The sequence below is a fragment of the Mycolicibacterium moriokaense genome, from assembly GCF_010726085.1.
Classification (GTDB): Bacteria; Actinomycetota; Actinomycetes; order Mycobacteriales; family Mycobacteriaceae; genus Mycobacterium; species Mycobacterium moriokaense.
In genome coordinates this window covers 1-115,343 of the sequence record NZ_AP022560.1, presented here as the reverse complement: position 1 = coordinate 115,343, position 115,343 = coordinate 1, and the positions used below count along the sequence as shown (strand labels likewise).

93 protein-coding genes and 12 pseudogenes (1 of these 105 running past the window's edge) are annotated in these 115,343 nt (G+C 65.2%); 71 read left to right on the top strand and 34 right to left on the bottom strand.

Features of this window, described 5'->3' with window-relative positions; all coding sequences use genetic code 11:
• The 5 genes and pseudogenes from G6N43_RS00520 to G6N43_RS00500 all read left to right on the top strand — a co-directional run.
• Window positions 1-302: pseudogene (locus tag G6N43_RS00520) on the top strand (IS256 family transposase); it begins 928 nt to the left of the window's first position.
• Window positions 303-487: 185 nt separating this feature from the next.
• The gene (locus G6N43_RS00515) at window positions 488-1,318 is read left to right on the top strand and encodes a TnsA-like heteromeric transposase endonuclease subunit (protein ID WP_234810329.1); all 831 of its coding nucleotides are present in this window, start codon (window positions 488-490) and stop codon (window positions 1,316-1,318) included.
• Window positions 1,315-3,477 carry a TnsB C-terminal domain-containing protein gene (locus tag G6N43_RS00510; RefSeq protein ID WP_083157626.1) on the top strand — a complete coding sequence of 721 codons (2,163 nt, stop codon included), beginning with the start codon at window positions 1,315-1,317 and terminating at the stop codon, window positions 3,475-3,477. Before G6N43_RS00515 ends, G6N43_RS00510 begins: the two co-directional genes overlap by 4 nt.
• Entirely contained in the window at window positions 3,474-4,655 is a 1,182-nt protein-coding gene (locus tag G6N43_RS00505) for an ATP-binding protein (RefSeq protein ID WP_083157627.1), read from the top strand. The genes G6N43_RS00510 and G6N43_RS00505 overlap by 4 nt, the downstream gene beginning before the upstream one ends.
• Window positions 4,652-7,201: a TniQ family protein gene (locus tag G6N43_RS00500; RefSeq protein ID WP_083157628.1), complete on the top strand. Its 2,550-nt coding sequence runs from the start codon at window positions 4,652-4,654 to the stop codon at window positions 7,199-7,201. Before G6N43_RS00505 ends, G6N43_RS00500 begins: the two co-directional genes overlap by 4 nt.
• Window positions 7,202-7,214: 13 nt before the next feature.
• Here G6N43_RS00500 and G6N43_RS00495 read toward each other — a convergent pair whose 3' ends face one another.
• On the bottom strand, window positions 7,215-7,493 hold the full coding sequence (locus G6N43_RS00495; RefSeq protein ID WP_083157629.1) for a helix-turn-helix domain-containing protein: 279 nt from the start codon (window positions 7,491-7,493) through the stop codon (window positions 7,215-7,217).
• 102 nt (window positions 7,494-7,595) lie between these two features.
• Between G6N43_RS00495 and G6N43_RS30585 the strand changes: the two genes are divergently transcribed.
• Window positions 7,596-8,825 (top strand): TniQ family protein, encoded by a 1,230-nt coding sequence (locus G6N43_RS30585; RefSeq protein ID WP_234810330.1) that lies wholly within the window; start codon window positions 7,596-7,598, stop codon window positions 8,823-8,825.
• Window positions 8,826-8,925: 100 nt separating this feature from the next.
• On the opposite strand, the gene G6N43_RS30825 is transcribed toward G6N43_RS30585, so the two are convergent.
• A complete protein-coding gene (locus G6N43_RS30825; RefSeq protein ID WP_263991984.1) occupies window positions 8,926-9,060 on the bottom strand; it encodes a hypothetical protein in 135 nt (44 codons plus the stop codon).
• 30 nt (window positions 9,061-9,090) lie between these two features.
• Here G6N43_RS30825 and G6N43_RS00480 point away from each other — a divergent pair, with 30 nt between their 5' ends.
• From G6N43_RS00480 to G6N43_RS00460, 5 genes are all read left to right on the top strand, one after another.
• Window positions 9,091-9,264 carry a hypothetical protein gene (locus G6N43_RS00480; RefSeq protein WP_163657916.1) on the top strand — a complete coding sequence of 58 codons (174 nt, stop codon included), beginning with the start codon at window positions 9,091-9,093 and terminating at the stop codon, window positions 9,262-9,264.
• Window positions 9,265-9,682: 418 nt separating this feature from the next.
• Window positions 9,683-10,255, top strand: coding sequence for an enoyl-CoA hydratase/isomerase family protein (locus G6N43_RS00475; protein ID WP_234810331.1), 573 nt, complete (start codon window positions 9,683-9,685; stop codon window positions 10,253-10,255).
• Between the two features lie 49 nt (window positions 10,256-10,304).
• Complete coding sequence (locus G6N43_RS00470; RefSeq protein WP_083157632.1) at window positions 10,305-11,063, top strand: SDR family oxidoreductase; 759 nt, start codon at window positions 10,305-10,307, stop codon at window positions 11,061-11,063.
• A 17-nt stretch (window positions 11,064-11,080) separates the two neighbouring features.
• Window positions 11,081-13,042 carry an oxidoreductase gene (locus tag G6N43_RS00465; protein ID WP_083157633.1) on the top strand — a complete coding sequence of 654 codons (1,962 nt, stop codon included), beginning with the start codon at window positions 11,081-11,083 and terminating at the stop codon, window positions 13,040-13,042.
• Between the two features lie 173 nt (window positions 13,043-13,215).
• A complete protein-coding gene (locus G6N43_RS00460) occupies window positions 13,216-14,382 on the top strand; it encodes a cytochrome P450 (RefSeq protein ID WP_234810332.1) in 1,167 nt (388 codons plus the stop codon).
• Window positions 14,383-14,469: 87 nt separating this feature from the next.
• Here G6N43_RS00460 and G6N43_RS00455 read toward each other — a convergent pair whose 3' ends face one another.
• The 3 genes from G6N43_RS00455 to G6N43_RS00445 all read right to left on the bottom strand — a co-directional run bounded on the left by G6N43_RS00455 (window position 14,470) and on the right by G6N43_RS00445 (window position 18,884).
• Window positions 14,470-15,861 carry an ISNCY family transposase gene (locus tag G6N43_RS00455; RefSeq protein WP_435404777.1) on the bottom strand — a complete coding sequence of 464 codons (1,392 nt, stop codon included), beginning with the start codon at window positions 15,859-15,861 and terminating at the stop codon, window positions 14,470-14,472.
• Between the two features lie 352 nt (window positions 15,862-16,213).
• Window positions 16,214-17,425: an acetyl-CoA acetyltransferase gene (locus G6N43_RS00450; RefSeq protein WP_083157635.1), complete on the bottom strand. Its 1,212-nt coding sequence runs from the start codon at window positions 17,423-17,425 to the stop codon at window positions 16,214-16,216.
• Between the two features lies 1 nt (window position 17,426).
• The gene (locus G6N43_RS00445; protein WP_083157636.1) at window positions 17,427-18,884 is read right to left on the bottom strand and encodes a zinc ribbon domain-containing protein; all 1,458 of its coding nucleotides are present in this window, start codon (window positions 18,882-18,884) and stop codon (window positions 17,427-17,429) included.
• A 149-nt stretch (window positions 18,885-19,033) separates the two neighbouring features.
• Here G6N43_RS00445 and G6N43_RS00440 point away from each other — a divergent pair, with 149 nt between their 5' ends.
• Window positions 19,034-20,176 carry an acyl-CoA dehydrogenase family protein gene (locus G6N43_RS00440; protein ID WP_083157637.1) on the top strand — a complete coding sequence of 381 codons (1,143 nt, stop codon included), beginning with the start codon at window positions 19,034-19,036 and terminating at the stop codon, window positions 20,174-20,176.
• On the opposite strand, the gene G6N43_RS00435 is transcribed toward G6N43_RS00440, so the two are convergent.
• On the bottom strand, window positions 20,173-21,558 hold the full coding sequence (locus G6N43_RS00435; protein WP_234810333.1) for a TetR-type transcription factor C-terminal domain-containing protein: 1,386 nt from the start codon (window positions 21,556-21,558) through the stop codon (window positions 20,173-20,175). The genes G6N43_RS00440 and G6N43_RS00435 overlap by 4 nt on opposite strands.
• Window positions 21,559-21,805: 247 nt before the next feature.
• Here G6N43_RS00435 and G6N43_RS00430 point away from each other — a divergent pair, with 247 nt between their 5' ends.
• Genes G6N43_RS00430 through G6N43_RS00405 form a run of 6 tightly spaced genes read left to right on the top strand, consistent with a single transcriptional unit; the run spans window position 21,806 to window position 26,960 of the window.
• Window positions 21,806-23,044, top strand: coding sequence for a CaiB/BaiF CoA transferase family protein (locus G6N43_RS00430; protein WP_083157638.1), 1,239 nt, complete (start codon window positions 21,806-21,808; stop codon window positions 23,042-23,044).
• 19 nt (window positions 23,045-23,063) lie between these two features.
• Entirely contained in the window at window positions 23,064-24,032 is a 969-nt protein-coding gene (locus G6N43_RS00425; RefSeq protein WP_234810334.1) for a hydroxymethylglutaryl-CoA lyase, read from the top strand.
• The gene (locus tag G6N43_RS00420) at window positions 24,029-25,291 is read left to right on the top strand and encodes an acyl-CoA dehydrogenase family protein (RefSeq protein WP_083157639.1); all 1,263 of its coding nucleotides are present in this window, start codon (window positions 24,029-24,031) and stop codon (window positions 25,289-25,291) included. Before G6N43_RS00425 ends, G6N43_RS00420 begins: the two co-directional genes overlap by 4 nt.
• A complete protein-coding gene (locus tag G6N43_RS00415; RefSeq protein ID WP_083157640.1) occupies window positions 25,288-25,794 on the top strand; it encodes an FAS1-like dehydratase domain-containing protein in 507 nt (168 codons plus the stop codon). Before G6N43_RS00420 ends, G6N43_RS00415 begins: the two co-directional genes overlap by 4 nt.
• Window positions 25,791-26,213, top strand: coding sequence for a MaoC family dehydratase (locus tag G6N43_RS00410; protein ID WP_083157641.1), 423 nt, complete (start codon window positions 25,791-25,793; stop codon window positions 26,211-26,213). The genes G6N43_RS00415 and G6N43_RS00410 overlap by 4 nt, the downstream gene beginning before the upstream one ends.
• 3 nt (window positions 26,214-26,216) lie before the next feature.
• Window positions 26,217-26,960 carry an SDR family NAD(P)-dependent oxidoreductase gene (locus tag G6N43_RS00405; RefSeq protein WP_083157642.1) on the top strand — a complete coding sequence of 248 codons (744 nt, stop codon included), beginning with the start codon at window positions 26,217-26,219 and terminating at the stop codon, window positions 26,958-26,960.
• Between the two features lie 10 nt (window positions 26,961-26,970).
• On the opposite strand, the gene G6N43_RS00400 is transcribed toward G6N43_RS00405, so the two are convergent.
• Complete coding sequence (locus tag G6N43_RS00400) at window positions 26,971-28,095, bottom strand: acyl-CoA dehydrogenase family protein (RefSeq protein ID WP_083157649.1); 1,125 nt, start codon at window positions 28,093-28,095, stop codon at window positions 26,971-26,973.
• Between the two features lie 159 nt (window positions 28,096-28,254).
• Here G6N43_RS00400 and G6N43_RS00395 point away from each other — a divergent pair, with 159 nt between their 5' ends.
• The 9 genes from G6N43_RS00395 to G6N43_RS00355 all read left to right on the top strand — a co-directional run bounded on the left by G6N43_RS00395 (window position 28,255) and on the right by G6N43_RS00355 (window position 40,072).
• The gene (locus G6N43_RS00395; protein WP_083157643.1) at window positions 28,255-28,731 is read left to right on the top strand and encodes a nuclear transport factor 2 family protein; all 477 of its coding nucleotides are present in this window, start codon (window positions 28,255-28,257) and stop codon (window positions 28,729-28,731) included.
• Window positions 28,728-29,981 carry a cytochrome P450 gene (locus G6N43_RS00390; RefSeq protein ID WP_083157644.1) on the top strand — a complete coding sequence of 418 codons (1,254 nt, stop codon included), beginning with the start codon at window positions 28,728-28,730 and terminating at the stop codon, window positions 29,979-29,981. The genes G6N43_RS00395 and G6N43_RS00390 overlap by 4 nt, the downstream gene beginning before the upstream one ends.
• Window positions 29,974-32,100: an acetate--CoA ligase family protein gene (locus G6N43_RS00385; protein WP_163657914.1), complete on the top strand. Its 2,127-nt coding sequence runs from the start codon at window positions 29,974-29,976 to the stop codon at window positions 32,098-32,100. The genes G6N43_RS00390 and G6N43_RS00385 overlap by 8 nt, the downstream gene beginning before the upstream one ends.
• Before the next feature lie 86 nt (window positions 32,101-32,186).
• Window positions 32,187-33,368 (top strand): amidohydrolase family protein, encoded by a 1,182-nt coding sequence (locus G6N43_RS00380; protein ID WP_197745398.1) that lies wholly within the window; start codon window positions 32,187-32,189, stop codon window positions 33,366-33,368.
• A 4-nt stretch (window positions 33,369-33,372) separates the two neighbouring features.
• Window positions 33,373-34,179: an SDR family oxidoreductase gene (locus G6N43_RS00375; protein ID WP_083152503.1), complete on the top strand. Its 807-nt coding sequence runs from the start codon at window positions 33,373-33,375 to the stop codon at window positions 34,177-34,179.
• Window positions 34,176-35,612, top strand: a complete 1,437-nt coding sequence (locus tag G6N43_RS00370; protein ID WP_083152506.1) for an aldehyde dehydrogenase family protein — start codon at window positions 34,176-34,178, stop codon at window positions 35,610-35,612. The genes G6N43_RS00375 and G6N43_RS00370 overlap by 4 nt, the downstream gene beginning before the upstream one ends.
• Window positions 35,613-35,628: 16 nt before the next feature.
• Complete coding sequence (locus tag G6N43_RS00365; RefSeq protein ID WP_115326318.1) at window positions 35,629-36,795, top strand: acyl-CoA dehydrogenase family protein; 1,167 nt, start codon at window positions 35,629-35,631, stop codon at window positions 36,793-36,795.
• A 33-nt stretch (window positions 36,796-36,828) separates the two neighbouring features.
• Window positions 36,829-38,469 carry a GMC family oxidoreductase gene (locus tag G6N43_RS00360; protein WP_083152509.1) on the top strand — a complete coding sequence of 547 codons (1,641 nt, stop codon included), beginning with the start codon at window positions 36,829-36,831 and terminating at the stop codon, window positions 38,467-38,469.
• Entirely contained in the window at window positions 38,456-40,072 is a 1,617-nt protein-coding gene (locus G6N43_RS00355; RefSeq protein ID WP_083152510.1) for an AMP-binding protein, read from the top strand. Before G6N43_RS00360 ends, G6N43_RS00355 begins: the two co-directional genes overlap by 14 nt.
• Before the next feature lie 401 nt (window positions 40,073-40,473).
• On the opposite strand, the gene G6N43_RS00350 is transcribed toward G6N43_RS00355, so the two are convergent.
• Both G6N43_RS00350 and G6N43_RS00345 read right to left on the bottom strand, forming a co-directional pair.
• Window positions 40,474-41,763, bottom strand: a complete 1,290-nt coding sequence (locus G6N43_RS00350) for an NAD(P)/FAD-dependent oxidoreductase (protein WP_083152513.1) — start codon at window positions 41,761-41,763, stop codon at window positions 40,474-40,476.
• Entirely contained in the window at window positions 41,760-42,083 is a 324-nt protein-coding gene (locus G6N43_RS00345) for a 2Fe-2S iron-sulfur cluster-binding protein (protein WP_083152795.1), read from the bottom strand. The genes G6N43_RS00350 and G6N43_RS00345 overlap by 4 nt, the downstream gene beginning before the upstream one ends.
• A gap of 329 nt (window positions 42,084-42,412) precedes the next feature.
• Here G6N43_RS00345 and G6N43_RS00340 point away from each other — a divergent pair, with 329 nt between their 5' ends.
• The 10 genes from G6N43_RS00340 to G6N43_RS00295 all read left to right on the top strand — a co-directional run bounded on the left by G6N43_RS00340 (window position 42,413) and on the right by G6N43_RS00295 (window position 51,763).
• Window positions 42,413-43,348, top strand: a complete 936-nt coding sequence (locus tag G6N43_RS00340; protein ID WP_083152516.1) for an SDR family NAD(P)-dependent oxidoreductase — start codon at window positions 42,413-42,415, stop codon at window positions 43,346-43,348.
• Window positions 43,348-44,514, top strand: coding sequence for a thiolase family protein (locus G6N43_RS00335; RefSeq protein ID WP_083152519.1), 1,167 nt, complete (start codon window positions 43,348-43,350; stop codon window positions 44,512-44,514). The genes G6N43_RS00340 and G6N43_RS00335 overlap by 1 nt, the downstream gene beginning before the upstream one ends.
• Entirely contained in the window at window positions 44,511-44,933 is a 423-nt protein-coding gene (locus G6N43_RS00330) for a Zn-ribbon domain-containing OB-fold protein (protein ID WP_083152522.1), read from the top strand. Before G6N43_RS00335 ends, G6N43_RS00330 begins: the two co-directional genes overlap by 4 nt.
• On the top strand, window positions 44,933-45,382 hold the full coding sequence (locus G6N43_RS00325) for an FAS1-like dehydratase domain-containing protein (protein ID WP_083152525.1): 450 nt from the start codon (window positions 44,933-44,935) through the stop codon (window positions 45,380-45,382). Before G6N43_RS00330 ends, G6N43_RS00325 begins: the two co-directional genes overlap by 1 nt.
• Window positions 45,379-45,801 (top strand): MaoC family dehydratase, encoded by a 423-nt coding sequence (locus G6N43_RS00320; protein WP_083152528.1) that lies wholly within the window; start codon window positions 45,379-45,381, stop codon window positions 45,799-45,801. The genes G6N43_RS00325 and G6N43_RS00320 overlap by 4 nt, the downstream gene beginning before the upstream one ends.
• Before the next feature lie 22 nt (window positions 45,802-45,823).
• Window positions 45,824-46,252, top strand: coding sequence for a nuclear transport factor 2 family protein (locus G6N43_RS00315; protein ID WP_083152531.1), 429 nt, complete (start codon window positions 45,824-45,826; stop codon window positions 46,250-46,252).
• Window positions 46,249-47,505, top strand: coding sequence for an acetyl-CoA hydrolase/transferase family protein (locus tag G6N43_RS00310; RefSeq protein ID WP_083152534.1), 1,257 nt, complete (start codon window positions 46,249-46,251; stop codon window positions 47,503-47,505). Before G6N43_RS00315 ends, G6N43_RS00310 begins: the two co-directional genes overlap by 4 nt.
• Window positions 47,502-47,987, top strand: a complete 486-nt coding sequence (locus G6N43_RS00305; protein ID WP_083152537.1) for a MaoC family dehydratase — start codon at window positions 47,502-47,504, stop codon at window positions 47,985-47,987. The genes G6N43_RS00310 and G6N43_RS00305 overlap by 4 nt, the downstream gene beginning before the upstream one ends.
• Window positions 47,988-48,015: 28 nt before the next feature.
• On the top strand, window positions 48,016-49,590 hold the full coding sequence (locus G6N43_RS00300) for an aldehyde dehydrogenase family protein (protein WP_083152539.1): 1,575 nt from the start codon (window positions 48,016-48,018) through the stop codon (window positions 49,588-49,590).
• A gap of 241 nt (window positions 49,591-49,831) precedes the next feature.
• A complete protein-coding gene (locus G6N43_RS00295; protein WP_179967948.1) occupies window positions 49,832-51,763 on the top strand; it encodes a flavin-containing monooxygenase in 1,932 nt (643 codons plus the stop codon).
• A gap of 161 nt (window positions 51,764-51,924) precedes the next feature.
• Here G6N43_RS00295 and G6N43_RS00290 read toward each other — a convergent pair whose 3' ends face one another.
• Window positions 51,925-52,470 carry a hypothetical protein gene (locus G6N43_RS00290; protein WP_133056558.1) on the bottom strand — a complete coding sequence of 182 codons (546 nt, stop codon included), beginning with the start codon at window positions 52,468-52,470 and terminating at the stop codon, window positions 51,925-51,927.
• 748 nt (window positions 52,471-53,218) lie between these two features.
• Here G6N43_RS00290 and G6N43_RS00285 point away from each other — a divergent pair.
• The 10 genes from G6N43_RS00285 (at window position 53,219) to G6N43_RS00240 (ending at window position 64,059) form a co-directional block, all read left to right on the top strand.
• Window positions 53,219-53,929 (top strand): MlaE family ABC transporter permease, encoded by a 711-nt coding sequence (locus G6N43_RS00285; RefSeq protein ID WP_083152548.1) that lies wholly within the window; start codon window positions 53,219-53,221, stop codon window positions 53,927-53,929.
• Window positions 53,926-54,780: an ABC transporter permease gene (locus tag G6N43_RS00280; RefSeq protein WP_083152562.1), complete on the top strand. Its 855-nt coding sequence runs from the start codon at window positions 53,926-53,928 to the stop codon at window positions 54,778-54,780. The genes G6N43_RS00285 and G6N43_RS00280 overlap by 4 nt, the downstream gene beginning before the upstream one ends.
• 5 nt (window positions 54,781-54,785) lie before the next feature.
• Entirely contained in the window at window positions 54,786-56,132 is a 1,347-nt protein-coding gene (locus tag G6N43_RS00275) for an MCE family protein (RefSeq protein WP_083152565.1), read from the top strand.
• Between the two features lie 28 nt (window positions 56,133-56,160).
• Complete coding sequence (locus G6N43_RS00270) at window positions 56,161-57,186, top strand: MCE family protein (RefSeq protein ID WP_083152568.1); 1,026 nt, start codon at window positions 56,161-56,163, stop codon at window positions 57,184-57,186.
• Window positions 57,183-58,523: an MCE family protein gene (locus G6N43_RS00265; protein ID WP_083152571.1), complete on the top strand. Its 1,341-nt coding sequence runs from the start codon at window positions 57,183-57,185 to the stop codon at window positions 58,521-58,523. Before G6N43_RS00270 ends, G6N43_RS00265 begins: the two co-directional genes overlap by 4 nt.
• A complete protein-coding gene (locus G6N43_RS00260; protein WP_083152574.1) occupies window positions 58,520-59,833 on the top strand; it encodes a virulence factor Mce family protein in 1,314 nt (437 codons plus the stop codon). The genes G6N43_RS00265 and G6N43_RS00260 overlap by 4 nt, the downstream gene beginning before the upstream one ends.
• 44 nt (window positions 59,834-59,877) lie before the next feature.
• Window positions 59,878-60,969 (top strand): MCE family protein, encoded by a 1,092-nt coding sequence (locus G6N43_RS00255; RefSeq protein WP_083152796.1) that lies wholly within the window; start codon window positions 59,878-59,880, stop codon window positions 60,967-60,969.
• Between the two features lies 1 nt (window position 60,970).
• Window positions 60,971-62,425, top strand: a complete 1,455-nt coding sequence (locus G6N43_RS00250; protein WP_083152577.1) for an MCE family protein — start codon at window positions 60,971-60,973, stop codon at window positions 62,423-62,425.
• Between the two features lie 154 nt (window positions 62,426-62,579).
• Complete coding sequence (locus G6N43_RS00245; protein ID WP_083152580.1) at window positions 62,580-63,038, top strand: Rv1363c family protein; 459 nt, start codon at window positions 62,580-62,582, stop codon at window positions 63,036-63,038.
• A gap of 505 nt (window positions 63,039-63,543) precedes the next feature.
• Window positions 63,544-64,059, top strand: a complete 516-nt coding sequence (locus G6N43_RS00240; protein WP_234810109.1) for a CAP domain-containing protein — start codon at window positions 63,544-63,546, stop codon at window positions 64,057-64,059.
• 1,199 nt (window positions 64,060-65,258) lie between these two features.
• Here G6N43_RS00240 and G6N43_RS00235 read toward each other — a convergent pair.
• Entirely contained in the window at window positions 65,259-66,062 is an 804-nt protein-coding gene (locus G6N43_RS00235; protein WP_234810110.1) for a CPBP family intramembrane glutamic endopeptidase, read from the bottom strand.
• A gap of 178 nt (window positions 66,063-66,240) precedes the next feature.
• On the opposite strand from G6N43_RS00235, the gene G6N43_RS00230 reads away from it, so the two are divergent.
• Together G6N43_RS00230 and G6N43_RS00225 are read left to right on the top strand one after the other, a co-directional pair.
• Window positions 66,241-67,569 (top strand): MFS transporter, encoded by a 1,329-nt coding sequence (locus G6N43_RS00230; protein ID WP_083152589.1) that lies wholly within the window; start codon window positions 66,241-66,243, stop codon window positions 67,567-67,569.
• Between the two features lie 31 nt (window positions 67,570-67,600).
• On the top strand, window positions 67,601-68,473 hold the full coding sequence (locus G6N43_RS00225) for a LysR family transcriptional regulator ArgP (RefSeq protein ID WP_083152592.1): 873 nt from the start codon (window positions 67,601-67,603) through the stop codon (window positions 68,471-68,473).
• Here G6N43_RS00225 and G6N43_RS00220 read toward each other — a convergent pair.
• Window positions 68,463-69,026 (bottom strand): sigma-70 family RNA polymerase sigma factor, encoded by a 564-nt coding sequence (locus tag G6N43_RS00220; RefSeq protein ID WP_083152798.1) that lies wholly within the window; start codon window positions 69,024-69,026, stop codon window positions 68,463-68,465. The genes G6N43_RS00225 and G6N43_RS00220 overlap by 11 nt on opposite strands.
• A 261-nt stretch (window positions 69,027-69,287) precedes the next feature.
• Between G6N43_RS00220 and G6N43_RS00215 the strand changes: the two genes are divergently transcribed.
• Window positions 69,288-70,196, top strand: a complete 909-nt coding sequence (locus G6N43_RS00215) for a helix-turn-helix transcriptional regulator (RefSeq protein WP_165761874.1) — start codon at window positions 69,288-69,290, stop codon at window positions 70,194-70,196.
• Here G6N43_RS00215 and G6N43_RS00210 read toward each other — a convergent pair.
• The 3 genes from G6N43_RS00210 to G6N43_RS00200 are packed head-to-tail and all read right to left on the bottom strand — an operon-like array spanning window position 70,107 to window position 72,965.
• Window positions 70,107-71,060: a DUF808 domain-containing protein gene (locus G6N43_RS00210; protein WP_083152598.1), complete on the bottom strand. Its 954-nt coding sequence runs from the start codon at window positions 71,058-71,060 to the stop codon at window positions 70,107-70,109. The genes G6N43_RS00215 and G6N43_RS00210 overlap by 90 nt on opposite strands.
• A 31-nt stretch (window positions 71,061-71,091) precedes the next feature.
• On the bottom strand, window positions 71,092-72,507 hold the full coding sequence (locus G6N43_RS00205) for an NCS2 family permease (protein WP_083152601.1): 1,416 nt from the start codon (window positions 72,505-72,507) through the stop codon (window positions 71,092-71,094).
• Window positions 72,504-72,965, bottom strand: a complete 462-nt coding sequence (locus tag G6N43_RS00200) for a MarR family winged helix-turn-helix transcriptional regulator (protein WP_234810111.1) — start codon at window positions 72,963-72,965, stop codon at window positions 72,504-72,506. The genes G6N43_RS00205 and G6N43_RS00200 overlap by 4 nt, the downstream gene beginning before the upstream one ends.
• A gap of 51 nt (window positions 72,966-73,016) precedes the next feature.
• On the opposite strand from G6N43_RS00200, the gene G6N43_RS00195 reads away from it, so the two are divergent.
• Complete coding sequence (locus G6N43_RS00195; protein ID WP_083152604.1) at window positions 73,017-73,646, top strand: TIGR03086 family metal-binding protein; 630 nt, start codon at window positions 73,017-73,019, stop codon at window positions 73,644-73,646.
• Between the two features lie 111 nt (window positions 73,647-73,757).
• Window positions 73,758-74,307 (top strand): annotated as a pseudogene (locus G6N43_RS30985) (MmyB family transcriptional regulator).
• Here G6N43_RS30985 and G6N43_RS00185 read toward each other — a convergent pair.
• From G6N43_RS00185 to G6N43_RS00175, 3 genes are all read right to left on the bottom strand, one after another.
• The gene (locus G6N43_RS00185) at window positions 74,291-74,665 is read right to left on the bottom strand and encodes an NYN domain-containing protein (protein WP_083152610.1); all 375 of its coding nucleotides are present in this window, start codon (window positions 74,663-74,665) and stop codon (window positions 74,291-74,293) included. The pseudogene G6N43_RS30985 and the gene G6N43_RS00185 overlap by 17 nt on opposite strands.
• Before the next feature lie 100 nt (window positions 74,666-74,765).
• Window positions 74,766-75,173, bottom strand: coding sequence for an STAS domain-containing protein (locus tag G6N43_RS00180; RefSeq protein ID WP_179967947.1), 408 nt, complete (start codon window positions 75,171-75,173; stop codon window positions 74,766-74,768).
• A 111-nt stretch (window positions 75,174-75,284) separates the two neighbouring features.
• Window positions 75,285-76,550 carry a DNA polymerase domain-containing protein gene (locus tag G6N43_RS00175; RefSeq protein WP_083152613.1) on the bottom strand — a complete coding sequence of 422 codons (1,266 nt, stop codon included), beginning with the start codon at window positions 76,548-76,550 and terminating at the stop codon, window positions 75,285-75,287.
• Between the two features lie 55 nt (window positions 76,551-76,605).
• Here G6N43_RS00175 and fadD2 point away from each other — a divergent pair, with 55 nt between their 5' ends.
• A complete protein-coding gene (gene fadD2, locus G6N43_RS00170; RefSeq protein ID WP_083152615.1) occupies window positions 76,606-78,297 on the top strand; it encodes a long-chain-fatty-acid--CoA ligase FadD2 in 1,692 nt (563 codons plus the stop codon).
• Between the two features lie 49 nt (window positions 78,298-78,346).
• The gene (locus G6N43_RS00165) at window positions 78,347-79,126 is read left to right on the top strand and encodes an SDR family NAD(P)-dependent oxidoreductase (RefSeq protein ID WP_083152628.1); all 780 of its coding nucleotides are present in this window, start codon (window positions 78,347-78,349) and stop codon (window positions 79,124-79,126) included.
• Here G6N43_RS00165 and G6N43_RS00160 read toward each other — a convergent pair.
• From G6N43_RS00160 to G6N43_RS00135, 6 genes are all read right to left on the bottom strand, one after another.
• Window positions 79,123-79,434, bottom strand: a complete 312-nt coding sequence (locus G6N43_RS00160; RefSeq protein ID WP_083152631.1) for a hypothetical protein — start codon at window positions 79,432-79,434, stop codon at window positions 79,123-79,125. The genes G6N43_RS00165 and G6N43_RS00160 overlap by 4 nt on opposite strands.
• A 60-nt stretch (window positions 79,435-79,494) precedes the next feature.
• Window positions 79,495-79,782 carry a hypothetical protein gene (locus G6N43_RS00155; RefSeq protein WP_083152634.1) on the bottom strand — a complete coding sequence of 96 codons (288 nt, stop codon included), beginning with the start codon at window positions 79,780-79,782 and terminating at the stop codon, window positions 79,495-79,497.
• Between the two features lie 63 nt (window positions 79,783-79,845).
• Window positions 79,846-82,038: an acyl-CoA dehydrogenase family protein gene (locus G6N43_RS00150; protein ID WP_083152635.1), complete on the bottom strand. Its 2,193-nt coding sequence runs from the start codon at window positions 82,036-82,038 to the stop codon at window positions 79,846-79,848.
• A gap of 37 nt (window positions 82,039-82,075) precedes the next feature.
• Window positions 82,076-83,101 carry a 2-hydroxyacid dehydrogenase gene (locus G6N43_RS00145; protein WP_110810412.1) on the bottom strand — a complete coding sequence of 342 codons (1,026 nt, stop codon included), beginning with the start codon at window positions 83,099-83,101 and terminating at the stop codon, window positions 82,076-82,078.
• Window positions 83,077-84,219 carry an alpha/beta hydrolase gene (locus G6N43_RS00140; RefSeq protein ID WP_083152638.1) on the bottom strand — a complete coding sequence of 381 codons (1,143 nt, stop codon included), beginning with the start codon at window positions 84,217-84,219 and terminating at the stop codon, window positions 83,077-83,079. The genes G6N43_RS00145 and G6N43_RS00140 overlap by 25 nt, the downstream gene beginning before the upstream one ends.
• Window positions 84,216-84,839 (bottom strand): TetR/AcrR family transcriptional regulator, encoded by a 624-nt coding sequence (locus G6N43_RS00135; RefSeq protein WP_083152641.1) that lies wholly within the window; start codon window positions 84,837-84,839, stop codon window positions 84,216-84,218. Before G6N43_RS00135 ends, G6N43_RS00140 begins: the two co-directional genes overlap by 4 nt.
• Before the next feature lie 80 nt (window positions 84,840-84,919).
• Here G6N43_RS00135 and G6N43_RS00130 point away from each other — a divergent pair, with 80 nt between their 5' ends.
• On the top strand, window positions 84,920-85,495 hold the full coding sequence (locus tag G6N43_RS00130; RefSeq protein ID WP_083152802.1) for a VOC family protein: 576 nt from the start codon (window positions 84,920-84,922) through the stop codon (window positions 85,493-85,495).
• On the opposite strand, the gene G6N43_RS00125 is transcribed toward G6N43_RS00130, so the two are convergent.
• On the bottom strand, window positions 85,492-86,109 hold the full coding sequence (locus G6N43_RS00125; RefSeq protein WP_083152644.1) for a TetR/AcrR family transcriptional regulator: 618 nt from the start codon (window positions 86,107-86,109) through the stop codon (window positions 85,492-85,494). The two genes, G6N43_RS00130 and G6N43_RS00125, sit on opposite strands and share 4 nt — an antisense overlap.
• Window positions 86,110-86,191: 82 nt before the next feature.
• On the opposite strand from G6N43_RS00125, the gene G6N43_RS00120 reads away from it, so the two are divergent.
• From G6N43_RS00120 to eccE, 12 genes are all read left to right on the top strand, one after another.
• Window positions 86,192-87,088: an oxygenase MpaB family protein gene (locus G6N43_RS00120; RefSeq protein WP_083152803.1), complete on the top strand. Its 897-nt coding sequence runs from the start codon at window positions 86,192-86,194 to the stop codon at window positions 87,086-87,088.
• Window positions 87,089-87,388: 300 nt separating this feature from the next.
• Complete coding sequence (gene eccA, locus G6N43_RS00115) at window positions 87,389-89,206, top strand: type VII secretion AAA-ATPase EccA (RefSeq protein WP_083152647.1); 1,818 nt, start codon at window positions 87,389-87,391, stop codon at window positions 89,204-89,206.
• Window positions 89,203-90,765, top strand: coding sequence for a type VII secretion protein EccB (gene eccB / locus G6N43_RS00110; protein ID WP_083152650.1), 1,563 nt, complete (start codon window positions 89,203-89,205; stop codon window positions 90,763-90,765). Before eccA ends, eccB begins: the two co-directional genes overlap by 4 nt.
• Window positions 90,762-94,730 (top strand): type VII secretion protein EccCa, encoded by a 3,969-nt coding sequence (gene eccCa, locus G6N43_RS00105; protein WP_083152653.1) that lies wholly within the window; start codon window positions 90,762-90,764, stop codon window positions 94,728-94,730. Before eccB ends, eccCa begins: the two co-directional genes overlap by 4 nt.
• Window positions 94,730-95,038: a PE family protein gene (locus tag G6N43_RS00100; RefSeq protein WP_083152656.1), complete on the top strand. Its 309-nt coding sequence runs from the start codon at window positions 94,730-94,732 to the stop codon at window positions 95,036-95,038. Before eccCa ends, G6N43_RS00100 begins: the two co-directional genes overlap by 1 nt.
• A 2-nt stretch (window positions 95,039-95,040) precedes the next feature.
• Window positions 95,041-96,591: a PPE family protein gene (locus tag G6N43_RS00095; protein WP_083152659.1), complete on the top strand. Its 1,551-nt coding sequence runs from the start codon at window positions 95,041-95,043 to the stop codon at window positions 96,589-96,591.
• Between the two features lie 55 nt (window positions 96,592-96,646).
• A complete protein-coding gene (locus tag G6N43_RS00090) occupies window positions 96,647-96,940 on the top strand; it encodes a type VII secretion protein EsxS (protein WP_083152662.1) in 294 nt (97 codons plus the stop codon).
• 27 nt (window positions 96,941-96,967) lie between these two features.
• A complete protein-coding gene (locus G6N43_RS00085; RefSeq protein ID WP_083152665.1) occupies window positions 96,968-97,258 on the top strand; it encodes a WXG100 family type VII secretion target in 291 nt (96 codons plus the stop codon).
• Window positions 97,259-97,264: 6 nt separating this feature from the next.
• A complete protein-coding gene (locus tag G6N43_RS00080; protein ID WP_083152667.1) occupies window positions 97,265-98,146 on the top strand; it encodes an ESX secretion-associated protein EspG in 882 nt (293 codons plus the stop codon).
• Entirely contained in the window at window positions 98,125-99,570 is a 1,446-nt protein-coding gene (gene eccD, locus G6N43_RS00075) for a type VII secretion integral membrane protein EccD (protein WP_272937660.1), read from the top strand. The genes G6N43_RS00080 and eccD overlap by 22 nt, the downstream gene beginning before the upstream one ends.
• 61 nt (window positions 99,571-99,631) lie before the next feature.
• Window positions 99,632-100,963 (top strand): type VII secretion-associated serine protease mycosin, encoded by a 1,332-nt coding sequence (mycP, locus tag G6N43_RS00070; protein ID WP_083152804.1) that lies wholly within the window; start codon window positions 99,632-99,634, stop codon window positions 100,961-100,963.
• Window positions 100,960-101,904: a type VII secretion protein EccE gene (gene eccE / locus G6N43_RS00065; protein WP_083152673.1), complete on the top strand. Its 945-nt coding sequence runs from the start codon at window positions 100,960-100,962 to the stop codon at window positions 101,902-101,904. The genes mycP and eccE overlap by 4 nt, the downstream gene beginning before the upstream one ends.
• Here the strand turns inward: eccE and G6N43_RS00060 are convergent.
• Entirely contained in the window at window positions 101,860-103,053 is a 1,194-nt protein-coding gene (locus G6N43_RS00060) for an alpha/beta hydrolase family protein (protein ID WP_163657912.1), read from the bottom strand. The genes eccE and G6N43_RS00060 overlap by 45 nt on opposite strands.
• Window positions 103,054-103,091: 38 nt before the next feature.
• Here G6N43_RS00060 and G6N43_RS00055 point away from each other — a divergent pair.
• A pseudogene (locus G6N43_RS00055) lies at window positions 103,092-103,852 on the top strand (trans-aconitate 2-methyltransferase).
• Here the strand turns inward: G6N43_RS00055 and cysC are convergent.
• From cysC to G6N43_RS00030, 6 genes and pseudogenes are all read right to left on the bottom strand, one after another.
• A pseudogene (gene cysC, locus G6N43_RS00050) lies at window positions 103,849-105,703 on the bottom strand (adenylyl-sulfate kinase). The pseudogenes G6N43_RS00055 and cysC sit on opposite strands and share 4 nt — an antisense overlap.
• A 28-nt stretch (window positions 105,704-105,731) precedes the next feature.
• A pseudogene (gene cysD, locus G6N43_RS00045) lies at window positions 105,732-106,638 on the bottom strand (sulfate adenylyltransferase subunit CysD).
• Entirely contained in the window at window positions 106,635-107,042 is a 408-nt protein-coding gene (locus G6N43_RS30820) for a Stf0 family sulfotransferase (protein ID WP_280529378.1), read from the bottom strand. Before G6N43_RS30820 ends, cysD begins: the two are co-directional and overlap by 4 nt.
• Before the next feature lie 28 nt (window positions 107,043-107,070).
• Complete coding sequence (locus tag G6N43_RS30815) at window positions 107,071-107,427, bottom strand: Stf0 family sulfotransferase (protein WP_280529361.1); 357 nt, start codon at window positions 107,425-107,427, stop codon at window positions 107,071-107,073.
• Between the two features lie 66 nt (window positions 107,428-107,493).
• Window positions 107,494-108,860, bottom strand: a pseudogene (locus tag G6N43_RS00035) (sulfatase family protein).
• A gap of 178 nt (window positions 108,861-109,038) precedes the next feature.
• Window positions 109,039-109,502 (bottom strand): annotated as a pseudogene (locus G6N43_RS00030) (hypothetical protein); the annotation flags it as partial.
• A 102-nt stretch (window positions 109,503-109,604) separates the two neighbouring features.
• Here G6N43_RS00030 and G6N43_RS00025 point away from each other — a divergent pair.
• Window positions 109,605-110,275 (top strand): annotated as a pseudogene (locus G6N43_RS00025) (phosphatase PAP2 family protein).
• Here G6N43_RS00025 and G6N43_RS00020 read toward each other — a convergent pair.
• A pseudogene (locus G6N43_RS00020) lies at window positions 110,229-111,695 on the bottom strand (phosphatase PAP2 family protein). The pseudogenes G6N43_RS00025 and G6N43_RS00020 overlap by 47 nt on opposite strands.
• A gap of 668 nt (window positions 111,696-112,363) precedes the next feature.
• Between G6N43_RS00020 and G6N43_RS00015 the strand changes: the two are divergent.
• A pseudogene (locus G6N43_RS00015) lies at window positions 112,364-113,007 on the top strand (L,D-transpeptidase family protein).
• A gap of 3 nt (window positions 113,008-113,010) precedes the next feature.
• Here G6N43_RS00015 and G6N43_RS00010 read toward each other — a convergent pair.
• A pseudogene (locus tag G6N43_RS00010) lies at window positions 113,011-113,459 on the bottom strand (nuclear transport factor 2 family protein).
• Between the two features lie 192 nt (window positions 113,460-113,651).
• Here G6N43_RS00010 and G6N43_RS30980 point away from each other — a divergent pair.
• Window positions 113,652-115,342: pseudogene (locus G6N43_RS30980) on the top strand (Hsp70 family protein); the annotation flags it as partial.
• Window position 115,343 lies beyond the last annotated feature (1 nt).

Here is a 115,343-nt window from a genome sequence, read left to right as displayed (position 1 = left end):
GCGAGGCCAAGACCGACGTGCTGGCGTTCACCGCGTTCCCGCGGGCGCACTGGCAGAAGATCTGGTCGAACAACCCCATCGAACGGCTCAACAAGGAGATCAAGCGCCGCGCTGATGTCGTGGAGATCTTCCCCAACCCCGCAGCGTTCCTGCGCCTGGCCACCGCGGTAGTCATCGAAGCCCACGACGAGTGGCAGGTCACCCGCCGCTATCTTTCCGATGTCTCCATGGACGAACTACGCGCCGTCATCGAGACAAAACACGCCGCGGCAGCACTTGTCAAACAACACCAAATCACCTAGCGTTCAACATGACTCGTTGATCGCAACGCGTGAACCACGCCAGATCCGAAGTCCACCACTCCCCGGGACGCTATCCGAGCGTCGCCGCTACATGGATCTGCGCGGCCGGAATTCCTTTTTGCTATTGCTTTGTCCCCGGCTGGAGGCGCACGCTTCTTGGACGCCCTCGGTGGCGGAGCAGTCAAATGTTGGCATGGGATGGTTCATCTATCGCAGCCACGGCCGCTGAGCGGTCGTCGGCGGACGGACTGACGCCGCAACACTGGAAAGTGCCCGGTTCCGTTGAGGTGGATATCTCGACGGCGACCATCGATCTGCGCCTCGCGAACGGTGAAACTGAGCGTTTCGCGGCGGTTGAGGTGTCGGAGGCGGCATTGTTTGCCGCGATTCCGTGGCGGACGTTTGGCTGGTACAAAGGGCAGCGTCATTACTCGGGCAGCTATTGGGCCGCCACTGAAGACAACCATGTTATCTACGAGTCACGGTTGGAACTGTCGTCGCTGTTGATGGCGGATTTCGATGTCTCGGTGCTCGAGATCGCTGCTCAGCCGTTCCTGTTGCAAGCGGTGGTGAATGGTCGACTGCGACGCCACATTCCGGATTTCCTGTGGCGCACCACGGCTGGGTTGGTCGCCGTTGATGTGGTCCGCAGGGAACGTCTTGACGGAAATCCGAAGATTCAGGTGCTGTGCTCTTGGACTCGCGAGGTTATCGGATCCCTGGGTTGGGACTATCGGGTGGTCAGCGAACAACCGGCAGTCCTGCTGGGAAACGTGCGATTTCTTGCCGGGTACCGCCGCAAGCGATACATCTCGACGGACGCGCTCGACCAGATACGTTGCCGTCGGGATGATTTGGTTGGCCGGCGGATTGATGATGCGGAGTCGGTGATTGGTACGGCGGTTGCGCTGCCGGTGATGCGTAGTGCACTGCTGCACGCATTGTGGACTCAAGAGTTCTGGGTTGACCTCGACCAGCCGCTTCGACCCTCGAGCGTATTGGGGTTACCGCGATGACGGGTGCATCGACACCTGTGCGTGTCGGTACTCGCTTCACCTATGAAGGCAGCGTGCACGAGATCGTCGATATGCATGTCCTCGGTGGCTGTTTGGAAGTACTCGCGAAAACGGTGCGCGGTAACGTCCTGCGTCGCTTGTCTATCCATGAGTTGTTGATGTCTGATCGTGTCCGGTTTCTGCCAGCCGACGATGGTGCGGCTGCCCAAGACGAGACTGACGTGGCTGCCGTCGTGTTGTCGGCCGTTCCGGCAGCGGTGCGACAGCAGGCGTGCGAACGAGCAGCGCACGTGCGCGAAGTTCTGACCGGATTCAGATCCGGATGCGCGGCAACCGCTTTGCCGGGTGAACCCAGACTTGAATATGGTCCGGACGTGCGGCTGATGCAGCGTTATGCGGCCAAAGCTCGTGAACTGCAGGAAGCTGGCGTCGATGCGGCCTATCGCACGGTCGAGCGGTGGGTCCAGCGATACCGCATCCATGGAGAGGCGGGCTTGATCTCGCAGCGCGCGGTGCAGCCTGGCATGGGTGGGCGGCAGGATCCGCGGTGGCAGGAGACGGCGCTGGAAGTGATGGGCGAGTACATGGATATGTCGAAGCCTAACGAGGACTTGGTAATTCGACGCACCCAGGCTCGTCTGGACGCCCGGTTCGGTGTGGGTGTGGTGAAGTTGCCGTCGCAGCGCACGGCGTATCGGATCCTGGCCGGCCTCGAGGACCAGCGGCCGCTGTTTAAGCAGAGCACGAAACGCAACCGCGACATCGCTTCTCGGTCGAACGAGGTGTACGGCAAGCTGCATCCGATGCGGCCGGGGGAGTACCTGCTGATGGACACCACCCGCCTGGATGTGTTCGCGATGGATCCCTACACGTTGACGTGGGTGAACGCCGAGCTGACGGTGGCGATGGACTGGTACAGCCGCTGCGTCACCGGGTTGCGGCTGACCCCGGTGTCGACGAAATCCATTGATGCAGCGGCGGTGTTGTACGAGACGTGTCGGCCGCGACCGGCGGGGCGGGACTGGCCGACCGAAGCGATGTGGCCACCACGCGGGATCCCGCGCTCGGTGCTCGTCGAACAGGACGCTCTCGACCCGGGCAGTGTGCCGGCGGCGACCCCGGCGGTCGTGCCCGACACCCTGGTTGTCGATCACGGCCGGATCTATGTCAGCGCGCACCTCAACAGCGTGTGTCAGCGGTTGGGGATCTCAATCCAGCCGGCCCGGTTGCGCCAACCCCGCGATAAGGGGCCGGTGGAACGGTTCTTCTCCACGCTGCGGGTGGGTCTGCTGCAGGAGCTGCCTGGCTATAAGGGTCAGGACATTTTCGCGCGCGGGGTGTCGCCGGAACAGGATGCCTGGTTCTACCTCGATGAGCTGGAAGCCATCATCCGGGAGTGGATCGCCGTCATCTATCACCACAGCGCCCACGACAGTCTGACCGGGCTGGGAGTCCCGGGGCTGACGATGACCCCGGCGGAGATGTTCGCCCACGGGGTGCCACGCGCCGGTTACCTGGAGGTGCCGCGCGATCCCGATCTGGCCTATGAGTTTCTGCCGGTGGTGTGGCGCGTCATCCAGCATTACGGCATCGAGGTGGGAACGCGCCGCTACAAAGGAGACATCGTCGCCGGACGCGCGAAGGAGAAAAGCCCGTATCCGAACCAGAAGTGGCCGATCGCCTACAACGTCGACGACATCACCAAGGTGTACTTCCGCGACCACCGCACCCGCCGCTGGCATCCGTTGGTGTGGGAGTACGCCGACATGCTTGACGCCCCGATGAGCGAGGAAATCCTGCGGTTCGAGCGTACCTTGGCCAAAGCCCAGAACCGGTATGTCGATGACCCGCTGGCGATCACTAGCTTCCTGGAACGCCGCAAACTCAGCGTCGCGAACTCGATGGCCGAGCGTCGCCGGGCACTGCGGGTGGCCCGCGAGCAGTCCAGCCTCATCGGTGATCTCAACCCGCCACCGGACAGCGCCGAATTGCGCTCGGTCGCTAAAGCATTGGATCGCGAACCCGGCGAGCGGGCCCACGACGCCGGCGCTGATGCGTTCGTTGATGACCTCGACGAGGTACCCGGCGAAGCCGATGACGCCGACGAGCCGCCGCTGGAGCACGGCAGCTTCTACGACGGTGTGCTGGAGGTGGAATGACCTCACCGAAGTCCTCGACACCGAAGCGGCGACCTGCCAGGCCGTCGCGGGGCAAATCGGACATCAGAAACCCTCGCGAGTATCTGGACAATCTCACCCTCGCCCGCAAGGAAGGGTGGCGCGACATGGTCGACGCACCGACCCTGGACCGGCCGGAAGCCCTGTCCCACAAACAACTACGTCATTTGGGTGCGGCTGCCAGCGAGGACTACAACGATCAGCGCCGCCGCTGGCACGCCCAAATGGGCACGGTGATGACCGCCGAATGCCAATCCGTGCTGGAGCAACTCGAAGACTTCGTGGCCTGCAACTGCCAGACCGGTGAGGACACCAAACCGATGATCGCGCTCAGCGGGCTGCCCGGGCTGGGTAAGAGCACCGTCTCGCGGGTGTTCGGGAAACGCCTGCACCGCAGACATATCGAGCGTTACGGGGCAACGACACGCGCCGGAGATGAGAGGTGGCCGGTGTGCCGGATCGGAATGACCGCCTCCACCGGCACCCGCGAGTTCAACGCGGCAATATGCGACTTCTACGCCCACCCGGGAGGGCAGCGGGCCAGCGCGCAACAACTGCTGCGGTTCGCTCTTGATGATGTGTCCTCCTGTGAGACAAGGCTGCTCATTATCGATGACCTGCACTTCTTGCGGGGCCGCCGGGAACGCATGACCGATCTGAGTAACCAGTTCAAATACCTCGCCAACGAGTTTCCACTGACGGTGTTGCTCATCGGGATCGGACTGCATGAGCGCAACGCGCTACTCGATGACTGCAACTCCTACCGCGATCACGAGATGGAACAGCTGCTGCGCTGCACCACGCCGGTGGACATGTCACCGTTTAAGGTCGGCACCGAAAAGCAGCGACAGCGTTGGCGGGATTTACTGCTGACCCTCGAACAACGGCTGCTGCTGACTCAGAAGTATCCGGGCATGCTCGCCGATGACCTCTCGGATCAGTTGTTCGTGCGCAGCACGGGCCACATCGGCTCGTTGATGGCGCTGATCCGGCTGGGCTGCCAGAAAGCCATGCGCACCGGCACTGAGAAGCTCACCGTCGAGCTCCTCGAGTCCTGCCGCATCGACAGCGCCGCCGAACTCGGCCGCCGCGAACTGCACGCCGCGTTTCGCACCGGCAAGAAGACCACCCGGCTGCGCGCCTCGCCCAGCCCGCCATGACCACCGTCCGCGCGCTACCCCTGATTACAAGACCCGCGGCGGGGGAGGCGCTGGATTCCTGGTTGCATGCCGTCGCGGTGCGCCACAACACGTCGCTCAACGCGCTCTACCTTCACATGGGCGTAGACACCGTTGCCGATGTACGCACCCGCGTCACTGCTGGCTCGGTGAGCGAGGACGACGCGCAACGGATCGCCGCTGCAACAGGTCTCATGCCGATGCAGGTGCACGCGATGACGTTGGCGCACTATCTAGCGACCGTGTCCTGGGCTCAGGAAGCGACAGCGGATCTGACCGCAACCATGCCGCGCCACCACGGCGGGTGGCGGTTCTGTCCGCACTGCCTGGGCGCCAGCGGGGGAACGTGGCTGCTGCAGTGGCGGTTGATGTGGAGCTTCGCCTGCCTGCAGCATCGGTGCCTGTTGGCCGAATACTGCCCGCGCTGCGGCCGGCGCCAACGCGCTCCTCAACCCCTCCACGCTGCCCCACCGCGTCCGGTGCATTGTGCTCACCCCAGCCCTACGGCTGCCGGCAGAAGCCGGCCCCGCTGCGACGCCGACCTGGCCGACACCCCGGTTACCATGTTGGCGGCTGATCATCCCACTCTGCTCGCCCAGCAGGTGCTGGTCGAGCTGCTCGCCGCCGACAGCGGACGATTTGGGCTCTACGCGCAGCGTCCGATGCCAGTTCGGGACGTGCTGGCCGATATCCGCATCCTTGGCCGCGGCATCCTGTCGGCCACCGCGGGCCGCCACCTCGACGACCTGCTGCCCGTCGAGCTGGCCGCACAATATCGACACCAGCGGCAGTCGGCCAACGCGCCGATGTCGTCGTCGGTCCTGACGTGCGCGGCGGCGATCACCGCGGCCGTCACCGTGCTCAGCAGGCCCGACCTGGCCGCGGCGGCCGCGCCGCTGGCAGCGCTGCCTGAAGAGGTGAGCCGCTACGTGCTGCATCAATGGACCTATCTCGACCTGCCGGCCGGGCCGTCGGCGAGCCCGGTGCTGCAGGCTCTGCATTTCACCGCACTCGGTGACCGCCTGAGCCCCGCTGCGCAGTTGCAGTGCCGCCTCGGCAGCACCTTTCCGAGGCTGCACGCCACCGACGCGCAGCGGCAGCAGCGGCTGATTCGGGCGCTGCCCACAGCGTTGTGGCCGGGCTGGGCGTTGCGGTTGAGCCCGCCGACGTTGGCGCATTCCAGCTCGCGGGCGGTGCTGGCTGCCGCCGTTCTGCTGGTCGGCAGCGACCTGGACATCGCCGAGGCCGCCGCGCATCTCGGCGGCGACCTCGCTCGCCTCAACGCCATCTACCTACTGTGGCGGCTGAAAGAATCGCCGCACTGGCCCGCGATCCGCGACGCCCTCGCTGCCCTATCGGACTACCTCAGCGAGGAGACTGCACCGATCGACTACGCGCGGCGACGCGACCTGGACTACCGCGGCCTGCTCGCCCAGGATGAGTGGGACCGCATCTGCGGAAGCCTCGGCCACCAGAGATGCTCGGCAGCCCACCCACGCAGCTACCTGCAGCACCAGATCCGCGGCACCACCAAACCCCGCACCGGCCCTGACGACGCCGACACCGAGCTCAGGGAATTCCCAGGCCGACTCACCCCGCAGCTCAGCCGCGCCCTACACCGTCACGCAACGAGATTTCTCGCAAACCAGGGCATTCAGGACGAGCCGGTGCTGTGGGAACCCCCGACGAGTATCGCCGCCGGCCTCTCGTTACCCGGTGTCGAGCTCGGCGATATCGAGATCGCCGAGCTACACCGACTCATCCGGGTTGACCGCCGCACCATCGCCGCCACCAGCCAGCAGTTGGGCGTCAGCGCCGACCTCATTCGTTACGCACTCGAACAGCAGCCCGCCCCGGCGCTGCCACGGCCCCCGCGAACACAACGGATCGGCGCCCGGCGGCCTGGGAGGGTGTATCAGCAAGCCGCCGAAGCGCTCCCGCGGGAACGCCTCGTCGCCCTGTACAGCCAGGAGCAACGCAGCCTCGCCGACATCGCCGCCCTGACCGGGTTCAGCAAGCCGACCATCTCTCGCTTAATGCACGACTACACGATTGCCCTACGGCCGTCGGGGCCGCGACCGACCAAACCTGTTGATCCCGACTGGCTCTACACCGAATGCATCGTCCACCAACGCTCGTGTGCAGACCTCGCGCGAGAACTCCACATCCGCTGCGGAGCGGTAGCCGCCCAAGCCGCCACGCTCGGAATGCCGGTACGCACCGTGACCCGACACACCGACGCCGAACTCCGCGACAACCCGAAGATTCCGGCCATCCTCATCCCGGCCCTCGTTGGCCACGGCGGCTGGGAACGGCTACAACGCTTTGCCGTGATCACCCAGTTCCCCACTCTCACCGACGCCGGGAAACACCTCGGTAGGGGAGTGGCCGTCACCGGACACCACATCTCACGCCTGGAAAAAGACTTCCGCGCCCGGCTTCTCACCCAGAAACCGCTGCGCTGCACGGACTTCGGCGAAGAAGTGCTCGCGGCGGTGCACCACCTGGCCGAACTCGGCGGACCCTGACACTCGTACTGGACTACCGCTGCGCGCTAGCAGCCGGATCGTCGACCACGATCTCGCTCACCGACACCCCCAGCGCCTCCGCAATGTCATACACCCGCTCGATCAACACCCCACGCCGACCATGCTCCATCTGAATCAACTGATTCCGCGCCACCCCCGACTCCAACGCCAGACTCTCCTGCGACAACCCCCGCTCCAGCCGCAACGCTCGGATCCGTGCCCCCACCAACGCGCGGCGACGCTGCCACTGCTGAGCACGGTCGGGATCATCGGCAGGAAGTCGTGTCGGCACCCCCCAAGTAGTCACTGGCAGTACACAAAAGTCAGCACATCAAGAGATACGTCAAGTAATGTACCGCTAGCAGTACACTGAGGTGTGGGCGCAGCGCGCAGTGTGAGTCAGGCGACACCGGCACGACCGGCCGTCGTGTCCGCGGGGCGACGCGCCACCTCCCTATGGTCGGGGATTCACCGTAGCTTTCCGCTGCGGGTAGCGCCGATCGACGGCGAGGCGCTGGACTCCTGGCTCGACGCGATCGCCCGCCGCCATCACGTGCCACGCCGTGCCGTCGTCGAACAATGCGCCATCACGCCTAACTCGTTTTACGGGGCATGGATGCGGTTGCTCAGCTCCGCGGACATCGAGGGTATCGCTCATGCAACCGGCTACGGCTCTGACGTCGTCGATGCTTTGGCGTTCACACGCACCGGCAGTGGTGCGGGTCCTCTCAGCGGTGCTCGAACGCTGCCTTCATCGGCCTGGGACTGGCGAGCCTCCTCGCGCTGGTGCCAGCAGTGCCTGACCGACACAGGGGGCCGATGGCTGCTCGCCTGGCGACTCAACTGGACCTTCGCCTGCCCCACCCACCACTGCCTGCTGCAGGACGGATGCCCCAAGTGCGGCGCGCCGCAACGCTACCGCCTGCCGACCTATGTGATCCCCGAGTTGGATCGGTGTGCTCAACCGACCGTCGACCTCCTCGGGGAGCGGCGGCCTTGCGGAGCCGACCTGCCCCACGTTCAGCAAGCCGACCACCCCCTGAGCCTCTCGATGGCGCGGACGCAGCGGCTCATCAACGCACTGCTCGCAGGGAGCCGAAGCCGGCTGCGCGTGTACGGCGCACGTCAACCGACACCACACGACATGCTCACGGACGTGAAAACCCTTGCTCGTTACGTCTTCGCTATTCTCGGCGGCGCCGCGGACTCATCGCTGCGCTCCGACATTGCTCGTGTCGCCGGCGCAGGCCACACCAGCGCAGCGCGGGGCGCCGCCCGACCCACCATGCCCTCGGCCGTGCACACCGCCCATGCCAGCACCCTTGCCGCCGCGGTACTGGACGCGCACGACCCGACCGCCGCGCAGCACCTGCTCGCTAAGGTCATCCTCGCTGACGGCAAGTTCGAATCCCATGACGTGTACCACGACGAAGCGCTCACACCGCTCGCCCGTCTCATCTGCCAACTCGGACGCGAAGATGCCCGAGCAACGCTCAAGCTCCGACGGCGCTTCGACATCTCCGCCGCCAACTCAGCACAAAGTTGCAAGAAGAACCGTCTGGCCCGCGCCACCGCTCGCATCGACTCGATGTCACACCACTCCGGGACCCGGTGGTCTCGATGACGCCCACCGCGACCCCGCCGGCCGCGCTGCGTGGTACGGATCCGACATGTTGCGGCCCCTGATGATTGGCCCCTCGCTACCGCGGATCGGTATGACCGAACTAAGCAGCCAGTTCGGCCGGATACTCGATGAAGTCGCACAAGGACAGACCTCCGTCATCACTCGACGCGGGCGGGGGTGCCAGCACCCGCCTGCCGCCGCGGGGCCCCTTGCGGGCAGTCCCGTCCCAGGTCATCGGCCATCCCTTTGACCTGTCAGCGTCGTCGTGTTCTTCCCCTTTGAGCACCGCGGCGACGACTTCGTCGTGCCAGCCCGTGCCCTCATCGTCGCTGCGGGCGCAGACGTGTGGGTGATCTGGACACTTCAGCAGGTGCAGCAGACGCCGTATCGCCGGTGGGGCGTCGCCGTCGACGGCCCCATGCGTGACATGCCACCATAAAATCTGCGCTAAATTTGGTCTCTGTTGGACCAGTCTCGACCAGAAGAACGCCGATGAGCTGGTAATACACAAATATCGTAAGGATCGAAGTCAGGATGTGTGTACTCTTTGTCTAAGAGAAAGTAGAATGTGGAATCTAGGGAAGAAGTATTGGCTTCGACGGGTGACAGCCTGCGGGTCGTGCCGCAGTGATCTGTAGAAATACGAAAAATCGGAGGACTACGTCGCAGTGGCGGTCTTAAGGTTCGACGACTATTCACAGCGTTATCGCCACGTCGCAATGACACGCGACGATTTGGGCGTTTTGCAGCTCAGGCTTCACACCGACGGGGGGCCGCTGATCTGGGGTGAAGGTCCACATACCGAGCTTTCCTATTGCTTCGCTGACGTCGCTTCCGATCGGGAGAACCGTGTCATCGTGCTAACCGGTACGGGACAAGACTTCTGCGCCAGAATCGACGACAGCTGGGCCGGTCCGATGACGCCTGAGAAGTGGGACCTCATGTTCCACCACGGCAATCGCCTGCTGCGCAATCTGCTCGACATCGAGGTGCCGGTGATCGGCGCGATTCAGGGCAAAGCACTTCTGCACGCTGAACTCGCGGTGCTCTCGGACGTCGTACTGGCTTCGGCGGACGCGGTGATCGGCGACCCCATCCATTTCAAGAACGGCATCGTCTCCGGTGACGGCGTCCACATCATCTGGCCGATGCTGCTCGGGCCCAACCGCGGCCGCTACTTCCTGCTCACTGGTGAGCGTCTTAGCGCCCAGCAAGCTCACGAACTCGATGTCGTCGGGGAGGTCCTGCCCCGGGAGCAGTTGCTGACTCGCGCCCACGAAATCGCGCGCAGCTTAGCCGCCAAGCCCGACCTGGTGCTCCGCTACACCCGACATGCAATCACCCATCGGATCAAGCAAGCACTTGCCGAGGGGCTGTCGTTGGGCCTAGCGCTGGAAGGTCTGGGAGCGCAGTCGGACTGGCCGGGTTGATGAATGCCATTGGGCGAAACGGTGGATCGACGACGACAGGCATCGCGTAATGGGACAGCTTGACGGCACGGTTGCGCTGATCACCGGCGCGGCCCGCGGTATGGGGGCCGCCCACGCCCGCGCCTTCGCAGCCGAAGGCGCCCGTGTGATCGTTGCAGACGTCCGCGACACCGAGGGTTCCATCGTCGCCGCGGAGCTCGAAAGTGCGGGTCGCTATGTGCATCTCGACGTCACCGACCGCGATCAATGGCGCAACGCCGTCGCAGTCGCTGAAGACTGCTTCGGATGCGTGACTGCGCTGGTAAACAACGCCGCAATCCTGCGCACGGGCAACATCGTGGACTACAAGGCAGAGCTGTTCTGGTCCGATCTCGAGGTCAATCTGATGGGCGCGTTCAACGGCATCCAGGCCACGGCGCCGTCGATGAAGCGCGCGGGGGGTGGATCCATCGTCAACGTGGGCTCGGTGGCAGCCATGACAGGTTTCCCGAGACTGCCCGGCTACACAGCTTCAAAGTGGGCGCTGCGCGGGCTGACGAAGAACGCGGCGCTAGATCTTGGGCCCCACGGGATTCGGGTCAACGCCGTACATCCCGGCGTGGTCCGCACACCGATGACCGCCGGTCACAAAGAGGATCAGACACAAGTCGCGCTGCACCGCGCTGCAGACGACAGCGAGATCAGCGCGTTGGTGGTGTTCCTGGCAAGCCCGCAGTCCGGTTACATCACCGGCGCGGACCTGGTGATCGATGGCGGCGAGACCGCAGGTCGTGCGCTGCCGCCAATGTCAACCACGCCAACAGTCTGAACGACCAGGAGCCCGCAATGACCGAGCCGGCCACCGATATCGCGGCGCTGTTTGAGCCGATCCGAATCGGGACCATGCAGTTGCGCAACCGGGTGATGCTGCCGCCGCACGCCCGGCTTATCGGCAATCCCTTCGGAACCACCAAGGAAGCCCACCGATTCGTCACCTACTTCCAACATCGCGCCCGCGATGGGGCAGCCTGGATTGGCGGTCTGAACTGCTACATCGACAAACCACTCATTCCCGGCTTCGAACCGGGTGGGATCGGGGCGCGACGGGGTGACTTCCGACTGCCGGTCTTCCGGGAACGCGCCGCCCAATACGCTGAGGCCATCCACGCGGCGGGCGCCTACGCCACCGCCCAGCTGACCGTGCAAGGTGGTGCCCCGTTCGCGCCATCGCCGATGCTGGCCACCTACGCCTCCAACGTCGTTCCACACGTTCTGGGCCACGACGAGATCAAGTTCCTCATCTCGGAATACGCGTTCTCGGCGCGCGAGTGCCAGGTGTCCGGACTCGATGGAGTCGAGTTGCATGCGAATCATGGTGACCTGTTGCAACTGTTCCTCTCGCCAGCGACCAATCTGCGTGCGGATGCCTACGGCGGTGACCCCGCGCGGCGCCTTCGGCTCATCACCGACGTTTTGCAGGCCATCCGCGACGACGTCGGGACGGACTTCACCGTCGGTGTGCGATTATCTCTCGACGAGATGTTCGACGGAGGCTATGACCTCCGTGGTGGCGCCGAGATCGCAGCAACCCTTGGAGCTACCGGTCTGGTGGACTACCTCAGCTTCGTTGTCGGCAACAACTGGGGTGCGCCGAGTTATCTCCAGACCCACCACTACCGACCTGCGCAGTGGGCTGAAGCCGCAGGCCACATTCGCCAGCTGGTGACCGTACCCGTTGTCTACACCGGCCGCATCGGCGATCCGCAGACCGCGGCGGCCGTCATTAGAGCCGGCCACGCCGACGTAGTGGGTATCGCCCGCGCGATGCTGGCCGAGGACCAGTTCGTGTCCAAGGCCGCCGCAGGAAACCTGGGCGGGATTCGCCCCTGCATCGGGACCAATGACTGCATCCACAGAGTCACTGTGGAGGGGTTGCGATTCGGGTGTTCAGTCAACCCCGGAGTCGGGCGCGAAACAGAAGCCGAGCCCGCTCCGGCCGGCAGGCCGCAGTCGGTACTCGTCGCAGGCGGTGGGCCCGCCGGGTTGGAACTGGCCGCACTACTGGCGGCGAAGGGTCATTCCGTGAGTCTCTGGGAACGTGAAGCTGAACTCGGAGGTCAGGTCCGCACGGCCGCCCGTGCCGCCGAGAACCAATCTTCGTACCTGCAATATCTTGACTTCCAGCGGCGCCAGCTCGAACGGCTCAACGTGACAGTCCAGACCGGATACACCGCCACTTCCGAGCGCATCCTGGCCGCGGGCTTCACGGTCGTCGCTGTGGCGACGGGGGCGATGCCGCGGCGGCCCACCGTGCCCGGCATCGACTTGCCGCACATCATTGAGGGACGCGACGTTTTGGACGGCAAGGTCGACGTCGGCAACCGAGTGGTCGTCATCGCGATGGAAGACCACATGCAGCCGCTGACCATCGCCGGCTTTCTTGCAGATCTCGGCAAACAGGTCCGAGTCATTTATGCCTCGCCGTCGATTGCTCCGCTTGTCGGCCCATATTCGATCGGCGCCCCGCTTGCCAAACTTTCCCGCGCGGGCGCGGAGATTACGGTCTGCCAACGACTGGTCTCCGTCGAAACCGATCGTTTGATGCTGCGGAACATCTATTCGGGCGCACCCAGTTCGGTCTGCGACTTCGACTCGGTGGTGCTGGCCTGTGGTGGTGTCTCCGACGCGGGGCTCTACGACGATCTCGCCGGCCGCGTACCCTCGCTCCACGTACTTGGCGACGCGTACGCGCCGCGGCGGATCTCCTTTGCCACCCGTCAGGCCTTCGAACTCGCTCGCAAGATCTAATTTTTTTCACCTAATTCTGCTTAGATTCATGTTAAAATTTGGACATACACCGCCCCCAAGTGGCGCGGGAGTTCCCTCGCCCGAAGGAGTCCGCCATGACCAGTTCCACCGAGCGAACCGCCGCCTCGTCTCGCATCGAACCGAGCCAGTTCCACATCCTGGATCCGGAGTTGGTGGCCGACTTCTGGCCCAAGGTCAACGATCTCCGTGAACGTTGCCCGGTGGGCTGGAGTGATCAACCGTGGAGCGATTCGGACTCCGGATACTGGTTCATCAACGATTACGCCGACGTCATGGCCGCGGCGACCGACTGGCGGGCATTCTCGAGTGCCCAGGGCGCATCGCCGGTCCAGTTCAATCTCGACGTCTTGCGCATGATCCCTCTCGAAACCGACCCCCCGTTGCACCGAGACATCCGCAAGGCGCTCAATCCGTTCTTTACCCCAGACGCGTTACAGGAACGGGAAGACGAGATCAAGGACATCGTCAACGGACTTATCGATCGATGCCTGGCGATCGCTGCTGCGGGTGACGGCACGGTCGACTTCATCGCCGAGTTCACCCAGCGTCTGCCTCCGCTGGTGTTCTTTGTCGGGTTCCTCGGTCAGAAAGAAGATGAGCTCGATTGGATCATCGAGACTTTGCAAGGTCTCATTGCTGCGCCGGAACGAGCACTGGAATTGGTGCCGCGACTATTGATGTGGGATGCCGAACTACTTGAAAGGCGGCGACAGGAAGGTCGCCGGGACGACGTGCCCGGTGTGATCGCCCATCTCGGCCTCGACGGGTCAGATGGGCTCGAACTCGACGAGCGGCAGCGAATGGAAACTCTCAACCTCATGATCATGGCGGGTATGGAGACCACGATGGGTGGTCTTGCCAGCGTCGCGCTCAGCGTCGCCCAGCAACCCGAAGTGAGACAAACGCTCATCGATGGCGGTGAGCAACTGTTGGACCGCGCGGCTGACGAGTTCTTGCGTCTTGAAGCGCCGGTTACCGCAGCGGGCCGTACGCTGACGAAGGATGTCGAGATGAGTGGCTGCCCAATGCATGCAGGCGATCGGATCGTGATCAACTGGGCCGCCGCCAACCGTGACCCCGCGCAGTTCCCGAACCCTGACCACCTCGACTTCCAGCGGGCCAATGCCGCATCCCACGTGGCCTTCGGCGCGGGGATCCACCGCTGCCTGGGCAACCACCTTGCCCGACGCGAAGTGAAAGCGATGATTCGGGCGATCTGCGCCCTGAGCGTGTTTGAGATACCCGCCGATTTCAAGCCCACCTACCGCGTTTCAATCGCCCGCGGTCCGGTGAGCCTCCCAGTGCGCATCGCGCGTTAGTTACTTCGACCTGAAAAAGGGTTGATGGCCAGTGCGGCCTCTGGCTGGTCCTGTTTCGAATGGGCCGCTCGGGTGGGGAACTGGTTGTCACCCGGCCAGGGCGCTGATCTTGACCAGGTTGTGGGCGAAGACTCCGTGTCCGCACCAGGTGCGGGCTCCGGTCAGTGTGGTTAATTCGGAGCGGTTCCATCCGTAGCTGCGTTTGAGGTGGTTGATCCGGCCTTCGCATCCGGTTCGCCATTTGATCTTGGTGCGGAATGCTTTTCGATGTTCGAACTCCCGCCGGGCGGCGCCGGGTCTACTGGCTCGGGGGATGGCCACCCGGCGCACCCCGATCTCGTGCAGATCGTTCTCGACCGAGGCGTAGCCGTAGCCGCGGTCGGCGGTCACCGCGGTGGGGGTCCGCCCGGTCCGCTCGGTGATACGGGCGATCGCCGGCGCCAGCTGGTGGGCGTCCGGAGGGTTTCCGACGTGCACGCTGTGGTCGAGGATGATCCCGTCGGCGTTGTCGACGACCTGGGCTTTGTAGCCGAATTCCACCGGCTTGCCGAGCCGGCCCTTGCGGATCGGACGGGCATCGACATCGTGGAAGCTCACGATGCGACTAGCCGAATCCGGCACCACCCCGGCCAGCCGGCTGCGGGTCCGAGCCACCACCTGCTCGGCACGCTGGAGCAGGGTGCTCAGGTCGTTGATCGCCCGCTGCAGTCGACCGCGGCGTCGGCCCGTCGCCTGCCGTAAACCCCTGCGAGCATTGCGGATCACCACGTCGGCGTCAGCGATCGCCGCATCGGCGAGGTCGGCCAGCTGGCCGGTGATCCGCAGCACGGCTGCCTGGCCCTCCTCGCGGGCTGCCGCACCGCGTAGCCGTAGTTTCGCGTCGATCGACCGGGCTCGCTGACCTGCTGACCGGCTGCGATCACGGACCCGTGTGCGGGTCGCTCCGCCAGCGGCCTGAATCCGCTTCACCGTCTTCGCGATCCCACCCACGGCCTTGGCCAACAAGCCCGAATCGGTCGGATAGGCCACCGCGGCCTCGACCACCGTGGTGTCGGCGCGGACCTTGTCGGTCCGGATCAGCTTCGCGTCGGCCGCCTTGATCACCAACGCGTCATTGAGTCCGGCGACCGCGGCCTCCCCGCATCGGCTGGTCAGCTTCATCAACGTGGTCGGATGCGGCACCCGCGTCCCGAACGGGATACGACAGAAGCGTTGCCAGGAAATCGAATCCCCCACCTCGCGGCACAGTGACTCGAAGCCCAGCCGGTAGCGGAACTTCAGGAACATCATCCGCAGGTACGTTTCCATCGGCACTGACGGCCGCCCGATCCGCGGATCGAAGAACGGCGTGAACGGCGCGAAGAACACCGGATCGTCCAGCAGCGCGTCTACCCGGGCCAACTCGCCGGGCAACACCAACAGCTCCGGCGGCAGGATTGCATCCCACAACGACAACTGGTCATTTACAGTTCTGAGCACGATGGCCTCGATCCCTTCTTGCCCAAGGGTTCGAGGCCACCATCGCGCCGAACAAACACCAGCTCAGGGACCGCCACGCCCCGACTTTTTCAGGTCGAAGTAGTTAGCCCCCAGCGGCGTCGCCGATTTCACTCGTCGACGACAGCTCGTGCTTGTGTCGGCGACGTTTGCCCTCACCGCCCGCGGTTTGGGTAGCCGCCCAGCGCAGCTGGTCTGACTCCGCCACCGCGCGGTCGTGCCCGTGACGTTCATTGATCCAGATCGACCAGTTCTGGCGGTTCGGTCACGGTCAGGTGGGATCCGATGGCGTGGTTGCCGTGCGAGATGTCTCGGTGAGCCGCGAAGCTCAGGCTTAGGAGTTAGGTTCCGTGCCGACGAGGGACACAAACGAGACACATTCACCGGGGCCTCCACCGAGGTTGTGGGTGAGGCCGATGGTTCTGCCGGGGGCGACTGTGTGAATCCGTCTGTCCTCAGGGGCTTCGCCGCGAAGCTGCAGCCAGCATTCGAAGATCATCCGCAGCCCACTGGCGCCCACAGGGTGTCCGAAGGCCTTGAGCCCACCGTCGGGATTGACCGGTAAACTTCCGTCGAGGTCGAAAGTGCCCGCTAGTACTGCCTTCCAGGCGGTGCCCCGCTCGGCGAAGCCGAGATCCTCCATCAGTACCAGCTCGGTGATGGTGAAGCAGTCATGTACCTCGGCCATCGCGATCTCGGACGGCGGGTCCGTTATCTCGGCTTCGGCGTAGGCGTTCTGCGCCGAGGCAACCACCTCCGGGAACGTCGTGAAGTCGTAGCCGGGGTCGACATTGCCGTCGGCGGCCCCGGAGACCAGTGAGAGCGCCTTGATGAACAGCGGTTTGTCGGTGTATCGATGGGCGTCTTCGGCTCGAACGACGATAGCGGCGGCGGCGCCGTCAGATACACCCGAGCAGTCGAACACGCCGAGTTGTCCGGCGACCAACGGGGAGCATGAGATCGTCTCTGTGGAGACCTCTTTGCGGAATTGCGCGCGCGGGTTGCGGGCACCGTTGTGGTGGTTTTTCCAGGCAATGCGAGTGATGACTTCCTTGAGCTCGCCGGGGTCGACCCCGTACTTCTTCGCGTACGCCGGACCAAGCAGGCTGAAATTTGCTGGCGCACTGGTTGTTCCGAGGGTGCCGCCGGTGCCGTCAGAGGGTATCGAGGGGCGCAGCAGTCCGGAGAAGCCTGAGTCCTTGAGTTTTTCGACGCCGACCGCCATCGCCATGTCGTAGGCGCCACTGGCTACGGCGTAGGAGGCGTTGCGCAGCGCCTCCGAGCCGGTGGTGCACATGTTCTCCACGCGGCTCACCGGCTTGCCGTGCAACCGCAGGGGGCGACTCAGGCTCAGTCCTGACAGGCCCGAGGTGTAGGTCCCGAGCCAGAACGCGTCGATATCGTGCAGCGCCACCCCGGCACTTGCGGTCGTGCAGTTCACCGCATCGATCACCAAGTCATCGACCGAGCGGTCCCAATGCTCCCCAAAGTCGGTGCAGCCCATCGCGATGATCGCCACGCGGTCACAGATTCCGTGTGTAGCCATGTCAGCTCTCCTCGGTCTTGCGGCGGGCCGGGCGGGCTTTCCAGAAGTAGTTATGGACCCCGCCTCCCGATGTGGTCAGCCGTCGAAAGGTCATTTCGACCCAGCCTCCGATCGACACCTCCGCAGAGCTGTCGGTCAGTTCGCAGCGAAAACGTCCGCCGCCATCGAAGTCGACGACCACCGCGATCATCGGCGGGCTGGGGGTGTAGGCGAGCCGGTCGATCGTGTACGTCGCCACCCGCGCCGCCGTGTCGGCCATCGGTTGGCGATGCATACGATCAGCAGAGCCGCACTGGTAGCACACCCGTACCGGCGGTAGGTGAACGGTGCCGCATTCTTCGCAGCGAGAACCTACGAAGCCGTACTTCCATTGCTCGGATCGATGACTGGGCGGTCCGGCGGGCGCCTCGGGTTCGGGCCTGCGGGGCGGTTCGCGACGCAGCATGCCGCGCCAGGTCAGGAAGGTGCCGTAACTGAGTGAGTCGTCGGCCGCCGCAATCTGATCGGCGACCGTCGGTGCCGTGTGTTGATGGCCGTCAAGTGCGTCGGTGGTGCGCAGGATCAATGTCGAAGCACCGTCGGCCAGCACAGTGAGCGCGATCACTTGATCGGGTTGCGCGCGTTCGAGCACGTCGGCGAGAAGTACACCGGGTTGGGCGGTTCCCGGGTTGCCGATCGCTGAAGTCAAATCCGAGCTGAGGGCCCCGCGTGGGACACCGCTGGCGCCCGCGAACTGTCGGTTCGCCCGAGGCGACAGGCCGCACACGACCAGGTGATCGACACCATCAGGGGTCAGATCGGCCTGTTTAAGTGCGGCCGCAAACGAATCCATGGCCAACGGGACGTAGACATGCTCCCCGAACCGCTCTTCCCATACCCGCGACGTCGGTGCTCCCGGGACGCGCCAGCGATCGAGAAACTCCTCGGTAACCGACGCGCTGGTGATCAGTTCAGCCAGTATCGGAGCCTCGGCAGTACCGGGACCGAACAGAACCGCCGCGGCGGCATCACCGCCCTGCCGTTCGTCGGCGCTCCCGGGAAGGCCGGTGCGCATGTCCGCCAAGACGGCCAGAGCACCCTCGGGGCTGTCGGCAGCGGCCAGAAGCGCACCCAGCGCTGAGCGTGGTGCCCCACCGAGATCGACCGCCAAGGTGCTGCGAGGCAAGTTGAGGGCGGCGTGAATGACTGCGGCATTGGTCTTGTCGAGATATGCCGGATCGGTCGTGGCGAAGTACACCCGCGGCGGCATCGATTCCGGCGGAAGGCCACGCAGAACAGCGCGCGCGGCCTCGACGGCCATCGAGGTGGTGTCCTCGTCGTAGGAGGCCACCGACCGGGTGCCGGGGGGTTGAGCACCACCGAGCACCGATCCGATCTCGCTCAGCTGCAGACGATGAAACGGAAGGTAGGCCGCGCAGGCCACGACACCCGTCGCGGCGCTGCTTCGTTGAGACGGCATGAATATGCAATCTAATCTGATTCTGGTTAGATTTCAATCGAGCGCCGCGGGACGGACGAGTGCCGAGAAGAACTCACGGCCGAAGCCGTGATCGGTGCAACGCCCAGAGCGGCGGTCCGGAGACGACAACCCGTTGGAAAGGCATACCGATGAAGCGACTGGTTTTTGAACCCGAACACGAACAGTTGCGCGAAACAGCGCGACAGTACATCGAGTCTGTTGTGGCCCCACAGGCCCAGAAATGGGAACAGCAACGTCTCGTGGATCGCGCCGCCTACGTAGAGGCCGGCAAGTACGGGCTCATCGGATTCAATCTGCCCGAGCGGTTCGGCGGCGGCGGATCGGATGATTTTCGGTTCAATGCGGTGATCGTGGAGGAGTTGGCGAAGTTCGGCTCCGTGACTCCGGCGCTGAGTTTGCAGAACGACATCGTCGCCCCGTACCTGAAATCGTTGGCCAACGAGGAGCAGCAGGCTCGCTGGCTGCCCGGCTACATCACCGGCGAGATCATCGGTGCGATCGCGATGAGTGAGCCCGGGGCGGGTAGCGACCTGGCCGGTATCCGAACTACTGCCACGCGTGACGGCGATGACTGGATTCTCAACGGCTCCAAGACATTCATCTCAGCCGGGGTTAACTCCGATGTGGTCATCGTGGTGGCCCGCACCGATCCCGACGCGGGTCATCAAGGGTTCTCGTTGTTGGTCGTCGAGCGCGGTATGGAGGGTTTCAGCCGCGGGCGCAAACTGGACAAGATGGGTCAACACGCCCAGGACACTGCCGAGTTGCACTTCGACAGTGTGCGGATCCCCGGCCGCAACCTGCTGGGCGAGCCGAATCGCGGTTTCTACCACCTGATGCGCAACCTACCCTCGGAGCGGCTGTCCATAGCGGTCGGCGCGGTTGCCGGTGCGCGCGAAACATGGCGGCAGACACTCGAATACGCCAAGGACCGCAAGGCGTTTGGGCAGCCGATCGGCAGCTTCCAACACAACCGGTTCGTGCTCGCCGAACTGGACACCGAGTTGGACATCGCCGAGCAGTACATCGACCGGTGTCTGCGCGCCGTGGTGGACGACGAACTGACCGCGGTGCAGGCCGCGAAGGCGAAATGGTGGTGCACTGAGCTTGCGAAGAAGGTCGTCGACGCCTGCGTCCAACTGCACGGTGGGTACGGCTACATGAACGAGTACAGGGTGGCCAAAGACTACGTCGACGCCCGGATCCAGACCATCTTTGGGGGCACCACCGAGATCATGAAGGACATCGTCGGACGCGACCTGGGCCTCTAGCGGACCTTCGACTTCCTGGACGCCGCGGTTGACCGCGGTGCACGCTTCTGTCGATCGGTGGCGGTCGACGAATTCTGGAGGCTTTGTCGTTCGGCGGGGACTTTGGTGACTCCGTCGAACACCAAAGTCGCAACCTGGCGCGCCAACTCTTCGGGGCTCAGGTTACCGTCAGGGTGGTACCACTCGACCGCCCAGTTCAACGCACCTGTGATCAACATCGTGGTGACCGAGGAGTCGGTGTTCTTCCTGATCTCACCGGAGGCGATGGCGTCCTCGATGAGGCCGTGCCAATACTCCAGATAGGCACGCTGGTGGTTGACGGTCTGGTCGCGGACGGTGTCGGGGATCTGACCCAGGATGCGCACGAGGGCCGAGGTGTACATGGTGTTTCGCAGCACAGACAGCAGATGGGCGGCCATTGCGGTGGATAATCGATCCAGCGCCGTGGCGTCGGCGGGGAGTGCGTCGACGCTCAGGCGGGCCAGATTATCAGTGCGTTTCCAGGCGACCAGCACCATTTCGACCACAAGGTGCTCACGGGACTTGAAGTAGTAGTACATGCTGCCCGTCTGGATCCCAGCAGCTGCCGCGACATCGGCCAGCCGGGCGCCGGCGTAACCCTTTTCCCGGAAGACCTTGGCGGCCGCATCAAGGATTCGTTGGGCACCCTCGGACTTGGTGTCGTCGGCTCGACTTGCGCGAAGGACCTCCTCCTCCGCGACGGCGATGGCGGCCAGGTTGTTGTCGATCGACCGGGTCGCCTGGCGATGTACCGCGAGGCCTTCGAGGAACAGCGAATCGAATTGCGCTTTGAGCTCGGTCGTGGACATTCCATCGGCGCGGGGTCGGAACCACTCGGGCACGGAGTTCATCGCGCCGAGCAGCAGCATCCGCATCGCCGAACTGTTGAGGTCTGTGCGGATATCGTCCGAGTCTTGAGTGGCATTCACAAGTGATCGCCAGAATTCTCCGTATTCGCGCTGTTCGTGGATTCGGCGCTTGCGAATTTCGTCGGGAACTTGGCCGATTATTCGGATTGTCGCCGCGGTGTAGTCGCCAATTTCCAGGACGGTGTCAAGGTGCGCGGAGATGGCTTCGCGAAGCCGGTCGAGGGCGGACGCGTCGTCAGGAAGGGCGGCGACGCGTCGCCGCACGAAGCCGCTGGTGCGTTCTTGGCCGACCCGCAGGACCTCTTCGACGAGTTCCTCTCGCGAGGGAAAGTGATAGTACAGGCTGCCGGCTTGGGTGTTCGCGGCCGCGGCGACGTCAGACAGCCGGGTGCCGGCATACCCTTTGTTGCGGAACGTGAGGGCGGCCGAATCGAGAATCCGCGCCCGAGTCGCCACGCCCTTCTTGCCGGGGCGGACGCGCTTGTTAGCCATCAGTGCACCTCACGCTCCGTTTGTCCCGAACTCCGGTCTTCTGCACGATTGTTGATTCTATGTGAGTTTTGGTCGATACAGCAGACAGGTGCACTGTGAGAGTCACCGCATGCTGCGGTTTCTCCGCGACGGCCAGCGGCACCGGCCGGAGCCTCACAATACCCCCTGGACATTGACCCTAATCTGAATTAGGTTAGAATACTCAGCTGCGCGTGGTTCACGGCGCCGGAAGGGAGTGTTGAAGCACATGATCAAGCTGTTGGAGGGCATTCGGGTGCTCGAGTGCGCCATGCTGCCCACCGGCGACCAGACCAGCAGGCTGCTCGGGGACCTCGGCGCCGACGTCATCAAGATCGAGCGGCCGGGGACCGGTGATTATCTGCGTGAACTTGGCGACCGCATCACCGACCAGAACAGCGTCTTTCACCTCTTCTGCAACCGCAACAAGCGCAGCGTCGAGGTGAACCTTCGTAACGATGAGGGCCGCACGATCTTCTTCGAACTTCTCCGGACGGCCGACATTTTCGTCGATGGATTCGCCGGCGACGCGTGCGACAAACTCGGCATCGGCTACGAAGCGCAGCGCGCTGTCAAGCCCTCCATCATCTACTGCCAGGCCAATGGTTTCGGGACACGCGGGAGCTACAGCCAGATCCCGGTGCACGGGTACATGATGGGTGCGGTGGCCGGTCAGTCCGAGTTTCGGGTCTCCGATGACGGTGTCGTCACCGAGGTCGTTGACCCTGAAGGCCTGTACTTCCCCGGTTCGATTGACGGACCCTTGTCGACTGCGCTTTACGCGGCCCTCACCGCAGCCGCGGCGCTGCGCCATCGCGACAAGACGGGCCAGGGGTGCTACATCGATGCCGCAGGAGCCGACGCGGTGTTGGCCAATCAAAGCCTGGATGCGGTGATCGCCTGGAACAGGGACCGGATTACCGACCGGCGAAACCCTCCGCCACCGGTCGGCCTGGATCCGCGTCGTCGCCCGAAGTACACCTACTACCAAACCAAGGACGACAAGATCGTGCTGCTCGCCGCCATCGAGCACAAGTTCTGGGACAACTTCTGCCGGGCGATCGATCGCGACGACCTACTCGACGTGCAGAACAAGACGTTCGCGGTCGACTTCGCTGACGGCGGTAAAGCCGACCTGCTCGACGAACTGATTCCTGTCTTCCGCTCCCGCACCGCCGCGGAATGGATGGACACCGCGCGGATGTACGACATCCCGTTGTGTCCGGCAAACTCTAAGACCGACACCCTGACCGACGCCCACCTGGCTGCCCGCGAGATCGTTCATCATTCCCAACATCCGGTGGCCGGTCCCTACACGAGCACCGGCTGGCCGGCCCCGGTCAGCGGTCAACCCTTCGACATCACGCGCCCGGCGCCCGCGCTGGGCGAACACACCAACGAGGTGCTCGCCGAGATCGGCTACAGCGCCGACGACGTTGCAGCACTGCACAACCGTGGCGTGGTGTGAGGCCCCCATGGTAATGCGTATGCCAAGCCGGGTGCCCGCCACCGGCCTGCCGGAACGGGTGACGATCTACGAGGTGGGTCCCCGGGATGGCCTGCAGAACGAAAAGGGCGTCATCCCAACCCCTGTCAAGGTCGAGTTCATTGAACGGCTCGGCGCCGCCGGACTGCGCACCATCGAGGCAGCCGGCTTCGTACACCCCGCGCGGGTGCCGCAACTCGCCGACGCCGAAGCGGTCGTCGACGCCTTGGACCTCGATGCCGGCCGACGCTACCCGGTGCTCGTGCCGACGGTCAGTGGGCTGGATCGAGCGTTCAGTCGCGGTGTGCGTGATATCGCCGTGTTCGGCAGCGCGACCGAAACGTTCTCGCGGCGCAACCTGGGCCGCACCATCGACGAGTCGTTGGCGATGTTCGCCCCGGTGGTGGCGCGGGCGCGCGAGGCCGGGGCCGGTGTGCGCGGCTACGTGTCAATGTGCTGCGGAGACCCCTGGGAAGGAACAGTGCCGATCGCGCAGGTGGTCGACGTCGCCACCCGAATGATGGACCTGGGCTGCACGCAGTTGGCGCTGGGCGACACGATCGGTGTCGGCACGCCCGGCCAGGTCAAGGCGCTCATCGAGGCCGTAGTGTCTGCGGGCATCGATGTGGGCTCGATCGCGGTGCATTTCCACGACACCTACGGACAGGCTCTGGCCAACGTGCTGGTGGCGCTGCAATCGGGAATCAGCACCATCGACAGCTCGGCAGGCGGACTCGGGGGGTGCCCGTTCGCGGAGAGTTCGGCCGGAAACCTGGCCACCGAAGACCTGGTGTGGATGTTGGAAGGTCTGGGCATAGACACGGGTGTCGACCTCGGCGAGCTTGTGTCGGTCAGCCTGTGGATGGCCGGACAGCTCGGCAAGCCGTGCGTATCGCGCACCGTGCAAGCGTTGGCTGGATGCGCTCAGGTCCCACCAGGGGACGGTGAACCCGCGGCGGTGGCCCGATGACCGGCCTTGAGGTGCCCGTTGAGGAGTTGCGGGCACGGTTGCGCGATTGGGTCGCCGACAACGCTCCGGTTGGACTGGCAGATCTGATCGATTGGCGGCTTCGGGCCGACCTGCCCGGTTCGGTGAGCAGCCGGCAAAGCGAATCCGAGCTCGCCGGCGCCCACAGCCACCCCTTGTTCCAAGAGTGGGAGCAGCGGTGTGCGCAGGCGCGGCTGATTTGTCCCGCGTGGCCCACCGAGTACGGGGGACGCGGCTGGGATGCGCCACAGATGACGATTCTTGACGAAGAGTTCTATCGAGCCGGAGTCCCGCGTATCGACCGCGTGCAGGGGGAGTCGATGGTCGGTCCCTCGATCATCCTGCACGGCACCGCGGAACAGAAGGCGTATTACCTGCCGCGGATCATTTCCGGCGAGCACCGGTACTGCCAGGGATTCTCTGAGCCCGAATCGGGATCGGACTTGGCCTCGGTGCGGACCCGCGCGGTCGTGGAGGGTGATCATCTCTTGATCAGCGGGCAGAAGGTGTGGACCTCCCGCTTCAACACCGCAAACATGATTTTCGTCCTGTGCCGCACCGACCCCACGGCCTCGAAGCACTGCGGACTGTCCTATGCGATCACCGAGTTCACCCCCGGACACAACGGCATCGAAGTCCGCCCCATCCGGCAGATCACCGGTGCTGCGGAGTTTGCCGAGATCTTCTTCGACAACACCACGGCACCTTTGTCAGGGGTGATCGGCGGGCTCGGGCAGGGATGGCAGGTCGTGCAGTCCACCCTGGGATTCGAGCGCGGCGGAGCCGGACGCGCGACCACCATGGTGCTGGCGGCTCGCGAACGTGAACTCGAACAGCTGGTGGAGTTCGCCCGACGACAAGGGCGGCATCGCGACCCTCTCGTGCGCCGCGAGCTGGCCTGGGCCAAGACCCAGGTCACCATTTTGCGCAGTAGTTGGCAGCGGACCGTGGCAGAGGTCGCCGCCGGCGTGCAGCCAGGAGCGCAGATGTCGACGTGGAAGCTGGCGTGGAGCGAATACCACCTGCGGCTCGGGGCGCTTGCCTTGGAGATCGCAGGTCCTGCCGCAATGGTGCGGCCGGCGGGCCCTGACTATGCCCTGGACCCGTGGCAGGACACATTTCTGGTGGCGCATTCCGGCACCATCTACGCCGGTACCAGTGAGGTGCAACGAAACATCATCGGCGAGCACGTACTGGGGTTGCCCCGCGAGCCCCGAGTGCCCGAAGGGCAGCGCTCATGACTGACGATGCGTCAGCCCAGGAGGCGCAGAGTTTCCGGTTTCCCGTGGAGCGCGGGCACATCCTGATGTTCGCGCGGGCGTTGGGCGACGACAATCCGGTCTACTTCGATGAGGACCACGAGAGCACGCGCCGACGTGGCGGACTGGTCGCCCCTCCGACGTTCGTGGCCGCCGCGGCGCAGTTCGATCCCGAGTGGCCCTACCGCCCAAGGCCAGGCGCCGAGTGGAACGGCTCGGGTCGCGGACCCGGCTTCGTCCCCGCCTCCTCCGGGGGTGGCACCAGCTTGCATGCCGAGCAGCATTACGAATTCCACGTTCCGCTGCGTCCCGGTGACGTCCTGACCGTCTCGCGGGAAGCCGGCAAAACTTGGGAGAAGCAGAGTGCACGTGGCGGAACATTGCGGTTCTCCGAGGAGATCACCCGCTTCGTCAACCAGCGCGGAGAACTCGCCGTGACGGCTCGGCGGGTGCGGGTGGTCACCGAGCGGGCGGTAGACCAATGAAGCTCGCCGAATTGTCAGTCGGCGACCGGCGCGACGCAACGGTGGTCGAGGACCTATCCCGAACCCAGATCGTCATGTACGCCGGCGCGTCGGGCGATTACAACCCGTTGCACACCGACGAGGTCTACGCCACGAAAGCGGCTGGCTATCCCAGCGTCATCGCCCACGGCCAGCTCACCATGGGCCTGACGGCCAAGGTCATCACCGACTGGATCGAGGACGGTGAGCTCACAGGTCTCGGTGTGCGTTTCCGGCGGCAGGTGTGGCCCGGCGACACTCTCACCGCGACCGCCACGGTCACCGCGACCGAGGACCCGGACGAAGGTGGGTTGCGCATCGTGGAACTGGACGTGTCGACAGTAAACCAGGACGGTGAGCCGGTCATGGCGGGCTACGCGCGGCTGCAGGAACGCCGGTAGCACATGGGTGAACGATTGGCCCTGGTTGCCGGTGGTAGCGGTGGCATCGGATCAGCCATCTGCCAGGCGCTAGCCCGGGATGGCTTCGACGTCGCGCTGACCTACCGGCACAACGTCGAGGCCGCCGAGCGCACGGCCGAGGCCGTGCGAGAACTTGGCGCCACGGCGTGGGCGCACCAGGTGGACCTCACCGACATTGAGGCGACCGCCGCTTTGGTCCGCGCGCTGCCGAGGCTGGACACCGTCATCTATGCCGCCGGACCGTCGATTCCGATGCGCTACACCGCCCAAATCACACCTCAGGAGTTCGCTCACCAGCTCGCGGTGGACGCCGCGGCATGTTTCAACCTGCTGCAACCCGCGATCGAGCGGCTGCGGGTCAGCCGGGGCTCGATGGTGGCCCTGGTGACTACCGCACTGCTGCGCTATGCCACCCGCGACCTGCTATCGGCGGCACCCAAGGGCGCCGTCGAACAGCTGGTGCGAGCCATCGCCGCCGAGGAAGGCAAGAACGGTGTGCGCGCCAACTGTGTAGGGGTCGGGGTGATCGCGACCGGGGTGCTAGACGACCTGATCGACAGCGGCGACTACCACCAAGAGGCCCTCGAGGCCGCGCGCCGTGCGATTCCGATGCGCCGATTCGGGTCGGCCGAGGAACTCGCCGACGTGGTGGCCTTTCTTGCCGGGACCCGCTCGGCCTATGTCACCGGACAGACCCTTCGGGTCGACGGCGGATACTCGGTCTGACGCGGCCAATTCACAGGTTCATCGATGCGGCCACCACGTCGCGGTGATAGTCGATACCACCCAACAGCGCCTCGGAGGCCTTGGCCCGTTTCAGGTACAGGTGCGCGTCGTGTTCCCAGGTATAGCCGACGCCGCCGTGGATCTGGACCATGGCGCCGGCCGACCGCGAGAAGACCTCCGAGCAATACGCGTGGGCCAGCGACGACGCCAGCGCCACATCGGTGTCGTCGGCAGCGGAGGCCATCGCAGAGTAAGCCGCGGAGCGGGCCGATTCGACGTCGAGCAGCATGTCGGCGCACCGGTGCTTGATCGCCTGGAAGGAGCCGATGGGCCGACCGAATTGTGTGCGCATCTTCGCGTACTCGACCGAGGCGTCCAGACAGTGCGCCGCGCCGCCGAGCTGCTCAGCGGCCAGACACACCGCCGCCCGCTGCAAGGTGCGCCGCAACGCGGCCGCCCCGTCATCATCTGGGCCGCCCAGCAGCTGTGCCGGTGTCCCCTCGAAGCGCAGTTCGGCCAGCTTGCGGGTCTGGTCCAGCGTCGGCAATGACGTGCGCCGCAGACCCTCGGCGTTGGACGCGTCCACGGTGAACAAGGAGACCGCCCCGGTACCGGGGCGTCGCGCGGACACGATGATCAGCTGGGCGGTATGGCCGTCGACAACGAGGGTCTTGGCACCGTGCAGCCGATACTGCGCGCCATCGACGATGGCCTCGGTAGCTATGTCGTACGGCGCCCAGGCGTCGGTGCGCTCGGCGAAGGCCAGCGCGGCGCGTAGGTCACCGGAGGCGATGGCGGGAAGTAGCCGCTCACGATTGTCTTCGGTACCGCCGACGAGTATTACATTGGCGCCCAACACAATCGATGACAGGAACGGCGCGCACAGCAGTGCGCGGCCCATTTCCTCCATCGCCAAGCACAACTCGACCAGGGAAAAGCCGGCGCCGCCGAAGCGCTCCGGGATCGCCAGCGATTGCAGGCCCAACTCGCTGCCAAGCTGGTGCCACACCGCAGGGTCGAAGCCCGCCTCGGTGTCCATCAACCGTCGCACCTCGGCGACGGGCGACTTGGCCTCACAAAACTTACGGACCAGCTGCTGCAGTTGGCGCTGTTCCTCGGTCGGAGCGAATGTCAACAATCTTCTCCCGTGCTCGGCGACAATCTAATTTAACACAGACTGTTGATGGTCTGGGAGTGCGCTGACCGTTGACGAACTACCAAAATCTGTGTAGAAAAAGAATCAAATAGACACTTGCGTGTCCACAAGCGGAGCGATCCAGGAAGGGGGCTGTCGGTGCCTGGACCGCACAACGTAGACATCGTGCGCAGATTCACCGAGGGCTTGCGCACCGGAGACGTCGACGCCTGCGCGGCGTTGCTCGACCCCACGAACGTCTTCTCCGAGGCGCCCAGCCTGCCGTTCGGTGGTGACTACATCGGCGTCGACGGATTCCAGCGGATGCTGGCGGCGGTGAGCCGGGATTTCCGGGTAACGCTGGAACCCCCGGAGATCGCCGGGACTGACGACTGGGTCGCTGTCGTGGTACACGCCACGTTCACTTCGCGGCGTACCGGGCGCAGCATGCCCGTCGAGTGCGTCGACATCTACCGGCTGCGGGACGCCAAGATCGTGCGCGTCGACGTGCACTACAAGGAGCCGGGCGCCCTGGCTGAGCTCTGCCGCCAACCGGCCGGCTCCGACTTGGCCCCAGCGGCGCCTGGCCCGTCCCTGTCCAACACTTGCCAAACGAATCGAGGTGAGCTCACGTGAGCGATCAACAACCCGGTACACACCCTGGCCGTTGCACTGCGCTAGAGGCGTTGGGTCACGACTATGACCACTACGACCCGCAGTTCGCGCTGGACCCGCATGCGGACTACACGGCACTTCGGGCCAAATGTCCAGTGGCGCACACCGATAACTACGGTGGGTTCTACGTGATCACGAAGTACGAGGACATATCCGCGGTCCTGCTCAATGCCCAGGTGTTCTCGTCATGGCCGGCTGACACCCCGCCGACGCCCGGTCACACCCGTGCGCTGATCCCGCTGGAAGTCGATCCCCCCGAACATCGCCGCTATCGCACGATCATCGATCCGTTGTTCCGGCCCAAGGCCATCGAGCACATCGCCGACGAGGTGCGCCGTTACGCGGCTGAGCTGGTCGACACCATGGTCGCCAAACGCGAATTCGACTTCATGACCGAATTCGCCGAGCCCTACCCGAGTTCGGTGTTCCTCCGGTTGGTCGGGCTGGATTTCGATGTGGCCCAACGTGATCAGTTGTGCAGCTGGGCCAGTACCATTCTGCACACCACGACCAACGGTGTTGAGCACGGCGATGTCGAGGCCCAGACCACCGCGCGTCTGCAGGCCGGTAAGGCGCTCAACAACTTCCTCCGCGCCTTGCTCGATGAACGCCTCGCCAATCCTGGTGAGGACATCATTTCTTATCTGACGACCGCGGAGATGCCGGGCGCCCGCAAGCTCGACTACCGCGAAATCCTCAACTTCGCCTACGTGATGGTGCTGGCCGGACTGGACACCGTCTCCACCGCAATTGGATTCAGCTTCCTGCATCTGGCTCGTCGACCGGATCTCCAAGACCGCCTCGCTGCCGATCCGTCATTGATTCCCGCGGCGATCGAGGAACTTCTGCGTTATGAACCGATCGTTCACGGCAGCCGCACCGTCACCGAAGAAACCGCCATCAACGGGGTCGAATTACACCCCGGCGACCGTGTGGTCATCCCGCTGGCCTCGGCACATCGCGACGAAGACGCCTACCCTGACGCCGACCAGATCCTGATCGACCGGCACGCCGACAAGTCGATGATCTTCGGCGCCGGAAATCACCGCTGCGTCGGTTCGCACCTGGCACGGCTCGAGCTGAACATCGCCTTTGAGGAGATCTTCCGGAAGATCCCGAAATTCTCCATTCCCGAGCACGCTCAGCTTGCCGCCTATGGCGGCCAGACGCGCAGCTTGATCACATTGCCGTTCAGGACATGGCGTGACTGAGGCACTGGCAACCACCGCCCGCCCGCGCGCTGACGTCGCGAAGCGCTTCCTCGAGCCGGCCTCGGTCGCCATCGTCGGCGTCTCGACCAGCATCGGTACGGCTTACAAGGCGGGCGGGCGAGCCGTCCTCGAACACCTCAAGGTCTACGGCTACACCGGTGAGGTCGCCGTGATCCACCCCACGGCAACGTCCGTCGACGGTGTTCCGGCGTTTCCGTCGCTTCGTGACCTTCCCACGGTTCCTGACGTTGTGGTCATCGCGGTGCCGGCCGCGGCCGTGCAAGCAGTATTGGCTGAATGTGCCGAGGTCGGGGCGCGACAAGCATTGATCTTGACCGCTGGATTCGCCGACATGGGTGTGGCCGGCCACGAACTGGAGCGCTCCCTGCTGGACTTCGCCCGCGACAACGCAATTCGAATCGTGGGCCCGAACAGCACCGGACTGGTCAACGTCCGGACCGGGCTTGCCATGAGCATGACCTCCGTACTCACCGAAGGCGTCCCCATCGCCGCCGGCGGAATCGCGGTGATCGCGCAGAGCGGTGCGATCGGCAGCACCGTCGTGGAGAGGGCCCGCGACGCCGGTGTGGGAATCTCCCACATCGTCAGCACCGGCAATCAACGGGACATGGACATCCCTGACTTCGTGTCGTATTTCGCGGGGCTGCCGGAGGTTCACACCGTCGCGCTGTACCTGGAATCGATCCGCGACGGCCGGCGTTTTGCTGCCGCGGTGCGTGAGTTGCATGCCGCCGGCAAGCGGCTGATCACCTATCTCGGCGGCCGTACCGCGGCCGGCGAACAGGCCGCGGCCAGTCATACCGGCAAGATCATCGGCCGCGGAGCGCTCGAGCTGGCGCTGCTGCGGGCGCTTGATGTGACTGTGGTCGACGACCCCGACGACTTGTGGGTACTGGGGGCGATGAGCGCCCCACGGCACCGGCAGTTCCCGCGCAGGTGGGGCATGGTCGCCTACTCCGGAGGCATGGCGGTGTTGGCCACCGAGCAGCTGGCCAGTGCCGGGGTGGCATTTCCCCCGCTGGGAGGGTCGACGATCGAACGGCTCAAAGAGCTGTTGCCCAGCTTCGCCGCCATCCCCAACCCGCTCGATGTCGGCCCGGGCTCTATGCCCGCGCAGTTCGGCGGCTACCTGGCCGCGGTGGCCGCAGATCCTGCAATCGAGGCGGTGTGCGTGCCGCTGCCGATGGGAGCGCGAGGGTGGAACGCTCAAAGCGTCGCCGACATCCTGGCGGTGGGCCACGACACCGGCAAGCCGTGCATCGTGCTGTGGTACGGGGGGCGCGCCGTCGACCCCTACATCAAAGAGCTGCGCGCGGCTGGGGTGCTGGTGGCCCAGAGCCCCTCGGATCTCGGCCGACTGGTCCGCGCGCTCCTCGGACCGGAGCGAGTGCTGGAACCCGACCCCGCCCCGGACGGCGAGCCGGCCGGTCATGCGATCACGGTCGGCGGCGCCCAAGCACTGCACCTGTTGGCCGACTACGGCCTGGACGTCGCGCCGATGACATTGTGCGACAGCTCGTCTGCACCACGTGCGGCTGAGGAGCTCGGCTACCCCGTGGTCGTGAAGTCCGCCGATGAGGACATCACGCACCGCACCGAGCTTGGTCTCGTCGCGATCAACCTGTCCAACGCCGACCAGGTCGGGCAGGCGGTGGCGCGGATGGCGGCTCGCCGTGAGGTCCCGGACCCGACCTGGCTCGTGCAGAAAATGGTGACCGCCGGAGTGGAGCTGATCCTGACCGTGCGCACGGCTGACGATCTCGGGGTGTTCGGCACCGTGGGGATCGGCGGCGCTGCCGTGGAGGTGCACCGTGACGTGGAGCATGTCCCGCTGCCGTGCGATCCAGACACGTTGCACAAGGCGCTGACCCGGCTGCGGCTAGCCGAATTGCTTTTCGGATTCCGTGGCAGCGAGCCGGTAGATGAATCATGGATCGGCGACACGCTGAATCGGATGGCTGCTCTGCTCACCGAGCAGGGCTTGGCAGAGATCGAGGTCAACCCCGCAATCGTCGACAAGAGCGGCGGCACGATTGTCGACGCTTTGTGCGTTCGAACACCCACGCCGACCCTTGTACGACTACCAAATTCTGAGTAGATTTAGAAGACGAGAAGCGAACAATTCGGCTAGTGCGGCGCGCTGCGGTACGCATCCCTAAGACCCGTCAACCTTTGGAGGACCACGTGATTGGCACCGACCGTCTCCCCGTGCTGGACGTCGACCAGCACTACTACGAACCTCTCGACGCCTTCACCCGGCACTGCCCCAAGGCGTGGCGCGAGCGCACCGTACAGACCGCGGTCATCGACGGCCGCACCCGCCAGATCGTCGGCGGCAAGATCGACCGCACCGTGACCAATCCCACCTTCGACCCCATCGTCAAGCCGGGGGCGATGACGGACTACTTCCGCGGCAATCCGCAGAAGCGTTCACTTCTCGACATCCTTTCCGACCGTGAACCGATTCCGGGCCATTACCGCAACCGTGACGACCGGCTGGCCAAGATTGACGAGCAGGGCCTGCAGGCGGTGTGGATGCTGCCGTCGCTTGCGATGGGCTACGAAGAGGGGCTGCAGTACGACCCACCTGCCGCCGCACAGGCGTTCAAAGCCTTCAATCGCTGGCTGCTCGATGACTGGGGCTACAACTACCAGGACCGCATCTTCAGTTCGCCCTACCTGACGTTCGCGGATATCCCCGCGGCGATCGACGAGGTCGAACACGGGCTGGCCAACGGTGCTCGCATCTTCGTGGTGCGCGCGCAGGCTACCTACACCGACGGAGGGTGGCGTTCTCCCGGTGACCAGATCTTCGACCCGATCTGGGCCCGTCTGCAGGAAGCCGAGGCCATCACGGTCGTACACGTCGGCGAGGTCGGCGGCGCCGGCCTCGACAAGTACGTCGAACACCGCACCAACATCATCGGCGAGATCGCCTCCCCGCTGCAGATCGCCGTCGGACACGAGCGGGCGATCGCCAACTACCTGGCCGCGGTGACGTGCGACAAGCTCTTCGAGCGTTTCCCGCAGCTGAAGATCGCCTCGGTGGAGAACGGAGCGGAGTTCCTGCCGCTTTCGATTTCCGGGCTCAACCGTGCCGGGTTCCAACGCCCCGGCTACTTCGCCTCGGATCCCGTTGAGCAGTTCCGCGAGCATGTGTGGGTGGCCCCGTTCTGGGAGGACAATCTCCTGGAGGTGGTCAAGCATCTGGGTGTCGACCAGGTGCTGTTCGGCTCGGATTATCCGCACCCGGAGGGCCTGGCCGAGCCGCGCCAGTACGAGAAGGTGGCCGCCGAGCTCAACGATCCCGTCTCCGAACGCAAGGTCATGTGGGACAACGCGGCGAAACTGACGAAGCTGGCCTAGGCCGGTGGAACCAGCAGGCAAAGTCATTGTCGTCACCGGTGGTGCCGCCGGCATGGGGGAGGCCATGTGTCGGCGGTTTGCCGCCGTCGGCGCCGCGGTGGTCGTCGCCGACATCGACGCGCCGGGGACTGCACGCGTGGCCGACGAGATCGGCGGCTTAGGTGTTGTCACCGATGTCTCTGACGAAGCGCAAGTAATCGATCTCGTCCACGCCGCCATCGCCGAACATGGCCGCATCGATGTCTTCGTATCCAACGCCGGAGTGCTCTGGGGCGAACCGCACGACGGCGTGACACCATTGCACGAGCGGGGCAACCCGTGGGCCTCCAACCAGGCGTGGCAACGGGTATGGGATGTCAACGTCATGCCGCAGGTCTACGCAGCACGGGCGGTACTGCCACACATGGTTGAGCGGGGATCTGGCTATCTCATCCAGAATGCCTCCGCGGCAGGCCTTTTGACCGCGCTCGGCAACGCTCCCTACGCAACCAGCAAGCACGCCGTTCTCGGACTGACCGAATGGCTGTCGATCCACTACGGGGGCAACGGCATTCGGGTGTCCTGCATCGTCGCCGAAGGCGTGCGTACAGCCATGCTGCGCGGCGCACAGGGAGAGTGGTTCGCGGTGGCCGGCGCGATCACCGCCGAGGAAGCGGCCGACTGCGTCATTGACGGGATGAGAAAGGAACAATTCCTCATTCTCACCCACCCGCAGGTGGAGAAGTACTTCCGCGGCAAGGCCGCCGACTACGACGAATGGATCGCCAAAATGCGCAAGCTACATGCCAAGACTCCGGGGCTGGCGTCATGAGCATCCACGACCGCGACGAGGTCTACATCGGGGGAAGCTGGCGGCGTTCCGCGGGCGGTGTCATTGAGGTCGAGTCAGCCATCACCGGTGCCGTCATGGGCCGGGTTCCCGATAGCACGCCCCACGAGGTAGCGGACGCCGTGGCGGCCGCGCGCGCGGCATTTCCGGCGTGGTCGCAGACGACCGTCGACCATCGACTGCAATACCTGACGCTGCTGGCGAAGAAGGTCGACGAGCGCAACGACGAACTGACCCGGCTGATCAGCTGCGAGGTCGGCACACCGCTGCGGGTGTCGACGGCGGTGCAGGTCGGGCTACCGCGCCGTGTGCTGGAGAGTTACCGGGACCTCATGTACAGATTCGAGCTCCAAGAACGCATCGGTGACTCGCTGGTACTGCGGGAACCGATCGGCGTCGTCGCCGCGATCACGGCGTGGAATTACCCGCTGCAGCAGGTGTTGGGCAAGGTGGCTGCAGCCTTGGCGACCGGTTGCACCGTAGTGCTCAAACCCTCAGAAGTCGCGCCGCTCAGCGCGTTCGTGGTTGCCGACATCATCGACGAGATCGGGCTGCCGCCCGGAGTTTTCAACTTGGTGTCGGGACGCGGGGACACCGTGGGCGAAGAACTCGTTGCCCACCCCGATGTCGACATGGTGACATTCACCGGTTCGACAGCGGCGGGTCGGCGAATCGGGGAAGTTGCGGCACGCACGGTCAAACGAGTGGCCTTGGAACTCGGCGGCAAGTCGGCCAACATCATTCTCGACGACGCGGACCTGGCTCAAGCAGTCAAGGTCGGGGTGGCCAACTGCTTCACCAACACCGGCCAAACCTGCACCGCGCTGACCCGCATGCTCGTTCCCCGAACACAGCTCACCCAGGTGGAGGATCTCGTCCGCGCCCGACTGGCCACCTACACACTCGGGGATCCACTGGACCCGTCCACGACGATGGGGCCGCTGGCGTCGGCCGCACAGCGCGACAGGGTGCGCGACTACATCCGTGTCGGCATCGCCGAGGGCGCAGACCTCATCTACGGCGGGCTCGACGAGCCGACAGATGTGCCGACAGGGTTTTTCGTCACACCCACCGCGTTTTCAAACGTGCGTCAGGACATGCGCATCGCCCGTGAGGAGATTTTCGGGCCGGTGCTGTCGATCCTGCCCTACGACACCGAAGACGATGCCGTCGAAATCGCCAACGACACCGAGTACGGCCTCGCCGGTGCGGTGTGGTCGGCCGATCACGACCGGGCGCTTCGAATCGCGCGCCGGATGCGCACCGGCGCGGTGGACATCAACGGCTCCTATTTCAACATGCTGGCCCCGTTCGGCGGCTACAAACAGTCCGGCAATGGTCGAGAGCTCGGCCTGTACGGACTGCTCGAGTTCTACGAGCTCAAGTCGGTGCAGGGCGCGCCGGTTGAATCGTGACGGGAGGGCGTCAGAAGTGGACTTCTCGGCCGACACCGATCTTGACCTGATACGCGAGGGCATCGGCGCGATCTGCACAAAGTTCGACGACGACTACTGGGCCGAGCGCGATCGGCGCCACGAGTTCCCGTGGGACTTCTACCGGGCGCTGGCCGATGGCGGTTGGATCGGTATCGCGATACCCGAGGCCTACGGCGGCAGCGGCCGGGGGCTACTGGAGGCCTCGGTCATCTTGCAGGAGGTCGCCGCTTCCGGCGCTGCGATGAACGGATGCAGCGCCATCCACCTGTCGATCTTCGGCATGCATCCGCTCATCCTGCACGGCTCGGAGGACATCAAGCAGCGGTATCTTCCCCGCGTCGCCTCCGGAGAGCTGCATGTGGCCTTCGGGGTGACCGAACCCGACGCCGGTACCGAAACGCTGGCCATCAAGACCCGCGCTGTCCGCGATGGCGACTCGTATGTCATTCGCGGACAGAAGGTGTGGACCTCCAAGGCCCAAGACGCCGACCGGGTGCTGCTGCTGGCCCGGACGACGCCCGTCGAGCAGTGTAAGCGGCGTACCGACGGGCTGACTCTTTTCATGGTGGACCTGCATGACCCCGCCGTCACCATCACGCCGATCGCCAAGGCCGGCCGCAATGCGGTGTCCTCGTGCGAGACCGTGTACAACGATGTGGTGGTGTCGGTCGACGACCGTGTCGGCGAGCAGGACAAGGGCTTTTATTACCTTCTCGACGGGCTCAACGCTGAGCGTGTGCTGATCGCGTCGGAGGCCATCGGTACCGGCCAGGCGGCGCTGCGCCGCGCGGTCGGCTACGCCAACCAACGCGTGGTGTACGGCAGACCTATTGGGCAGAATCAGGGTGTCGCGTTCCCGCTTGCCGAGGCCCATGCCCGGCTGGAGGCCGCCGAGCTGATCACCCGGCGTGCCGGCTGGATGCTGGATCGCGGACTGCCCAGCGGCGCCGAAGCGAACATGGCCAAGTTGCTGGGAGCCGACGCCGGCTTCCAAGCCGCCGACACGGCCATGCAGGTCCACGGCGGGTTCGGCTACGCCGAGGAATACCACATCGCGCGGTACTGGCGCGAAGCGCGGCTGATGAAGATCGCGCCGATCCCCCAAGAGCTGATCTTGGCCTACATCAGCCAACACGTCCTCGGCCTGCCCAAGAGCTATTAGGCCGTAGCGTTCGTCAGAAAGGAAGGCCGACAGGTGACTACGAGCGGTGACACCTTCGACTACGTCGTCGTTGGCGGGGGCTCCTCCGGATCGGTGGTGGCGGCCCGGCTGGCTCAAGCCGGTGCCGACGTGCTGCTGCTGGAAGCCGGCGGTAGCGATCGGCGCATCGATGTGCGGATCCCTGCCGCGGTTGGTATCGCCTACCAGAAAGTGAACTGGAAATACCCGGCTGAGCCGGACCCGACGCGCACCGGCAATCCCGAAGCCTGGATGGCCGGCAAGGTGATGGGCGGTGGCGGCTCGATCAATTCGTGCGTTTTCGTCCGCGGCAACCGGGCCGACTACGACGGCTGGGCCAAGAACGGATGCACCGGCTGGGACTACGACTCGGTCCTGCCCGCATTCAAACGGATGGAGACGTGGGAGGGCGGTCCAAGCGAATTGCGCGGGGGTTCGGGTCCCATTTCGGTGAACGTGCAGACCAACCGCGGCCAGGCCAACATGGCGTACATGAAGGCCTGCCTGCAGGCAGGTTATCCGTCCAACCCTGACTACAACGGCACCTCCCAGGACGGTGTCGGGCTGGCCCAGGTGAACCATCGTCGCGGCACTCGCTCACAAGCATCGCGCGAGTACCTTCGGCGCGTCGCACCCAAAGGCAAGGTTACCGTTCGCACCCACAGCTACGTGTATCGCATTGTGCTGGAAGGCAACAGGGCAGTCGCAGTGCAGTATCGGCACCAGGGCACGGTCACGCAGGCCAGGGCGCGCGAGGAAGTGGTGATCAGCGCCGGCTCGATCGGCTCTCCCCGGTTGCTGCAGCTGTCCGGAATCGGGCCTCGTTCGACGCTGTCGGATGCCGCGGTGGAAACTGTGATGCACCTGCCCGGGGTAGGCCAAAACCTGCACGAGCATCCCTACCTGATGCAGCGTTGGCGGTCAAAGATCGCCACTATCAACAAGATGCGCATTGGCACTGCCGTCGAAGGCATCGTGGACTACGTGCGCAACGGCAGCGGTCTGCTGGCGATGACGATGGTGCAGGTGCAGTGCATGGCACGCACCGATCCCGGTTTGGAGTCACCTGATCTACAGCTGCAGTTCGTTCCTTTTGCCATCACTCGTGCAGTCGACGCCAACGGAATGTTCAACGTGCAGAAGGCCAAGGAGCAGGGCTTCCTGTCGTCGTCGACGTTCCTGCGGCCCCGCACCCGTGGATCGATCACGTTACGTGGATCAGCTCCTGACGCCATGCCACGCATCTCGTATCAGTTCCTAGCCGACCCGGACGACCTGCGAGATTGCGTGCGTGGGCTGCGCGAAGTGCAGCGAGTGATGGCTCAGCCGGCGATGGCAGAGATCACCGACGGACAGCTCGAACCTGAAGCGGACTGTCGCACCGATACCGACTGGCAGCAGTACGTGCGCCGCACCGTGACACCGTCCTACCACCCGGTGGGGACCTGCAAAATGGGCATCGACGACCTCGCGGTGGTCGATCCTGAACTCAGAGTGCACGGCACCGCCAACCTGCGCGTCGCCGATGCCAGCATCATGCCCACCATCACCACGGGCAATACCAACGCCCCCTCGATGATGATCGGCGAACGGGCGGCCGAGCTCATCCTCGGTGCACGACCCAACCCGAATGGAGTGACCAATGGCTCACGATGATCACCGCTTTGGACGGACCCTGGGCGCATGGCTGCGCGAGGAAGCTGCGCTCGACCCCGGCCGGCCCTTCGTCCAATGTGACAGCGACTGGGTCACTCTGGGCGAACTCGACGCACAGTCCGATCGCGTCGCTGCGGGGCTGCAGGCGGCAGGAGTGGGCAAGGGCGACCGGGTCGCGATCAATCTGCCCAACCGCATCGAGAACATCGTGCTCATCTATGCCGTGGCCAAGGCAGGTGCCATCCAGGTTCCGCTCAACACCTACCTGCGGGGAGATTTTCTGCACCACCAGCTTGTTCAGACGTCCCCCAAGGTTTACGTCGGTGACAGCGAAGCCCTCGACTTGCTCTCACCGATTCTTGCGACCCTCACTGAGCGGCCGCGACTGGTCCTGGTGGGACAGCCCTCGCAGGACGCAATGCTTCAGCCCGACCTGCACTACACGCAGCTGCAGGACTGCGGTGTAGCTCTTGCGGAGCCAGAGATCGACCCCACCGACGTGTGCGCGATCGTCTACACCTCGGGCACGACCGGGCCGTCGAAGGGCTGCACCACCACCCACGGGTACTACTGCAACCTCATCAACGTGTTCGTCGAGCACGGCTGGTATGAGAAGGGCGACATCATCTTCGGAGCCACTCCGCTGTTTCACTTCAGCGGCCAAACCTGGCTCGTCGCAGCAGCATTAGCTGTTCGCGGATCGGCGATCGTGGAACCCGCGTTCCACGCAAGCACCTATATGGCACGCATTCGGGAGACCGGTGCCACTGCTGCGCTCGGTATGGGAGCGATGGGCATGGCGATCATGGCCCAGCCGCCCCACGAGGACGACCGCAACCACAAACTGCGCCACATCACCTTCACGCCGTCGACACCTGAATTCATCGAGCAGTTCGAGAAGCGCTTCGGCATAGCCCCGTTCTCCGAGGTCTTCGGCCAGTCGGAGTGCTGGCCGGTGCTGCTGGGCGATCCGCGGGATAAACGCCACCCCGGCAGCATGGGCAAGCTGACCAGAGGGCTGCAGGTGAAGATCGTCGACGATCACGACCGTGAGGTGGCGGTAGGGGAGGCCGGCGAGATGATCGTGCGGCCCGACGAGCCGTTCCGCATGTTCTCTGGGTATTGGAACGACGATGCGGCGACCGTACGCACATTTCGGAATCTGTGGCACCACACGGGGGACTGCGCCCGTGTCGACGACGAGGGATATTTCTGGTTCGCCGACAGGAAAAAGGACTCGTTGCGCCGTCGTGGCGAGAATGTATCCTCGATCGAACTCGAGCAGGCCATCGTCGCCCATCCCTTGATCGCACAAGCAGCCGTGCACGCCGTACCCTCCGAGCTTAGCGAGGACGACGTCAAAGTTTGCCTGGTGTTGGCCCAAGGGTGTGAGATTCAACCGCGGGAATTGTTCGAGTTCTTCCGGAAGTCAATGCCCTACTATGCGATTCCGCGCTACGTCGAGGTGCTCGAGTCGCTTCCGGCCAACGTCAACGGTCGGGTGCAGAAGTTCAAGTTGCGCGAGCGGGGCATCACCGAAACCACACTCGACTTTGAGGAGCTGGGTCTTGTGGTCGCCCGTGATGACCGTCGACGGCGGTGATTGCGCGATGTCCGATGCGTGAGTGCTCAAGCCCATTCGGGTGATGCCGGACGAGATGGTTGACGGCATGGGCGCCTGGAATTTCACGAACGATTGTGTTCCTGCAAGGCGTGAGTCGCGACGCCTGCGGCGAAGTGGTCTGAACTTCACCATTGTCGCCCGCTTGCCGGCATGCCGTCGAGTGCCTAGAACTAGCCGCCGACGTTGCTGCATGAGGCCATGAACTGCCAGTCGAATGCTGACGGCAGCCGCGGGCTTGGCCCTCAAACGATTTCAGCGATCGTGGTAGTGGCCGGTGCCCACCCAGAGGCACAGCTCATCATCGCCGCCAATGAGGCTTTTACATTCGAGCACAAGGCGATTCACTGAGCCAATCTTGCCAAGAGTCGACCGCAACCGCGTCAGCCCGGCGCCGGCGCACGGTGCTCCCTGACCTCAGGCTCGCCGGTTGAGGCCGTGATGTGCGCGCGCAGGTCCAAGTTGAGGTCGTTGGCCTGTTCAGGGGTCAGGCAATCGCCGAGAGCAAGCAATTTGCGGGCGGCCATGTGGTCGCCGGGTCGGTTGAGTGATTCGACGCTACGTAGCACGTCGTTGTGGAAGCAGAAGACCGAAAAGCGACCACTGGCGGGGTCTCCGCGAAGCACGGCCCGGCTGGGTTGTGTGCTGAGTCCGGCGATCTGCAACTTGAGGTCGGCTTGATCGCTCCAGAACCAGGGGACGCTGTCGTAGGGTTCTGGGCGTCCGACGAGTCGGGCGGCCAGAACGCGGGCCTGTGCTGTGGCATTGTGCACCGACTCCAGGCGCACCCGGAGCTCGCCGGCGTAGCGGTTGGGGCATGACGTGCAGTCGCCGACGGCAGAGATTCGGCCGTCGTCGGTGGCCAGGTATTCGTCGACAACGATCCCGTTGTCGACGCGAAGACCGGCGTCCTCGGCGAGGTCGGTGTTCGGCACCGCTCCGATGCCGACGAGGACCATGTCGGCGGGGAATTCGCGGCCCTCGGTCGTTGTCACAGCGCTGACCCGGCCGGCTGCGCCGGTCAATCCGGCCACGCTGGTGCCGAGTTCGATGTTGAGGCCTCGGGAGCGGTGAGCGTCGAGGAGGAAGCCGGCCATCTGGGGAGACAGCACACGACCCATCAGGCGATCGGAAATCTCGATGACGACCGTATCGAGGCCGAGCCTGGTCGCGGTCGCCGCGACCTCGAGTCCGATGAAGCCGCCACCTACCACCACGACGTGGCGGGCGCGGTCCAACCGGGCGCGGATGTCGTCGGCTTCGGCGAGGTTTCGCAGCCCGACGACACCGTCGAGCTCGGTTCCCGCGACTGGCAGGGCGCGGTTGTGGGCACCCAGCGCAAGCACCAGGTGGTCGTAGTCCAGCCAAGCGCCGCCGCGGAGTTGGACGCGGCAGTTGGTGCGATCGATGCTGCTCACCGTTTCGGCCAGCAGTAGCTCGATACCGTGCTGCTCGTAGAAGCTGCCAGGGTGCAGCCAAAGGCTCTCGCGCGTGGATGCACCGGTGAGGTGGCCTTTGGACAGCGGTGGCCGCTGATAGGGCAGGAACGGTTCGTCGCCGACCAGCACGATCCGACCCTTGAACCCAAACTCGCGCAAGGAGGCGGCCGTATGGGAACCCGCTTGCCCTGCACCGGCGATGACGATGGTGGAAGTCTCGGACGTCCTGGTCATAACTGCGTCGGTGGCACTCGCACAACGAGACCGTCCAGTTCGGGACCGACCTTGATCTGGCAACTGAGTCGGGAGTTGGCCTGGCGGGGAGAAGCGGTGTAGTCAAGCATCTCCTCCTCGTCGGCGCTGGCCGCGCCGAGGCGACCCAAATCATCGTCGTTGACGTAGACGTGACATGTCGCACACGCCAGGGTGCCGCCACATTCGGCGACGATCTCGGAAATGTTGTTGGCCACCGCCGCTTGCATGACCGAGGTTCCCTCGGTGACCTCGACGATGACTTCTTCACCGCCGGACCGTATGTACGTTACTTTCACCACGATCAGCACCTCCTACGCGCTTCTCGGGAGAGTCTAAACCAAAACCGATTCTGCAGCACTAAACAGTCTTCGACTGCAGTGTCCATCGGCCTAGGCCCTAACCCCGTCGGCGCATCGTGTGCCTGGCACAATGCGGTCGTAGTGTGACGCGCTTGACAGCGCAGGGGAGTGCGGGATAGAAACGGTGCAGTTCTAAATCTACGTAGGATTTGGAAACCAATCTGATGTAGATTTCGACTGGGCATGCGTGGCTGGGCCTGGGTCGTCCCCGACGACGGGCCACGTAGCGCCCATGCGCCGGGCGAGTGATTTCAGACAGGAGCCGCACCATGAATAGTCGCGACATCGCCGAGCGGGCGTCGGCGGATACTTCCGCGGGAACTCTGGATGGACGCGTCGCCATCATCACCGGGGGCGGCCGCGGCATCGGCGGCGCGGTGGCCAAGCTCTTCGCTCGCGAGGGAGCGACCGTCGTCGTCAACGACATCGGTGCTTCGCTGAGTGGACTGCAAAGCGACGGCAACCCCGCGAGTGAACTGGTTCGTGATATCGAGGCCGCCGGCGGCACCGCGGTGACCAATGGCGCCGACATTTCCGACCATGAAGCCGCCCGCGATCTGGTGGAGTCGACCATTGACCGCTTCGGCAAACTCGATGTCCTGGTCAACGTGGCGGGAATTCTGCGTGACCGGATGATCTTCAACATGTCCGAGGAGGAGTGGGACGCCGTCATCAGGGTCCACCTGAAGGGGCACTTCAACACCATCAAGCCCGCTGCTGCGCATTGGCGCAAGATCGGTGATCCCGACGCCCAGAACAGGATCATCAACTACACCTCCCGGGCCGGACTGCACGGCGCGCCGGGGCAGCCCAACTACTCGGCGGCGAAGATGGGCATCGTCGGGCTGACCTACTCGTGCGCCGTGGCGCTGCGCAGGTACGGCGTCACCACCAACGCCGTGTCGCCCGCCGCAGCGACCCGGATGACGGCCACCATCCGAGACGATGCCTATAGCTCGGGCGCGAATGAGTTGTCGCCCGACAGTATCGCCCCGATCGCGGCCTACCTGGCCTCCGAGCACTCCGGCTGGCTTAACGGCCACGTGATTCACGCCCGGGGCTATGAGGTCTCGCTCTACAGCGACCCCGAGCCGCTGGTCACCCTGCGTTCGGACGGCCCGTGGGACCTCGATGAAATGGCCAAAGAGGTGGAGTCGCAGTTCCGTCCGATCACCGAGGCGGCGCCGCCGAACCCGTTCGTCTGATGTCGATCAGGGGAAAGGCGTTCATCGCCGGAGCTTACGAACACCCGGGGCGCGAACTGCCCGACAAGTCGATTCCGCAGATCCACGCCGAGGTGGCGCTGGGCGCGCTGGCCGACGCCGGCCTTGATCTTGCCGACGTGGACGGCTACTTCTGCGGAGGCGATGCGCCCGGGCTGGGCGGGCTGGCGATGGCCGACTACCTCGCCCTGAAGCTGCGCTACATCGACAGCTCCGATATGGGGGGATCGGTGTACATGTCCCACGTCGGGCATGCGGCCGCGGCGATCTCCGCCGGCAAATGCCGGGTTGCTCTCATCACGTTGGGCGGGCGCCCGCGCACGACGTCGTTGCGGGCGCCCGGCCAACTGATGGGTGAGCCGCCAGAGAAGTCCTTCGAGCCGATCTTCGGCGCGAACGTCAGCGCACTGTACGCGCTGGCCGCGCAACGGCACATGCACCAGTACGGGACCACCAGCGAACAGCTGGCCGAGATCAAGGTGGCCGCATCCACCCATGCCCAGCACAATCCGCACGCGATGTTGCCCAACGTCGTGACGGTCGAGGACGTGGTGAATTCCCCGATGGTGTCCTCGCCGCTGCATCGACTTGACTGCTGTGTGGTCACCGACGGCGGCGGCGCGCTTGTCGTCGTCGCGGACGACGTCGCCGCCGCACTGGACCGTGACTGCGTGAAGGTTTTAGGGCATGGAGAGGCGGTCGAACACACTCGCGGCGGCTGGCAGGACATCACCGTGACCGGCGGGGTGCGCTCAGGCGCGGACGCATTCGCCGAGGCAGGTGTGCGTGCCGCCGACATCGATTACGTCGGTCTCTACGACTCGTTCACCATCACCGTCTTGCTGGCACTCGAGGACCTGGGATTCTGCGCCAAAGGTGACGGCGGCAAGTTTGTGTTGGATGGCGCGCTGCAAGCCCCCGATGGCCGATTGCCGTTCAACACCGACGGCGGGTCCCTGTGCAACAACCACCCGGCCAACCGCGGCGGGATGACCAAGATCATCGAGGCGGTCCGCCAGCTGCGGGGCGAAGCGCATCCCGCTGTGCAGGTCCGCGACTGCAACCTGGCACTGGCCCACGGCACCGGTGGCTGGCTGAGCACGAGAATGGGCAACGCGACGCTCGTCCTGGGTCGGGAGGACGCGTGAGCACGCCCCAATTGCCCTCGCCTGCACCAAGTGTCAGCTCCGAAACCGCGACATTCTGGGCAGCTACTCTTGCCGGCAAACTTGTGCTGCAGCGCTGCTCGAACTGCGGTCGGGCCGGCTACTACCCGCGTTATGTGTGCGCGAACTGTCACAGCACCGACCTGGTCGACACCGAAGCCAGCGGGCGGGGAACTATTTACAGCTACACCGTCACGACCCGTGGAATCCTCGAGTACGCCAACGCCGGCTCGTACGTGCTGGCGATGGTCGAACTCGATGAGGGACCCAAGATGGTCACCAACATCATCGACTGCGATCCCGACGCCCTGTCGATCGGCCAGCGTGTCGAGGTGGTCTTCTGCGACACCGGCGGAGACGGCGCACTGCCCCGCTTCCGCCCCGCGGCCCCGGGGCTGTGATGGGCGACTACGTATTCGACGTCGAGCCGGGTCATGTGCTGGCATTTGCTCGCGCCGTCGGTGACGAGCGGCTCGCCCACGATGTGCCTGCGCCCGGGACGCCGGCGCCGCTGACGTTTCCCGCCGCTTCGGTCCAATTCGATCCGGTACACATGCGCGGGCTGCTCCCATCAGGGGCGCTTGATCTCAAACCCTCGACGCCGGGAGGCAGTGTCCTGCACGCCGAGCAGGAGTTCGAATACTTCGCCTCCGTGCGTGTGGGTGAGCGCCTCGTTGTCGCCGAGTATGAGGGCGCGAGCTGGGGCAAACAGAGCCGACGCGCGGGCGCTCTGACGTTCCACGAGATCACCAGGGACTACCGCGACGCAGCAGGCGAACTCGTCCTGCGGTCGCGCATGGTATTGGTAGACACCGAGTTCCCGGCCTCCGCGGGCGGCGGTGAGCCATGAGCGGTTACAGCCACACGGGCGAGACGTTGGTCGTCGGCGCCAGCCGCGAGCACACGGTCATCCCCGAAGTGACCCGCACCCAGATCGTTCAGTATGCAGGCGCATCCGGCGACTACAGCCCACTTCATACTGACGAACCGTACGCCGTGCGCGCCGGCTACCCGGGCGTGATGGCTCACGGAATGCTGGTGATGGGCGCCGCTGAACGGCTGCTCGCTGAGTGGGTGGGTCGGGAACGACTGACGCGCTACCGGGTTCGCTTCGTCAACCCGGTGTGGCCCGGTGACTCGCTGCATGCCGTCGCGACCGTGGTCGATGTGCGCGACAGCGAGCAGGGTAAGTACGTCGACTTCGAAATCCTGGCGACCAATCATCACGGTGTCGTCGTGCTGTCGGGCACCTCCACGGCCTGCGTCTGACTCATGAGGAAGGAACCGACCGATGGCTGAACATCCGAACGCGCAGATCGTGCGCCGCCTCATGGCGGCGTTATCGCAGCAGAACCGCGCCGACATCGAATCCCTGCTTGCCGAGGACTGCATCTGGCGCGTGCCCGGCGCCAACGTGCTGTCGGGCGTCTATGAAGGCCGCCGAGCGATCTTGTCGCTGTTCGGCAAGATGAAGCGCATCTTCACCGGGCCTGCCCAATTCGACGTCATCGACATCACCGCCAGCGCGCAGTACGCGGCGGCCTACCAGTACGGCATCGTTGAAGTCGGCGGCAAGACCGTGCGGCTGCGCGAGTGCCTCGTATACCGCATCACCGACGGACGCGTCGTCGAGGTCGACGAGTTCCAGTCCGACGAGCGCGCTTTCGACGAGGCCTTCTCCCCGGCGGCTGTCGAGGCCGCGATGGCACGACCGAAATGAACAGCCCCGCCGCCCGTACCGTCGACCCAGTCGCCGCACTGGAGCTGGCGCCCGACGGTGCACACCTCGTCGCGGCACCGGGCTGCGGTGCTCCCACCACCTTGTTGCACACGCTGAACACCCAAGCCGCGGGCCACAACTGGACCCTCAGCTCAGGACTGCTGCTCGGCGACTATCCCTTCCTCGATGCCGTGCGTGCGGGCCACCTTAGCTACCGGACCTGGCATGTGATGGCACCGGTCGCTGGGCTGGTTGCCGATGGAACTGCGGCATTTGTGCCGGTTCGCGCCTCGCGGATCGCGGCCCAGCTGCAGGCTTGGGGTGTGGACGTCGCGATGGTGCGGGTAACGCCGCCGGATCGGCACGGCTACCACTCACTGGGGCCGTCCGCCGGCTACAGCCTTGATGCACTGCGCCTGGCTCGGGTGCGGATCGGCGAGGTCGATCCCGAACTGCCATGGACGTTCGGCAACACCACCGTGCACGAGTCCGTTTTCGATGCCTTCGTCGACACCGCCGATGCGACACCACAGTACGGCTCGGCCAAACCGAGCCCGGTCAGCAACCGCATTGCCGAACACATCGTCGACCTGCTGCCCAGGAACCCGACGTTGCAGATCGGGATCGGCTCGATTCCCGAGGCAGTGGTCAATGCGCTGGCCGACGCCGACCTCGGGAAGATTCGGTTCACCGGGATGGCCACCGACGAGATGGTGGAACTGTTCGAGCGCGGCGTTATTCCCGCCGACGGCGACCAGCCCGCGATCTTGTCCCCGGAGTTGATGGGCACGCGGCGGCTGATGAGATTCGCCGACCGCAACCCTGCGCTGGCCGTCCATCCGTCGTCCACGGCACACAACGCTGATGTCTTGGCTCGCACGCCGCGCTTGGTATCGATCAACACCGCCATCGAAGTCGATGTCAACGCCCAGGTCAACAGCGAGGTGCTGCGAGGGCGCCAGATTTCCGGTGTCGGCGGCAGTCTCGACTTCGTCGACGCGGCCAGCCGATCAGCGGGTGGTCTGCGCGTGATCGCGCTGCCTTCGGCCACTCCGGACGGTTCACACCCGAGGATCGTCGATTCGGTGGCCGCGGTCACTATTCCGCGGTCGATGGTCGATGTGGTCGTGACCGAGTACGGTGTGGCTCGCCTGGATGGTCGCAGCGTCGCCGAGCGACAACAGGCCCTGATCGCGATCGCCCATCCCGCCCACCGACAGGCGCTTGCATCCGCCGCGGAGGTGATGGCGTGACCGTGCACCATCGTCGCGGCAAGTACCTCGAGGAACTCATCGTCGGCGACATCTACGAGCACCGACCCGGCCGTACCGTGACCGAGGCGGACAACGTGCTCTTCACCACACTGACGATGAACACCCAAAGCCTGCACTTGGATGCGGCGTTCGCCCAAACTCAGGAATTCGGCCAGCGCCTCGTCAACAGCTTGTTCACCATGTCGACCGTGGTGGGCCTCAGCGTCGCCGACCTCACCGAGGGAACAACGGTGGCCAACCTCGGATTCTCCGAAATCCGTTTTCCCGCACCAGCGTTCATCGGCGACACCCTGATTGCGGAGACTGAGGTCATCGACAAGCGGCTGTCCAACTCGCGGCCGGACCAGGGGGTGGTGACATTCGAGCACCGCGGCCGCAACCAGCGCGGGGAGATCGTCTGCACTGCGCGGCGGGCCGCCCTGGTGCTCTGCACCAGTTCATCAGCCGCCCGCAGCGGCTAGCCAGTTGTTCACTGCCGAGGAGTTGAAAATGGCCACAGCACAAGCGAATACCCGATCCGGAGACGGTGGGGTCACTGGTCGCGACGACGCCGTGATCGAGGTGCGCTGCCCCGCCGACGGACGGGTGGTGGGGTGTGTGCCCGGCATGGGGCCCGCCGCAGTGGCGGCGGCTGCCGCCCAACTGCGCGACGCCCAGCCGGCGTGGGAAGAACTCGGGCCGAACGGCCGGGCGATCCACATGCGAAGTTTCCTGGACTGGATCCTCGACAACGAATCCCGTTTGGTCGGCATCATGCAGGAGGAGACCGGCAAATCGTGGGGTGACGCTGCCCTGGAGATTTCGATGGCGGTGGACCTGATCAACTACTACAGCGCTCACGCCGCCGAATTCCTCGCCGACCGCAAGGTTGCCAGCTGGGGAGCCGGTGGCTTGACCAAGAAGCTGCGCGTCTTCGCCCGCCCCTATCAGCTCGTGGGGATGCTCACGCCGTGGAACGGCCCGCTGGGCGGTCCGATGCTCGATGGTGTGGCCGCCTTGATGGCAGGTGCTGCGGTGCTTTTCAAGCCATCGGAGTTCACCCCGTTGACATGGGGGGAGGCCACCCGAGGGTGGCTAGAGGACATCGGGGCACCTCCGGTCCTGGCAAACGTGACCGGTGGTCCGCAGACCGGCGCGGCCGTGGTCGAAGAAGTCGACATGATCATGTTCACCGGCTCGACACGCACCGGTCGTAAAATCGCCGCCCGTGCCGGTGAGCGGCTGATCCCCTGCAGCTTGGAACTTGGCGGCAAAGATCCGATGATCGTCTTGTCCGATGCTGATATCGACCGTGCCTCCCGCGCCGCGGCGTGGGGCGCGATGTGGAATTCGGGCCAAATCTGTATCTCGGTGGAACGCGCCTACGTTGAAGCCCCCGTGTACGACGAGTTCGTCGCGAAGGTCACCGACAAAGTGAAAGGCCTTCGCCAAGGGATGGACCCGGACGGCAGCTTCAGCACCGACATCGGCGCGATGTGCACACCCGCTCAACTGGACATCGTGGAAAGCCACGTCAACGACGCGGTGGACAAGGGCGCGCGGGTGCTCACCGGCGGTAAGCGCGGCGAGAATGGTCAATTCTTCGAACCCACCGTGCTCGTCGACGTGGACCACAGCATGCTGTGCATGCGCGACGAAACCTTCGGTCCCACATTGCCGATCATGAAGGTCGCCGACGAAGCCGAAGCCGTTCGGCTGGCCAACGATTCGCGTTACGGCTTGAGTGCCAGCGTGTGGACCGGCGACCCTGCGCGTGCCGACCGGATCAGCCGCCAGCTCGAAGCGGGTGCGGTCAACCAGAACAACGTGATGATGAGCACTTTCCAGCTGACCATCCCGATGAGCGGCTGGAAGGAATCGGGTGTGGGCAGCCGCTCGGGCGGGGCCGCCGGAATCCTCAAGTTCTGCCGACAACAGTCGGTGGTGTCCGAGCGCATTCACCTGAGCTCCGAGCCGCACTGGTATCCATATGTGCCCAGGAAGAACAAGATCCAAGCCAAACTCGTGCGCCTGCTCGGCGCCCACGACTGGCGCCGCCGGTTGGGACTTCCGCCTCGGCGTTAGGCGCGTGCTTCGCCGTCCCGTAGCTTAGTGGGTGCTGCGATTGCGCCCGGCTCGTTTTTCTACATTCATTCCGTCCTCCTGTGGATCGTGTGGTGTCCGTAATACGGCGGTATGCTGGCAAATTTACGCTACCGATGGTGTTCCGCCGAGGCCACCCTGATAGTATAATCTAAACTAATTTAGAACCGCGTCCTGGCCGCCGACATGGCTCAGGCATACAAGGGAGAAGGCCGCTATGTCGATGACCTCGCCGGTAAGCCCGATCGATCAATCGCGCTTGGAACAGGCCATAGGCGTCGCCAATCTGCCGACGCTCACGATGGTGCTCTTTCAGTTGACCGGCGAGCAACGCTGGCTCCATGAACCTTTTCGGCCCACCCGTTCACCGGGGTTGAGTCCCAACGACTCCGGCGGATTCGAACCCGAGGTGGCCGACGAGATCCGCCGATGCGCAGTGTCCGCGATCTCGGCGTGGTCAAAGGGCAGGCCGGCCGCCGTTCCCCTGCCTGATCCTGATCTGTTGCGCACGATGCTGAGCATCTGCGTGGACGAGGAGGTTCCGCAGGAGTACGAGCGGGTGATGCGAGAGGAGATGGGGCTGGAGCCGACGGCAGCACCTGAACCCGTGGAGGTCGACGACTTCTCCGTCGTCATCATCGGCGCCGGTATTTCGGGCATCATCGTAGCTGCGCGGCTACAGCAACTCGGGATTCCCTTTGTCATCCTGGAACGTCACAGCGAGGTCGGTGGAGTGTGGCTGACCAACAGCTACCCGGGGTCGGGTGTCGACACGCCAAGCTACCTCTACTCCTTCTCCTTCTTCCCGCGTGACTGGTCGATGCACTTCGGTAAGCGCGACGAAATGGCGACCTATCTGCGAGAAGCTGTAGACCACTTCAATATTCGCCGCGACATCATGTTCGACACCGAGGTTCAGCGCGCGGAATACGACGAAAGTACCCAACGGTGGACGGTCTACGCCCGTTCCGGGGACGGCTCGATGAAACGCTATTCCGGCAACATCCTGATCAGCGCGGTCGGATTGTTCGGCAAGCCGAAAACACCCGACATCCCGGGCCTTGAGTCCTTCCGGGGACCGAAGTTCCACACCGCGGAGTGGCCCGACGATCTGGACCTCAGCGGAAAGCGTGTTGCCATCGTCGGAAGCGGCGCCAGCGCTATGCAGGTGGTGCCGGCCATCGTCGACAAAGTGCAGCAACTGACAATCTTCCAACGCTCACCGCAATGGGTCGCACCGTGCGCCGAGTACTTCGCGGCTATTCCCGAGGACGTGCACTGGTTGATGAACCACGTGCCGAATTACCATGCGTGGTATCGGTTTCGGCTGGCATGGTTGTTCAACGATCGCGTGCACCCGTCGCTGCAGATGGACCCGGAGTGGCACGATCCCGGCAGATCGCTCAACGCGGTCAACGACGCTCACCGGCGGCACTTCACGCGCTACTTGGTCGATCAGCTCGACGGTCGGCCAGACTTGATCGAGAAGTGCCTGCCGGACTACCCGCCCTTCGGCAAGCGCATGCTGCTCGACAATGGCTGGTTCGCTGCGCTCAAGCGGGACAACGTAGCGCTCGTTACTGACGCAGTCGCCGAGGTCACTGAGACAGGCCTCGTCACCACCACGGGGGAGAAGTTCGACGCCGATGTCCTTGTGTTCTCCACCGGATTCCAGACGATTCGCTACCTGCAGCCGATCGAGTTCGTCGGGCGGGGTGGGCAGCGGTTGAGCGACGTCTGGGGCGACGATGATGCCACCGCCTATCTCGGCATTACCGTGCCCCAATTCCCGAACCTGTTCCTGATGTATGGGCCCAACACGAACTCAGGTTCCGGCGGCTCCTACTTCTTCATTGGCGAGTCGCAGGGTCGGTACATCCTCGATGTCATCACCAAGATGGTTCGCGAGGGCATTGGCGCGGTGGAATGCCGAGCCGAGGCACATGACCGTTGGGTGCGCGAGGTGGACGCGGAGCATTCGAAGATGGTGTGGAATCATCCCGGTATGACGACGTACTACCGCAATACAAGCGGTCGAGTTGTCACCAACTCGCCATATCGAGTCGTTGACTACTGGCTGATGACCCACGATGCCGACCTGGCCGACTACATCACCGAGCCGGCGCTGCGGCCAGACATTGCGGTAGGGCGATAAGCCGCCACACGCTCTGTTGATCCGACATCGCGACCTGTGATCCCATCTCACCTCAGGCCTCATGCGCGGCACGGCGCAGGCGCAGCAACAGGATTACCAGGGCAGGCTACGGAGTTGGTTCCGGCCCTTTGCATATCGGAACACATCGATCGACGTTGCTCCTAATCAACCTGTGCGCCAACAGGTCTCGACTGGAGTCGGTCGTCCCTCTCTTGGCTGCCGATGGCTCGTAGGGTGACCACCACGGTCACCACAATCCAGGCGAAGAACGCCACCAGTGACAGCCACCAGGAGAACAGGCCGTTCCAGGCCAGCGGTCCGTCCTGGAAGAACACATCCAGACTGGCCGGGCAGTACAGGAGCGCTGTCCATAGACAGAAGTAGCCGTACCACCGCGGGTACACCGGGTTGGCGCGCTGGTCAGTTAGCACAGCAATGCCGATGACCAGATTTTGAACGAAGATCGCGTAGATGATTCCGGTGAAGGGAAGCCAGCCCATGTCATTGAGTGTCTGGATCGCCTCGTGCGATCGGTCGGGCCGGTATGCCGCGACTTGGAAGTAGTAGAGCGCCGGGAAAAACGCAACGGGGAGCGTGCAGCCTATGCCGAGCTGGGCGTAGGTCAGCGGTGTGTGTAGGCCTTCGATCCGTTTGAGCTGCACCGAGATTGCTGCAGAGAAGGGGACGAAAAAGACCAGCGCGTACATGCTCAGGACCATCCCGGTACGGATGGTGTGGGCGTTGTCGCGGTAGAACTGCGCGACATCTGCTGCTGCTCGAGCCGGAGGTGGAGGTGGTATGTATCGGGCGACCAGCCCAAATCCGACGAAAAATAAGACTGTGAATAGGACGCCGCTCCACACGCATAGTCGCTGTGAACTGGTGCGATTCACGCTGACTCCCTTGTTACCACTTCATGGTCGAATCAATATTCTAATCCGAATCATATCGAGCAGGACGCCGTTTCTCGTGCGCATCCGCTGGCCGACCGGCTCGCGACGCTTTTGGCTGCGGCGCGGGTTGTCCCGCGCTCTCGCCCCCCTCCCGACTCCCCCCGAAACCCGCAGGAGAACCGCGAGAGGGTTACCTGACAAAGAACCGAAAAATTGCTGCGGACGTCAGATAGTCGAATGGCGACTCGGACAATCACTGCGTGTCATTTGCAACTTCTTGCTTTGAATGTGATCCAAGTCTAACTTAGATTTTGTTCGTCCAGGGTGGCGCTGGTGCCGCCCTTGACGATGTCGTCACAGGGAGGAAGACGCCATGGTTGGCGCGCGAAGCGATGGAGCTGTCCTGTTCGGTGAGGGCGGGGCTTCCTGGGGGGACCCGCCGACGCCTCACGCGGAGGGGCGCGCAGGCCGCCCGGAGGCGACCCACAGGACCCTCGCAAGTGAAACCCGCTACCGAGCGGTCGCGTCCAAACCGGTTCGCGCATTCGGTGACTTCGTTGCGATGTCACTGGACACCGCTGTGGCGATCGTGACGAAACCGATTGCGTGGCGGGAGTTCTTGCTGCAGTCGTGGTTTGTGGCCCGGGTGTCGTTGCTGCCGACCGTGCTCTTGGCCATCCCTTTCACGGTGCTTCTGGTCTTCACGTTCAACATCTTGTTGGTCGAGCTGGGTGCCGCAGATCTATCGGGTACCGGCGCAGCCTACGGAGTGGTGTCCCAGCTGGGGCCGGTCGTGACAGTCTTGGTAGTGGCCGGGGCGGGTGCCACGGCAATGTGCGCTGACCTGGGGGCGCGCACCATCCGCGAGGAACTTGACGCGCTCAAAGTGATGGGGATCGACCCGATTCAGGCGCTGGTCGTGCCACGAGTGCTGGCGGCCACCGTCGTTGCGACACTGCTGTCCTCGGTGGTGATCCTGGTCGGTCTGACGGGCAGCTTCGCCTTCGCGGTGTACGTCCAGCATGTCACCCCCGGAGCCTTCGTCGGGGGTCTTACGTTGCTCACCGGACCCGCCGATGTGGTGATCTCCACTATCAAGGCCACCTTGTTCGGTATGAGCGCTGGACTGATCGCTTGCTACAAGGGGATCTCAGTCGGAGGGGGCCCGGCCGGGGTCGGGAACGCTGTCAACGAGACCGTGGTGTTCACCTTCATGGCGCTGTTCGCCATCAACATCATCACCACCGCGGTCGGCGTCCAGGTGACGATATGAGCGCCGGTGTCCCGAGCAAGCTCCGCCCGAGGCTCCATCGCGCCGTGGCGGCATCGGTGGACGGTTTGACCACGATCGGCACCCAGGCGCAGTTCTTCGCAGGCACCATCGGTGCGATCCCTACCGCCTTCGCCAAGTACAAGACCGAAATGGTGCGGCTGATCGCCAACATGAGTCTTGGCGCGGGCGCGCTGGCTGTCATCGGAGGCACCGTCGTCATCGTCGCCTTCCTGACGTTGTCGACGGGCGCACTGATCGCGGTGCAGGGCTACACACAGTTCTCCAATATCGGGGTGGAGGCCTTGACCGGATTCGCTTCGGCGTACTTCAACGTGCGACTGATCGCACCTTCGGTTGCCGCCATCGGAATGGCTGCCACCATCGGAGCCGGTGCCACGGCGCAACTGGGCGCGATGCGGATCAACGAGGAAATCGACGCGCTGGAAGTGATCGGCATCCGTTCGGTGGCTTATCTGGCGGCCAATCGGGTCGTCGCCGGGGTGATCGTGGTGATTCCGCTGTACTGCGTCGCGATGCTGATGGCCTTTCTGGCCGCCCGGTTCGGCACGACGTTCATCTATGGACAGTCGACCGGTGTGTATGACCACTACTTCAACACGTTCCTCAATCCAACCGACATGGTGTGGTCGTTTGTCCAGGTGATCGTCATGGCGATCGTCATCATGCTGGTGCACACCTACTACGGCTTCACCGCCTCGGGCGGGCCTGCGGGCGTCGGGGAAGCAGTGGGACGTGCGGTGCGCGCGTCCCTGATCTCTGCCGTGTTCGTCACTCTGTTCATGACACTGGCCATCTATGGACAGTCCGGCAACTTCCACCTGTCCGGATAGCCGCCATGGATGTGAGTTGGAAGCAAAGGCGTATCCACCCAATATGGTGGACACTCGGGCTTTTTGCCGTCATCGCCACGATCGTGGTGGTGTGCGCCGGCCTGTTCATGGGATCGTTCAATACCTACACCCCGGTAATATTGGCCTCGGACCGGACCGGTTTGGTGATGGAGACCGGCGCGAAGGTCAAGCTCCGTGGCGTCGAGGTCGGCCGCGTCGCGGGCATCAAATCCGGCACGCAGCCGGTGAGCCTGACATTGGAAATGTTCCCCGATCAGCTCCGCTACATCCCGGCCAATGTCGAAGCCGAGATCCGAGCCACCACCGCGTTCGGCGCAAAGTATGTCGACCTGGTCTATCCCGAGAATCCCAGCCCCAAACGCCTGGCGGCAGGGCAGGTGCTGCAGTCGCGCAACGTCAGCACAGAAGTCAACACCGTCTTCGAAAATCTGGTCGGGGTGCTGGACCAGATCGACGTCGCCAAGCTCAACGCCACACTGACCGCCTTCGCCGACGGCGTGCGCGGTCAGGGACCACGCATCGGTGAAGCGACAACTGCGGCCAACGAAGTCCTGCTCGAGATCAACCCGCGAATGGACACCGTGGCCCAGGATTGGCGCTCCTTCAAGGGATTCAACGACACCTACAGCGTTGCCGCCCACGACATTCTGGCCACGCTGAATGCAGCGAGCTCGACCAGTTCCACCATCACCAGCCATGCCAAGGATCTGGATGCATTGCTGCTCAACGCAATCGGGCTCTCTACCAGCGCCACCAACCTGCTGGGTGCGAACAAGGACAACCTGGTGCAGGGAATCAACGAGCTGACGCCGACGACGGACCTGTTGCTGAAGTACAACCCGGTGTACACCTGCATGCTGCAGGGGGCGAAATTCTTCCTCGACAACGGCGGCTATGAAAATATCGGCGGCAATGGCAAGTCCATCATCCTCGACGCCGCGATCCTGCTGGGTGATGACCCGTACAAATACCCCGAGAACCTGCCGATCGTGGCAGCCAAGGGCGGTCCTGGCGGCAAGCCCAGCTGCGGCTCGTTGCCCGATGTGCGGAAGAACTTTCCGGTCCGCAAGCTCATCACCAACACCGGGTGGGGCACCGGCCTGGACTGGCGCCCCAACCCCGGCATCGGCCACCCCTGGTATGTCGACTACTTCCCGGTGACTCGGGCGGTGCCCGAGCCGCCGAGCGTGCGCGGCGAGGGTCCGCCGGCCATTGGACCGGTGCCCTACCCGGGCGCGCCGCCGTACGGGGCTCCGCTCTACGGGCCCGGCGGTGTGCCGCTCTATCCCGGGGTGCCGCCCGCACCGCCACCACCACAACCGTCGCCGTGAGGCAGCCGAGCAATCGAGGAATGCATTCGTGAAAGACAAACTCAGACCGGCCGTGTGGCGGTTCGCGATCTTCACAGTGGTGTGCCTGATGGGCGCGTTCGCCGTGATGGCGATCTTCTCGCAGTTGCGGTTTCGCCCCGAAACGACCTACCGCGCCGAGTTCACCAATGTGACGGGTCTAGAGCCCAACAACCTAGTGAGGATCGCGGGGGTGGAGGTCGGCAAGGTCAAGACGATCTCCATAGAAGGCCCGGTCGCGCTGGTGGAGTTCTCCGCCGACGACACGGTGGTGCTCACCCAAGGCACTAGGGCTTCCATTCGGTGGGCTGACCCGATCGGCGGCCGCTACCTCGCCTTGGAGGAGGGCGTCGGCGGGGTCGGGCGCCTCAATGCCGGCCAGGCCATTCCTGTGGACCGGACCGAACCAGCGCTGGATCTGGATACCCTGCTAGGCGGGTTCCGGCCGTTGTTTCGCGCCCTGAATCCCGCGCAGGTGAATGCGCTGTCGGCTCAGCTGATACAGGCCTTCCAGGGTGAAGGTGCCACGATCAGCTCATTTCTCAGCCAGGCCGCCATGGTGACAAATACCCTCGCCGATCGAGACACCTTGGTACAGCAGGTGATCGATAATCTCCACTCCGTGCTTGGCTCTCTGGGAGACCAGAGTAGCCAGTTCGAGAAGGCAGTCGATTCACTGTCGGAGTTGGTGGCCGGCCTCGCAGCCCGTCGCGACGACATCAGCAACGCGGTGGCCTACACCAACGCCGCGGCCGGAACGGTTGCCGACCTCCTGCAGCAAGCGCGACCACCTTTTCAGAACACCGTGCATCAGATGGACCGCACGGCCGGGAACGTCGTCGCCGACCACGGCTACTTCGACAATCTGCTCAACACACTGCCCGACACCTATAAAGCGCTGAGCCGATTGGGCATCTACGGCGACTATTTCACCTTCTACCTGTGCGATCTGCTGTTGAAGGTCAATGGCAAAGGCGGACAACCGGTTTACATCAAGTTGGCCGAACAAGCGAGCGGACGGTGCACTCCGAAATGAAGACCTTCTCCGAACGCAACCCGATGATCCTCGGCGCGATCGGGTTTGCCCTGATCAGCGGAATCGTGGTGCTGGCCCTGCAATACCAGAAACTCCCGTTCATCAATTCGACGCAGAGCTACTCTGCGTACTTTGCCGAGGCGGGCGGGCTTCAAGCCGGCGCGCCGGTTCAAGTCATGGGCCTACGGAAAGGGAAGGTGTCGCGCGTCGAGCTCGATGGAGCACGGGTGCTCATCGAATTCGACCTCGACGACGGCGTGCGCCTGGGCGATCGAACCGAAGCCGCGATCAAGACGAAGAGCCTCCTGGGTGCCAAATTCCTCGAGATCGCACCCCGCGGCGACGGTGAACTATCGCAAACCATCCCCATCGAGCGCACCACCGCGCCCTACCAGTTGCCAGACGCGCTCGGCGACCTCTCGGGAACCATCAGCGAACTGAACACCACACAGGTGTCCGACGCGCTCGACACCCTCGCGCAGACGTTCGCGCACACCGCCCCCGACGTGAGGGTAGCCGTGGACGGCGTGGCACGATTCTCCGAGACGCTCAACGAGCGAGACGCGCAGCTGCGAAACCTGTTGGCGAACGCCGCGAAGGCCACCACCGTGCTAGCCGAGCGCAGCGACCAAGTGGTGAGCCTCGTCGCCAACACCAACGCCCTGCTCGCACAGTTGCAGACACAGAGCAGTGCATTGGATCAGATTTCACAGAACCTTTCGACGTTCGCTCAGCAACTGTCGGGTTTCATCGCCGACAACCGCGCTCAGTTGCGGCCCGCGCTGGATAAGCTCAACGGCGTGTTGACGATCGTCGACAACCGCAAAGGTCAAGTGCAGCAGTCGATCAAATACCTGAATCAGTACGCGCTGTCGCTGGGCGAATCGGTGGCTTCGGGCCCGTTCTTCAAGGCCTACGTCGCCAATCTGCTTCCCGGTCAGTTCGTGCAGCCCTTCGTAGATGCCGCGTTCTCCGATCTCGGGCTCGATCCCAGCGTGTTATTGCCCTCCGAGCGCACCGACCCGCAGGTCGGTCAGCCGGGCACCCCGGCACTGCCGGTGCCCTTCCCGCGCACCGGTCAAGGCGGCGAACCGCATCTCACGCTTCCCGACGCGATCACCGGAAAGCCCGGCGACCCCCGCTATCCCTACCGCGAACCTCTTCCACCTCCACCACCGGGCGGTCCACCGCCCGGGCCGCCGGCCTTGGTGCCCCCCGAACTTGCAGTCACACCGGTGCCCACGCCGGCACCAGTAAATGAACCGGCACCCGGACAGACACCCTCGCCCAGCGCACCTGCACCCGGCCCCACCACGCCAGCCGAGGCAGGACAATGACCAACACGCGAATCAGCAGAATCGCCTTGGCGATCGTGCTCACGATGTGCCTCGTCGCGGGAGTTGTTGTGGCAGTGCAGATGCGCACCTCGATCGGCAAGACCCTCATGGTCGGCTACTTTGACAACAGCAACGGTCTGTACGCCGGGGACGAGGTGCGCATCCTCGGCGTCCCGGTCGGGGAGATCGACACGATCGAACCTCAGGCGCAACGCGTCAAGATCTCATTCTGGGTCGACAACAAATACAAAGTCCCCGCCGACGTGACAGCCGCGATTGTGTCGCCGCAGCTCATCACATCGCGGGCTATCCAGCTCACGCCGGCATACACCAGCGGACCCGTGATGGACTCCGGCGCCGTCATCCCGCAGGAGCGTACCGCTGTTCCGGTGGAATGGGATGATCTGCGCACGCAGTTGCAGACGCTCACCGACATGCTGCAGCCAACCCAGCCGGGCGGGGTCAGCACCTTGGGTGCGTTCATCAACACCGCGGCGGACAACGTGCGCGGCCAAGGCGTCAACATCAGGGATGCGCTGATCAAGATGTCGCAGGCGTTCTCCATCTTCGGCGATCACAGCCAGGACATCTTCGGCACCATCAAGAACCTCTCGGTCCTGGTCTCCGCTCTGCAGGACAGTACGACCGTGCTCGGGCAGCTGAACCGGAACTTGGCCGCGGTGACCGCATTGCTGGCTGACAACCCCGATCAAATCGGGCAAGCCGTAGCCGATCTCAGTACCGCGGCCAACGACGTACAGAGCTTCGTGGCCGACAACCGCGACGCCTTGGGCACCACGACGGACAAGTTGTCCTCGATCTCTGCGGCGGTCATCGACAGTCTCGACGACATCAAGCAGACGTTGCACATCGCGCCGAACGCGTTTCAGAACTTTCTCAATATCTACCAACCGTCGCAGGCCGCGCTGACAGGCGCGTTGGCGCTCAACAACTTCGCCAATCCGATCACCTTCCTGTGTGGGGCGATTCAAGCGGCGTCGCGCCTCAACAGTGAGCAGGCGGCCAAACTCTGCGTGCAATATTTGGCGCCCATCGTCAAGAACCGTCAGTTCAACTTTCCGCCACTGGGTGAGAACCTCTTCGTCGGCGCGGCCGCACGACCCAACGAGCTCACCTACAGTGAAGACTGGCTGCGTCCGGACTACGTCCCGCCGATGGCGGCCGTGCCATCCGGCGGGCCCCCGGGGCCGCAGCCCCCGGCCGAAGCGCCATTACCCGCGGAAGCGCCTGCGCCCACTGATCCATCGGCAGGATTGCCCGGCATGATGGTGCCCGGGGGTGGGTCGTGAGCCGTAACCGTCTGCGATACCTGGGCCGTGGCGCGCTGTCTATCATGGTGCTCGCCACGTTGTCGGCGTGTCAGTGGCAGGGCCTGAACTCGCTGCCACTGCCCGGTACCGAGGGCGGTGGCCCGGGCGCCTACGTGGTGACGGCGCAACTGCCCAACGTCGCTTATATGGAACCCAATGCACGTGTGCGTGTCGGTGACGCGACAGTCGGCAACGTCACCAAGATCGAGCGTCAGGACTGGCATGCGCTGGTCACGATGAAGCTCAACGGTGACGTGGATTTGCCCTCGAACGCCACCGCCAAAGTCGGTCAGACCAGCCTGTTGGGCTCACTACACATCGAGTTGGCACCGCCCACCGATATCGCACCGCAAGGCAAACTTCACAACGGTTCGTTGATCCCGTTGTCGAGAGGCGGCGCCTATCCCGCGACCGAGCAGACCCTGTCGGCGATGTCGCTGCTGCTCAACGGCGGCGGCCTGGGCCAACTTCAGGACATCACCGCGGCCTTCAGTACAGCATTCGCCGGGCGCGAGAAGGATCTCAAGAGCCTGATCACCCAACTCGACCAATTCATCACGAAGCTCAACGATCAAACGGGCGACATCATCGCCGCCACCGAGAGCCTCAACCATCTGGTCGGCCAGATCGCCGACCAGAAGCCCGCCTTGGACAAGGCGTTACGCACCATTCCCGACGCGCTCTCGGTTCTTAGGGAACAGCGCAACAATCTGGCTGATGCCCTGGACACCTTCGGCAAATTCAGCGCCTTGACCGCGGACACCGTCAACCAGACGAAGGACAATCTGGTCAAGGAGCTCCGTGCTCTCGGGCCCGTCTTTGAGTCACTGGCCAACGCCGGGCCGGACCTGACCCGCTCACTGAGCTTCCTGGGCACCTTCCCGTGGCCGAAGGAGACGCTGACGAACTGGGTTCGCGGTGACTACGCCAACCTCACCGCCATCATTGACCTCACTTTGAGCCGAATCGACTCTTCTTTCTTCACCGGCACCCGCTGGGAGGGCGACCTCACCGAACTGGAACTGCAATGGGGTCGAACGATTGGACAGCTTCCCAGCCCCTACACCTCCGGCAATCCGCTCGTCGTTCCCTACCAACACAATCAGGGGCCATAGCATGCGCCTGAACCGACACACCGTCATCCAGTTGGCCATCTTCTCCACCGTCGCCCTGGTTGCTGGCGCCGTGATGCTCTTTGGCTACTTCAAGGCGCCGGTCACCTGGTTCGGTATCGGCCAGTACCAGGTGACGGTGCAACTTCCACAGGCCGCCGGTCTGTACAAGTCCGGCAACGTCACCTACCGCGGCACCAAGGTCGGCCGCGTCGAAGGTATCCATCTCACCGACACCGGTGTTGAGGCCGTGCTGTCACTACGCTCCGACGTGCCGATACCCTCCGACCTCCAAGCCGAAGTGCACAGCGTTTCGGCAGTCGGCGAACAGTACGTCGCACTCGTCCCGCGCAGTGCCGACGCACCACCGCTGAAGGACGGCGACGTCATACCAGTAAGCAACAGCCAGGTACCACCAGACATCAACACGCTGCTCGACGCCACCAACCGGGGCCTGCAGGCGATCCCGCGGGAAAACCTCACCACCGTGATCGACGAAAGCTACACGGCCATAGCAGGATTGGGTCCCGAGATATCGCGATTTGTCAAGGGCTCCACCCAGCTGGCGATCGACGCCCGCATCAATCTGGAACCGCTGACCGCGCTAATCGATCAGTCCCAATCCGTGCTGGACTCGCAAAGCCAAAATTCTGACGCGATCGACGCGTGGGCCACAAACCTCGCGACCATCACCAGCCAACTCCAAGACAACGACGAGTCAGTGGCCGCACTCTTGGAGAAGGGTCCCGCAGCGGCAGACGAGGCCAGACAACTCGTCGACCGACTTCAACCGACCCTGCCGGTGTTGCTGGCCAACCTGGTGAGTGTGAACACCGTTGCGATCGTCTACCAGCCCGCCATTGAACAACTGCTGGTATTGCTGCCCGCGGGAACCGCCGAATTCCAGGGTATGTCTGTGCCGAACATGAATACCAAGCAGGCATACCGGGGTCTGTTCTTGGACTTCAACCTCAACATCAATATCCCACCACCGTGCAACACCGGGTTCCTACCTGCCCAGCAGCAACGCACGCCCACATTCGAGGACGCACCGGACCTCGGGCCCGGCGACATGTACTGCCGCATCCCGCAGGACTCACCGTTCACTGCCGTACGCGGCGCGCGGAATTATCCATGTCTAGCGACGCCCGGCAAACGCGCCCCCACCGCCAAAATGTGCGAGAGCGACGAACAATACGTACCCCTCAACGACGGCACCAACTGGAAAGGCGATCCGAACGCCACTCTGTCGGGACAGGCGGTCCCCCAACTGCCGCCAGCCCCCCCGCCGGAGCTGCCAGCGCCCCCGCCGCCGCCCCTCGCGACCGCCAGCTACGACCCAGCGACCGGCGCCTACATCGGACCCGACGGACACGTCTACACCCAAGCCGACCTCGCACGATCAGCCCCCGAGGAGCAGACATGGCAATCGATGTTGATTCCCCCGACAGAGAAATAGACCCAATCACCGCCGGCGAACCGCAGCACGGAAGCCGCGGAGAAGAGGCAACCTCGGATGGATCCCGGCGGCATACACCCACGGCGGATCCCGACAGGTCACCGGACTCCGATGCCGCGCCGGCCCCCGGCACGCGCTCGGGATCCGATCGGCCATGGTCGGTGCACTGCTTGTTGTTGTGTTGCTGATCGGTCTCGCGGCCTGGTCAGGCTACCGGGCCTTCGAGTCGAGTCGCGCGGAGGACCAGCGCAATCTGTTCCTGCAGGTGGGTCGTCAAGTGGCATTGAACTTGTCGACCATTGACGCGAGAAACGCGGACACCAATGTGCGACGTATTCTTGACCCGACCGGCACATTCCATGACGACTTCCAGCAGCGGTCTCAGGCATTCGTCGAATTAGTTCGGCAAGCGCAGTCGAAATCTGAGGGCGCGGTGACAGAAGCGGGACTGGAGTCCCAGCAAGGAAATGTGGCGCGGGTCCCGGTAGCGCTGACGGTGAAGACGGTGACCCCAGGTACACCCGGTGGGCCGCCGCGGTCCTGGCGCATGCGGATCCATCTACAAGATGACGGTGTCGGTACCAAAGCATCGAACGTCGAGTTCGTCCCGTGATGCCCGGTCTACGGTCGCATATTCGAGTCGGCGCTGCCGGCAATTGCTTATGAGGCCCGAGCACCAGTCGACTATTCGACCGGACGTAGCGATGTGGAGAAACGCCGACGCCGTCAACCCAGGAACCCCGACGGATCCGAACATGCCGCGGGCAAACGGTGCCTCGACATTGGCCGACTTGACCGAAGCCGTCGAACTTCCCACCACATGTGCCAGCGAAGAGTATGGGAGCACGACTACCGCGAGGCTGAACCAACCCAAGCGGTCCACGCCACCCATGACGCCTGGAACACTGATATCGCGGCGCGCAGAGACGCATTCACGGTCGGAACAAAGTTCGCCTGATCACGGCTGCCCGCTACATCATGTTAGCCGTGTCCACCCACCATGATCGAGGCGAAAGCGAGCGACACCGCCTCTACGGTCGGGTCACATTGCAAGGGCCGAGCATTGCTGATGTCGAAGTGCAACCACGGGAAGAACGGACCGCCGAGGAGATCGCCCGATGAGGGTAAAGGCCGCAATGCAACGCTACGCCGTCACGCCAGCGGTGATGCTGGTTACCGCCACCACGCTGTTAGTGACCTCGCCTGCTGCCTCCGCTGACAACAAGCGGCTCAACAACGGCGTCTTCGCCAACATTTACACCGCTCAACACCAGAACGGCTGTACTACAGAACCCCGGTTGGACGAACGTCTCATCGAAGCTGCGCGACGGCACACGTTCGACGTGCGCGACAACCGTTTCGTCGACGGCGACATCGGTTCGGACGGGTCCACGCCGCAGGACCGAGCCAACGCGGCCGGCTTCCAAGGCAAAGTGGCCCAAACGGTGGCGATCAACCCCGCCCTGTCCATAAACGGAATCGAGATCCTCAACCAGTGGTGGCACGACGCCCACGCGCGCGCGATCATGCAGGACTGCGCCAACACGGCCATCGGAGTGTGGTCTGAGAACAGCCTTGACCGCAGCGTGGTGGTCGCGGTCTACGGCCAACCCGGCAACGCCCCAATCAAGTAAACGAGTAATGGAGGTACCGCGATGACCCGAAAAACTGCGAAGAGGCAAGCTAGCGGTCGCCAGGCGATCGTCTGCGGTACGTGCGCGAGGGTCACCCGCGCAGAGCAAAACCGCGACACGATGGATGGCGTCGGCGCCCGTGCGGAAAACCAGACGCCACCCTGGAATCACTCAGCACCCGAACTGAGCCCGACACCAGTTCGTATGCTCCAGATTTCACTGGCGCAGTACTGGACTACTCACGAATGACCGACTGGATCTTGCCGCGTGTGGTGACGGCTATCAATTGTCGGAGGCGGACGTCATCGAAGCGTCTACACCCGACATTCGTGCCCGAAGAGCTAGGCGGCGCGGCGTTGTCGGGCGAGCGATACGGACGTGGTCCAACAGCGTCTCCGGCGAGGGTCTGGCCTCGCACTTATCACCGCCGACGTAGCCACAACGGATATGTGTGCGCTCAAGCAATGTCAGCACAACGAAGTCGGCACTTGCTGCTCCACGCGGTGGCGCTGGCGACGTTGGGGTTTGCATCGACCGTTTTCGGCCCCGCGGACACAATAGTGACGGCAAGGCCCTCGCCGAGCCCGGCAGACAAACCTTCGTGCGCCTACACGTTGTCCCTGCCCCAGCTGGTTGAGGTTTCGGGCGCCAACATGGTGACCGCAACCGTTACTCCGTACCCATGCACCGGGTCCATTGTTCCCACCCGGCAAGTCGTCTGCATCAACGCAGAAGGAAGCTCCGGCGCCGGTCAATGTGCGAGCCGCCCCGCTGAGTCTACCGCGCAGGTGTACTTCACCCCGTACGTTCCGGGGACCACGTACATCTCGAGCGGCAAGGGCTGCGGCGTGGAGCTCGCCGGGACCGCGGGCGGCCCCCAGAGCGCGGTCTGTGTAGGCCTGGGCCCATATTCGGCCGTCTTGTGACTATTCGCGAAACGATCGCATAGGCGTCACCGACGCTAGCGATCGACGCGGCAATCCCCTCCAGGACAAGGTTTTCCGCGAACGCGATCGACGACTAGCAGCTTGCAGGAACGACTCCGCGCGAGATGTCAGCGGTGACACCGTGCGATTTCTGGGACAACCGTTCGGTTCTAGGATTCGACATTTAGATGGCAAAGCCCGGCCGGCATTTCAATGGCAATGCCACGGTTGTACCTGGTCGACGCGCGGACAAATGACACGCAATTTGGCAACCTACATGCGGCGTCGTGCGAGTAGCGCCGCCACTGGCAGCGTGACCATGAAGGGGATCACGCTGATCGCCGCCCCGAATGCGAGCTCCGGGTCGTCGAGTTCGACGGCGTCCCAACTCGGACCCAGGAACTGCGCGGTCACCTGGAAGGCCCAGTGAAAACCTATGGTGGTCCACAGGTGTGCGGTAGCGGCCCGGAGAACGCCAAGCGCACACCCGAAAGCGAAGAGAAGCAGGATTCGGTCGATCGACGCGGCGGCCCCGATCGCGCCGGCCCACAACGTGAATAGTGCGGCTTGGACCAACACGGTCACGCTGGGTTGCCAGCGCTCGGCGAGGTTGGCGTAGAAGTAGCCGCGGAAGATCAGCTCCTCCGGCAGCGCTTCGTAGAGGAACACCAGCACGGTCACCGCGGCCAACCCGCCGACCAGACTGCCCACCGGCGCGGTCACGGTCAGTTTCGCCCAGCCCAGTACGACGACGACCGAGCCGGAGATGGTCACGGGGATCGCCCAACACAACGCGCCGACCAGTAATGGCCGCCATCCAACGCGCAGTGGGGTGAGCCCGAGATCGGAGAACGATGCCCGGTCGAGCAGTCGGCGCGCCACCACGATCAGGGGCACCGTCAGGACCGTCGCTCCGACCGCACGCACAATGTGGGCAGGGCGGGAGTAGCTCTCGCCAAAGACCACGGCAACGCCCGCGGACAGCAGGATCCAGATCGCGGTGGCTCCGACGAATACCGCCGTCAGCCGCAGGCCCAGCGGTGGTCGTCCGGCCCCGTTCACGCGTGGCACCGGCATCGCCGCCACCATACCGACGACCGTCGGCGTTGAGGTCGGGGCGGGGAAGTCGAAACGTCACACCAAATGTCAGCCTACGCAATTGTTTCGGTTCGTCGGCAGGAGGCTGCCGAAATCTGCTTCGATGAGCACCTTGGGGGCCAACGCTGTGCAGAAAGGCTGAGCCGCAGGAAGACCTATGACCACGCACCTCCCGGATTCGCCGGTGGGACAACAGACGATGACGAAAGTCACCCGTCGTCTGATCCCGTTCCTGATCCTCCTCTATTTCGTCAACTACCTCGATCGGGTGAACATCAGCTTCGCCGGACCGAGCGGTATGAACGAAGACCTCGCGATGAGCGCGAAGATGTTCGGCTTCGCCTCGGGCATCTTCTTCCTCGGATACGTCCTGTTGGAGGTACCGAGCAACATTGCGCTCCACAAGTTCGGTGGCCGCCGGTGGCTGGCGCGCATCATGCTCACGTGGGGAATTATCAGCACCGCAATCGCATTCGTACCCAACGCGGAAACCCTCATCGTGTTGCGATTCCTTCTGGGCGTCGCGGAGGCGGGGTTCTTTCCGGGAATCATTCTCTATCTCACGTTCTGGTTCCCCGAAAAGCAACGCTCCAGGGCGGTCTCACTGTTCATGGTCGCGGTGCCGGTGTCGACGGCGACCGGGGCCACCCTGTCGTCACTGATCATCGATTGGGGCCATGGCCTTTTCGGGCTCGACGGCTGGCGTGTCATGTTCTTGGTGGAGGGGCTGCCCGCCATCGTCCTGGCCTTCGCCTGCTGGTTCTACCTGACGGATCGTCCGGCAGAGGCTGCCTGGCTCGACGCTGACGAAAAGGGCTGGCTGGAAACAATATTGGACTATGAACGGTCGATGGCCGAGTCCGGCCAGCACTGGCCGTTGAAGAAGGCGCTCAGCCACCCGAGGATCCTGGCGCTGGCGTTCATCTACTTTGGCATCACCTACGGCCTGTACGCGGTGGGGTTCTTCCTCCCGACGATCGTCGCGGGGTTCCAGGAGCAGTACGGCACGCATCTGACCATCATCGAGCGCGGACTCGTGACAGCGGTACCCTACGTCGTCGCGGCCATTGTGATGGTGCCATGGGCCCGCCACTCCGATCGCACCGGCGAAAGGGTTTGGCATGTCGCGATTCCCGCCATCGTGGGAGGCGTCTCGATACCGGTGGCGCTCTACATGACCGATCCCTATCTGGCGATGCTCGCCGTTACCCTGTCCACCTGCTCGGTCATGTGTGCCCTACCCGTATTCTGGTCGCTGCCTTCGACATTCCTCACCGGACTGGCCGCGGCGGGCGGTATCGCGCTGATCAACTCCATCGGAAACCTCAGCGGATTCAGCGGGCCCTATATCACCGGGTGGCTGACCGGGATGACGGGCAACGCGAAGTTGGCGATGTGGGTGGTCGGAGCGCTATCGCTGGCCGCCGCCGCGGTGGTGGTCTATCTGGGCGCCAGGCCTCGCCCGGTCGAGCAACAGCAACGCTAACTAGCTCACCATATGCATTAGCATCGCTGTTGTGCAGATCGACGGCCAGCAGTTGGCGGCCTTCGCGGCGGTGATCGAACACGGGTCGTTCGATGCCGCGGCGGCCCGACTCCATGTCACCCCGTCGGCGATCAGCCAGCGCATCAAGGCGCTGGAACAGCGGGTCGGGCAGGTGCTGGTGATACGCGAGAAGCCCTGTGTCGCCACGACGGCTGGCGTTCCCCTGTTGCGGCTGGCGGCGCAGACGGCACTGCTGGAGGCCGAGGCACTGTCCGAGATGGCAGGCGGTAACGCGTCCGCACCCCGTATCGCGTTGGCGGTCAACGCCGATTCGATGGCCACGTGGTTCACCGGCGTGTTCGACGTGATCGACGACGTATTGCTCGACATCCGCATCGAGGACCAGGACCATTCGGCTCGACTGCTGCGCGAAGGGGTGGTGATGGGGGCGGTGACGACCGAGCGCACGCCGGTATCAGGTTGCCGGGTGCAGCCTCTTGGAGTGATGCGCTACGTACCGGTGGCCGCCCCGTCGTACGTCGCGCGGCATCTGCCCGACGGCTTCACCGCGCACGCCGTGGGGACGGCGCCGTCGTTGGCATGGAATCGTGACGATGCGCTGCAGGACATGTTGATGCGCAAGGTGTTCCGCCGTGATGTCACCCGCCCGCAGCACTTCGTGCCGACGGCGGAAGGCTTCGGCTCGGCTGTGCGAGCGGGACTTGGGTGGGGCATGTTCCCGGAGAGCCTGGCGGCCCAGGAACTCGCGGACGGCTCGTTCGTTCGGGTGGCCGACGCTCACCTCGACGTGCCGCTGTTCTGGCAGTGCTGGAAGCTCGACAGTCCGTTGGTCGGCGCCATCACCGAGGCCGTGCGGTCGGCCGCCGCAGAGGTTATGGCCTGACGCCCATTTCGCGCAGGATGCGTCGCAGCGTGCGAAGTGCGTAGTGCAGCCTCGACTTCACGGTGCCCTCGGCGATTCCGAGGTCGGCGGCGATCTCCGCCGTCGTCCATCCCTGCACATACGAGCGCTGAACCACCGCAAGGTGTTCGGGGCTGAGTCGCCGCAGCGCTTCGTTGATCAGCATCCGGTCCAGTGCGGCGTTCACCTCGTCCTGGCTGGCGCGTTCGGGGACTCCGGCGCCGCTGAGTGCGCTCACTTCGCGGCGGTACCGCAGCGAGCGGCTCTCGTCGATGATCATGTTGCGGGCGACCGTGAACAGCCACGACCTCGCAGACCGCTCGCTGTCGTTGGTCACCTCAGGGTGCTGCCACGCGCGCAGTAGCGTCTCCTGCACGACATCCTGAGCGCGGGACGCGTCACCGGTCAACCGCCAGGCGTAGTGCCACAGCGCGGTTCCGTGCTCTTCGTACAGTTCCCGAATGCCGGCGTTCCCCGCAGCGGGTGTGCCATGTGCGAAATCTGTGGCAGAAGACGCGATTTCGGATGTCGTCATGGTCCTGCCCATCTGCTGTCAGAAATTGCGGTTACTAACACGACGATGGCACCGCCCGAGGCAAAAGTGCAGGTAGTGGCGCCGCTAGTAGTGGCACTACCACCCCGATCCCAGCAGGTCAGCGCCGTCGGATTCCGGCTAGCCGGGTATGAAGATGGACGACAACCGGGGTGATAAGTCCTGACAAACGAGCCACCCTGAACCTGGGGACCCGTTCTGAGGACAAGCGCTGAGGCAACCGTGAAACACAATGCTGCCGTGATGGGCCAGTTTCTCCGGAGGCGCCGGAGTCAGCTGGTGCGCGCCGACTTCGGGTTGCCCGCTGGACGAACGACTTGCGGGCTGCGCCGTGAAGAGGTGGCCTACCTCGCCGGGGTCAGCGTCACCTGGTACACCTGGCTTGAACAGGGGCGCGATATCACCGCGTCGCGCCAGGTGATCGACTCACTCGCGGGCGCGCTTCGGTTGTCGCACAACGAACATGTGTACCTGTTGGCACTGGCCGGTTACGGCACACCCCGACCCACCGAAGACCCGAGTTCCGGCACGCTCCCCGCTCACATACGACGGCTGTTGGATGCCTTCGCGGACTACCCGGTGTTAGTGATCGCGCCCGACTGGACCGTGTTGGGATGGAACGCTGCATACGAGGCGGTGTACCCGAACGTGGCGACGGTACCCGCGGCAGACCGCAACTTCCTGTGGCTGCTTTGCACCGATCTTTACCTTCGCGAGGCAATGCCGGACTGGGAACTGACCGTCGCCTACAACGTCGCGTCGTTTCGCGCCGAGGTCGGAACCCGTTTGGATGAACCGCCGTTCGCCGACCTCATCAGCCGACTTCTGATAGCCAGTGACGCATTTCGGACCGCCTGGGAGAGCTTTGGTGTCGAAAATCTGCCCTCCCGCGAGCGTTATTTCCGTCACCCCGTGGTCGGCGATCTCTACATGGAGCAGCACATTCTGGCGCCCACCGACGATCCAAATCTACGGTTGGTGACCTTCATTCCCGTGGCGGGCCGCGACACCGTCGCACGGTTGCAGCGCCTCGTGGATGAACCGAGGCAAGACCCTTATGAGTCAGTGCTTCTCAGCGCGCTTCTTACCGAACGGGAGCACATGCACGATTCCCACGACGACCAATCCGACGACCAACCCGACCAGTGCTGACGCTGCGGTGTCGGCCAACCACGCGAGCACGCCGTCGATACCGTCGGCGATCGTGCGGTGTATCAGGTCCTCGAAGTGGTGCACGAAGCCGTAGGGTGCGTGCCAGCCGAGCGTGTCGGTTCCCAAGAGCAGGATGTGGCCGCCGACCCAGAGCATCGCGACGGTGCCGATGGTCGACAAGGCGGACAACAGTTTGGGCATGAACGCCACCAGCCCGCGCCCGACCTTCTGTGAGAACGCCGACGACCGTTCCGCGAAATGCAGGCCGATGTCGTCCATCTTGACGATCAGCGCGACCACCCCGTAGACGGCCGCCGTGATCACCACAGCGACCGCGACGAGAATGATGAACCGCGACCAGAACCTCTCGCTGGCCACCTCGTTGAGCGCGATCACCATAATCTCTGCCGACAGGATGAAGTCGGTGCGAATGGCGCCCGCGGTCAACTCACGCTCGGTGTCGCCGGAGGCGGGCACCGCGGGTGTGGCGTGCGCCTCGTGCCGGTGGCCGGGCAGCCAGCGCAATACCTTCTCCGCACCCTCGTAGCAGAGGAACGTGGCGCCCATCATCAGGATCGGCATCACCAGCCATGGTGCGAACTCACTGAGCAACAACGCTGCGGGCAGGATGAATATCAGCTTGTTGCGCAGCGACCCGATCGCGATTCGCTTGATCATCGGCAGTTCGCGGTCGGCGGTGATGCCGTGTACGTATTGCGGCGTCACCGCGGTGTCGTCGATGACCACACCCGCAGCCTTCGCGGTCGCCCGTCCCGTCGCGGCGCCGATGTCGTCGACTGAGGCCGCAGCCAGCTTGGCCAGCGTGGCGACATCGTCGAGAAGTCCGAACAGGCCCGCGCTCATCCAGTCTCCATGGTGTGGAGGTTACCCACAGTCACATCCCTAATAGCGACTCGATCCAGCCGCGCGCGAAGTACACCAGGAAGCCCGCGGCGACGATCCACAGCAGCGGACTGATCTCCTTCGCCTTCCCGGCAGCGGAACGGGTCACCACCCACGCGATGAAGCCGACGCCGATGCCGTTGGCGATCGAGTAGGAGAACGGCATGACCGCGACGGTCAGCACGACCGGCAGAGCCACCGAGAACTCGGAGATGTCGATGTGGCGCAACTGCGACACCATGAGCGCACCGACGATCACAAGCGCGGCGGCCGCCACCTCGGTCGGCACGATCGACGCCAGCGGCGAGACGAACATCGCGGCCAGAAACAGCACGCCGGTGACCAGATTCGCCAACCCGGTCCGTGCGCCGTCCTCGATGCCCGCGCCCGACTCGATGAAGACGGTGTTCGACGACGCCGACGCCGCGCCGCCCGCGACCGCACCCGCACCCTCGACGATCAGCGCCGCGCGCAGCCGCGGGAACGTGCCCTTGTCGTCGGCCACCCCCGCCTCGCGGGCAAGCCCGGTCATGGTGCCCATCGCGTCGAAGAAGTTGGCGAACACCAGGGTGAAGACGAACATTGTGGCGGCGATGACTCCGATACGGCTGAAGCTGCCGTGCAGGCTGAAGTCCCCGACGAGCGACAGGTCCGGCAGCGCGAACGGCGATCCCGACAGCGTCGGCACCGACAGGCTCCACCCGCCCGGTTTGTCCACCGCCGACCCGAGATGCCAGATCGCCTCGATCACCACCGCGACGGCGGTGCCCACTGCGAGCCCGATGAGGATGCCGCCGCGCACCTTGCGCACCACGAGGATTCCGCTCACCACCAGCGTGAAGGCGAAGACGGCGGCAGGCACAGTGGTGATCGAACCGGCACCGCCCACGCCGAGTCCTACCGGCGGTGACGGCACGCCCGTCGACCCGATGAAGCCCGCGTCGACCAGGCCGATGAACAGCAGGAACAGGCCGATACCCGCGGTGATCGCGAGCTTCAGTTGCATTGGCACAGCGTCGAAGACGAGCCGCCGCAGACCGGTCGCCGCCAGGACCACGATGATGAGGCCGTTGATGACAACGAGCCCCATCGCCTCGGCCCATGTCATCGAGCCGACCAGCGTCGTGGCGACGAACGAATTGATGCCCAGACCCGCCGCGAATGCGAACGGGAGCCGCGCGATGAGGCCGAACAGGATCGTCATCGTGCCCGCGGCCAACGCGGTCACCGCCGATACCTGGCCGAACTCCAGCGACTCACCCGTGACGTCGTCGGGGCCCGACAGGATGATCGGGTTCAGCACGATGATGTAGGCCATCGCGATGAACGTGACCACGCCGCCGCGGATCTCATTGGTCAGCGACGATCCCCGCGCCGAGATCTCAAAGAAGCGATCGAGGCGATTCACTCTTCGACCCTAGGGGTTGGGCCAAGGCGCGTCATTTTTTGCAACGCGCGCAGGAACACGCGGCGTTCGTCGGCCGAGAGCACCGAAAGCCAACGTTCCTCGCCGCGTTGGATGTCCGCCTGGACCCGGTCCTTGACGTCACGTCCCGATTTGGTGATGGCGAGCAACCGGACGCGCCGATCGTCGGGATCGACGCGTCGCTCGATGTACCCCTTTGCCTGCAACTCGTCGAGAGTCGGGATGATGCGCGTCTTGTCGGCGCCGATCGCATCGGCCAGCGCGGCCTGGGTCCGCATCGGTGCCTCGTCGAGTGCCAGCAGCACGCTGTAGCCCCACATCGTCAGGTTGTGCTTCTCGAGCACCGGGCGCTCTTCAACGATCAGCTCCCGAATCAGTGGAGCCAACATCGCTGCGAGGTCGGGACGCCTTGACTTGGACGGCACGAGCTTGGGCGGCATGGACGAATACTAGACATTGACCAATCATCTGCATACGCTTATCATAAGCGTATGCAGATTAATGATGATCTTCGTCTTTTCCATCGTCACGCAGTGTCGGCCTCCGTCGACGTCGTGGCATCGGTGACGATCGACGACCTCGATCGCCCGACACCCTGCTCCGGTTGGAATCTCGCCGATCTGCTGGCGCATATGATCGTGCAGCACAACGGATTTGCCGCTGCCGCGCGAGGTCACGGCGCCGATCTCGCGGTATGGCAGCCCTCCTGGGTCGCCGATGCGGTGGCAGCGGATCCGGCGGGCGCCTATGCGGCTGCTGCCGCGGATCTGCTCGACGCCTTCGACGCGGAAGGCGTGCTCGACGCGCCCTTCGCGTTACCCGAATTCGGTCCCGACGCCGTGGTCCCGGGTTCGATGGCAATCGGGTTCCACTTCGTCGATTACGTCGTTCACGGCTGGGACGTCGCACGCAGCATCGACGTCCCTTTCGACCTGCCGCCCGACGTGGTGAGCGCTGTGCTGCCGATCGCGCTCGCCGTCCCGGACGGCGATTTCCGGGCGGGGAACGGCTCGCCCTTCGCGAGGGCCCTTGCGCCCAGGGACGGGGCGAGCGACCTCGATAGCGTTCTCCGCCATCTCGGCCGCTCGCCCGCGTGGAGCGCTGCTACCCAGGTGCTATGAAGCCTGCGCCGTCGGCATGATGGTGAGCTGCTGGACGTTCACACTGAGGGCGCCTATCTGTTCCGCATCGCAAAGACTTCACGGCGTCCGCGTCGTCGTGCGCCGGCACCCGTGCAGCGGGTGCGGCCGGGGGTGTGGCGCCTACTCGAGACGCTCGATGACGTGACGCCCGCGTTCGTGTTCGGCCGCCGAATGGATGTGCTCGCCGCCAACAAGCTGGCCCGCACACTGATGGGCCTTTTCGATGCGATGCCGCCGCGTGGCGAAACTTGTTGCGCTACACCTTTCTTGACGAGTCGACGCGCGAGCTGTTCGTGGACTGGGAGGAGGTGGCCCGCGACAACGTCGCGATACTTCGGCTCGACGCCGGACGCCACCCGACGATCCGCTACTGGTCGAGTTGGTGGGCGAACTCTCGGTCCAGAGCCCGGAATTCCGTCGCTGGTGGGCCGACCACAATGTGCGCGAACGCACCCACGGCACCAAGCGCTACCACCATCCGCTGGTGGGCGACATCACCGTCAACTATGAATCGCTGGCTTTACTCGCCGACCCCGACCAGACGCTGTGCATCTATACCGCCGAAGCGGGATCGCCATCGGAGACCGCCCTGCAGCTACTGGCCAACTGGACGGGCGACCGGGTCAGCGAGGGTCGATGAGATCGCGAAGGCGCTGCGCGGGGTAGACGGTCGCGCCGAGGGCGCTGACCCGCTCGGACAGCGCTCGATCTGAGGTGGCGACGCGGATGTCCTGCAGGTCATCCGCGGCGGAGATCATTGCGACGATCTCGTCGTCGGCGGAGTTCGCCGCGGCCCTCGGCGCGTGCGCGACCGTGATGACCGACGATTCAAGCGGTGGCGACAGCGGATGTTCGAACACCACGGTCACGTCGGCACCCTCGCGGGACGCCCATTGCTCGAGGCGCTCCACCAACGTGGACATGGCACGTCGGCGGTTTCGCCACCAGCCGTCGGGGCGGGATCCGATGACGTTCATGCCATCGACGATCCAGCGCATACCCCTACTGGGTAGCAGGGGTGGTGCGTTTGGTCGAATGACGTCGGCCGAAGAGGAATGCGAGCCAGCGGATGTCGAGAAGCATTGTCACGACCTTCCGCTAGGCGCTTTTCACGGTGAGCAAGGGTGAGAACAGGTGGCGACGCTCGTCGATGCTCTCCGCGAATTGATGGAGTGCGTCGGGTACCGAGTCCGCGATCGGGAAATTCAGGTCGGAAACCTCGCGTAGCACCGGTTCGCTCGCAATCAACGACCAGTCCACATCGCTGCAAAAGCACCGTTCGTCAACGGCGGACAGCAGTGAAAGTTCGTGTGCGGAAAAAGAATCCACACCGCTGAGATCGAGTATGAAGGCCTTCTCCGCGATGATGGACCGCACTGCGAGTGCGGTGATTCGCTCGATATTGGTGGCGTCGACAGTGCCTTGGACCGTCACCACCGTCGCCAACTGGCGGCACACTGTACGCACCTGTGCACCACCGCAGTCGAATGCCGGATTGCCGTACATGCGTGCCTCCTCTCGATCACCTGCCCCTCAAGGTAGTGAGCCAAAGTAAGGCAACCGGGTGCCAACGCTAATACTTTCGTAAGAACACACTTTGGCGTGAAAGGCAAACCGTCAGGTGCCGCGCATCCATTGCGGCCCGGAATAGTTCTCCCATGGGTTGTAATCGGCGATCAACGGTTCCTGCGGCGGCCGCTCATCCTCGGGGACATGTTGCAGGTTGATGCGGATGCGGTACCAGATCGAACTGGGCCCCCGCATGCCGTCTACCAGAACGTCTGGAGCTTCGAGCTTTTCGGCTACTGACGGGTAACGTCCGCGCCACGTGTCGAGCGCCGCCATCGCCTCGTCTTTGGTTTTGGTGCGGGCGATCTCGATGAGGGGCTTCGACGAGACACGGCGCCCATCGCGACCCCTCGCTCCTTTCGCGCCGCGCGGCGCCTTCTCCGGTGGGCCGAGTTCCTCGGCGAGCTGGAGCAGCGCATCGAGCCTGCCCGCCGAGTCGTCGAGTCCCTCCCACGGGTCGCCGCGGTCATCGAATCGGTCGGGAACGGTGGCGACGGTGAATTCCTCAGGACGGCAGCCGGGGACCTCGTCCCACAGCAGGGGCGTCGACACCCGCGCATCGGGGGTGGCCCGCACCGAGTAGGCCGACGCCACCGTGCGGTCGAACGCGTTCTGGTTGAAGTCGACGAAAACGCCCTCGCGCTCTTCCTTCCACCAGCGGCTGGTTGCCAGGTCGGGGGCTCGCCGTTCCACCTCGCGCGCGATGGTCTGGGCGGCGAGGCGCACCTGCTTGAACGGCCAGCGCCGTTCGATCCGCGCATAGATGTGAAACCCCCGGGATCCGGAGGTCTTCGGCCACGCCGTCAACCCGTAGTCCTCGAGCACACCGCGTGCGACCAGTGCCACGTCCACGATCTGGCGCCAGTCCACCCCGGGCATCGGGTCGAGGTCGACGCGCAGTTCGTCGGGATGTGCCAGATCGTCGGCGCGCACCGGGTGGGGATTGAGGTCGATGCAGCCGAGATTGACCGCCCAGACCAGGCCTGCGGCGTCGTGCAGCACCGCTTCCTTGGCCGACGTCCCGGACGCATATTTCAACTCCGCGACGTCGACGAAGTCGGGGCGTTTCGCCGGAGCGCGCTTCTGGAACACGGCTTCTTCGGTGATGCCCTTGACGAACCGCTTCAGGATCATCGGCCGGTCGGCTACCCCGCGAAGCGCACCGTCGGCGACGCGCAGGTAGTAGCGGATCAAATCCATCTTGGTGAGGCCCGTGCCGCCAGGAATGTCCCCGGGGTCCGGGATAACGATCTTGTCGGGGTTGGTGATGGGCACCCGCTGACCGTCGACCTCCAACTCGAGCGGAGCGGGCATGGGTCCATGTTAGGTTCCGAGCCGGCATGCGACGTGCGTCACATATTGTGGATTCATGCCCAAGCTAACTGATCTTCCGTTGCAGGCAGCGGCCAAAATTCAGCAGTATGCCGAGCGCGGGTCGGCCGAACTGCACTACGCACGCAAGATGTTCGAAGCGGGTGCTCTAAAGCTGGAGGCTCCGCAGAACGTCGCCGCGTTCCTCGCCGATATCCTGCGCTGGGGTGAATTCGGCATGATCCCCGCGTTGAATGCGCGCCGTACCCCTGATCGCCTCGCCGTCATCGACGACGACGGCGAGTTCACGTTCAAAGAACTCGACGATGCCGCGCACGCATTGGCCAACGGTCTGTTGGCGATGGGCGTCAGGGGTGGCGACGGGGTGGCGATCCTGGCGCGCAACCACCGGTGGTTCCTGGTATCGGTGTATGGCGCGGCCCGTACCGGGGCTCGTATCATTCTGCTCAACAGCGAGTTCTCGGGGCCGCAGATCAAAGAGGTCTCCGAACGTGAGGGCGCGAAAGTCATCATCTACGACGACGAGTACACCGCCGCCGTCTCGCAGGCCGAGCCCGATTTCGGCAAGCTGCGTGCGCTGCCGACCAATCCGGACAAGGACGAGCCGTCCGGCAGCACCGACGAAACGATCGCCGACCTGATCGCGCGCAGCAGTTCGGCGCGCGCACCCAAGGTGACCAAGCATTCGTCGGTCATCATCCTGACCAGTGGCACCACCGGCACCCCGAAGGGCGCCAACCGCAGCACCCCGCCGTCGCTGGCGCCCATCGGCGGCGTGTTGTCCCACGTGCCGTTCAAGGCGAACGAGGTGACCTCGCTCCCGGCGCCGATGTTCCATGCCCTCGGCTTCCTGCACGCCACCATCGCGATGATGCTCGGCACCACCCTGGTGCTGAGGCGTCGCTTCAAACCGGCAACCGTTCTCGCGGACATCGAGAAGCACAGGGCCACCGCGATTGTGGTGGTCCCGGTGATGTTGTCGCGTCTGCTCGACGAACTCGACAAGACCCAGCCCAAACCGGACCTGTCCTCATTGCGCATCGTGTTCGTATCGGGGTCACAGCTCGGAGCCGAACTGGCCACCCGTGCGCTCAAGGAACTGGGCCCCATCGTGTACAACCTCTACGGATCGACGGAGATCGCGTTCGCGACCATCGCGCGGCCCAAGGATCTGTCGATCAACCCGGCCACGGTCGGCCCCGTCGTCAAGGGTGTGAAGGTCAAAATCCTCGACGACAACGGCAATGAACTACCGCAGGGCGAAGTGGGGCGCATCTTCGTGGGCAACACCTTTCCCTTCGAGGGCTACACCGGCGGCGGCCATAAGCAGATCATCGACGGGCTGATGTCCTCCGGTGACGTCGGCTACTTCGACGAGCACGGCCTGCTGTACGTCAGCGGTCGCGACGACGAGATGATCGTGTCCGGCGGCGAGAACGTGTTCCCCGCCGAGATCGAGGATCTGGTGAGCGGCCATCCGGAGGTCATCGAGGCCACCGCGCTCGGCGTGGAAGACAAGGAGTGGGGCCACCGGCTGCGCTGCTTCGTGGTCAAGGCCGAGGGCGCCTCGATCGACGAGGACGCCATCAAGGCATACGTGCGGGAGAACCTCGCGCGCTACAAGGTGCCCCGCGAGGTCATCTTCCTCGACGAGCTGCCACGCAACCCGACCGGAAAGGTTCTCAAGCGCGAACTCCGCGAAATGAGTGTCGGCGACGAGAAAGCGTGAGTCTGCGCGACTCGGAATAGTTCTGCTGTCGCGGTGGTAGTACGACAGCGTGAACATTGATCTGGCCGGAAAGACAGCGCTCGTCACCGGGTCCACCCAGGGCATCGGGCTGGCGATCGCGCAGGGATTGGCCGACAGCGGTGCCCGTGTCGTCGTCAACGGGCGCTCGCAGCAGCGCGTCGACGAGGCCGTCGCCTCACTCGGTGGTGACGCCATCGGGGTGGCCGCCGACGTGGCGACCGACGACGGAGCCGCCGAGTTGCTGAAGCGGCTGCCCGACGTCGACATCCTGGTGAACAATCTCGGTATCTTCGGGGCGGTTCCCGCGCGCGAGATCACCGACGAGCAGTGGCGCACCTACTTCGAGGTGAATGTGCTTGCCGCAGCACGACTTATCCGCAGTTACCTGCCTGCGATGACCGAGCGCGGCTGGGGTCGGGTCATCCAGATCGCCAGCGACTCCGCGATTGTGATCCCCGAGGAGATGATCCACTACGGCGTCTCGAAGACCGCCCTGTTGGCGTTGTCGCGCGGGTTCGCCAAGGACGCCTCGGGCACCGGTGTCACCGTGAACTCCGTGATCGCGGGACCGACCCACACCGCGGGCGTCGAGGATTTCGTCTATCAACTCGTCGACAAGTCATTGCCCTGGGAGGAGGCGCAGCGCGAGTTCATGCGGAAACACCGACCGCAGTCGCTGCTGGAACGTCTCATCGAACCAGAAGAGATCGCCAACATGGTGACCTACCTGGCGTCGACGCAGGCCTCGGCGACAACCGGCGGCGCGCTACGTGTCGACGGCGGCTACGTCGACTCGATCGTCCCCTAGTCCGTCTGCATCGCTGCGCCGGGAATCGCCAGGCACACCAGCATCAAGGTCAGCAGGAACCAGCCCGCGCCCTGCCAGGCAACCCATCCGCCCTCGGCCTTCCACTCGCGGTACGTCCTGACGAACGCGCCGACGCCGCCGACGAACAGGGTCGCGGGCACCAGGGAAGCAGTGACCACCGAACCCCGCGCGGTCAGTGCGTATACGGCGAAGATGAGCCCCGCGACGGCCACAACGACACCGACGTAGGTTGCCGCAGCGCGGAACGCGCCGGGCCGGTCAAATCGCTTCTCGACGTCGTGGGTCACAGTCGTCGGGTTCCCGCGTGCGTGCGGGCGAAACAATTACGGGTTGTATTACGGGTTGTTTCACGGGTTGTTGACGTACCAGGACAGGCACCCCGGAATGCCGCGGCACGCGATGATCGCGTTGGCGTCCGGCGCCGAGCCGCGGATCTTGTGGACCGGGCCGGGGATCGTGCAACTGCGTCCCCACGGATTCGGGAACGTCGTACCCATGTAGCAGGGCGGCCCAGCGACGGTCTGCGAATCGCCCGCGTCCGGCCCGGCCATGAAAACCGAGGGTGCGATCAAAAACGCCGAGGCGGCCGCTCCCGTGAAGAGCAGCGGAACTATTCGCTTCGTGAGAACCCGCATATCCACCACCAACCAAGTTCGGCAAACGCCTATTTCGATAGTAGACCCGAAATTCGCGGTTTCCTACGGATCGCGCGGGAGTCCCAGCAACCGCTCGGCGATGATGTTGAGCTGCACCTCCGAGGTGCCGCCGTAAATGGTGGTGGCGCGGCTGGCGAGCAGGAATTCAGCCCATTTGCCCTGTGGGGTCTCAGGGTCGCCGATGGCGCCGTCGGTGCCGAACGATGACACCGCGAATTCGGCGTACTTCTGGCCGGTGCGCATCGACAGCAGTTTGGAGATGGCCGCGGCGGGCATCGGGTCCCCGCCGGCCAGCGTCAACAGGGTGGACCGCATGTTCAGCACCTTGGCGGCGTGCCCTTCGGCGATCAGGTGTCCGGCGTGGTTCTTCCCGACCTGATCGAACTGGCCGTCGCGGATGAACTCCACGAAGCCGTCGAGGTTGGGCAGGAACGGCGGTTCGGTGCTGCCGATCGAGACCCGCTCGGCCGTCAGCGTGGTGCGGCTGACCTCCCAGCCGCGGTTCACCTCACCGAGCACCATGTCGTCGGGCACGAAGACGTCGTCGATGAACACCGTGTTGAACATCGCGTTGCCGGTCAGTTCACGCAGCGGCTTCACCTCGACCCCTTCGCTGCTCATGTCAAGCAGGAAGTAGGTGATGCCGTTGTGCTTCGGGGCGTTCGGATCCGTGCGGGCCAGCAGCATGCCCCAGTGTGAGTACTGCGCGCCGGTGGTCCAGATCTTCTGGCCGGAGATCCGCCAGCCGCCGTCGACCTTGGTCGCCTTGGTGGTCAGGCTGGCGAGGTCGGATCCGGCGCCGGGCTCGGAAAACAGCTGACACCAAATCATTTCGCCGCGCAGCGTCGGGGGCAGGAAGCGCTGCTTCTGCTCCTCGGTCCCGAACGCCACGACCGACGGGATCAGCCACGCCGCGATGCCCATCGCTGGACGGCGAACTCGGCCTGCGTTGAACTCCTGGGCGATGATGATCTGCTCGACCGGGCCCGCGCCGCGGCCCCACGGCTTGGGCAGGTGGGGCACCACCCAGCCACCCTCGGCGAGCGCGGCGTTGCGTTCTTCGCTCGGAATCGCTTTCAGCGCCGCCACCTCCGCGCGGATCTCGTCGCGGAGCTTCTCCGTCTCGGGGTCCAGATCGATGTCGAGTCTGCGCATTCCGGTGCTGGTCGCGATGTCAACGACCTGCTGCGGGTAGTCACCGGTGCGACCGAAGCATGCGGCCAGTACCAGGGCGCGGCGGTAGTACACGTTGGTGTCGTGCTCCCAGGTGAAGCCGATACCGCCGTGCACCTGGATGCAGTCCTGCGTCGTGTGCAGCACGGCCTCGGGTGCGAGCGTGGCCGCGACTGCCGCCGCGAACTCGAAAGCCGTGTTGTCCGTTGGGTCCTGGCTGTGCTCGTCGATGGCGCGTGCAGCGTCCCATACCGCCGCGGTCGCGCGCTCGGTGTCGGCGATCATCTGCGCGCACTTGTGCTTGATGGCCTGGAACTGGCCGATCGGCCGGCCGAACTGCTCACGGATCTTGGCGTACGCGGTCGCGGTGTCGGTGGCCCAGCGCGCGACGCCGATGCACTCGGCGGACAGCAGCGTCGAGATGATGGCGCGCGCGTGGCCACGGCTGAGGTTGCTCAACACGCGGTCGTCGCCGACCTCGACGGCGTTGGCGCGCACATGCGCCACCGGGCGCAGCGGATCCACACTCTGGACGGGTTCGATCTCCAGCGTGTCGGCCTCGAGGACCACCCATTCCTCGCCGCTGTCGATGGCAACCGGCAGGACCAGCACCGACGACTGCGCGGCTGCGGGCACCGCGCGCACCTCACCTCGGATGACCAGGTCGTTGCCGTGTTTGGTGGCCGTCAACCCGGAGTCGATGGCGTAGGCGGCGATGACCTCGCCGGAGGCCAGGTCGTTGAGCACCTTGGCCTCGGGATCGTTGGCGGCGATCAGGGCACTGGCGATCGCCGAAGGCACGAAGGGGCCGGGCACCGCGCCGTAGCCGAACTCCGCGACCACGATCGCCAGCTCGAGGATGCCGAAGCCTTGTCCACCAACCGATTCCGCCAGATGCATACCCTGGAGGCCCTGCTCCGCGGCGGCCTTCCAGTAGGGCGGCGGATTCGGAATCGGCGTTTCCAGCGCTTCGTGCAGCACCTCCGACGGCGCGACCCGCGCCACCAGGGACCGGACCGAATCAGCGAGATCGTTGTGCTCGGTGTTGATTGCGATGGGCATAGCTGTTGCACCTCGTTGTCGCGCAGCTGTGGCGGGCTTATTCCCTATTAACCGGTCGGTTGGGCACCACGATACCGTTCACCACATTGGCCAGGTTCCGGCCGTCCCGGATGCGGCCGCAGTTGTCGACGGCCTCGGCGAGGTAGCGCCGCATGGTGTCGACGGTGTACCACGTGACGTGCGGCGTGAGCACGACGTTAGTCAGGGTGAGCAGCGGATTGTCGGGGAGTATCGGTTCGACGGCGAAGACGTCGAGACCTGCGGCCGCCAGACCGCCCGACCGCAGCGCGTCGACGAGTGCGTCCTCGTCGATGACCGCACCGCGGGAGGTGTTCACCAGCACCGCATCAGACTTCATCAAGGCGAGCGCGTCGCGGTCCAGCAGGCCCGCCGTCTGATCGGTCAGCGGAATGTGCAGCGAGACGATGTCGCTGGCGGCGAGCAGCTCGGGTAACGGCCGCCAGCCCGGGTGGCCGTCGTCACGGGTACTGGTGTGCAGCACCGCGGATGCCGGTGCGCCCATGGCCCGCACGATGGTTTCCACCCGTTTGGCGATGTTTCCGTAGCCCACGAGTCCGACGGTGCAGCTGCCGATGTCGCGGACGGTCTCGCCGAGGCTCGGATCCGAGGGCCAGCCCCTGCCCTCGCGGGTGGCACGGTCGAGCTCGGTCAGCCGGCGCAGCGCGGCGAGCATCAGCAACACCGTGCCCTCCGCGACCGACGGTGCGTTCGCGCCGGGCATGTTCGCGACGGCGATGCCCAGTCGCGTCGCGGTCTCGACGTCGATGGTGTTGACGCCCGCGCCCAACTTGTGCACGAGCCGGCAACGCGGCGCCTGCTCCAGGTCGGTACCGGAGATGGGCCGCAGCACGTGCCAGATCACCTCGGCGTCGGGCAGCTCGCGGTAGAACGTGACGTCGTCATCCTCGGCGCAGTAGCGGATGTCGAGCCAATCCGATTCTGGCGCAACGAACTGCGCCACCTTGTCGCCGGGAGTGTAGTGGGCGAGGACTCTCAGCCTGCGCGAGGCGTCACCGCCTAGCGCCACCGCTTCGCGATCCACTTGGCGATGGTATCGGCCTTCTCGCTGCGGGCCCCCGGGGTGGTGAAGTAGTGGTCGGTGTCGATGGAGGACTGTGTTTTGTCTTCGCTGCCGAGCGCGTCGAAGATGCGTTGCGCGTCCGACGGGTACACGCCGGTGTCCTGCTCGGCGTTGATGACCAACGCGGGACAGGTGACGCGCGCCAGGTGTGGTTCGGCGCGGGTCTGTGCATGGCGCAGGCTCCACATGCCGAGCCAGCTGCGCAGTGTGCATGCTGCGGCGATGCCGTGTGCCGAGCGGTTGGCCCTGACCGGGACGCCGGCGTAGCACATGTTGGGTGTTCGCTTCGTCGGTTCCAGGGCGGGGTCGACCATGCGCGGGTCGGCCCAGGTCCGCAGCACCGTGAACGGTCGGTCGGAGAAACCGGCGGCGCGCACGCGCTTGAGTTCGGTCTCGGCCCAGTCGGTGATGGCGTTGTTGCGTGCGATCTGCGCTGATCGGTAGCGCTTGACGAACTCGGCCGAAAACGGTGGTCCGTTCTCCGCATTGAACAGATCAAGAGCGGGATCGCTGGCGACAGCGTCGTTTTCGTCGATCACCGAGGCATCCATCCAGGCCGTGAGCACGTCGGGACGCCCCGGATGCGCAGCGCTGGCGATGTAGCCGTCGGCAGGCGGCAGATCATTGAGACCCGCCGCGGGCCGTATGCCTTCCATCGGGGTAACGTGCGGGTCCACGGCCTGCGCCTGGTAGGCGGCCATGAGCGAGCCGCCGCCGGAATTACCTAGCAGGACAACCGTTTCCACTCCTGCGATCTCACGCAGCCAGCGCACGCCGACACCGACGTCGACCAGGGCGTGGTCGAGTAGGAAGCTGCTCTCGAAGCCGCGATAGCGGGTGTTCCAGCCGAGGAAGCCGATCCCGCGGGTGGCCATGTAGTCGGCGAGATAGTGCTCGGAGAAGTCGATCTGGTAGTGCGTGGCGATCATCGCCACCTTGGGTTTGCGGCCCACACCGCGGTAGTAGAGGCCCTGACACGGATTGCCGCCCGCGCCGGCCCGGCGTGCGGTGGGTGACTGCAGGCCGACGAATTCGCGTGTGACGCCTGGTGTTCCACCACTCGCAGGTGCCCTGGTCATACCGCCCCCTTGTGGTAGATCACTCGATAGAAGATGTTGGCCAGCGTGGTGATGCATGCGTTGTCGTCGACGGGTTCGGCCTTGCCCCCGGCCAGCTGCGTGTAGCAGAACTGGTTGAGCATCGACACCAACGCAACAGCGACCAGGCGCGGATCGTCATCGGTGCAGAAGCCCTGTTGCTGAGCACTTTTCACCATGTGGGTGATCAGGGTGATCGGCAGCGCACAGATGTCGCTCCAGTACTCGGCGAAATCGTCGTTGACCATCGCGAGCTGCGACACGCTGACGATTTCGGCGAGCCGGTGGCGATACGTGTGCCAGTGCGCGGCCGCGACTTGGTATGAGCGCTCCCAGTTGCTCAGGCCCGGCTCCTCCGCTGCGCGAGACCGTTCCCTGGCCTCGTCGCGGAATCGAAGGGCCCACTCGCGGACCATCGCCTCTTTGGAGTCGTAGTAGTTGTAGAACGAGGCCGTGGACTTGCCGGCCTCGGCCGCGATATCCGAAATCGTCGTCGCGAGAATGCCTTTGCGGGCGATCACCGCCCGCGCACCCGCGTCGATCGCCGCCTGCGTCTGTCGACCACGCAACGTGGGCAACTGCTCACGCGGACTAGCGGTCACGGCCTCTCCTTGACCATTGATCCAACCTGAACCTGATGTTAGATTCAGAATTCGAGCTTGACTAGAGGATGTGGTCAAAGATGATCAAGCCGAACAATCCGAATTCCGAGTTCGAGCTCGGCGGCATCAACCACGTTGCGCTCGTGTGTTCGGACATGGCGAAGACCGTCGACTTCTACAGCAATGTGCTTGGGATGCCGTTGATCAAGTCGCTCGACCTGCCCGGCGGCATGGGACAGCACTTCTTCTTCGATGCGGGCAACGGGGATTGCGTGGCGTTCTTCTGGTTCGCCGAGGCCTCGGATCGCGTACCGGGAATCTCGTCACCCGAGGCGATTCCGGGCATCGGTGACATCGTCAGCGCCGTCAGCACGATGAACCATTTGGCATTCCACGTCCCTGCGGAGAAGTTCGACGAGTACCGGCAGCGCCTCAAGGACAAGGGCGTACGCGTCGGACCGGTGCTCAACCATGACGAAAGCGAACAGCAGGTCTCGCCGACGGTGCACCCCGGTGTGTATGTCCGGTCGTTCTACTTCCTCGACCCTGACGGCATAACACTCGAGTTCGCATGTTGGACAAAAGAATTCACCGACAGCGACACTGTCACCGAGCCGAAGACCGCCGCCGACCGACGGCCACGGGTGGCTGTCTAGCTCTGCGGCGGCATGGCGGCCAGCTGATCGATCAGCGCCGCCAGCGACAAGACCATTCCGTCTTCGTCGAGTTCGACGTCACCGGACAGCCAGGCACTGATGGCCTGGCCCACACCACCGACGACGAAGTGGGACGCGGCCTTCACGCGATCGTTGTCCAGCGCTCCGTGCGCTTCTGCATGCGCAAAGAGCAGCGCGGCGAACAACGTTGTCGACTCCGCACGTTTGCGCACGATCACGGTGTTGGACAGTTCTACGGCGAACAGCAGCCGGCCCACCCGGGGATCGGCGGAGATGGTGCGCACGATGTTCGCCATCGCCGCGCGCGCCTGCTCGTCAGGGGGTGCCGAGGCCACCGCCGCCTGCGTGGTCGCGGCAATGTCGGCGATCACCGAGTCGTAGACGGCACCGACGAAGTGGTCTTTGTCGGTGAAGCTCTCGTAGAAGTACCTGACACCCAGTCCGGCCTGACCGCAGATGGCACGGACAGTGAGTTCAGCGGGGTCTTTACCCGAAGCGCCCAGCAGTTCCAGGCCGGCGTCGAGCAACTGTCGCCGTCGAGCGGCCACTCGCTCGCCGGCTTCGATGCCGCGGTAGGGCCGGACCTGTGCCATGGCTGTCATCTTGACACCTGTCAGGGCGCAGGGCAATATCAGGAAACAGGCGTTCTCACATTTGCGGAGCAAGAGGGTGACGATGACGAGCACTGAGGTGATCGACCACGTCGGACGGGGGATCAACGATCCGCCCCTGCCGGGCGGGAGGCGCGCGCCTCGGTGGATGCACCGAGCGGACGACGCCGCAGGCATCGGTCTGTTGTCGGGTCCGGCCAACGTGATCATGGAGCTCTCCCGGCCGGGTGTCGGGTACGGCGTCAAGGACAGCCGGGTCGAGAGCGGACGGGCGGACCGCCATCCGATCAAGCGGGCGCGGACGACGTTCACCTATCTCGCCGTGGCGCTCTCGGGTACCGACGAACAGAAGAAGGCCTACCGGCGTGCGGTCAACAAGTCGCATGCCGAGGTGTATTCACGGCCCGGTGATCCGGTGGAGTACAACGCGTTTGACAAGGACCTACAGCTGTGGGTGGCGGCCTGTCTGTACAAGGGCTTCGTCGACGTCTATCGCATCTTCGTCGGTGAGATGGACGACGAGCTTGCTGACGCGCACTATCGCGAGGGCGCGGCCCTCGGCACCACCCTGCAGGTTCCTGCGGAGATGTGGCCCGCCGACCGCAAGGCCTTCGACGAATACTGGCAAGAGTCGCTGGAGAAGGTTCACATCGACGATGCCGTGCGCGAGTACCTCTGGCCGATCGCCGCGGGACGCGTCGGTAAAGCGACGCTTCCCTATCCGATCCAGCGGCGCATCGATGCGGTCAACCTCTTCATCACGACGGGCTTTCTGCCGCAACGGTTCCGGGATGAGATGCGATTGCCGTGGGATGCCGACAAGCAGCGCCGGTTCAATCGCGTGATGGGAATCATGGGCAGGATCAACAACTTCCTCCCGCGGTTCATGCGGCGGTTCCCGTTCAACTGGATGCTGAGGGACCTCGACTGGCGGATGCGCACCGGTCGCCCGCTCGTCTAAGGCAGAGCTTGCCGCCGAGGACCCCGCGCATCCGCGGCCGTTCTACCAACTCCTCTACAACGAGCAGTACGAACCGGCCGCCCGGTGGTTCGGCGCCCTTCGGGCGCTGGGGCCGCCGGGTTCCGGTTGTCGATCGATCCCCAGGCCGGCTACTGCCCGATGGGATAAGCCTCGTCGATGCGACAAAAGGATGAGCGAACCTATGTCCTAGGTCGGTACGTGAGTCTCGACAGTTAAGTTATGCAATGCTAACTTCAACGAAGGTTAGGCTGCCATAACTTTTCTGGGGAGAATTCGCGCGTGCCTTCATCAACGGACTTAGCTGCGGGCTCCCGCGTCGACAACGACGTTCTGAGTCGCTTCGCGACATCCTGCCGGGCCCTTGGGTTGTCGGTGCACGATCGGCGCCGACCGGCGGATCTGGCGGCGGCGCGGTCCGGATTTGCCGAGCTCACCCGCATCGCCCGCGAACAATGCGACGCCTGGACGGGCCTCGCCGCCGCCGGCGATAGCAGCGCACCGGTGATCGAAGGTGTCTGGCGTACGGTGAACACGGCCGGTGTGCTGCAGCGTCAAATCGAACTCTCCGACGGGGACCTGATATTCGACTACGACACCGGGCTGTATCTCCAATTCGCCGCGTCGAAACCCGACGACTTCGCACTGGCCTACGCCGTCACCCTCTGCGACGCCGGCAAATGGACGGCCGCCGACGAACTCGTGGGTCCGCTCATCGCCCGGCGGCCGAACTGGCTCGAGGCGCGGTGGGTGCGGGTCGCCATGTACTACCGGACCGCACGTTGGTCGGACGTCGTACGGCTACTCACCCCGATCGTCAACGATCCAAAGCTGGACGCGCCGTATGCGCATGCCGTGCGCACCGCACTGGGCACCGCGCTGGCGCGGTTGGGGATGTACGCCCCGGCATTGTCCTACCTCGAGGACCCATCCGGACCCATCGACATCGCGGCGGTGGACGGTGGCCTCGTGAGGGCGTTGGCGCTGCGGGCGCAGGGCGAAGACCTCGACGCCGCCGATGTGCTCGCCGAGCTCTACGCCGCCAATCCCGAGAACGAAGAGGTCGAGACGGCGATCTCGGACCCGTCGTACGGCATCGTGCCGACGACCGCCGCGAGGATCGAAGCCCGTTCTGACCCTTGGGATCCCGAGACAGAGCCGAGCGAATCCGAGTTCGTCGATCCCGGTGCCAAGGAGCGGAAGGCGCACCTGTTGATCGAGGCCGAGGCCGAACTGGCCGAGTTCATCGGCCTGGACGAGGTCAAGTATCAGGTGGCCCGGCTGAAGAGTTCGGTCGCGATGGCGATCCGTCGCCAGGAGCGCGGGCTGACCGTCGCGAACCGCACCAACCATCTCGTGTTCGCCGGGCCGCCCGGCACCGGTAAGACGACGATCGCGCGGGTGGTCGCCAAGATCTATTGCGGGCTGGGCATTCTCAAGAAGGAGACGGTGCGCGAGGTGCACCGCGCGGACCTCATCGGCCAGCACATCGGCGAGACCGAGGCGAAGACCAACAGCATCATCGACAGCGCACTCGACGGCGTGCTGTTCCTCGACGAGGCCTATGCGCTCGTGTCGACCGGCGCGAAGAACGATTTCGGTCTCGTCGCGATCGACACCCTGCTGGCCCGCATGGAGAACGACCGTGAGCGGCTGGTCGTGATCGTCGCCGGTTACCGCAAAGATCTCGACGCGTTTCTCGACACGAACGAGGGTTTGCGCTCTCGGTTCACCCGCAGCATCGACTTTCCGTCCTACTCACCGCACGAGCTGGTGGAGATCGCGACGCGCATGGCTGAGAAGCGGGACAGCGTCTTCGAGCCCGCAGCACTGGCGCACATGGAGACGCTGTTCACTCAACTCGCATCCGTCACCACTCCCGATGCCAACGGTGTGGACAGGCGCAGCCTGGACATCGCCGGTAACGGCCGCTTCGTCCGCAACCTCGTGGAGCGCTCCGAAGAGGAGCGCGAGTTCCGCCTCGACCATTCCGACACAGAAGAATTCACTGACGACGAGCTGATGACAATCACCGATGAGGACGTCACCCGATCCGCCATCCCGCTGCTCCGCGGCCTCGGCCTGACGGTGCCCGAATGAGCGGCCCCGACAATCAGGATCGTCGGGAGTTCACCTCCCGAACTCCGGTCAACGAGAATCCCGAGCGCACCCCCTACCGCCGCGGGTTCGTCACGCGCCACCAGGTTTCGGGCTGGCGATTCATCATGCGGCGCATCGCATCCGGCGTCGCGTTGCACGACACCCGCATGCTCGTCGACCCGTTGCGGACCCAGTCACGCGCGGTGTTCGTCGGTGCGCTCGTGCTCATCACGGGGCTTGCAGGCTGTTTCGTCTTCTCGCTGATCAGGCCCGGCGGGGTGGCTGGGAACGACGCGATCCTGGCGGACCGCACCACGTCCGCGCTGTACGTCCGCCTCGGCGACCAGCTGCACCCGGTGCTGAACCTGACATCGGCGCGGCTCATCGCGGGGCGGCCCGACAACCCCACCACGGTGAAGACCAGCGAGATCGACCGGTTCCCGCGTGGCAACCTGATCGGCATCCCCGGCGCACCAGAACGTATGGTGCAGAACACGACTCGCGATGCCGACTGGACGGTGTGCGACGGGGTCTCGGGACCGGCGACCGGCGTGACGCTCATCGCCGGACCGCTCACCGACGGAGGTGAACGCGCCAGGGCGCTGCCGGGCGACAAGGCGATGCTGGTGGCCAACGAGACCGGGCCGAACGCGGGTACGTGGCTGCTGTGGGGCGGTAGGCGCAGTTCGATCGACTTCGAGGACCGCGCCGTCACGTCCGCGCTGGGTCTCGGCGCGACGGCACCGAGCGGCCGCCCCATCGCCGCCGGATTATTCAACGCGATCCCCGAAGGACCCGCGCTGAGCGCGCCCGCCATCCCCGGCGCGGGTGAGCCGACGAGCTACCAACTGCCGGTGCCGGCACCTGTCGGGGCCGTCGTGACATCGTTCGACGCCGACAACGCTCTGCGTCACTACGCCGTGCTTCGCGAGGGGTTGCAACCGATTTCGCCCGTGGTCGCCGCGATACTGCGCAACACGAACTCGTTCGGGCTCACCCAGCCGCCCCGGCTGGGGGCCGACGACGTCGCACGGCTGCCGGTGGCGGACGTCATCGACGACGACGCCTATCCGAGCGAGCGGGTCACGATAGTGGACCCCGCCGATGCGCCACTGACGTGTGCGCAGTGGACGCGCCCCGCCGACGCGACCGGCGCGACTCTTCGATTGCGTTCCGGCGTCACACTTCCCGTGTCCGACCAGCTTCGCACCGTCGACCTTGTTGGAGCCGGAACCGGTACCACGGCCGACCGCGTCGTGCTGGCCCCGGGCCGCGGCTATCTGGTGCGGACCGTCGGCCAGGACGGCGGCGGCACCGATCCCGTCGGAGGGGCGAACTTCTGGATCAGCGACACCGGCGTACGCTACGGCCTCGACACCGACGATGACTCGAAAACCATTGCAGCGTTGGGCCTCACGCCGCCACCGCTGCCCATACCGTGGTCGATGCTGAGCCAGTTCGCACAAGGCCCGACACTGTCCCGCGCCGACGCCCTGCTGGCCCACGACGGGCTTGCCGCCGACCCCAGACCCGCAGTCGTTAGGGAGACCCCATCGTGAGCCGGCTCATCTTCGAGGCGCGTCGCCGCATCGCGCCACCGACCCCGCGCAAGGGCACCATCACCATCGAACCGCCACCCGAGTTGCCCCGGTTGGTGCCGCCGTCCTTGCTGCGGCGGGTGCTGCCGTACCTGATTGTCATCCTGATCGTCGGCATGATCGTGGCCCTGGTCGCCACCGGGATGCGGTTGATCTCACCGACGACCCTGTTCTTTCCGTTCGTGCTGCTGCTGGCCGCGACCGCGCTGTACCGCGGCACCGACAACAAGATGCGCACCGAGGAGATCGACGCCGAGCGGGCCGACTACCTGCGCTACCTGTCGGTCGTGCGCGACAACGTCCGCGCGCACGCCGCCGAGCAGCGGGCGGCGCTGGAATGGTCGCATCCGGATCCGGCACTGCTGGTCGAGGTGCCGGGGACCCGGCGGCAGTGGGAGCGCGACCCCCACGACAGCGACTTCCTTGTAGTGCGAACGGGTTTGCACGATGCGCCGTTGGGCGCCACGTTGCGGGTGAAGGACAGCGCCGACGAGGTGGACCTCGAACCCGTGTCCCACACGACGCTGCGCGGACTGCTCGATGTGCAGCGCACCGTGCGTGCGGCGCCGTCGAGCATCGACTTGACCAAGGTCTCGCGGATCACCGTCCTTGGTGAGCCCGACGACGTCCGCGGCGCGCTGCGTGCGTGGATCAGCCAGGCCGTCGCATGGCACGACCCCGCGGTCCTCGGTGTCGCTCTGGTGTCCCCGGACTTCGAGGGCGACGACTGGTCATGGCTGAAGTGGTTGCCGCACACCGACATCCCCGGTGCTGTCGACGGCGCGGGTCCCGCTCGCTACCTTGCGGGTGACGTTGCACAGCTGCGGTCGGTGCTTGACCCCACCCTCGATGACCGCACACCGTTCGGCTCCGCCGAGGAGGTCAGCGCCAAACATCTGCTGATCGTCGTCGACGACCCTGAGGCCGACCCGAACACCTTGGTGCCGCGCGCGGGGCTGTCCGGCGTGACGCTGATTCACCACATCGCCGAGCCGCCGCACCGCGACCAATACCCCGACCCGGAGCGACCCATCCTGCGTGTCGCCGACGGGAAACTCGAACGTTGGACCGGTGGCTGGGCCCCCTATGTCGACCACGCCGATCGGCTCGATGTCGCGACCGCCCGTCACATCGCGCGGCGGCTGTCGCGCTGGGATTCCAACCCCACCCATGCCCGCTCGAGCAATGCGGGGGTGGCGACGTTCTCGACGCTGCTCGGCATCCCGGACGCCGCGGCGCTGGATGTGGCCAGTCTGTGGGCGCCGCGGTCGCGCGCCGACGAGCTGCGCGTGCCCATCGGGGTGACGTCGACCGGCGAACCGCTGATCTTCGACCTCAAGGACGAGGCCGAGGGCGGGATGGGGCCTCATGGCCTGATGATCGGCATGACCGGTTCCGGTAAGTCGCAGACCCTGATGTCGATCCTGTTGTCGCTGTTGACCACTCACTCGGCGGACCGGCTCATCGTCATCTACGCCGACTTCAAGGGTGAGGCAGGCGCGGACATCTTCCGCGACTTCCCCCAGGTGGTCGCGGTCATCTCGAACATGGCCGAGAAGCGTTCGCTCGCAGACCGCTTCGCCGACACTCTGCGCGGCGAAGTGGCGCGCCGTGAGCAGCTGCTGATGGAGGCGGGCCGCCGGGTACAGGGCAGCGCCTTCAACTCCGTGCTCGAGTACGAGGCCGCGATCGCCGCAGGCCACGACCTGCCGCCGTTGCCGACCCTGCTCGTCGTCGCCGACGAGTTCTCCCTGATGCTGGCCGACCATCCCGAGTACGCCGACCTGTTTGACTACGTGGCGCGCAAGGGCCGGTCGTTCCGCATCCACATCCTGTTCGCGTCGCAGACTCTCGATGTCGGCCGTATCAAGGACATCGACAAGAACACCTCGTACCGCATCGGGCTGAAGGTGGCCAGTCCGGCCGTCAGCCGCCAGATCATCGGTGTCGAGGACGCCTTCCACATCGAGGCCGGCCCCGAGCACAAGGGCGAGGGCTACCTGGTGCCGACCCCGGGCGCCATGCCGGTGAAATTCCGCAGTACGTACGTCGACGGCATCTACGATCCACCTCGGGTCGAGAAGTCCGTTGTGGTGCATTCAGTTCCGGTTCCGCAGCTGTTCACCGCCGGGCATGTCGACGCTCCCGCCGACACGGTCACACCCGTGGAGCCGGCAGCGCACGAGGACCGTACGCCGCGCAAGCTCGTCGCCACGATCGGTGACCAGCTTCGGCATTACGGTCCGAAGGCACCGGAGCTGTGGCTGCCCCCGTTGGACGAGCCGGTGGCGCTCGACGAGCTGCTGGCCCGCGCCGATGTGCCCGAGCGTCAGTGGCAGTGGCCGCTGGGCGAGATCGACCGTCCGTTCGCGATGCGGCGCGATCCGCTCATCTTCGATGCAACCTCCGCCGCGGCCAACGTGCTGATTCACGGTGGTCCGAAGTCGGGCAAGACGACGGCGTTGCAGACGTTCATCCTGTCGGCCGCTGCGCTGCACTCACCTCGCGATGTCACCTTCTACTGCCTGGACTACGGCGGCGGTCAGCTGGGCCCGCTTGCCGACCTCGCACACGTCGGCAGCGTCGCGTCCCCGCTGGAACCCGAGCGGATCCGGCGCACGTTCGGCGAACTCGAGCAGCTGCTGCGGGCCCGTCAGGAACGCGGTCACTCCACCAACGGCGACCGGGAACGCGACGAGTACGGCGAAGTGTTTTTGGTCATCGACAACCTGTATGCGTTCAGTCGCGATAACACCGACACCTTCAACACCCGAAATCCGCTGCTGGCCAAGGTCACCGAGCTGGTCAATATCGGCATGTCCTACGGCATCCACGTGGTCATCACCACGCCGAACTGGCTCGAGGTGCCGTTGGCGATGCGCGACGGGCTGGGCCTGCGGCTCGAGCTCAAGCTGGCCGATGCGCGGGACAGCAACGTGCGGGTGACGGGTGCACTGCGCAGGCCCGCCGAGGCGGTGCCCGCCGACCAGCCGGGTCGCGGGCTGACGATGGCCGCCGAACACTTCCTGTTCGCCGAGCCGTCACTGCGCGACATCGCGGTCATCAACGCGCGCCACCGGGGCGTCAGCGCCCCGCCGGTACGGCTGCTGCCGCTGGAGTTGGCGCCGAGCGCGGTGGCGCCGCTGTACCCGGCGCCGGAGCGGGTGGTCATCGGCCAGCGCGAGGAGGATCTCGCCGTGGTGTCGTTGGGCTTCGACGACAACCCGCTACTGATGGTGTTCGGCGACGCCAAGTCTGGCAAGACGACGTTGCTGCGTCATGTGATTCGCACGATCCGCGAGCATTCGACCCCGGACCGCGTGGCGTTCACGGTCGTTGACCGGCGTCTGCACCTCGTCGACGAACCGCTGTTCCCGGACAACGAGTACACGCCGAACATCGACCGGATCACCCCGGCGATGCTGGGACTGTCCGCGCTATTGGAGAAGCGGCGCCCCCCTGCAGGTCTGAGTCCTCAGGAGCTCAGCGGCTGGAACTACCGAACGAACGGGAACGCCCACACCCACTACCTGATCGTCGACGACGTCGACCAGATCCCCGACGCCCCCGCCGTCAGCGGTCCCTACGTCGGGCAACGGCCGTGGACGAGCATCATCGGGCTGCTGTCACAGGCCAGCGAGCTGGGGCTGCGCGTCATCGTCACCGCGCGGGCGACCGGTTCGGCCCACGCCCTGATGACGGCGCCGCTCCTGCGTCGGCTCAACGAGTTGCAGGCGTCGATCCTCATGTTGTCCGGCAATCCGCAGGACAGCGGCAAGATCCGCGGCCACCGATTCCGCAGGCTGCCCGCCGGTCGCGCGATGTTGCTCGACGACGGCGATGCCCCGACGTTTCTGCAACTTGTCAACCCGTTCGCCGATGCCGTCGCCGACAGCACCGGAAACAGAGGAAGGGAGTTCGACTGATGACCTTGCGCGTGGTTCCGGAGGGCCTCATGGCGGCCAGTGCCGCAGTCGAGGCGCTGACCGCCCGGTTGGCCGCCGCACACGCGGCCGCCGCACCTCTCGTCACCGCCGTCGTGCCGCCCGCCGCCGACGCGGTCTCGCTACAGACGGCCGCGAGCATGAGTGTGCATGGGGCGCAACACAGCACGATGGCCGCGCTGGGTGTCGAGGAGCTCGGACGTTCCGGCGTCGGGGTCGGCCAGTCGGGTACCAGCTATGCCACCGGTGACGCGATGGCCGCATCGTCCTACCTGATCGCCGGTAGCTGACCATGACCGCCCCCATCTGGATGGCCCTCCCGCCGGAGGTGCATTCGGCGTTGCTCAGCAGCGGTCCCGGGCCGGGTCCGTTGTTGGCGGCGGCGGGGGCATGGCAGTCGCTGGCCGCCGAATATGCCTCTGCTGCAGCGGAGTTGACCGGAATCCTGGGCGCGGTGCAGGGCGGTGCATGGGAGGGGCCGAGCGCCGAGCAGTACGTGGCCGCCCACACCCCCTACCTGACGTGGCTCGCGCAGGCGAGTGCGAACGCCGCGGCCACCGCGGCGCAGCACAGCACGGCGGCGGCCGCCTATACGACGGCGCTCGCGGCGATGCCGACGCTGCCGCAGCTGGCGCTCAACCATGTGATGCACGCCGTGCTCGTCGGCACGAACTTCCTGGGGATCAACACGATCCCGATCGCCTTGAACGAAGCCGACTACGTGCGCATGTGGATTCAGGCGGCCACGACGATGAGTGTGTACCAGGCGGTGTCGGGTGCCGCGGTGGCCGCCACGCCCTCGACCACGCCCGCGCCGTTCCTGCTCGTCCCCGGTGTGGGAGAGGCCGGTTCGGCGGCGGCGGACACGCAGCAGGCATCCGCGCTGCTGACCGCTGCGGATTCCAGCGCGGCACGAAACCTCGCCGACTCCATCTCCGACTTCCTGCAGCGGTTGGTGCAGTTCTTCGAGGACTTCTTCGAGTCGATCCTGAATTTCGCGCGGCAGTTCTTCAACAACGCCTTGCAGTTGCTCAGCGACTTCATGAACAGCTTCTTCGGGTGGCTCTTCAACCCGTCGTCTGGTCTGTTGCTCTTCTTCATTGCGTATCAGGCGATCACGCAGCCCCTCGGCTGGACCACCTGGTCGCTGATCTTCAGCGCTCCGATCTTCCTGCCGCTGATGATCGCCGCCTTGATCCCGAAAACTGAAGTCCCGGCGGAGGTACCGGCTCCCGAGCCCGCCCCTGAACCAGTCCCCGCGCCGGTGCGGCCCGCCCCGGTGTCGCGCGCTGAGAGCCTGCCGCCGATAGCATCGGTGGCGCCGACCGTGCCGACTGGAACCGCCGCGCCGTCACCGTCGGTCAGCGCAGGGTCCGCACCTGCGAGTGCCGCGGCGGCACCCGGTGTGGGTGCGGCGGCGCCATACGCGATCGCAGGCCCCGGCCCGGACGGCGGGGTATCCCCGACGTTCCGTGAAGGCGCCGGGGCCAAGGCGCCGGCGTCCGACATCGCGGCATCCGCCGCGGCTGCGGCCGCCGCATCGGCGTTGGCCAAACGCAGGGCCCGCCGCAAGCACCCACAGCCGATTCACCAACGCCAGTACGCCGACGCGTACATGGATTACGAGCCCGATCCGGAAGACGCCCCGCCCGAGGAGCCACGCCCGCGCATGCGTGCCTCCGAGCGCGGCGCCGGGTCCGTCGGTTTCACCGGCGCTGCAACAAAGTCGGAAACCGAGCAGGCCGCCGGCCTGACCGAACTCGCAGGCGATTCGTTCGGCGGTGGACCGAAAGAACCCATGTTGCCCAGCGACTGGGACCACGAGGGGGGAGCACGCGACTGAACCGAACACCTGGCTCACACAGCCCACGTCAGACCCAATACCGAAAGGAAATGTCATGAGCATGCTGGACGCGCACATCCCGCAGCTGGTCTCCTCCGAGGCGGCGTTCTCCGCTAAGGCGGCGCTGATGCGCAGCACCATGGTCCAGGCCGAGCAGGCGGCGCAATCGGCGCAGGCCTTCCACATGGGCGAGTCCTCCGCCGCGTTCCAGGCGGCGCACGCCCGGTTCATCGAGGTGTCCGCCAAGATCAACGCTCTGCTCGACATCGCGCAGGCCAACATCGGCGACGCCGCGGCCACCTACGTGGCCGAGGATGCCGCTGCGGCAAGCACTTACACCGCGATCTGATCTGAACTTCGACGAGAGGAAAATCTGATGTCGCAGATCATGTACAACTACCCGGCGATGCTGGGACACGCCGGCGAGATGGCCGGCTACGCGGGTGCCATGCACGGCGTCGGCGCGGACATCGCCAGCGAGCAGGCGGCGCTGGCGAGCGCCTGGCAGGGCGACACCGGCATGAGTTACCAGGCATGGCAGGCGCAATGGAACACCAGCCTCGAGGAGCTCGTGCGGGCCTATCGCGCGATGGCCGCCACCCACGAGACGAACACCATGTCGATGAGCGCCCGCGATGCGGCCGAAGGCGCCAAATGGGGTGGCTGAGTATCGGTGGCCGCTAACGCAGTCGAGCTGACCGCGGAGCAGGCCTGGTTCGTCGCTGATGCGTTGGGCGCAGGCAACTTTCCCTGGGTGCTCGCTATCACGCCGCCGTTCAGCGATCACGCGGAGCGTGCGGAGTTCACCGCCAGGCTGTTCGGGGAGCTGACGGGGCTGGGGGTGATGACCGCCGACGGGGTCATCGATCCCGGTGTCCGCCAATGGATCACTGCGACATGCCGGGCACGACGCTGGCTCGAACTCAGATTCGTCAGGGGATCGGGAACCATGCTGCGCGGGTACGTCGCGCGCGCTGAGAACCGGGGCGACGAGCTCACCGTCGCGCTGCGAAGCGGCGGACTGGTCACGTTCACCGCGCTGGACATCGGGGATCCGCAGGCGCTGGTGCCCATCCTGACGGCGGGCCTGTCCGGACGGTCACCGGCGCAGTTCGAGGAGTTCACCATTCCCGCGCAGGCCGGAGCGCGTGCCGATGAGCGGCTGCGCGACGGAGCGGCACTCGACGACGTGATCGAGTTCCTCGGAATCCCTGCGACAGCGCGAGCGGTGGTGGCCGCCGCGTATTCGTCCGACCGCAGCTATGTGGAGATCGTGGCGGGCGACCACCGCGACGGTCACCGCGTCAGTACGGACGTCGGCGTCAGCGTCGTCGACACCCGCGAGGGTCGGGTGCTCGTATCCCCGTGGAAAGCCTTTGACGGGGAATGGGTGTCGACCTTCACCGCAGGCACACCACTGGCCATCGCCACCGCAATCGAGCGCCTCACCGCCACGTTGCCCGACGGGCCGTGGTTCCCCGACCAGAAGTTGACCCGAGATTTCAACTCGGACCAGAGAACGGAACACCTTAAATGGCGTCAGACAGTCAGTTGAACGGCAGTACCTCCCTCGCGGCGATGCCGATCGTCCGGGTCGCCGTGCTTGCCGCAGGCAGCCCGGACGAACCCGGCGGGGGCCGCGTCACCGATATGGCGCTGCCGACCGAGCTCCCGCTGCGCGAGATCCTGCCCGCCGTGCGCCGGATGGCGCTGGCCACCGAGGCGAACGACACCGACGACACCGGACTGGCGCCGCTGTCACTGGCACCCATCGGTGGTGCGCCGTTCAGCCTCGACGCCACGCTGAACACCGTCGGTGTTGTCGACGGCGATCTGCTTGCGCTGCAACCGCTTCCTGCCGGGCCGCCCGCGCCGCGGATCGTGGAGGACATCGGCGACGCGGCGGTCATCTTCTCAGCGGCGAGGGAAAAGCCGTGGGGCACCGACCACATTCAACGCGGCGCCAGCCTCTCCGTCGTCGCCCTGATCCTGATCGGCACTGCGTTCGCCACCGTGCACCGCCTAACAACCGGCGGTTACGGCGGGCTCTTCGCGGCAAGCGGCATCGCGCTGGCGACCGTGCTCGCCACCTTGGTTGCCTGGGGACGTTCGCCAAAGTTGGCGACGGCATTATCGATCGCCGCGTTGGTGCCGATCGCCGCGGCACTCGGAATGGCGGTACCCGGCGGGCCGTCATCGTCTGCGGTGTTACTCGCCGCGGCCGGGGTGACTGCATGGGCCATCGTCAGCATCACCGTCGGGGAACGAGCGATCGCAGTGTTCACCGCGGTCGCGGTCGTCGGAGTGGGCACGCTGGTGACCGCGGGCGCGGCCGCGATCTGGCAGCTGAACACCGTCGTCATCGCTTCGATACTGATCGTACTGGCGCTGGTGGTGACCGTGCAGGCCGCACAGCTGTCGGCGGCGTGGGCGCGGCTGCCGGTGCCGGTCATCCCCGCCCCCGGCGATCCCACGCCGCCCTCACCGTCGCTGAAGGTGCTCGAAGACCTCCCGCGGCGGGTGCGGGTCAGCGATTCGCACCAGACCGGATTCATCGCAGGCGGGGTGCTGCTGGCGACGACGGGTGCGCTGTTGCTCGCCGGGCCACCCGGTGTTTCGTACTGGGCGTGGTACGTCGTCGGTGCGGTGGCACTGGGCGCGGCGTTGCGGGCACGGGTGTGGGATTCCGCGCCGTGCAAGGCGTGGTTGCTCGGCCAGCCCTTCCTGATGGCGGCCGCGTTCCTCGCCGTGTTCGCCGCGGAAGCCCGCTATATCGAGGCGTGGTGGGCGCTGGGCGCACTGGCGGCGCTGACGGCGGTGTTCGTGTTCGCGGCGCTGGTTCCGCGGGTCGCATCGCCGGACACCTACTCGCTGCCGATGCGCCGTCTTGTCGGGTTCCTGGCCTCCGGTGTCGACGCCTCGCTGATTCCGGTGCTGGCGTATCTCGTCGGGCTGTTCGCCTGGGTGTTGAATCGATGAGGCATCGGTGAGGCACGCGAAACTGCGGACGTTCTTCGCGGTGCCGCTGGTCGTTGCGGCGATGAGTTGCCCTGCGGCAGGGGCGATCACACCGCCACAGGTGGACCCCGCGGCGGTGCCGCCGTCGGGAGCCGCCGGACCCGTCCAGCCGATGACGCAACGCAGTCCCTGCGTCGTGACCGGTGTGCTGCCCGGAACCGAACCGGGTGCGGACGAACCGAACCAGGCCATGCTCAACCTCGCGGCCGCGTGGCGGTACAGCCGTGGTGACGGTCAACTCGTTGCGGTGATCGACACCGGTGTGCGGCCGGGACCTCGCCTGCCGAACGTCGACCCGGGCGGTGACTTCGTCGAGGCAACGGACGGACTCTCGGACTGCGACGGACACGGCACGCTGGTCGCCGGCCTGATCGCCGGACAGCCTGGCGCGGACGGCTTCTCCGGTGTCGCACCGGGCGCACGGATCCTGTCGATCCGTTCGACGTCGGCGCGGTTCGGGCCCCGCACCCCGGGAGCGGATCAGTCGACCGCGCGCGTCGCGCTCGATGTCGCGACCCTCGCCAGGGCGATCGTTCGCGCGGTCGACCTCGGCGCCCGCATCATCAACATCTCGGCGGTGACCTGCCTGCCCGCCAACAAGGCCGTCGACCAGACCGAGCTCGGCGCGGCCCTGCGATACGCGGCCGTGCAGAAGGACGCCGTCATCATCGCGGCGGCCGGAAACAACCAGACGGGCCTGAACCCGGGCTCGGCATGCCCGTCGAATCCGCTGTCGGACCCGAGCCGACCCGATGATCCACGCAACTGGGCGGGGGTGACAGACATTTCGATCCCGTCGTGGTGGCAGCCGTACGTGCTGTCGGTCGGCTCTCTCAATTCCTTGGGCGGACCGTCCGCGTTCACGGCGGCCGGGCCCTGGGTCGGTATCGCTGCGCCGGGCGAGAACATCACCTCGGTCGGCAACGCCGACGGCGGGGGCCTCGCGAACGCGTTGCCCGACGCGCAGGGGGACCTCTTCCCGCTCAACAGCGCGAGTTTCGCTGCGGCGTACGTCTCCGGCGTCGCGGCGTTGGTGCGCAGCCGATTCCCGGAGCTGACGGCCGCGGAGGTGGTCGACCGGCTGACGGCCGGTGCGCAGGGATCCGCCCGCGCACCGTCCAACCTGACCGGCGCCGGCCTTGTCGACCCGGTGGCGTCGTTGACGTGGGACGTCAGCGCCGCGAGCGACGCCGGCGGTGATCCGGAACCCAAACCGATCGCGGCGCCACCGCAACCAACACCGCCGGATCACACGCCGCGCACGATCGCGTTCATCGGCACGGGTGTGCTGGCTTTGATCGCTGCCATCACGGCGGCGGTCGCGACCCACAGACGAAAGACGGAGGCATCGTGACCATCCGATTGGCGTTGGCATTCGTAGCCGTCGTTCTTGCCGCGCTGGCCTACCCGTGGCAGTCCGACCTCGACTGGTGGATCCTCGGCATCGCGATCGCCGTTATCGTGATCGTATTCGCTTGGTGGCGTGGGCTGTTTGTGACGACCATGATCGCGCGACGGCTGTCGGTGTTTCGCCGCAATCATTCCAAGCGCGAAGTGCAGCCATCCGGCTCCGTCACCGTCGTTCTGCGCATCGACGATCCGGCTGGCGTCGGGTTGTCGCTGCCGATGGTGGCCGGTTACGTGGAACGCTTCGGTGTCCGGTGTGAGAAGGTTCGCGTGACCAACCTCGATGACGGCAGTGCCAGTGGGACGTGGATCAGCCTGACGCTCAATGCTGTCGGCAACCTGACCGCGCTGCGTGCCCGGTCGGCTGAACTCCCTCTACTGGACACCGCCGAGATCGTCGGTCGTCGGCTCGCCGACCATCTTCGCGAAACCGGGCTGTCGGCCGTCCTCGTCGACGATGCCCCGAAGCTACTTGCCGACGGCGACCGCGAGACGTGGCGGGGGATGCGCGGGGACAGCGGATATCTCTCGGCGTACGCGATTCCCATCGACGACGGGCTGCGCGGGCGGCTCGCCGAAGTATGGACGCAGCCGACCGAAACGTGGTCGGCAGTCGAATTCAGCGGCACCTCAGCACATCCAGAAGTACGCGCTCTGTGCGCGTTCCGGACGGCCGAGGCGGTGCGCGGGGTACCGGTGGCCGGACTCGTGCCTCAGCGAGGCATACAGCGGCCGTTGCTCAGCGCGCTGGCGCCTCGATCGACGGACCGGCTGGCCATCCCGGGCGTCCCGCTACCGCCTGGCCTTTTGGAGCCGGGCGGCTGGCCGGTCGGTGGGCGCTCGTCAGTCGAACATGAAGTCGCGCATGAAGCGGGTCATCCTGCGTAGATAGTCGGGCTGGCTGACATGCAGGATGTGGTTGCCCGGGAACCAGTGGAACGCGCAGCGATCCCAGTGCTCCCACAGCATTTCGGCTTGCTCCGGAGGAGCGAGCCGGTCGCCGAGGCCGGTGATGATCAACCGTCGGTCCTTGGGCACCAGCGGCTGGTAGTTCAGCGGCGAGGAGTACAGCGTCGCCGCTTTGGTGAGCTCGGAATCGGTGTGTGACAGCCGACTTCGCAACTCGACGACCTTGTTGGCCGGGAACCACTCGTCGACGGTCTGGTCGGGTGTGACGACGGGGACGTTCGGAATCACCGCCTGGATCCGGTCGTCGACGCTGGCGATCAGCGCCGAGGTGTATCCGCCCAACGACATTCCGGTCAGCGCGATCCGGTCGACCCCGGTGAACTCCAGATAGTCGATGATCGAGCGGAAATCGTGCACGGCCTGCGCCATCGCTTCGGCGAAGCCGGAGAAACCGTGTGCGAAGAAGCCGTAACCGCTGAACGGCGAACCCTTTTCGGCGCGGCTGCCGTGGAACGGCATCGTGTACAGCAGCACGTCGTATCCGGAGCGGTAGAACCACGGCAGGGAGAAGAACAAGCCATTGAACAGATACGGCGAGCCCATGAAGCCGTGGATCACACAGAGCGTCGGATGCGGACCGTCGTCGTGCCGCCAGTGCTGGGCGTGCACCACGTTGTTGCGGGTGAAGCCCCGGCACTGCTCACGTAGCGCCGGGTTGACGGCCTCGAAGCTGCTGTCGAACCGGATGTTCTGCACGTTGCCCTTGGCGATCCACTCGGCGATCGGGTTCGCGGTACGCGACGCGACCCGAGGCACGGACGTCGGAGCCGGAAACGACAGCGCGGGATCCTTCGCGGCGGCCAGATCGGCGTAGAACCGGAGTTGATCTTGTTCGGCGCGTGCGGCTGCGCGCAGCCCGCCGACCAGTGTCGGGACCATTGTCGCCGCGATCAGCGAGGAGATCGCGGTGCGCAGGGCGATATCGGCCGCCGCCGAGGCGTCCACGATCAGCCGCTGGCAAACCGTCAGATCGATGCGACGAGGTAGGCCGCGCGCGGTCGCGTCGGCTCCGGGAACATCGGGAACGGGGATGGGCGGATCGACCGGAGTGGTGTCCGAACTGGTCACATCCGCATGGTAGTCGCGCCGAGTGTCAGACTGACGGAATGTGGAATCCCGATGTCTATCTGACGTTCGCCGACCACCGGGGGAGACCGTTCTACGACCTGTTATCGCGGATAGGGGCCCAATCGCCGCGGCGCGTCGTCGATCTTGGATGCGGTCCGGGCAATCTCACCCGCACTCTTGCGCAACGCTGGCCGGACGCGGTCATCGAGGCCTGGGACAGCTCCCGGAAATGGTGGAGGCGGCGCGCGAGCGGGGTGTCGACGCTCAGGTCGGCGATGTGCGGACCTGGGAACCGCGGCCCGACACCGACGTCGTGGTGACCAATGCCGTACTGCAGTGGGTGCCCGGACACGCCGATCTCCTGGTCCGATGGGCAGGCCAGCTCTCGTCGGGATCGTGGATCGCGATGCAGGTTCCCGGAAACTTCGATGCCCCGTCGCACGAAGCGGTGCGCACCCTGGCTCGTCAGGAACGGTGGGCAGAGCTGTTGCGGGACTTCCCGTTCCGTGAAGCTCAGGTCGATTCCCCGGTCGGCTACGCGGCGCTGCTCGCAGACGCCGGGTGCCGAGTCGACGCGTGGGAGACGACGTACATCCACGCGCTCACCGGCGAGAATCCGGTGCTGGGCTGGATCAGCGGGACCGCGCTGCGACCGGTGCGGAGCCGACTGAACGACGAGCAGTGGCAACAGTTTCGAGACGAGCTGATCCCGATGCTCGACCAGGACTATCCGGTGCGACCGGACGGCACGACGTTCTTTCCGTTCCGCAGGATATTCGTTGTCGCCCAGGTGGGTTAGAGTTCGCGTTTGCGGTTCAACAGGTCGACGACCTGCTTGACCAGCCCGTCGATGTCGGCGCCTGTCGTGTCCAACACGAGATCGGGGGATTCCGGCGCCTCGTACGGTGCGTCGAATCCGGTGAGTCCCTTCAGTTCACCGGCGCGGGCTCGCGCATAGAGCCCCTTGGGGTCGCGTTTGGCGCACTCCTCGACCGGCGTCGCCACATACACCTCGATGAAGGGAAGCTTCGCGGCGTCGTTGAGCGCACGAGCGATCTCGCGGTCCGACTTCAACGGTGACACCAGCGATGCCAATGCCACCACGCCCGCATCGGCGAAAAGCCGGGTGAGGTGACCGACGCGGCGGATGTTCTCGGCACGATCGCCCGGTGAGAATCCGAGGTCATCCGACAGCCCGTGCCGGATGTTGTCACCGTCGAGAAGGTAGGCCACGTCGCCGGCCTCGACCAACGCCCGCTCCACCGCGACCGCGATCGTCGATTTGCCTGACGCAGGCAGACCCGTGAACCAGATGGTGGCGCCCCGCTGACCGGTGGCCTTCCAGCGGTGGCCACGGTCCAACGACGAAGGATGCCAACGGATGTCGTTGCGGGTCTGCACACCCGGCTTGACTCTCGCGGTTCGATGATGGTGCCTGCGCCGACGGTCTCATTGGTGGTCTCGTCGATCAGGATGAATGCACCGCTGTCGCGGTTGTCGGTGGAGTCGGCCACGACGACCGAACTCGTACGCAGCGTGACCTCGCCGATGTCGTTGAGTACCAGCTCGACCGGGTTGTCGAGTTCGTCGAGCGTTTCCGGGTCCAGTCGTGAATGCAGGGCCTGCACAGTGGCGCGCACCGTGCGGGTGCCCTGCTTGAGAGCGAGCCGGTCACCTGCGCGCAACGGGCTGTCCAGGAACCAGCACACCGTCGCGTCGAGCTCACGTGCGAGCACAGGGAGAGAGGCGCCCTCGGCACCGCTGACGAACACGTCGCCACGACCGACGTCGATGTCGTCGGCCAGCTCGATCGACACCGACAACGGTGCGACGGCGGTCGTGCGCTCCTCATCGAGGGTGTCGACGAGGGTGACCGTCGAACGGGTGCCCGCAGGCAGGCTGACGACTGCATCGCCGACCTTCAGCGTACCGGCGGAGAGCCGGCGGTGTAGCGCCTGCGCTGTTCCGGGTGGGCCGTGACCCACTGGACGGGCAACCGCAGTTTCTCCGGCTCCGGCTGCGGTGCGGAGAGTTCGATGCCCTCGAGGTATTCCAGCAGCGTCGGTCCGTCGTACCAGGGCGTGCGTTCGGAGCGGTGCACGACGTTGTCACCGTGCTTGGCTGCGATGGGGATGACCGTGATGTCTATTTCACCCAGACGCGCGGCGATTTGCCGAATCTGGCCGACGACTTCGTCGAACCGGCCCTCGTCGAAGTTGACCAGGTCGATCTTGTTGACCGCCGCGACGAAATGCTTGATGCCCAACAGCTTCGCGATCCGGGCATGCCGGTTCGTCTGCCTCAGCACGCCGGCGCGGGCGTCCACGAGAAGGATCGCGGCGTGCGCGTTCGAGGCGCCGGTGAACATGTTGCGGGTATACCGCTCGTGTCCAGGCGTGTCGGCGAGGATGTAGCTGCGCGCATCGGTGGAGAAGAAGCGATACGCCACGTCGATCGTGATGCCCTGCTCGCGTTCGGCGCGCAACCCGTCGGACAGTGCCGCCAGGTCCGCCACACCCTCCTCGTCGGTCACCGCCTCGAGATGATCGAGGGGAAGACTGTCGGTGTCGTGCAGGAGCCGGCCGATCAGCGTGCTCTTGCCATCGTCTACCGATCCGGCGGTGGTGATCCTCAGGAGCTGGCGGGTCATGCGGTCTCCCGTCGCGTCGCGCGCCCCATCAGAAGTAGCCCTCGCGCTTGCGGTCCTCCTGGCGGCGGCGGAGGTGCGGTCGTCGGCACGCGTCTCGCCGCGCTCGGACACCGTGGCCGCGGAGATCTCGGCGATGACGCCCGCGATGTCCGTCGCCCGCGATCGCACGGCGCCGGTGATGGTCAGGTCGCCTACGGTGCGATAGCGCACCCACCGTCGACGCGGTCTCACCGTCGGCGGGCTGGGCATACTCCGACACCGCCAACAGAATTCCGTCACGCTCGAACACCTCACGCTGGTGAGCGAAGTAGATCGAAGGCAGCTCAAGCGATTCCAGCTCGATGTAGCGCCACACGTCCAGCTCAGTCCAGTTGCTGAGGGGGAACACCCGGACCTGTTCGCCCTTCTTGATCCGGCCGTTGTAGAGCGACCACGGCTCCGGTCGTTGCGCACGTGGATCCCACTGCCCGAACTCGTCGCGAAAGCTCAGGATCCGCTCCTTGGCCCTGGCCCTCCTCATCGCGGCGGGCACCGCCGAACGCCGCGTCGAAGCCGCCCGCCTCCAGCGCATCCAGCAGCGTTCGGGTCTGCTGCCGGTTCCTGGACGCGCCGGGACCTGGATCGGGCACCCGGCCGCTGTCGATGGACTCCTGCACCGACGCGACGATCAGCTTGTGACCGGCACCCGTGACGCGACGGTCCCTGAACTCGATGACCTCGTCGAAGTTGTGCCCGGTGTCGACGTGCATGACCGGGAAGGGCAGCGGACTGGGCCGAAACGCCTTCTCCGCCAACCGCAGCAGCACAATCGAGTCCTTGCCCGCCGAGAAGAGCAGCACCGGGCGCTCGAGTTCCGCGACGACCTCGCGGATGATGTGCACCGCCTCGGCCTCGAGTATCCGTAGCTCGTCGACATGCAGCGTGTCGAGCGTCATGTCGGCAGGCCCTCGCGCTCCGCGTCAGCGCGGTACCGGTCCACCCATTCGTCGGAGCGCTGATCGGCCTGGCGTTCCCAGCACGGGTGCGCCAATCGTCGGTCCTGCCCGATCGCGTCGAGTGTGTCGCCGACGATCTGAGTGAGGTTGCGCCACAACACCGGATAGGAGATCTCCATCGGCTTGACGTTCTCCTCGGCGAACCAGTTGCGCCAGCCCTCCTCCTGTGCGCGCAGCATCTTGATCACGTGCGCGATGGCACCTGCGTGATATTCGGCACGCGAGTCGCGAGTCGGGTCGGGCCGCCCACGCCAGACCCGGGTCTGCACCGCCCGCCAGAACGAAACTGCCTGGGAGACAACGTCTGGGCGGTAGACGTGGATGAGAACCGGATCGCTGCCGATGACGTCGCGGATCGCGGACAGCAGGCCCTCACCCGACCGGTCCGGCAGTCCGCGGCCCGCTGCAACAGCAGCGGGTCTGGTTCCACATCAGCTTGCCGCCCCAGACCGTTGGGGTGCGGCCGACCGTCCGGATGTAGTCCCGCCAGATCTCCGGGGTGCGAGATCCGGCTTGCCTTCGTCCAGCGGATCGAGCAGTCGCAGGATCGACGTCCTCGACGCCCTCGAACCACTGCCGCGGCTGGGGCGACTGACTGGTGGTCGGAAGGTACTGAAAGAACTCCTGCGGCTCACCCGCCACACCGGTCGCCCGCAGCGATTCGACCAACAGCGTGCTGCCGCTTCGTTGCGACGCGAGCACGAGATAGGCAGTCGGATGGGCTGGCATGCGCGTGAGCCTAACTGCCTTCAAAATGCCTGGCACACCAGGCCATAACAATCACCGTGACGAAAACTATTGTCCGGAAATCGGCGCGTCCTCGATGCCACGTTCGGACGCGATGGCCGAGCGGCTGGTGAGTGAAAGCCCGTGAATACGCAAATAAGTTTCGGTGTAGCGCCCGCGATCCGAGTGCCTGCGAAGTCCGACGGGATGACGTCGTTCGTCTGCTGCCGCCAGTCGTGGAGCAGCAGGGCGGTCCTTGGCGATGGCCTCAGCCTTGTCGGAGGTCTCTGAGGCGAGCAGGTTGCGGGACTCGGTGGGGTCCTCGGTGAGGTCGTAGAGTTCGCGTTCGGGACGGAGCGCCTGGGCGAGTGGCGCAACAACCTGACCCGGCGCGCTTTCGGCGATGTCCCAGGGCAGGTCGAGAAGTGGCCGTGCGGCGTAGTTCTCGATGTAGCTGTATTCCTTGTGCGCACGGCGCGGATCGGGTCGAACGAGTCGTGGTACGTCTTCATGGTGTAGACCTCGGTGCGAGCCGGCACGGTCTGCGCACCACGCAGGTTGTCGGCGTGCGAGATGCCCTCGACGTCCGCGGGGATGTCGACACCGAGAAGGTCGAGCAGCGTGGGCACCAGGTCCACCCCGCTGAACAGCTCGTCGTAGACACGCGGCGCGGTCGACAGGGCCCGCGGCGGGCGCACGATCATCGCGATCCCCGTGCCTGCGTCATAGAGCGTGGACTTCGCGCGGGCAACGCCGGCCCGTGATCGGTCATGAAGACCACCCAGGTGGTGCGGTCGAGCCCGGTCTGCGCGAGGGTGTCCAGCAGTCGGCCGACGGCGGCGTCGGCGACCGAGATGGCGCCGTAGAACTCGGCGAGGTCCTGCCGGATGTCGGGGGTGTCGGGCAGGTAGTCGGGGACCGTCACACCGAAGGCGTCGGCGGGTTCGTAGCGTTCGCGCGGATACGGACGGTGGGTCTCGAAGAATCCGGCGGTGAGCAGGAACGGCTGCGACGGCGGATCGGTCAGCCACCCCGTGGCCTGTTCGACGACGTATTCGCAATAGGAGTTCGACACGTCGAACTCGTCGAACCCCAGCTTCGGCGGATAAGACGTCTCGTGCTGCATCCCGAATAGTGCGGTGTACCAGCCGGATTCGGACAGCAGGTGGGGGAGGGTGCGGGTGCCTGCCCGGTACTCCCAGCCGTGGTGCGCCAACCCCACCAGGCCGTTGCTCTGCGGGTATCGCCCCGTGAACAGAGAGCCGCGCGACGGCGAGCACAGCGGTGCGGTGGCGTGTGCATGGGTGAACAGGATGCCCTCGGCGGCAAGCTGGTCGAGCCGCGGGCTGGAGACGTCGTCGTCCGTATACGCCGAGATACCGGCCGAGGTCGTGCCAGTGCACGATGAGCAGGTTGTCTCGTCTCGGTTCTGTCACTCAGGGTCCTTCCGCATCGTCGAACCACGGAACAGGCACGGTGCACATCCCGCAACCTTTTGACTCATCGCAAGCAACATATCCCGAGTGGGCGGTTCTTCCACGGACCGGGTTGAGCTGCGGTTTCGGGCCGACGATACCCGCTCGAGGTAGAAGTATGCGTATCGCGGCCCGTCGTAGGGCACCCGACCGCGCGGAACACATACCGGGCGGGACATCGAAGGCAAGCGACCGGTCGCGCGCGTCAGCACCTCGGACGGAATCGCCGTCTTGTACTGCAATGAGAGCTGACCATCGAATCGAGTGTCCACGGCATTGATATTGACCTCGATGTGCAGGCCGCTTTCAGCCAAATCGGCCGTCGCCGCGCCGGATTGCTCTGCGTCCCAACGTTGATCGATGGTGCGACCGGCCAGCTTGGGCACCGTCGACAGGGTGGCGAGTACCCGTTGATTGGTCAGCACCAACGAACCCACGTAGCTCGCCACGTTGCCGTGCGCGCTTGCCCGGGATCCTGCCGCTGAACCGCCGCGTCACGGGCACGTACTCGGCGAGGTAGATGATGCCTTCGGCCTCGACGTCGGTGCGCAGTTCGTCGGGCAGCCCGCCGATGCGCAGGAGCTTGCGCAGGAACACCGCCATACAGGCAATGTAGCCCAGCTGTGGCGGGTGTCGAGGGTGGAACTTCGGTGGCAAGCTCAGTCACCCTGACGGTCAGCGGCGACGGCTGGTAGAGCTATTCATATGGCATCCAGGACACGTTGGCTCATCGGGACCGCGGTGGCGGCACTCGGTGTCTATGTGTTGATGTGGATCGCCTATGTGTCGCAGTGGAAGTGGTTGACCGCCATGGACTCGGCGGCGCTGGACCTCGCGCATGACTACGGCGTCATACATCCAGGTTGGGTTACCGGCTGGGACGTCTTCTGCACCGTGCTGGGACCGGCCGCCTTCCGACTGGTCGGACCTCACATAGTCGTGGTGGCGTTGTGGCGCCGCAATCTGCGGCTGGCCGGGTTCCTGGCGCTCACCGCGGGGTTGTCGGGACCGCTGATCGAGCTCGCGAAGTACATCGTCGGCCGACCCAGGCCCGCGACGGCGCTGGTGCACGCGCAGTCGATGTCGTTTCCGTCAGGGCACGCGCTCGGCGTGCTGGTCGCCGTCTCGCGTTGATGACGATCATCTGGCCCTTCGTCCGGCCGCCGCTGAGGGGGTGGCTGGTCGCTCTGGGCGCGTTGATCGTCGTCTTCATCGGGATCGGTCGCGTCGTGCTCAACGTGCACCATCCCTCCGACGTCATCGCCGGATGGGCTTTGGGTTACGCCTTTTTCGTGTGCTGCCTACTGATCCTGCCGCCGCGGCCCCCGGTCACGGCAGCGGCCGATACACCGCAAGCGCTCGATACTGCACGCTGAACGTGGCTTCGGTGACCTCGTCCCCGAGCTCACCGTCGTGAGCCAGCATCGTCGGGCCGTCGAGGGCGGTGAACGAGAACTCCGGAACGCGCATCTCGTGGTACAGCGGGCTGCGCGTCAACCTTCCCAATGCCAGCGCCACCAGGATCCGCATCCGGGCCATCCGGCGACCCGTCTCGAGAATCCGGACGTCCAGCAGGCCGTCATCCATCCGGTCCCGCCGCGACGGCGCGAATCCCGAAGGCAGATAAACGGAATTGCCGAGGAAGAACAATGACGTCTGCAGCGACTTGTTGTCGTAGCGGATGCGCACCGGTTCGCCGTGGCGCAGCGTGGAACATCGCGTAGATGCCCGCCAGCGGCTTACCGATCTTGTGCTCCAACTTCTCCCGTCTGGACGAACATCGGGTAGGCGCCGATGCTCGCGGTGTTGATCACCATGTTGGTTTCGTTGAGGCACGCGATATCGACACACGACACGTCGCCCTTCTTGATCGACTCGATCGTCTTCGCCACCGTCTCGCAGCCGATGTCCTTGGCGAAGTGGTTGAACGTGCCGCCCGGAAGACCAGCGGGACGCCCGCCTCGACGGCGATACCCGCGCGCGCATGCCATCCCGTCGCCGCCGCCGACCGCCAGCACCTCAGCTTTCTCGGCGGCCGTGCGTAACACCTTCTCGACGTCGTCACCCTCATCCAGTTCCACAATCTCGGTGTGCGGCAACGCCTCGTACCTGTTCGATGACATCGGCCCCTGTCCCGCCCCCGGACGCCGGGTTGACGACGAGGATCACACCGGCACCGTCGTGGCGTTCCGGCGCGTCGACGACCAGTGGGTCGGCGGTCGGCAACCGCGTCGGCACCACCGGCGGGACGATCCGTGAGCTGAGCACGGCGACGCCGGCACCGATGCCGAATCCCGCGAGCACGTCGCCCGGATAGTGCGCCCCGGTGGCGATGCGCGACATCCCGACCAGACCCGCCAACAGCGCCAGGCCCAACCCCAGCGGGGGACTCTCCAACCCGACGCCGACGGCGAAGGCGGCCCTGCTCGCGGAATGACCCGACGGCAGCGAGTTCGAGGTGGGCGTCCGCCGGTCTGCCGGGCCAACGGCACCGAGAAGCGGTTGGGTCGTGGTCGCTTCCATATCCGCTTGGCCACCTGGTGAGCAGGCTGGTCACCCCAGACTGACCAGGCCGCGCATCGCCGCGCCGCGCCGACGGCCGCCGAACGCCGCCAACCCAGCGGCGATGGCGAACCACAGCTTCGAATGGTCAGCGCGGGTCAGCCGCGGCATGACGGCATCGAGCAGGGGACTCGGTGAGTCGGCGATGGCGTCGAACACCTCGCGGTCGAGCGTCCCGAGGCCCTCTCCGATCTGGCGGATACCGCGATGCCGACGAATGGGCAGGATGGCCATGCCGCATCTTCCCACTGCATTGACAAATTATTTTGTCAAGGGACACGATCACCTCATGCTCGACGTCGAGGTGATCACCGATCCGGCCGCGGCGGTCAGTGTCCTCGATCCGATCCGCAACCGACTGCTCGCCGAACTGACCGAACCGGCTTCGGCGGCCGCCCTCGTCGCGCCTGGGGATCTCCCGGCAGAAGGTCAACTACCACCTGCGTGCACTCGAAGACCATCACCTGGTTATGGGCGTGGGCGAGCGCCGATGGGTGGCCAAGGAGCGCCTCCTCGTTGCGACGGCGGCCTCCTACGTGGTGTCCCCGAGCGCCCTCGGGCGGCCACCGATCCGCTGCCGCGAGGCCGCCTGTCGGCGAGCTATCTCATCGCGCTGTCGGCGCGTGCCGTACGCGAGGTCGGCGAAATGTGGAGTGCGGCGCGTTCGAAGAACAACCGACCGGTGACTCTGTCGATCGACAGGACGATTCGCTTCCGTTCACCCGAGGACCGGGCCGAGTTCGCAAAGGAGTTGGCGACGCTCGCAGCGCGGTATCACGACGAAACCGATCCCGATGGCCGCCGTTACCGTTTGTGGCCATGGCCTACCCGATGCCGACGGACCGTGCGTGACGCCGCGTGGCCTCCTCAATGGGGGCCCGGCCACGACCTAGCATGTACGGGTGCGCCGGCTCCTTGTCCTGCTTTGTGTGGCACTGATGTCGCTCGGCGCGGCACCTGTCAGCGTGGCCCAGGTGACGCCGTGGTTCGCGCATTCCGTCGGCAATGCCACCCAGGTCATATCGGTTGTGGGCGTGGGCGGTTCTGAACGCCAAGATGGATGTCTATCAACGCAACGCCACCGGCTGGCACCCCGTCGCGGTAGGTATCCCGCGTTCATCGGGGCCGCGGGCATGGCCCCGGAGACCCATGACGGCCAGATGAAGACGCCGATGGGCGTGTTCACTCTCGACTTCGCATTCGGGACGGCACCCAACCCCGGCGGTGGTCTGCCCCAGGTCGGCCCCAATCACTGGTGGGACGGCGATATGAAGAGCCCGACCACAACACCATGCAGGTGTGCGAGAAGTCGCAGTGTCCGTTCAACACCGACCCGGCCAGCGGCACCGAGAATCTCGACATCCCGCAGTACGTGCACGCGGTCGTGATGGGCGTCAACAAGGCCCGCATCCCCGGCAACGGCGGCGCCTTCTTCCTGCACGCCACCGACGGCGGACCGACCCGGTGCGTCGCCATCGACGACGCCAAGCTCGTCGAGATCATGCGGTGGCTTCAGCCGGGCGCACTCATCGCGATCTCGAAGTGAATCTCAAAGTTTGATCGCCCGACCCGCTTTCACCTTGAAGTTGAGATTCTCGGTGGACATCGACGCGTCGTAGGTTCGGTCGTAACCGGTCTCGCTGATGCGCCAGCCGTTGGCGGTGCGCCGGTACCGATCGTGGTAGCCCGCACCGATCAGCATGAAATTGAAATCCGGTGCGATCACACGGTCCCAGATACCAGGTCGCCTTCGCCTCATCGCCGTCCACGGTGATCTCCGGGTGGGTGACGCGATGCTCGGTGATGATCTCCGGCCGAGCGAGGTGCGCATGAAGCCGACCAGCTCATCGCGATTGGTGAAGTGGTCCTCACCGATCGATTCGCCGTATCGGCCCACCACATCCTCGGTGAGCGTGTCGGCGAACTCGTCCCAGTCCTGGTGTCGAGCGCGCGAAGGTAGCGGTACTTGACTTGCTTGATGTCGTCGATGTCACCCATGGCCGCCATTGCAGCACACCGGCTACCGCGGCGCACCGAGATTCCGGGTGGTCGTGGGGGACGTCTTCGTCACAGCGAATTCTAGCGGATTCTGCGCTGTTCGCAGCGGCCCAAAACCGTGATGGTGGAACGCCGTTGGCACGGAGTGTCTAACGAGTATCAGCAGGTCGGACCGCTAGGGTGTGGTCCGTTATGAGCGACCCGTTGGGGTTGTCGATCGGGACGACGAACTTGGTCGCAGCGCGAGTCGGCAATCAACCCGTGATACGCCGTTCGGTGGTGACCTTCGCCGACGGTTCCGTCTTGGACGGCTTTGTCGAGCGCGTCGGCGACCCGGTTCCGTTGATCGCGCCGGACGGTTCGCCGCATCAGGCCGACCGGCTCCTGGTCGAGGCGTTGGGCAACATCGTCGATGAGAGCGGCGCGGAGCCGGCGTCCGAGATCGCGATCGCGGTGCCCGCCCACTGGGGCATGGCGACCCAGCGCAGCCTGCGCACCGCGCTGCGCAGCGATCCGACCCTGGTTCCCAACGGTATGCCGGCACGGTTGGTGAGCGATGCGGTCGCGTCGCTCACGGCCCTGCAGACCAACCCGGGGCTGCCGTCCCAGGGTGTGATCGCGCTCCTGGATTTCGGCGGCAGCGGGACGAGTATCACCCTGGCGGACGCCGGGAGATCGTTCGAGCCGATCGACGAGACCACCCGGTACACCGAGTTCTCCGGTGATCAGATCGACCAGGCGCTGCTGGCCCACATCGTCAACGGCATCGCGGCGACGGGCGGTATCGATCCGGCCGCCACCGCGGCGGTGGGGTCGCGCAGCGAGAGGAATGCCGCACCGCGAAGGAGCGACTGTCCACAGAATCGGCCACCGAAGTGACCGCCGAACTACCCGGCCACCGGTCGACGGTGGCGGTGACGCGAACTGAGTTGGAGTCGCTGATCTCGGCACCGCTCGACGGTGTACTCGCCGCGCTGCAAGATACGTTGGAACGCAACAGAATCGGCTGGGCCGATATCGCTGCCGTGGTTGTCGTTGGTGGCGGTGCGGGCATTCCCTCAATAACCCAACGCCTTTCGCAACACCCCGCACCCATCGTGCTCACACCTCAGCCGGGTCTCGACGCCGCGGCGGGTGCTGCGCTGTTCGCCGCGTACGGCTCGGCGGCCGAGGCGCAAACCGATCGCTCCCGCAGCTGCCGAGGCCGCCACCAGCGCGGCGCCGGCCGTCGATGCGCCGCCGACGCAGACGGGCACTGCGCTGGCGTGGTCGCAGGACGACACCGCCGCCGATGAGCCCCTCCCGTACACCGGCGCGAATCCATATGAGGCCGAAGCGATTTCGATGCGGCAACCGGTCCAGTACCTGCCCACGACCGGGCCGGTGAAGGAGCCCCTGACCTGGCAGCGGTTGCCCCAGCTGGTGTTCGGGCTCGCCGCCTGTCGCGTTGGTCGCCGTCGGCGGAGTGGCGATTGCGTTGACCAGCGCTACTGAGTACGAAACAAACCGGTTCCGCCCAGCACCCCCACCCCGGCGCAACCGCCGAGTGTCCAGGCGTCCCCGCCCAGTGTCGAACCACCGCCGCCCACGGCCGAACCGCCGGTGTCGGTCGCGCGCCACCCCGGAAACCGTCACCGTCACCCACGAGGCGCCCTCTCCGCCCACCGTCGAAGAGCCGGTCACGACGTACGTGACCACCACCACCCAACCGACGACCACCACACCGCCGACCACAACGACGACGACAACCACTACAACGACAACCACTACGACTACGACGACCACGACCACTACGTCGCCGTCGACGACCACGACCACCACCACGACGACGCCCACCATGACGACGAGCTACCTCACGGTGCCCGTTCGTGCCGGTGCCGATTC

Coding starts and splice junctions, on each gene's coding strand:
- G6N43_RS00515 (WP_234810329.1), top strand. CDS start 488: ATGTTGGCATGGGATGGTTCATCTATCGCAGCCACGGCCGCTGAGCGG.
- G6N43_RS00510 (WP_083157626.1), top strand. CDS start 1,315: ATGACGGGTGCATCGACACCTGTGCGTGTCGGTACTCGCTTCACCTAT.
- G6N43_RS00505 (WP_083157627.1), top strand. CDS start 3,474: ATGACCTCACCGAAGTCCTCGACACCGAAGCGGCGACCTGCCAGGCCG.
- G6N43_RS00500 (WP_083157628.1), top strand. CDS start 4,652: ATGACCACCGTCCGCGCGCTACCCCTGATTACAAGACCCGCGGCGGGG.
- G6N43_RS30825 (WP_263991984.1), bottom strand. CDS start 9,060: ATGACCTGGGACGGGACTGCCCGCAAGGGGCCCCGCGGCGGCAGGCGG.
- G6N43_RS00470 (WP_083157632.1), top strand. CDS start 10,305: ATGGGACAGCTTGACGGCACGGTTGCGCTGATCACCGGCGCGGCCCGC.
- G6N43_RS00465 (WP_083157633.1), top strand. CDS start 11,081: ATGACCGAGCCGGCCACCGATATCGCGGCGCTGTTTGAGCCGATCCGA.
- G6N43_RS00450 (WP_083157635.1), bottom strand. CDS start 17,425: ATGGCTACACACGGAATCTGTGACCGCGTGGCGATCATCGCGATGGGC.
- G6N43_RS00445 (WP_083157636.1), bottom strand. CDS start 18,884: ATGCCGTCTCAACGAAGCAGCGCCGCGACGGGTGTCGTGGCCTGCGCG.
- G6N43_RS00440 (WP_083157637.1), top strand. CDS start 19,034: ATGAAGCGACTGGTTTTTGAACCCGAACACGAACAGTTGCGCGAAACA.
- G6N43_RS00435 (WP_234810333.1), bottom strand. CDS start 21,558: ATGGCTAACAAGCGCGTCCGCCCCGGCAAGAAGGGCGTGGCGACTCGG.
- G6N43_RS00430 (WP_083157638.1), top strand. CDS start 21,806: ATGATCAAGCTGTTGGAGGGCATTCGGGTGCTCGAGTGCGCCATGCTG.
- G6N43_RS00425 (WP_234810334.1), top strand. CDS start 23,064: ATGCCAAGCCGGGTGCCCGCCACCGGCCTGCCGGAACGGGTGACGATC.
- G6N43_RS00420 (WP_083157639.1), top strand. CDS start 24,029: ATGACCGGCCTTGAGGTGCCCGTTGAGGAGTTGCGGGCACGGTTGCGC.
- G6N43_RS00415 (WP_083157640.1), top strand. CDS start 25,288: ATGACTGACGATGCGTCAGCCCAGGAGGCGCAGAGTTTCCGGTTTCCC.
- G6N43_RS00410 (WP_083157641.1), top strand. CDS start 25,791: ATGAAGCTCGCCGAATTGTCAGTCGGCGACCGGCGCGACGCAACGGTG.
- G6N43_RS00405 (WP_083157642.1), top strand. CDS start 26,217: ATGGGTGAACGATTGGCCCTGGTTGCCGGTGGTAGCGGTGGCATCGGA.
- G6N43_RS00370 (WP_083152506.1), top strand. CDS start 34,176: ATGAGCATCCACGACCGCGACGAGGTCTACATCGGGGGAAGCTGGCGG.
- G6N43_RS00355 (WP_083152510.1), top strand. CDS start 38,456: ATGGCTCACGATGATCACCGCTTTGGACGGACCCTGGGCGCATGGCTG.
- G6N43_RS00350 (WP_083152513.1), bottom strand. CDS start 41,763: ATGACCAGGACGTCCGAGACTTCCACCATCGTCATCGCCGGTGCAGGG.
- G6N43_RS00340 (WP_083152516.1), top strand. CDS start 42,413: ATGAATAGTCGCGACATCGCCGAGCGGGCGTCGGCGGATACTTCCGCG.
- G6N43_RS00335 (WP_083152519.1), top strand. CDS start 43,348: ATGTCGATCAGGGGAAAGGCGTTCATCGCCGGAGCTTACGAACACCCG.
- G6N43_RS00325 (WP_083152525.1), top strand. CDS start 44,933: ATGGGCGACTACGTATTCGACGTCGAGCCGGGTCATGTGCTGGCATTT.
- G6N43_RS00320 (WP_083152528.1), top strand. CDS start 45,379: ATGAGCGGTTACAGCCACACGGGCGAGACGTTGGTCGTCGGCGCCAGC.
- G6N43_RS00315 (WP_083152531.1), top strand. CDS start 45,824: ATGGCTGAACATCCGAACGCGCAGATCGTGCGCCGCCTCATGGCGGCG.
- G6N43_RS00310 (WP_083152534.1), top strand. CDS start 46,249: ATGAACAGCCCCGCCGCCCGTACCGTCGACCCAGTCGCCGCACTGGAG.
- G6N43_RS00300 (WP_083152539.1), top strand. CDS start 48,016: ATGGCCACAGCACAAGCGAATACCCGATCCGGAGACGGTGGGGTCACT.
- G6N43_RS00295 (WP_179967948.1), top strand. CDS start 49,832: ATGACCTCGCCGGTAAGCCCGATCGATCAATCGCGCTTGGAACAGGCC.
- G6N43_RS00290 (WP_133056558.1), bottom strand. CDS start 52,470: ATGTACGCGCTGGTCTTTTTCGTCCCCTTCTCTGCAGCAATCTCGGTG.
- G6N43_RS00285 (WP_083152548.1), top strand. CDS start 53,219: ATGTCACTGGACACCGCTGTGGCGATCGTGACGAAACCGATTGCGTGG.
- G6N43_RS00280 (WP_083152562.1), top strand. CDS start 53,926: ATGAGCGCCGGTGTCCCGAGCAAGCTCCGCCCGAGGCTCCATCGCGCC.
- G6N43_RS00275 (WP_083152565.1), top strand. CDS start 54,786: ATGGATGTGAGTTGGAAGCAAAGGCGTATCCACCCAATATGGTGGACA.
- G6N43_RS00265 (WP_083152571.1), top strand. CDS start 57,183: ATGAAGACCTTCTCCGAACGCAACCCGATGATCCTCGGCGCGATCGGG.
- G6N43_RS00260 (WP_083152574.1), top strand. CDS start 58,520: ATGACCAACACGCGAATCAGCAGAATCGCCTTGGCGATCGTGCTCACG.
- G6N43_RS00255 (WP_083152796.1), top strand. CDS start 59,878: ATGGTGCTCGCCACGTTGTCGGCGTGTCAGTGGCAGGGCCTGAACTCG.
- G6N43_RS00250 (WP_083152577.1), top strand. CDS start 60,971: ATGCGCCTGAACCGACACACCGTCATCCAGTTGGCCATCTTCTCCACC.
- G6N43_RS00245 (WP_083152580.1), top strand. CDS start 62,580: ATGGTCGGTGCACTGCTTGTTGTTGTGTTGCTGATCGGTCTCGCGGCC.
- G6N43_RS00240 (WP_234810109.1), top strand. CDS start 63,544: ATGAGGGTAAAGGCCGCAATGCAACGCTACGCCGTCACGCCAGCGGTG.
- G6N43_RS00235 (WP_234810110.1), bottom strand. CDS start 66,062: ATGCCGGTGCCACGCGTGAACGGGGCCGGACGACCACCGCTGGGCCTG.
- G6N43_RS00230 (WP_083152589.1), top strand. CDS start 66,241: ATGACCACGCACCTCCCGGATTCGCCGGTGGGACAACAGACGATGACG.
- G6N43_RS00220 (WP_083152798.1), bottom strand. CDS start 69,026: ATGACGACATCCGAAATCGCGTCTTCTGCCACAGATTTCGCACATGGC.
- G6N43_RS00215 (WP_165761874.1), top strand. CDS start 69,288: ATGGGCCAGTTTCTCCGGAGGCGCCGGAGTCAGCTGGTGCGCGCCGAC.
- G6N43_RS00210 (WP_083152598.1), bottom strand. CDS start 71,060: ATGAGCGCGGGCCTGTTCGGACTTCTCGACGATGTCGCCACGCTGGCC.
- G6N43_RS00200 (WP_234810111.1), bottom strand. CDS start 72,965: ATGCCGCCCAAGCTCGTGCCGTCCAAGTCAAGGCGTCCCGACCTCGCA.
- G6N43_RS00195 (WP_083152604.1), top strand. CDS start 73,017: ATGCAGATTAATGATGATCTTCGTCTTTTCCATCGTCACGCAGTGTCG.
- G6N43_RS00185 (WP_083152610.1), bottom strand. CDS start 74,665: ATGCGCTGGATCGTCGATGGCATGAACGTCATCGGATCCCGCCCCGAC.
- G6N43_RS00180 (WP_179967947.1), bottom strand. CDS start 75,173: ATGTACGGCAATCCGGCATTCGACTGCGGTGGTGCACAGGTGCGTACA.
- G6N43_RS00175 (WP_083152613.1), bottom strand. CDS start 76,550: ATGCCCGCTCCGCTCGAGTTGGAGGTCGACGGTCAGCGGGTGCCCATC.
- fadD2 (WP_083152615.1), top strand. CDS start 76,606: ATGCCCAAGCTAACTGATCTTCCGTTGCAGGCAGCGGCCAAAATTCAG.
- G6N43_RS00155 (WP_083152634.1), bottom strand. CDS start 79,782: ATGCGGGTTCTCACGAAGCGAATAGTTCCGCTGCTCTTCACGGGAGCG.
- G6N43_RS00150 (WP_083152635.1), bottom strand. CDS start 82,038: ATGCCCATCGCAATCAACACCGAGCACAACGATCTCGCTGATTCGGTC.
- G6N43_RS00140 (WP_083152638.1), bottom strand. CDS start 84,219: ATGACCAGGGCACCTGCGAGTGGTGGAACACCAGGCGTCACACGCGAA.
- G6N43_RS00130 (WP_083152802.1), top strand. CDS start 84,920: ATGATCAAGCCGAACAATCCGAATTCCGAGTTCGAGCTCGGCGGCATC.
- G6N43_RS00125 (WP_083152644.1), bottom strand. CDS start 86,109: ATGGCACAGGTCCGGCCCTACCGCGGCATCGAAGCCGGCGAGCGAGTG.
- G6N43_RS00120 (WP_083152803.1), top strand. CDS start 86,192: ATGACGAGCACTGAGGTGATCGACCACGTCGGACGGGGGATCAACGAT.
- eccB (WP_083152650.1), top strand. CDS start 89,203: ATGAGCGGCCCCGACAATCAGGATCGTCGGGAGTTCACCTCCCGAACT.
- G6N43_RS00100 (WP_083152656.1), top strand. CDS start 94,730: ATGACCTTGCGCGTGGTTCCGGAGGGCCTCATGGCGGCCAGTGCCGCA.
- G6N43_RS00095 (WP_083152659.1), top strand. CDS start 95,041: ATGACCGCCCCCATCTGGATGGCCCTCCCGCCGGAGGTGCATTCGGCG.
- G6N43_RS00090 (WP_083152662.1), top strand. CDS start 96,647: ATGAGCATGCTGGACGCGCACATCCCGCAGCTGGTCTCCTCCGAGGCG.
- G6N43_RS00085 (WP_083152665.1), top strand. CDS start 96,968: ATGTCGCAGATCATGTACAACTACCCGGCGATGCTGGGACACGCCGGC.
- eccD (WP_272937660.1), top strand. CDS start 98,125: ATGGCGTCAGACAGTCAGTTGAACGGCAGTACCTCCCTCGCGGCGATG.
- mycP (WP_083152804.1), top strand. CDS start 99,632: ATGAGTTGCCCTGCGGCAGGGGCGATCACACCGCCACAGGTGGACCCC.
- G6N43_RS30815 (WP_280529361.1), bottom strand. CDS start 107,427: ATGCCAGCCCATCCGACTGCCTATCTCGTGCTCGCGTCGCAACGAAGC.